The 115,343-nt window shown below is 39.4% G+C and carries 114 protein-coding genes, 3 pseudogenes and 3 riboswitches (1 of these 120 cut by a window edge); of the genes and pseudogenes, 84 read left to right on the plus strand and 33 right to left on the minus strand.

Annotated features, from left to right (window positions below; translation table 11 throughout):
• From ACFVS1_RS00635 to ACFVS1_RS00690, 12 genes are all read left to right on the plus strand, one after another.
• On the plus strand, positions 1-1,020 hold a 1,020-nt coding region (locus ACFVS1_RS00635; protein WP_387544668.1), incomplete at its 5' end, for an Ig-like domain-containing protein.
• A gap of 189 nt (positions 1,021-1,209) precedes the next feature.
• Positions 1,210-1,731 carry a DUF4352 domain-containing protein gene (locus ACFVS1_RS00640; RefSeq protein WP_387544669.1) on the plus strand — a complete coding sequence of 174 codons (522 nt, stop codon included), beginning with the start codon at positions 1,210-1,212 and terminating at the stop codon, positions 1,729-1,731.
• Positions 1,732-2,299: 568 nt separating this feature from the next.
• The gene (locus tag ACFVS1_RS00645) at positions 2,300-3,655 is read left to right on the plus strand and encodes a nucleotide sugar dehydrogenase (RefSeq protein ID WP_352925769.1); all 1,356 of its coding nucleotides are present in this window, start codon (positions 2,300-2,302) and stop codon (positions 3,653-3,655) included.
• A gap of 57 nt (positions 3,656-3,712) precedes the next feature.
• On the plus strand, positions 3,713-4,408 hold the full coding sequence (locus tag ACFVS1_RS00650; RefSeq protein WP_387544670.1) for a YveK family protein: 696 nt from the start codon (positions 3,713-3,715) through the stop codon (positions 4,406-4,408).
• 23 nt (positions 4,409-4,431) lie between these two features.
• Entirely contained in the window at positions 4,432-5,139 is a 708-nt protein-coding gene (locus ACFVS1_RS00655; protein ID WP_352925773.1) for a CpsD/CapB family tyrosine-protein kinase, read from the plus strand.
• 65 nt (positions 5,140-5,204) lie between these two features.
• Entirely contained in the window at positions 5,205-5,936 is a 732-nt protein-coding gene (locus ACFVS1_RS00660) for a tyrosine-protein phosphatase (protein WP_387544671.1), read from the plus strand.
• A 26-nt stretch (positions 5,937-5,962) separates the two neighbouring features.
• Positions 5,963-7,774, plus strand: a complete 1,812-nt coding sequence (locus tag ACFVS1_RS00665; RefSeq protein WP_387544673.1) for a polysaccharide biosynthesis protein — start codon at positions 5,963-5,965, stop codon at positions 7,772-7,774.
• A gap of 260 nt (positions 7,775-8,034) precedes the next feature.
• A complete protein-coding gene (locus ACFVS1_RS00670) occupies positions 8,035-8,619 on the plus strand; it encodes a sugar transferase (RefSeq protein WP_352925779.1) in 585 nt (194 codons plus the stop codon).
• A gap of 96 nt (positions 8,620-8,715) precedes the next feature.
• On the plus strand, positions 8,716-9,339 hold the full coding sequence (locus ACFVS1_RS00675) for an acetyltransferase (RefSeq protein ID WP_352925781.1): 624 nt from the start codon (positions 8,716-8,718) through the stop codon (positions 9,337-9,339).
• A gap of 12 nt (positions 9,340-9,351) precedes the next feature.
• Positions 9,352-10,512: a DegT/DnrJ/EryC1/StrS family aminotransferase gene (locus ACFVS1_RS00680; protein ID WP_387544675.1), complete on the plus strand. Its 1,161-nt coding sequence runs from the start codon at positions 9,352-9,354 to the stop codon at positions 10,510-10,512.
• A 126-nt stretch (positions 10,513-10,638) separates the two neighbouring features.
• The gene (locus tag ACFVS1_RS00685) at positions 10,639-10,812 is read left to right on the plus strand and encodes a hypothetical protein (RefSeq protein WP_387544676.1); all 174 of its coding nucleotides are present in this window, start codon (positions 10,639-10,641) and stop codon (positions 10,810-10,812) included.
• A 1,019-nt stretch (positions 10,813-11,831) separates the two neighbouring features.
• The gene (locus ACFVS1_RS00690) at positions 11,832-13,325 is read left to right on the plus strand and encodes a BglG family transcription antiterminator (RefSeq protein WP_387544677.1); all 1,494 of its coding nucleotides are present in this window, start codon (positions 11,832-11,834) and stop codon (positions 13,323-13,325) included.
• A gap of 366 nt (positions 13,326-13,691) precedes the next feature.
• Here ACFVS1_RS00690 and ACFVS1_RS00695 read toward each other — a convergent pair whose 3' ends face one another.
• The 3 genes from ACFVS1_RS00695 to ACFVS1_RS00705 all read right to left on the minus strand — a co-directional run bounded on the left by ACFVS1_RS00695 (position 13,692) and on the right by ACFVS1_RS00705 (position 17,399).
• Positions 13,692-14,876: a CynX/NimT family MFS transporter gene (locus tag ACFVS1_RS00695; protein ID WP_352926018.1), complete on the minus strand. Its 1,185-nt coding sequence runs from the start codon at positions 14,874-14,876 to the stop codon at positions 13,692-13,694.
• Positions 14,877-14,932: 56 nt separating this feature from the next.
• Positions 14,933-15,610, minus strand: coding sequence for a FadR/GntR family transcriptional regulator (locus ACFVS1_RS00700; protein WP_352925787.1), 678 nt, complete (start codon positions 15,608-15,610; stop codon positions 14,933-14,935).
• A gap of 457 nt (positions 15,611-16,067) precedes the next feature.
• Complete coding sequence (locus ACFVS1_RS00705; RefSeq protein WP_387549142.1) at positions 16,068-17,399, minus strand: amino acid permease; 1,332 nt, start codon at positions 17,397-17,399, stop codon at positions 16,068-16,070.
• 389 nt (positions 17,400-17,788) lie between these two features.
• Between ACFVS1_RS00705 and ACFVS1_RS00710 the strand changes: the two are divergent.
• Positions 17,789-17,875 (plus strand): annotated as a pseudogene (locus ACFVS1_RS00710) (YjcZ family sporulation protein); the annotation flags it as partial.
• A gap of 73 nt (positions 17,876-17,948) precedes the next feature.
• Here the strand turns inward: ACFVS1_RS00710 and ACFVS1_RS00715 are convergent.
• The 4 genes from ACFVS1_RS00715 to galU all read right to left on the minus strand — a co-directional run bounded on the left by ACFVS1_RS00715 (position 17,949) and on the right by galU (position 21,048).
• A complete protein-coding gene (locus ACFVS1_RS00715; RefSeq protein ID WP_170971702.1) occupies positions 17,949-18,122 on the minus strand; it encodes a hypothetical protein in 174 nt (57 codons plus the stop codon).
• Between the two features lie 78 nt (positions 18,123-18,200).
• Positions 18,201-19,595 carry a cytochrome P450 gene (locus ACFVS1_RS00720; RefSeq protein WP_387544679.1) on the minus strand — a complete coding sequence of 465 codons (1,395 nt, stop codon included), beginning with the start codon at positions 19,593-19,595 and terminating at the stop codon, positions 18,201-18,203.
• 196 nt (positions 19,596-19,791) lie between these two features.
• Positions 19,792-19,932 (minus strand): bacitracin ABC transporter ATP-binding protein, encoded by a 141-nt coding sequence (locus ACFVS1_RS00725; RefSeq protein WP_352925791.1) that lies wholly within the window; start codon positions 19,930-19,932, stop codon positions 19,792-19,794.
• 255 nt (positions 19,933-20,187) lie between these two features.
• Positions 20,188-21,048 carry a UTP--glucose-1-phosphate uridylyltransferase GalU gene (gene galU, locus ACFVS1_RS00730; protein ID WP_387544680.1) on the minus strand — a complete coding sequence of 287 codons (861 nt, stop codon included), beginning with the start codon at positions 21,046-21,048 and terminating at the stop codon, positions 20,188-20,190.
• Positions 21,049-21,219: 171 nt separating this feature from the next.
• On the opposite strand from galU, the gene ACFVS1_RS00735 reads away from it, so the two are divergent.
• The 6 genes from ACFVS1_RS00735 (at position 21,220) to ACFVS1_RS00760 (ending at position 28,841) form a co-directional block, all read left to right on the plus strand.
• On the plus strand, positions 21,220-22,890 hold the full coding sequence (locus ACFVS1_RS00735) for a DUF6044 family protein (RefSeq protein ID WP_387544681.1): 1,671 nt from the start codon (positions 21,220-21,222) through the stop codon (positions 22,888-22,890).
• A 14-nt stretch (positions 22,891-22,904) separates the two neighbouring features.
• Positions 22,905-23,927, plus strand: coding sequence for a glycosyltransferase family 2 protein (locus ACFVS1_RS00740; RefSeq protein WP_387544683.1), 1,023 nt, complete (start codon positions 22,905-22,907; stop codon positions 23,925-23,927).
• Positions 23,887-24,342, plus strand: coding sequence for a GtrA family protein (locus ACFVS1_RS00745; RefSeq protein WP_387544684.1), 456 nt, complete (start codon positions 23,887-23,889; stop codon positions 24,340-24,342). The genes ACFVS1_RS00740 and ACFVS1_RS00745 overlap by 41 nt, the downstream gene beginning before the upstream one ends.
• 357 nt (positions 24,343-24,699) lie before the next feature.
• Positions 24,700-24,843: riboswitch (cyclic di-AMP (ydaO/yuaA leader) on the plus strand.
• A 139-nt stretch (positions 24,844-24,982) separates the two neighbouring features.
• Positions 24,983-26,809: an APC family permease gene (locus tag ACFVS1_RS00750; RefSeq protein WP_387544686.1), complete on the plus strand. Its 1,827-nt coding sequence runs from the start codon at positions 24,983-24,985 to the stop codon at positions 26,807-26,809.
• 376 nt (positions 26,810-27,185) lie between these two features.
• Positions 27,186-28,040, plus strand: a complete 855-nt coding sequence (locus ACFVS1_RS00755) for a RhaT/GlcU family sugar-proton symporter (protein ID WP_352925799.1) — start codon at positions 27,186-27,188, stop codon at positions 28,038-28,040.
• A gap of 15 nt (positions 28,041-28,055) precedes the next feature.
• The gene (locus ACFVS1_RS00760) at positions 28,056-28,841 is read left to right on the plus strand and encodes a glucose 1-dehydrogenase (protein WP_387544687.1); all 786 of its coding nucleotides are present in this window, start codon (positions 28,056-28,058) and stop codon (positions 28,839-28,841) included.
• Positions 28,842-28,906: 65 nt separating this feature from the next.
• Here ACFVS1_RS00760 and ACFVS1_RS00765 read toward each other — a convergent pair whose 3' ends face one another.
• Complete coding sequence (locus ACFVS1_RS00765; RefSeq protein ID WP_352925802.1) at positions 28,907-29,452, minus strand: NADPH-dependent FMN reductase; 546 nt, start codon at positions 29,450-29,452, stop codon at positions 28,907-28,909.
• Between the two features lie 377 nt (positions 29,453-29,829).
• On the opposite strand from ACFVS1_RS00765, the gene ACFVS1_RS00770 reads away from it, so the two are divergent.
• The 8 genes from ACFVS1_RS00770 to ACFVS1_RS00805 all read left to right on the plus strand — a co-directional run bounded on the left by ACFVS1_RS00770 (position 29,830) and on the right by ACFVS1_RS00805 (position 35,300).
• Positions 29,830-30,300 carry a GNAT family N-acetyltransferase gene (locus ACFVS1_RS00770; RefSeq protein ID WP_387544688.1) on the plus strand — a complete coding sequence of 157 codons (471 nt, stop codon included), beginning with the start codon at positions 29,830-29,832 and terminating at the stop codon, positions 30,298-30,300.
• A gap of 117 nt (positions 30,301-30,417) precedes the next feature.
• Positions 30,418-30,529, plus strand: a riboswitch (SAM riboswitch).
• A gap of 70 nt (positions 30,530-30,599) precedes the next feature.
• Positions 30,600-30,785, plus strand: coding sequence for a hypothetical protein (locus tag ACFVS1_RS00775; protein ID WP_387544690.1), 186 nt, complete (start codon positions 30,600-30,602; stop codon positions 30,783-30,785).
• Positions 30,786-30,849: 64 nt separating this feature from the next.
• Positions 30,850-31,866: a methionine ABC transporter ATP-binding protein gene (locus ACFVS1_RS00780; RefSeq protein ID WP_387544691.1), complete on the plus strand. Its 1,017-nt coding sequence runs from the start codon at positions 30,850-30,852 to the stop codon at positions 31,864-31,866.
• Between the two features lie 20 nt (positions 31,867-31,886).
• The gene (locus tag ACFVS1_RS00785; protein WP_352926023.1) at positions 31,887-32,537 is read left to right on the plus strand and encodes a methionine ABC transporter permease; all 651 of its coding nucleotides are present in this window, start codon (positions 31,887-31,889) and stop codon (positions 32,535-32,537) included.
• A 21-nt stretch (positions 32,538-32,558) separates the two neighbouring features.
• A complete protein-coding gene (locus ACFVS1_RS00790; RefSeq protein ID WP_352925809.1) occupies positions 32,559-33,431 on the plus strand; it encodes a MetQ/NlpA family ABC transporter substrate-binding protein in 873 nt (290 codons plus the stop codon).
• A 33-nt stretch (positions 33,432-33,464) separates the two neighbouring features.
• Entirely contained in the window at positions 33,465-34,667 is a 1,203-nt protein-coding gene (locus ACFVS1_RS00795) for a M20 family metallopeptidase (protein ID WP_387544693.1), read from the plus strand.
• A 206-nt stretch (positions 34,668-34,873) separates the two neighbouring features.
• Positions 34,874-35,080 (plus strand): Fur-regulated basic protein FbpA, encoded by a 207-nt coding sequence (locus tag ACFVS1_RS00800; protein ID WP_387544694.1) that lies wholly within the window; start codon positions 34,874-34,876, stop codon positions 35,078-35,080.
• A gap of 25 nt (positions 35,081-35,105) precedes the next feature.
• Entirely contained in the window at positions 35,106-35,300 is a 195-nt protein-coding gene (locus tag ACFVS1_RS00805; protein WP_352925814.1) for a Fur-regulated basic protein FbpA, read from the plus strand.
• On the opposite strand, the gene ACFVS1_RS00810 is transcribed toward ACFVS1_RS00805, so the two are convergent.
• The 3 genes from ACFVS1_RS00810 to ACFVS1_RS00820 all read right to left on the minus strand — a co-directional run bounded on the left by ACFVS1_RS00810 (position 35,297) and on the right by ACFVS1_RS00820 (position 36,991).
• Positions 35,297-35,902, minus strand: a complete 606-nt coding sequence (locus ACFVS1_RS00810; RefSeq protein WP_387544696.1) for a dienelactone hydrolase family protein — start codon at positions 35,900-35,902, stop codon at positions 35,297-35,299. The genes ACFVS1_RS00805 and ACFVS1_RS00810 overlap by 4 nt on opposite strands.
• Before the next feature lie 56 nt (positions 35,903-35,958).
• Positions 35,959-36,342: a VOC family protein gene (locus ACFVS1_RS00815; RefSeq protein ID WP_352925818.1), complete on the minus strand. Its 384-nt coding sequence runs from the start codon at positions 36,340-36,342 to the stop codon at positions 35,959-35,961.
• A 124-nt stretch (positions 36,343-36,466) separates the two neighbouring features.
• Positions 36,467-36,991 carry a histidine phosphatase family protein gene (locus ACFVS1_RS00820; RefSeq protein ID WP_387544698.1) on the minus strand — a complete coding sequence of 175 codons (525 nt, stop codon included), beginning with the start codon at positions 36,989-36,991 and terminating at the stop codon, positions 36,467-36,469.
• 182 nt (positions 36,992-37,173) lie between these two features.
• Between ACFVS1_RS00820 and ACFVS1_RS00825 the strand changes: the two genes are divergently transcribed.
• From ACFVS1_RS00825 to ACFVS1_RS00835, 3 genes are all read left to right on the plus strand, one after another.
• Entirely contained in the window at positions 37,174-37,788 is a 615-nt protein-coding gene (locus ACFVS1_RS00825; RefSeq protein ID WP_387544699.1) for an undecaprenyl-diphosphatase, read from the plus strand.
• 119 nt (positions 37,789-37,907) lie between these two features.
• Complete coding sequence (gene fabZ, locus ACFVS1_RS00830; protein ID WP_387544701.1) at positions 37,908-38,333, plus strand: 3-hydroxyacyl-ACP dehydratase FabZ; 426 nt, start codon at positions 37,908-37,910, stop codon at positions 38,331-38,333.
• Positions 38,334-38,343: 10 nt separating this feature from the next.
• Complete coding sequence (locus ACFVS1_RS00835) at positions 38,344-38,766, plus strand: NUDIX hydrolase (protein WP_387544702.1); 423 nt, start codon at positions 38,344-38,346, stop codon at positions 38,764-38,766.
• A gap of 60 nt (positions 38,767-38,826) precedes the next feature.
• Here the strand turns inward: ACFVS1_RS00835 and ACFVS1_RS00840 are convergent, their stop codons facing one another.
• Entirely contained in the window at positions 38,827-39,408 is a 582-nt protein-coding gene (locus ACFVS1_RS00840; protein ID WP_352925824.1) for an LOG family protein, read from the minus strand.
• A 97-nt stretch (positions 39,409-39,505) separates the two neighbouring features.
• Here ACFVS1_RS00840 and ACFVS1_RS00845 point away from each other — a divergent pair, with 97 nt between their 5' ends.
• The 4 genes from ACFVS1_RS00845 to ACFVS1_RS00860 all read left to right on the plus strand — a co-directional run bounded on the left by ACFVS1_RS00845 (position 39,506) and on the right by ACFVS1_RS00860 (position 44,695).
• Positions 39,506-39,775 carry a MazG-like family protein gene (locus ACFVS1_RS00845; protein ID WP_387544703.1) on the plus strand — a complete coding sequence of 90 codons (270 nt, stop codon included), beginning with the start codon at positions 39,506-39,508 and terminating at the stop codon, positions 39,773-39,775.
• 325 nt (positions 39,776-40,100) lie between these two features.
• Complete coding sequence (locus tag ACFVS1_RS00850; protein ID WP_352925826.1) at positions 40,101-40,676, plus strand: TetR/AcrR family transcriptional regulator; 576 nt, start codon at positions 40,101-40,103, stop codon at positions 40,674-40,676.
• Between the two features lie 69 nt (positions 40,677-40,745).
• Positions 40,746-43,913: a bifunctional cytochrome P450/NADPH--P450 reductase gene (locus tag ACFVS1_RS00855; protein ID WP_387544704.1), complete on the plus strand. Its 3,168-nt coding sequence runs from the start codon at positions 40,746-40,748 to the stop codon at positions 43,911-43,913.
• A 332-nt stretch (positions 43,914-44,245) separates the two neighbouring features.
• The gene (locus ACFVS1_RS00860) at positions 44,246-44,695 is read left to right on the plus strand and encodes an NUDIX hydrolase (protein WP_387544705.1); all 450 of its coding nucleotides are present in this window, start codon (positions 44,246-44,248) and stop codon (positions 44,693-44,695) included.
• Positions 44,696-44,745: 50 nt separating this feature from the next.
• Here the strand turns inward: ACFVS1_RS00860 and ACFVS1_RS00865 are convergent, their stop codons facing one another.
• The gene (locus ACFVS1_RS00865) at positions 44,746-46,149 is read right to left on the minus strand and encodes an NCS1 family transporter (protein WP_387544707.1); all 1,404 of its coding nucleotides are present in this window, start codon (positions 46,147-46,149) and stop codon (positions 44,746-44,748) included.
• A gap of 533 nt (positions 46,150-46,682) precedes the next feature.
• Between ACFVS1_RS00865 and ACFVS1_RS00870 the strand changes: the two genes are divergently transcribed.
• The 3 genes and pseudogenes from ACFVS1_RS00870 to ACFVS1_RS00880 all read left to right on the plus strand — a co-directional run.
• Positions 46,683-47,051, plus strand: a complete 369-nt coding sequence (locus ACFVS1_RS00870; protein WP_387544708.1) for a DUF2798 domain-containing protein — start codon at positions 46,683-46,685, stop codon at positions 47,049-47,051.
• A 260-nt stretch (positions 47,052-47,311) separates the two neighbouring features.
• Positions 47,312-47,449, plus strand: coding sequence for a DUF3953 domain-containing protein (locus tag ACFVS1_RS00875; RefSeq protein WP_387549144.1), 138 nt, complete (start codon positions 47,312-47,314; stop codon positions 47,447-47,449).
• 62 nt (positions 47,450-47,511) lie between these two features.
• Positions 47,512-47,877 (plus strand): annotated as a pseudogene (locus tag ACFVS1_RS00880) (MBL fold metallo-hydrolase); the annotation flags it as partial.
• Positions 47,878-48,064: 187 nt separating this feature from the next.
• Here ACFVS1_RS00880 and ACFVS1_RS00885 read toward each other — a convergent pair.
• Positions 48,065-49,453, minus strand: coding sequence for an aminotransferase-like domain-containing protein (locus tag ACFVS1_RS00885; RefSeq protein WP_387544709.1), 1,389 nt, complete (start codon positions 49,451-49,453; stop codon positions 48,065-48,067).
• Positions 49,454-49,640: 187 nt separating this feature from the next.
• Here ACFVS1_RS00885 and azlC point away from each other — a divergent pair, with 187 nt between their 5' ends.
• The 7 genes from azlC (at position 49,641) to ACFVS1_RS00920 (ending at position 55,437) form a co-directional block, all read left to right on the plus strand.
• The gene (gene azlC / locus ACFVS1_RS00890; protein WP_352925839.1) at positions 49,641-50,396 is read left to right on the plus strand and encodes an azaleucine resistance protein AzlC; all 756 of its coding nucleotides are present in this window, start codon (positions 49,641-49,643) and stop codon (positions 50,394-50,396) included.
• The gene (locus ACFVS1_RS00895; RefSeq protein ID WP_134784136.1) at positions 50,393-50,725 is read left to right on the plus strand and encodes a branched-chain amino acid transporter permease; all 333 of its coding nucleotides are present in this window, start codon (positions 50,393-50,395) and stop codon (positions 50,723-50,725) included. Before azlC ends, ACFVS1_RS00895 begins: the two co-directional genes overlap by 4 nt.
• A 62-nt stretch (positions 50,726-50,787) precedes the next feature.
• The gene (locus ACFVS1_RS00900; RefSeq protein ID WP_387544711.1) at positions 50,788-51,243 is read left to right on the plus strand and encodes a PaaI family thioesterase; all 456 of its coding nucleotides are present in this window, start codon (positions 50,788-50,790) and stop codon (positions 51,241-51,243) included.
• Between the two features lie 256 nt (positions 51,244-51,499).
• Positions 51,500-52,240 (plus strand): type I methionyl aminopeptidase, encoded by a 741-nt coding sequence (map, locus tag ACFVS1_RS00905; protein WP_352925843.1) that lies wholly within the window; start codon positions 51,500-51,502, stop codon positions 52,238-52,240.
• Positions 52,241-53,082: 842 nt separating this feature from the next.
• On the plus strand, positions 53,083-53,490 hold the full coding sequence (locus ACFVS1_RS00910; RefSeq protein WP_387544712.1) for a YbaN family protein: 408 nt from the start codon (positions 53,083-53,085) through the stop codon (positions 53,488-53,490).
• Between the two features lie 307 nt (positions 53,491-53,797).
• The gene (locus tag ACFVS1_RS00915) at positions 53,798-54,505 is read left to right on the plus strand and encodes a DNA alkylation repair protein (protein WP_387549146.1); all 708 of its coding nucleotides are present in this window, start codon (positions 53,798-53,800) and stop codon (positions 54,503-54,505) included.
• Positions 54,506-54,612: 107 nt separating this feature from the next.
• Entirely contained in the window at positions 54,613-55,437 is an 825-nt protein-coding gene (locus ACFVS1_RS00920) for an SAM-dependent methyltransferase (protein WP_387544713.1), read from the plus strand.
• Between the two features lie 358 nt (positions 55,438-55,795).
• Here ACFVS1_RS00920 and ACFVS1_RS00925 read toward each other — a convergent pair whose 3' ends face one another.
• Positions 55,796-56,011 (minus strand): hypothetical protein, encoded by a 216-nt coding sequence (locus ACFVS1_RS00925; protein WP_101223304.1) that lies wholly within the window; start codon positions 56,009-56,011, stop codon positions 55,796-55,798.
• Positions 56,012-56,274: 263 nt separating this feature from the next.
• Here ACFVS1_RS00925 and ACFVS1_RS00930 point away from each other — a divergent pair, with 263 nt between their 5' ends.
• From ACFVS1_RS00930 to ACFVS1_RS00940, 3 genes are all read left to right on the plus strand, one after another.
• The gene (locus tag ACFVS1_RS00930) at positions 56,275-56,712 is read left to right on the plus strand and encodes a MarR family winged helix-turn-helix transcriptional regulator (protein WP_387549148.1); all 438 of its coding nucleotides are present in this window, start codon (positions 56,275-56,277) and stop codon (positions 56,710-56,712) included.
• 1 nt (position 56,713) lies between these two features.
• Positions 56,714-57,763: a threonine aldolase family protein gene (locus ACFVS1_RS00935; RefSeq protein ID WP_387544714.1), complete on the plus strand. Its 1,050-nt coding sequence runs from the start codon at positions 56,714-56,716 to the stop codon at positions 57,761-57,763.
• A gap of 102 nt (positions 57,764-57,865) precedes the next feature.
• Positions 57,866-58,447, plus strand: a complete 582-nt coding sequence (locus ACFVS1_RS00940; RefSeq protein WP_387544715.1) for an STAS domain-containing protein — start codon at positions 57,866-57,868, stop codon at positions 58,445-58,447.
• Between the two features lie 296 nt (positions 58,448-58,743).
• Here ACFVS1_RS00940 and ACFVS1_RS00945 read toward each other — a convergent pair whose 3' ends face one another.
• Positions 58,744-59,403 (minus strand): DUF1796 family putative cysteine peptidase, encoded by a 660-nt coding sequence (locus tag ACFVS1_RS00945; RefSeq protein ID WP_387544716.1) that lies wholly within the window; start codon positions 59,401-59,403, stop codon positions 58,744-58,746.
• Between the two features lie 165 nt (positions 59,404-59,568).
• Positions 59,569-60,360, minus strand: a complete 792-nt coding sequence (gene blaOXA, locus ACFVS1_RS00950; RefSeq protein WP_387544717.1) for a class D beta-lactamase — start codon at positions 60,358-60,360, stop codon at positions 59,569-59,571.
• Between the two features lie 199 nt (positions 60,361-60,559).
• Between blaOXA and ACFVS1_RS00955 the strand changes: the two genes are divergently transcribed.
• From ACFVS1_RS00955 to ACFVS1_RS00970, 4 genes are all read left to right on the plus strand, one after another.
• Positions 60,560-61,204, plus strand: a complete 645-nt coding sequence (locus tag ACFVS1_RS00955; protein ID WP_387549150.1) for an alpha/beta hydrolase — start codon at positions 60,560-60,562, stop codon at positions 61,202-61,204.
• 95 nt (positions 61,205-61,299) lie between these two features.
• Positions 61,300-61,689, plus strand: a complete 390-nt coding sequence (locus ACFVS1_RS00960) for an iron chaperone (protein WP_387544718.1) — start codon at positions 61,300-61,302, stop codon at positions 61,687-61,689.
• A gap of 90 nt (positions 61,690-61,779) precedes the next feature.
• Entirely contained in the window at positions 61,780-62,271 is a 492-nt protein-coding gene (locus ACFVS1_RS00965) for a PTS sugar transporter subunit IIA (RefSeq protein WP_352925860.1), read from the plus strand.
• 644 nt (positions 62,272-62,915) lie between these two features.
• Positions 62,916-63,332, plus strand: coding sequence for a VOC family protein (locus ACFVS1_RS00970; protein WP_387544719.1), 417 nt, complete (start codon positions 62,916-62,918; stop codon positions 63,330-63,332).
• 63 nt (positions 63,333-63,395) lie between these two features.
• On the opposite strand, the gene ACFVS1_RS00975 is transcribed toward ACFVS1_RS00970, so the two are convergent.
• The gene (locus ACFVS1_RS00975; protein WP_387544720.1) at positions 63,396-63,911 is read right to left on the minus strand and encodes a GNAT family N-acetyltransferase; all 516 of its coding nucleotides are present in this window, start codon (positions 63,909-63,911) and stop codon (positions 63,396-63,398) included.
• A gap of 145 nt (positions 63,912-64,056) precedes the next feature.
• On the opposite strand from ACFVS1_RS00975, the gene ACFVS1_RS00980 reads away from it, so the two are divergent.
• From ACFVS1_RS00980 to ACFVS1_RS00990, 3 genes are all read left to right on the plus strand, one after another.
• A complete protein-coding gene (locus ACFVS1_RS00980) occupies positions 64,057-64,227 on the plus strand; it encodes a hypothetical protein (RefSeq protein ID WP_387544722.1) in 171 nt (56 codons plus the stop codon).
• A gap of 3 nt (positions 64,228-64,230) precedes the next feature.
• Positions 64,231-64,500 carry a hypothetical protein gene (locus tag ACFVS1_RS00985; protein ID WP_387544723.1) on the plus strand — a complete coding sequence of 90 codons (270 nt, stop codon included), beginning with the start codon at positions 64,231-64,233 and terminating at the stop codon, positions 64,498-64,500.
• Positions 64,501-64,654: 154 nt separating this feature from the next.
• A riboswitch (ZMP/ZTP riboswitch) is annotated at positions 64,655-64,733 on the plus strand.
• Positions 64,734-64,838: 105 nt separating this feature from the next.
• Positions 64,839-66,038, plus strand: coding sequence for a phosphoglycerate dehydrogenase (locus ACFVS1_RS00990; RefSeq protein WP_387544725.1), 1,200 nt, complete (start codon positions 64,839-64,841; stop codon positions 66,036-66,038).
• A gap of 84 nt (positions 66,039-66,122) precedes the next feature.
• On the opposite strand, the gene ACFVS1_RS00995 is transcribed toward ACFVS1_RS00990, so the two are convergent.
• The 3 genes from ACFVS1_RS00995 to ACFVS1_RS01005 all read right to left on the minus strand — a co-directional run bounded on the left by ACFVS1_RS00995 (position 66,123) and on the right by ACFVS1_RS01005 (position 67,314).
• Positions 66,123-66,290, minus strand: coding sequence for a hypothetical protein (locus ACFVS1_RS00995; RefSeq protein ID WP_352925869.1), 168 nt, complete (start codon positions 66,288-66,290; stop codon positions 66,123-66,125).
• 21 nt (positions 66,291-66,311) lie between these two features.
• Complete coding sequence (locus ACFVS1_RS01000; RefSeq protein ID WP_352925870.1) at positions 66,312-66,449, minus strand: hypothetical protein; 138 nt, start codon at positions 66,447-66,449, stop codon at positions 66,312-66,314.
• 397 nt (positions 66,450-66,846) lie between these two features.
• Positions 66,847-67,314: a hypothetical protein gene (locus ACFVS1_RS01005; protein WP_352925872.1), complete on the minus strand. Its 468-nt coding sequence runs from the start codon at positions 67,312-67,314 to the stop codon at positions 66,847-66,849.
• A 260-nt stretch (positions 67,315-67,574) separates the two neighbouring features.
• Between ACFVS1_RS01005 and ACFVS1_RS01010 the strand changes: the two genes are divergently transcribed.
• The 4 genes from ACFVS1_RS01010 (at position 67,575) to ACFVS1_RS01025 (ending at position 70,430) form a co-directional block, all read left to right on the plus strand.
• Positions 67,575-68,633: a M4 family metallopeptidase gene (locus ACFVS1_RS01010; RefSeq protein WP_387544726.1), complete on the plus strand. Its 1,059-nt coding sequence runs from the start codon at positions 67,575-67,577 to the stop codon at positions 68,631-68,633.
• Between the two features lie 32 nt (positions 68,634-68,665).
• Positions 68,666-68,977, plus strand: coding sequence for a protealysin inhibitor emfourin (locus ACFVS1_RS01015; protein WP_387544727.1), 312 nt, complete (start codon positions 68,666-68,668; stop codon positions 68,975-68,977).
• A 465-nt stretch (positions 68,978-69,442) separates the two neighbouring features.
• Complete coding sequence (locus ACFVS1_RS01020) at positions 69,443-69,997, plus strand: competence protein ComK (RefSeq protein ID WP_387544728.1); 555 nt, start codon at positions 69,443-69,445, stop codon at positions 69,995-69,997.
• A 163-nt stretch (positions 69,998-70,160) separates the two neighbouring features.
• Positions 70,161-70,430 carry an excalibur calcium-binding domain-containing protein gene (locus tag ACFVS1_RS01025; RefSeq protein ID WP_098370146.1) on the plus strand — a complete coding sequence of 90 codons (270 nt, stop codon included), beginning with the start codon at positions 70,161-70,163 and terminating at the stop codon, positions 70,428-70,430.
• 593 nt (positions 70,431-71,023) lie between these two features.
• On the opposite strand, the gene ACFVS1_RS01030 is transcribed toward ACFVS1_RS01025, so the two are convergent.
• Positions 71,024-71,335 carry a hypothetical protein gene (locus ACFVS1_RS01030; protein WP_387544730.1) on the minus strand — a complete coding sequence of 104 codons (312 nt, stop codon included), beginning with the start codon at positions 71,333-71,335 and terminating at the stop codon, positions 71,024-71,026.
• A 416-nt stretch (positions 71,336-71,751) separates the two neighbouring features.
• Here ACFVS1_RS01030 and ACFVS1_RS01035 point away from each other — a divergent pair, with 416 nt between their 5' ends.
• Both ACFVS1_RS01035 and ACFVS1_RS01040 read left to right on the plus strand, forming a co-directional pair.
• Positions 71,752-73,074: an Nramp family divalent metal transporter gene (locus tag ACFVS1_RS01035; RefSeq protein WP_387549152.1), complete on the plus strand. Its 1,323-nt coding sequence runs from the start codon at positions 71,752-71,754 to the stop codon at positions 73,072-73,074.
• A 97-nt stretch (positions 73,075-73,171) separates the two neighbouring features.
• Positions 73,172-74,149 (plus strand): 2-hydroxyacid dehydrogenase, encoded by a 978-nt coding sequence (locus ACFVS1_RS01040; RefSeq protein ID WP_387549154.1) that lies wholly within the window; start codon positions 73,172-73,174, stop codon positions 74,147-74,149.
• Positions 74,150-74,368: 219 nt separating this feature from the next.
• On the opposite strand, the gene ACFVS1_RS01045 is transcribed toward ACFVS1_RS01040, so the two are convergent.
• On the minus strand, positions 74,369-74,626 hold the full coding sequence (locus tag ACFVS1_RS01045) for a zinc ribbon domain-containing protein (RefSeq protein ID WP_352925881.1): 258 nt from the start codon (positions 74,624-74,626) through the stop codon (positions 74,369-74,371).
• Between the two features lie 409 nt (positions 74,627-75,035).
• On the opposite strand from ACFVS1_RS01045, the gene helD reads away from it, so the two are divergent.
• The 5 genes from helD to ACFVS1_RS01070 all read left to right on the plus strand — a co-directional run bounded on the left by helD (position 75,036) and on the right by ACFVS1_RS01070 (position 82,609).
• Positions 75,036-77,375 (plus strand): RNA polymerase recycling motor HelD, encoded by a 2,340-nt coding sequence (helD, locus tag ACFVS1_RS01050; RefSeq protein WP_387544731.1) that lies wholly within the window; start codon positions 75,036-75,038, stop codon positions 77,373-77,375.
• A gap of 79 nt (positions 77,376-77,454) precedes the next feature.
• A complete protein-coding gene (locus ACFVS1_RS01055; RefSeq protein ID WP_387544732.1) occupies positions 77,455-77,691 on the plus strand; it encodes a hypothetical protein in 237 nt (78 codons plus the stop codon).
• Positions 77,692-77,938: 247 nt separating this feature from the next.
• Positions 77,939-78,070 carry a small, acid-soluble spore protein L gene (gene sspL / locus ACFVS1_RS01060; RefSeq protein WP_061464729.1) on the plus strand — a complete coding sequence of 44 codons (132 nt, stop codon included), beginning with the start codon at positions 77,939-77,941 and terminating at the stop codon, positions 78,068-78,070.
• A 277-nt stretch (positions 78,071-78,347) separates the two neighbouring features.
• Positions 78,348-81,518, plus strand: a complete 3,171-nt coding sequence (locus tag ACFVS1_RS01065; RefSeq protein ID WP_387544734.1) for an ATP-binding cassette domain-containing protein — start codon at positions 78,348-78,350, stop codon at positions 81,516-81,518.
• A 770-nt stretch (positions 81,519-82,288) separates the two neighbouring features.
• A complete protein-coding gene (locus ACFVS1_RS01070; RefSeq protein WP_387544736.1) occupies positions 82,289-82,609 on the plus strand; it encodes a hypothetical protein in 321 nt (106 codons plus the stop codon).
• Between the two features lie 12 nt (positions 82,610-82,621).
• Here ACFVS1_RS01070 and ACFVS1_RS01075 read toward each other — a convergent pair whose 3' ends face one another.
• Positions 82,622-83,881 carry an ATP-binding protein gene (locus ACFVS1_RS01075; protein ID WP_387544738.1) on the minus strand — a complete coding sequence of 420 codons (1,260 nt, stop codon included), beginning with the start codon at positions 83,879-83,881 and terminating at the stop codon, positions 82,622-82,624.
• 463 nt (positions 83,882-84,344) lie between these two features.
• Between ACFVS1_RS01075 and ACFVS1_RS01080 the strand changes: the two genes are divergently transcribed.
• Positions 84,345-85,358, plus strand: a complete 1,014-nt coding sequence (locus ACFVS1_RS01080; protein WP_387544740.1) for an LLM class flavin-dependent oxidoreductase — start codon at positions 84,345-84,347, stop codon at positions 85,356-85,358.
• A 181-nt stretch (positions 85,359-85,539) separates the two neighbouring features.
• On the opposite strand, the gene allD is transcribed toward ACFVS1_RS01080, so the two are convergent.
• Both allD and ACFVS1_RS01090 read right to left on the minus strand, forming a co-directional pair.
• Positions 85,540-86,592, minus strand: coding sequence for an ureidoglycolate dehydrogenase (gene allD, locus ACFVS1_RS01085; protein WP_387544742.1), 1,053 nt, complete (start codon positions 86,590-86,592; stop codon positions 85,540-85,542).
• A gap of 81 nt (positions 86,593-86,673) precedes the next feature.
• Positions 86,674-87,339, minus strand: a complete 666-nt coding sequence (locus tag ACFVS1_RS01090) for a GntR family transcriptional regulator (protein WP_387544744.1) — start codon at positions 87,337-87,339, stop codon at positions 86,674-86,676.
• Positions 87,340-87,928: 589 nt separating this feature from the next.
• Between ACFVS1_RS01090 and ACFVS1_RS01095 the strand changes: the two genes are divergently transcribed.
• From ACFVS1_RS01095 to ACFVS1_RS01130, 8 genes are all read left to right on the plus strand, one after another.
• Positions 87,929-89,371, plus strand: coding sequence for an aldehyde dehydrogenase family protein (locus ACFVS1_RS01095; RefSeq protein ID WP_387544746.1), 1,443 nt, complete (start codon positions 87,929-87,931; stop codon positions 89,369-89,371).
• A gap of 18 nt (positions 89,372-89,389) precedes the next feature.
• Positions 89,390-90,595, plus strand: a complete 1,206-nt coding sequence (locus tag ACFVS1_RS01100) for a hydroxyacid-oxoacid transhydrogenase (protein WP_387544747.1) — start codon at positions 89,390-89,392, stop codon at positions 90,593-90,595.
• 109 nt (positions 90,596-90,704) lie between these two features.
• Positions 90,705-91,949, plus strand: coding sequence for an iron-containing alcohol dehydrogenase (locus ACFVS1_RS01105; RefSeq protein WP_387544748.1), 1,245 nt, complete (start codon positions 90,705-90,707; stop codon positions 91,947-91,949).
• Positions 91,950-92,066: 117 nt separating this feature from the next.
• A complete protein-coding gene (locus ACFVS1_RS01110; protein WP_352925899.1) occupies positions 92,067-93,362 on the plus strand; it encodes an MFS transporter in 1,296 nt (431 codons plus the stop codon).
• A 55-nt stretch (positions 93,363-93,417) separates the two neighbouring features.
• A complete protein-coding gene (locus ACFVS1_RS01115) occupies positions 93,418-94,881 on the plus strand; it encodes an NAD-dependent succinate-semialdehyde dehydrogenase (RefSeq protein ID WP_387544749.1) in 1,464 nt (487 codons plus the stop codon).
• A gap of 209 nt (positions 94,882-95,090) precedes the next feature.
• A complete protein-coding gene (locus tag ACFVS1_RS01120) occupies positions 95,091-95,549 on the plus strand; it encodes an SRPBCC family protein (RefSeq protein WP_387544751.1) in 459 nt (152 codons plus the stop codon).
• 528 nt (positions 95,550-96,077) lie between these two features.
• A complete protein-coding gene (locus ACFVS1_RS01125; RefSeq protein ID WP_387544753.1) occupies positions 96,078-96,773 on the plus strand; it encodes a cell surface protein in 696 nt (231 codons plus the stop codon).
• On the plus strand, positions 96,760-97,680 hold the full coding sequence (locus ACFVS1_RS01130) for a hypothetical protein (protein ID WP_387544754.1): 921 nt from the start codon (positions 96,760-96,762) through the stop codon (positions 97,678-97,680). The genes ACFVS1_RS01125 and ACFVS1_RS01130 overlap by 14 nt, the downstream gene beginning before the upstream one ends.
• 415 nt (positions 97,681-98,095) lie before the next feature.
• On the opposite strand, the gene ACFVS1_RS01135 is transcribed toward ACFVS1_RS01130, so the two are convergent.
• Together ACFVS1_RS01135 and ACFVS1_RS01140 are read right to left on the minus strand one after the other, a co-directional pair.
• On the minus strand, positions 98,096-99,079 hold the full coding sequence (locus tag ACFVS1_RS01135; RefSeq protein ID WP_387544755.1) for an ornithine cyclodeaminase family protein: 984 nt from the start codon (positions 99,077-99,079) through the stop codon (positions 98,096-98,098).
• A 33-nt stretch (positions 99,080-99,112) separates the two neighbouring features.
• Positions 99,113-100,411, minus strand: coding sequence for an MFS transporter (locus tag ACFVS1_RS01140; protein WP_387544757.1), 1,299 nt, complete (start codon positions 100,409-100,411; stop codon positions 99,113-99,115).
• 173 nt (positions 100,412-100,584) lie between these two features.
• On the opposite strand from ACFVS1_RS01140, the gene ACFVS1_RS01145 reads away from it, so the two are divergent.
• Positions 100,585-101,097 carry a helix-turn-helix domain-containing protein gene (locus tag ACFVS1_RS01145; protein ID WP_387544758.1) on the plus strand — a complete coding sequence of 171 codons (513 nt, stop codon included), beginning with the start codon at positions 100,585-100,587 and terminating at the stop codon, positions 101,095-101,097.
• 459 nt (positions 101,098-101,556) lie between these two features.
• Positions 101,557-101,799, plus strand: a complete 243-nt coding sequence (locus ACFVS1_RS01150; protein WP_387544760.1) for a hypothetical protein — start codon at positions 101,557-101,559, stop codon at positions 101,797-101,799.
• A gap of 568 nt (positions 101,800-102,367) precedes the next feature.
• On the opposite strand, the gene ACFVS1_RS01155 is transcribed toward ACFVS1_RS01150, so the two are convergent.
• On the minus strand, positions 102,368-103,558 hold the full coding sequence (locus ACFVS1_RS01155) for an MFS transporter (RefSeq protein ID WP_387544762.1): 1,191 nt from the start codon (positions 103,556-103,558) through the stop codon (positions 102,368-102,370).
• Between the two features lie 351 nt (positions 103,559-103,909).
• Complete coding sequence (locus tag ACFVS1_RS01160) at positions 103,910-104,443, minus strand: alpha/beta hydrolase-fold protein (RefSeq protein ID WP_387544764.1); 534 nt, start codon at positions 104,441-104,443, stop codon at positions 103,910-103,912.
• A gap of 545 nt (positions 104,444-104,988) precedes the next feature.
• Here ACFVS1_RS01160 and ACFVS1_RS01165 point away from each other — a divergent pair.
• From ACFVS1_RS01165 to ACFVS1_RS01195, 7 genes and pseudogenes are all read left to right on the plus strand, one after another.
• Entirely contained in the window at positions 104,989-105,726 is a 738-nt protein-coding gene (locus ACFVS1_RS01165) for a methionine ABC transporter ATP-binding protein (RefSeq protein WP_387544766.1), read from the plus strand.
• A 4-nt stretch (positions 105,727-105,730) separates the two neighbouring features.
• The gene (locus ACFVS1_RS01170; protein WP_387544767.1) at positions 105,731-106,393 is read left to right on the plus strand and encodes a methionine ABC transporter permease; all 663 of its coding nucleotides are present in this window, start codon (positions 105,731-105,733) and stop codon (positions 106,391-106,393) included.
• A gap of 18 nt (positions 106,394-106,411) precedes the next feature.
• Complete coding sequence (locus ACFVS1_RS01175) at positions 106,412-107,239, plus strand: MetQ/NlpA family ABC transporter substrate-binding protein (protein ID WP_387544768.1); 828 nt, start codon at positions 106,412-106,414, stop codon at positions 107,237-107,239.
• Positions 107,240-107,527: 288 nt separating this feature from the next.
• Positions 107,528-109,300: a ribonuclease YeeF family protein gene (locus ACFVS1_RS01180; RefSeq protein WP_387544770.1), complete on the plus strand. Its 1,773-nt coding sequence runs from the start codon at positions 107,528-107,530 to the stop codon at positions 109,298-109,300.
• A gap of 12 nt (positions 109,301-109,312) precedes the next feature.
• Positions 109,313-109,609, plus strand: a complete 297-nt coding sequence (locus tag ACFVS1_RS01185) for a contact-dependent growth inhibition system immunity protein (protein WP_387544771.1) — start codon at positions 109,313-109,315, stop codon at positions 109,607-109,609.
• A gap of 68 nt (positions 109,610-109,677) precedes the next feature.
• Positions 109,678-110,022, plus strand: coding sequence for a tRNA-Val4 (locus ACFVS1_RS01190; RefSeq protein ID WP_387544773.1), 345 nt, complete (start codon positions 109,678-109,680; stop codon positions 110,020-110,022).
• 93 nt (positions 110,023-110,115) lie between these two features.
• A pseudogene (locus tag ACFVS1_RS01195) lies at positions 110,116-110,572 on the plus strand (SMI1/KNR4 family protein).
• Positions 110,573-110,694: 122 nt separating this feature from the next.
• Here the strand turns inward: ACFVS1_RS01195 and ACFVS1_RS01200 are convergent.
• The 3 genes from ACFVS1_RS01200 to ACFVS1_RS01210 all read right to left on the minus strand — a co-directional run bounded on the left by ACFVS1_RS01200 (position 110,695) and on the right by ACFVS1_RS01210 (position 114,988).
• A complete protein-coding gene (locus ACFVS1_RS01200; protein WP_387544774.1) occupies positions 110,695-111,957 on the minus strand; it encodes a M20 metallopeptidase family protein in 1,263 nt (420 codons plus the stop codon).
• A 155-nt stretch (positions 111,958-112,112) separates the two neighbouring features.
• Positions 112,113-113,378 (minus strand): MFS transporter, encoded by a 1,266-nt coding sequence (locus ACFVS1_RS01205; protein ID WP_387544775.1) that lies wholly within the window; start codon positions 113,376-113,378, stop codon positions 112,113-112,115.
• Positions 113,379-113,872: 494 nt separating this feature from the next.
• On the minus strand, positions 113,873-114,988 hold the full coding sequence (locus ACFVS1_RS01210) for a M20 metallopeptidase family protein (protein WP_387544776.1): 1,116 nt from the start codon (positions 114,986-114,988) through the stop codon (positions 113,873-113,875).
• A gap of 316 nt (positions 114,989-115,304) precedes the next feature.
• Between ACFVS1_RS01210 and ACFVS1_RS01215 the strand changes: the two genes are divergently transcribed.
• On the plus strand, positions 115,305-115,343 hold the beginning of the coding sequence (locus ACFVS1_RS01215; protein ID WP_387544778.1) for a ribonuclease YeeF family protein. Its footprint extends 1,746 nt past the window's final position; the window shows 39 of its 1,785 coding nt (coding positions 1-39); the start codon lies at positions 115,305-115,307; its stop codon lies off the right edge, out of view.

Genomic DNA, 115,343 nt, shown 5'->3' on the forward strand with positions numbered 1-115,343 from the left:
GAAAAAGACCTAACCGATGCGAAGAACAAAGTGGAAGATCTGTTCACGGACGATAAGTTCGATACATTGGAAGGAACGACGGATCAAGGGGCGATTGATGAAGCCCAAGAAGCGGTCAATAAACTTCCAGAAGGTGCAGAAAAAGACCGCCTGCAGGAGTTACTGAACAAAGCGGAAGATTTATTGGATAAGGATATAATGGCTCCTAATCCACCGAGGCTGAATGAAGTTACAACAAACAGTAAGGAAGTGACAGGAAGCGGTGAGCCTGAAGCAAATGTCACGGTCACCGTTAATTCCAATAAATATACTGGGGTAGTTGGTCCAGACGGAAAATTCAAGATTGCGATTCCCAATCAACCTGTCAATACGATAATATCGGTCACTCTGACAGACGCGGCAGGGAATGTCAGCAACAGCTCATCTGTTAGAGTAGTGCAGTTTATGCCGAGCGAACCAGTCAAAATCAATCCTGTGTATCAAAATGCAGAGGTTATAACTGGAACTGCACCTGAAGGGGCAACGATCGTACGTTTACTGGTAAATGGTGCTGCACTTCTTACGGCACCTGTCAATGAAGATGGAACATTCAGTATATATAGCAGGTATATTGGGGTGGACGAGAACGGAAATAATATAACCTTACAAGCTGGCGATATCGTAACGGTTGATTACGGTCTACGGACTCCGTCGAACTTACAAGCTCATATTACGGTAGTCAAGGAAGCGGTGAAACTGCAGGTGAATCCTGTGGCTCCTAATGCCGATTATGTTACGGGCAAGGCACCGGAGGGAACCAAGAGTCTCCGTTTTATAGTGAATGGAATAGCTCAGAGAACAGTGTCCCTTACTCAGACTGGGGCAGGATTCATTAATCCAGATGGAAGTTACCAAATTTACAGCCGGTTTATTGTGGATGAAAATGGGGTTACTCGAAGATTGCAAGCAGGAGATGTCATTGAAGTTGACAATGGACCTCTTGTAGTTGGACGGGAAGTCGCAAAAACTATAGTCGAATAATCAAAGTGATAATCATGTATGAAGGCCTCTCCTATAGGAAGTGGGCCCTTCTTACATGTTGGATAGCAGGTGTTTTAAAGTGGTCGAATATGTTTTCGTTTCAAGGAAAATGACATCCAATTTATAAATGAGATAAAAGGTACTGAAGAATCTCTCTTTAAGGATTTATATTTTAAAAGGAGTGGAAACATGCTATTGAAGAGAAGGTTCAGAATGATTGGAATCTGTTTATTTACATTAAGTATATTTTTGACAGGCTGCCTGTCAGGAGAAAAGGATACTAAGGATGGATCTGCAGCAGTGCCAAAACAAACAGATTCCGCCACTAAAGGTGATGCAGGACAGGAGAAAGACATATCTGGCGTAAGTATAGGGATTAAGGAAGCATTGCAGCTTGAGCATCCAGATCAAAAAGGGAAAAAAGTTTTACAGTTACAGCTGAAGGCAACGAATAAAACGGCAGAAGAAAAATTTGTAGACGTTTTTGAAATGTCGGTATGGAATCAAGAGGATAAAAAACTACGTATCTATCCAGGAGATAATCTGGGCGCGAAACTGGCTCCTGGAAAAAGTGTAAAAGGAAATGGGTACTATGTGATTGAAGGAAAGGGACCTTACAAGGTGCGTTATGAAAATACTGAAACGAAAGATAAGCAGGAATGGACTCTTAACAAAGTGAAGGACATGACAGAGGACGCATCTGAAAAGTAGTATGTAATTTACGTTTTGACTGAACATTGGAGTTCCCCCGATGAATGGCCCTTGGTTAAAGGTCATACAATCGGGGGATTTGTATTTCCTGAACGATAAGAAGAATGGAGATGGATAGAAAAAGACTATGTTCGTTTTTATCAGCTGTTTGCCAATTTTCATAGGTGTTTTTGCTAAAAACAGATTTAGTTTAACCCTAACCATGTACTTGTACGGGGCTTTATGGGTATGGCTTGTACCTCAAGTCAAAAGAATAGGTGATTCGGTTAAATAGGGTAGATGATTCAAAATCAGAACGCTTCATTCGAAATCTGGAACCAGCAACAAAAATAAATATGATAATTTATTAATGCTGACGATAAAAATTAATGGGAAACTTACAAGGCGAATTTTCAAGGCGGAACTCTAGGTATGTACTTCAATCATAAAAATTGATATATCTGGTCAACTTTGCAGATTAAGAAAGATAGCGTTAGGAATTTGCTAGTTTTTTGCAGTGAATTTTCATTGTGGCCTAATAATTTATCTGTCCGTTATGTTCTGATAAGGGAAATGGAGGAGTTGAATCATGATAACAGCGACAACGCAAGAAAGACAACAACAAAAAAATACTGCACACTACTCGCAAAAATCTGCTCTGCAAAGTGAATTAAAGAATAAGACAGCTAAAGTCGGAGTGATTGGATTGGGGTATGTTGGTCTCCCTACTGCTTGCCATTATGCATCTAAAGGTTATACGGTGACAGGATTCGATGTCTCTACGGCAAAAGTGGAAAGTTTAAATAGCGGAATCAATTATATCAATGATGTAGATGATGACGTGCTTAGAGAATTGATAAACCAAAAGCGCTTTACAGCGACGGCGGATATGAAGCAGCTTGGAGACATGAATGTCCTATTGATTTGTGTCCCGACCCCAGTTAATAAGTTAAAGGAACCCGATATCTCATATGTGAGGGATGTAGGGGAAATTGTCGCTGAACATGTGAACGAAGGAACAATGGTCATTTTGGAAAGTACAACATATCCAGGAACGACAGAAGAGTATATCTGTACACCATTGACAGATAGGGGATATGTGATTGGTGAGAACCTTTTTGTAGCTTATTCCCCGGAAAGAATAGATCCAGGAAATAAAAGTTTCAATTTAAGCAACACGCCAAAAGTTATCGGGGGGATGACGGAAACCTGTACAGACCTAGCGTGCATGTTCATCGGTCCGACAGCACAACGTGTTAAGGGGATCCGTGTTGCAGAATTAAGCAAAATCTTTGAGAACACTTTCCGATGGATTAACATGGCTTTGGTCAATGAACTGACGGAACTATGCAATGAATTGGAAATTGATATATGGGAAACGATCAATGCAGCATCCTCAAAACCATACGGGTTCATGAAATTCACCCCAGGCATTGGTGTCGGGGGACATTGCATACCGGTCGATCCATACTACTTGCTCTATAAAGCAAAACAACATGGTCATCGGACAAAAATGATTGAGCTGGCAGGGGATATCAATGACGGAATGGTTCACTATTCATATAATCGCATACTTGAATTGCTTGCAGACAATGACAAGCTCATGAAACACTCACATATTGTGGTTTTAGGTGCAACTTACAAAAGTGATATTGGTGATTTAAGGGAAAGTCCGGTCGTCCGCTTACTTGAACGAATACAAAACAAGGTCCAGAATCTAACCGTCATCGAACCCTATGCAAAAGAAATCCGAATCAATGAACAAGTTCTACAGGTGGAAAAATACGATGCTGTCATTCTTCAAAAAGCAGATTTAGTTGTCATAGGAACACCACACAATTGTTTTGACTGGAAAAGTGTCCATGATCATGCTTCATTAATATTCGATTCAAAAAATGTGATGGAGGAAAATGGATTTCTGTCTGATAAGGTCATAAAATTATAGGCCGAGAACAAAAAAAGTGACAAACGAAAAGGTTAAAGATGGAATGGAGTTGATTGAATGCCGGGGGCACTCAATATAAAGGATCTTTTTCAAATGATCAAGAAACACATCGTGCTCATTATTATCATTACAACCTTATTCACGGCAATGACGGGAATCGTTAGCTTTTTCATACTCTCACCTGTTTACCAAGCTTCTACACAAATCTTGGTCAATCAATCTAAACAAAAGTCAGAGCTATACAATGTAGGTGAAATTCAAACCAATATTCAATTGATTGAAACGTACAGCGAAATCATAAAAAGTCCAATGATGTTAGAAAAAGTAAAAAAACGACTGAATCTTGATATATCAAATACAGCATTATCGAATCAAATCAAAATTGTCAGTAATGGTAATTCACAAATATTTACCATTAAAGTTGAGGGTGCTAACCCTGAAATTGCCGTTAGTGTCGCCAGTGCGATTACGGATATATTCCAAGATGAAATAAAAACGCTTATGAATGTGGACAATGTGAATGTCTTATCCAAAGCAACTATAGGAGATAATTCCTCACCTATAAAACCGAACCCGATCATGAATACAATCGTTGCATGTGTTGCGGGGGCAATCATAAGTTTAATTCTTACATTCATGATCGAATTTTTCGACAAAACAATCAAGGTTGAGTCTGATATCGAAGAACATTTAAAGATTCCGATGTTAGGTATCGTGAATTTAATGGAAAATAAAAAAAAACGGAAGTTATAAATCTGTAATTACAACCTCAAGAGGTGAAAAGCTTGACACGCAATAAACGGCATAAAATGACGGAGATTAAAAAAAGAAGCAGTATTTCCATGTTGAAATCGAAGTCACCGGTTGTGGAGCAATATAGGACAATTCGAACGAACCTCCAATTTTCCGCTGTGGAAAAAGACATAAGGTCCATGATTTTCACCTCTGCAAATGCAGGTGAAGGAAAATCGACGACTTCAATCAATGTCGCAGCAGTTTTTTCTCAGCAAGGGAAACGCATTCTCATCATAGATGCAGATTTGAGAAAGCCGAGTGTTCATACTAATTTTAATATGGAGAACTACTTGGGGTTAACGAATATCATATCAAAGCAAAATCAATTACTTGATGCTGTACAACCCACCATCTACCCTAATTTAGATGTGCTGACAAGTGGCCCAATCCCCCCAAACCCATCGGAGTTACTTGGGTCTAACGGAATGGTGACAGTGTTGGATGAAGCAAAGCTTAATTATGATTTAGTCATATTGGACACACCGCCTGTCAATGCAGTCACAGATGCTCAAGTACTAGCAAGCATGACGGACGGCGTTGTTTTGGTGGTGAGCAGCGGAAGCACTGAAATACAGCAAGCACAAAAAGCGAAGGAATTGCTCGAGAATGCAAATGCAAAGCTTTTGGGAGCAATCCTAAATAAGAAAAAACAAAAATATCCTGACGAATACTACTACTATGGTAAATAAAATAAGTAGTTTAAAAGAAAGTTGTATAAGTTTAGCATTCGCGGTTAGGCAAAAGAGGGATAACGATGATTGATATCCATTGTCATATTTTACCGAAGGTCGATGATGGTGCCCGAGATATCCATGAAAGTATAGAAATGGCTAGAAAAGCTGTAGAACAAGGAATTTCCAATATCATAGCAACCCCTCATTATAATAAGGGAATATATGATAATGATAAGGGATTAGTCATGAATGAAACGGCAAAATTAAACCTATTCCTAGATGACCTGGAAATCCCGCTAAAAGTATGGCCTGGGCAGGAAATAAGGATATCCGATGAACTCTCAGATGATTATGATAATAATGAAATCATGGGCTTGAATGGTTCGCAGTACATCCTTCTCGAATTGCCTTCAAACCATGTGCCAAGGTATACGGAACGATTAATTTATGATCTGCAAATGAAAAGGATGACACCAATCATCGCACATCCAGAGCGGAATATGGAAATAATGAAAAATCCGCAAATTTTAAAAGAATTAATCTGGAAGGGTGCATATTCACAAATAACAGCAGGGAGCATCACAGGTAAATTCGGATGGAGAACAAAAAGGTTTTCCAAATATTTGGTTCAGTCAGGTCTTACTCATTTTATTGCATCAGATGCTCATAATGTTGGAAACAGAGGTTTTCAACTCAGGGAAGCACATAAGTTGATTGAGAAGAATTTTGGACAAGGAATAGTCGACGCCTTTAATGAAAATGCCGAGAATGTTTTGTACGGGATGAAAGTTAAAGAATGCTTGTTTGACTAAAAATATTAATATGGGGAGAAGTAGATTTGACATATTATAACCGCCTTTTCACATTAGTCTTACTTGACGCTGTGATTGTTGTGACGGCTGTATTTTTAAGTTATTGGTTATTACATCCGTATAATGAAATATCGTCATTTACAATGACAATTACGCTTATTTTGCTCTTATGTCATTATTTCTTTACTGCTTATTTAAAACTCTATAAAAAGGCGTGGGAATACGCCAGTATCAAGGAAATGTTCAATATATTCAAAGTAACGGCCTTTTCCATTACGATTACTGCCGCCTTTCAGCTATACTTTACCCATTTTCTATATAGTAGAGAACTTTTCATTACTTGTATTCTATATATGGCCATGATTGGGTGTTCACGTTTGGCATGGAGGATCTATTTTGAACGATACATGAAGCAATCACCCGATAAAAAAAGAACATTGATCGTTGGAGCCGGATCTGCCGGGACGATGATAACGAGTCGGTTGTTAAAATCCAGTAATATAGACTTAGTCCCGGTTGCATTCGTTGATGATGATAAAGCGAAGCTTGGTTTAGAAATCTTCAATATACCAGTTGTAGCAGCAACAAAAGATATTTCTCAAGTGGTCGAGCAATACAAGATCGAACATATCGTGATTGCGATCCCTTCTTTGAAAAGAGAGGAAATAAATGCGATTCTTTCGGAATGCACCAAAGCTTGCAAAAAGACTCAAATTGTCCCTAGCCTGGAAGCGATTGTTCAAGGTAAGGTTCCGATTAATGAATTGCAGGATATCCGGATGGAAGACTTATTGGGCCGCTTACCCGTTCAACTTGATGATAAAGGGATTTCAGAAAAGATTGTTGATAGCACAATTTTAGTAACCGGTGCCGGCGGTTCAATTGGATCGGAAATCTGTCGTCAGATCATGAAGTATAATCCAGCTAAAATTGTATTGCTCGGGCATGGTGAAAACAGCATATATGCGATCGAGTTGGAGTTGCGGGAGGCTTATGCAGATACAATTGAAATCGTTACCGAAATCGCGGACATTCAGGACCGGAGGAGGATGTTTCAGGTAATCGACCATCATCGGCCTAATATCGTCTATCATGCAGCCGCTCATAAGCATGTACCGCTTATGGAGTCCAACCCTAAAGAAGCGGTGAAAAATAACATGATAGGCACGATGAACGTTGCGGAGGCATCGGAGGCCGGCATGGTCGATATTTTTGTCATGGTTTCTTCAGATAAAGCCGTCAATCCGACAAGTATAATGGGTGCTTCTAAATGTTTGGCAGAGATGATGATCCAGTATAAGAGTTTGTCGAGTCATACTAAATTTGTAACGGTTCGATTTGGAAATGTCCTTGGCAGCAATGGCAGCGTCATCCCACTCTTTAAAAAACAAATAAAAAAAGGAGGACCTTTGACAGTCACTCATCCGGATATGATTCGCTATTTCATGACGATTCCGGAAGCTTCGAGATTAGTCATTCAGGCAGGAGTTCTGGCCAAAGGAGGAGAGGTATTCGTACTTGATATGGGCGAACCTGTCAAAATTGTCGATTTCGCTAAAAAGCTTATCCAACTGTCAGGTTACAACGTTGAAGAAATTGGGATAACTTATACTGGAATTCGGCCAGGAGAAAAATTATACGAAGAATTGCTTGGGGAAGATGAAGTTTACTTAAATCAGATTTATCCGAAAATTCATATTGGAAAACCAAGAGGGGTAAATTGGAAAGCGATAAAAGAGATTATCACAACATATGATGTCATGAGCGAAGAAACGTTAAAAGATAGAATGTTGAATTTAGCAAATTATAGGAAAAACAGTAAAGTTCCCATACCGTGACAATGGCCCATATCCAGGTGATGTTTGCCATTACCAGAAAAGGTGACGCAAGTGTTTACACATTCAAGCAAATTTGATAATTTCCGTTTTTCAATGAATGAAATTGGACAATATATTCACCTTATTAAAAGTGTTAAAGAGAAGTAAGAATAATAGATGCGATGAAATTTGGAATTAATGACTAGAATTCTGTATAGCTTATCTGAAGTATTCCTTCGTTTACTTGATAGCGGTACACAATCGTAATTTGGGAGGGAAAAATGAAACGGGTTTTTGAATTATTGATATCTTGTCTGGCGCTTATATCCTGTTCACTTCTTATGCTGTTAATCGTCATCCTCATCCGTTTGAAATTAGGTTCACCTGTCATTTTTAAGCAGAAGCGGCCAGGCCTTAATGGCAAACCATTTTATTTATATAAGTTCAGAACGATGACAGATGAAAAAGATGAAAAAGGGGATTTGGTTCCTGATGAGAAGAGATTAACCGATTTCGGGAAATTACTTAGAAAATTAAGTTTAGATGAATTACCTCAATTATTCAATATCATGAAAGGGGATGTGAGTTTTGTAGGCCCACGGCCATTATTAATGGAATATCTCCCGTTATATACTTCCGAACAAGCAAGGAGGCATGATGTCCGGCCTGGAATGACGGGGTGGGCCCAAGTGAATGGACGAAATGCAATCTCATGGGAGAAAAAGTTTGAGCTTGATGTCTGGTACGTTGAAAATCACTCCTTTTTACTGGATATGAAGATCATATACCTTACCTTGATTAAGGTATGTAAACAAGAAGCCATTACCCAGGAAGGCCATGTCACAACCCGAAAATTTGTTGGATAATAGGATGAATGAAATGGATTTAAGGTTTACCAATACTCAACTGTACAACGAGGAAACAAGAAACTCCAAATTTGATGATGTGAGAAGTGGTTTGAATTGAAGAAAATCATAATAATCGGTGCGGGCGGGCACTCAAAAGTTGTTCAAGATATTGTTGAAGCAATGGGTGAATATCGGCTCATGGCCATTTTAGATGATCGATACGAAGTGCTGAAAAGAAAGGGAAATGTATATTTTGGACCCATCTTAAGCTATAAAAGCTTGTTTATTCATTTTGAATTTAAGGTAATTATTGCGATAGGCAGGAACGATTTAAGATTAAAAATCGTAAACGAACTGAATTTAGATGTAATGGATTATGAGACAGTCATTCATCCAACTGCTATAGTGGGTAAAAATGTCTCCATAGGTAAAGGAACGGTCATTATGCCTAATGCCGTCTTAAACGCTGGCGCTAAAGTGGGGAGTCACGTCATTGTTAATACGTCTTCAGTCATTGAGCATGATACCCATCTTGATGACTTTATCCATATAGCACCAAGTGCTACCCTGACAGGAGCTGTCAAGGTAGGAACTGGTACCTTGATAGGAGCTGGTTCTACGGTCATACCAGGGATAACTATCGGGGAATGGTGTACGGTTGGTGCCGGTGCAACAGTTATTAAAGACATTTCTGATGCATCTACGGCTGTGGGGTCCCCAGCCAGGATAATAGAATAAGGAGTGTGTGGGATGGAGAATAAAAGATTGTATCTTTCGCCTCCTCATATGAGTGGGAATGAACAAATGTACATTAGCCAAGCGTTCGAGACAAATTGGATAGCGCCGCTAGGACCGAACGTAAAAGCTTTGGAAGAAGAATTTGCCAAATATGCAGGCATTAAGGGGGCGTTGGCAGTAAGTTCAGGAACTGCGGCCATTCATTTGGCATTGCAAGTATTGGGAGTCACCACTGGTGATACTGTATTCTGTTCTTCATTAACTTTTATAGCCAGTGCCAATCCTATCATCTATCAAGGTGCGAAGCCTGTTTTTATTGATTCCGAATCTGATACATGGAATATGTCACCTAAGGCATTGGAACTGGCTTTGGAATATGCGAGGAAAAATCGGGAAATTCCAAAAGCTGTAATTTTGGTCCATCTATTTGGACAAAGTGCAAAGGTAGATGAGATCAAGAGCATTTGCGGGAAATATAAGGTTGCTTTAATAGAGGATGCGGCCGAATCCCTTGGTGGCACATACAAGGGGAAGCAAACAGGAGCGTTTGGTGATATAGGGATTTATTCGTTTAATGGAAATAAAATCATAACAGCTTCTGGAGGGGGCATGCTGGTTTCAAATAACGAGGAATACATACATAAGGCTCTCTTCCTATCTACACAAGCACGTGATCAAGCGCTTCATTATCAGCATAGCTCGATTGGATATAACTATCGCCTAAGCAATATTCTAGCTGGAATCGGCCGTGCTCAATTAGAAGTATTGGATGACCGTGTAAAAGTTCGGAGAGAAATTTTTGATCGGTATAAAAAATCGTTAAGGAACATACCCGGCATTACCTTCATGCCTGAATTAAAAGATACGATGGGGAATCGCTGGCTTACCGCATTAACAATAGACGACAAAATCAATGGAGTACGATCCATTGACGTGATTAATGCGTTAGAAGCAGAAAATATTGAGTCCAGACCAGTATGGAAACCATTACATTTACAGCCTGTCTTTAAAAATGCAGCATTTTTTACAGAAAGCGGCGATAAAAGCATTTCAAGTATGTTATTTGAACAAGGTTTATGTTTGCCGTCCGGTTCGGGTATGACATTTGAAGATCAAGAGCGGGTCGTGGAAATTGTAAAGGAAGTACTTGAACCGTCCAAATTAGCCCAATGATTCTTTCGTCGTGTGATACGAGTTAATTCATTAAAGAGAACTGCTGCATGCAGACAAATTTAGCAGATATACCAAAGCCCGTTTAATCATTACCTTCCTTACAATGAAAAGGAGGCAAACCAAAATATGAGAATAACATTTAAACAGATTTATCAAGATATCGACAATTTAGTAAGTTTATCCAATAACCGAAATGGTTTGAATTTCAGAGAGATTGAGCTTACAAGAAAAAGACTGGTTGAAAATATAAAAGCGATAGAACTGCATACCATCATTTTAAAAAAGAAAGATCCTGGATGAATATCCCCATATCATCCTATCTTTTGAAAATGAATTCATTTTTGGGAGCCTTTTTAAATCTACAATAGAAATGAGCGTGCTTATGAAGATTGGTGATAAAGTTATTTATAAATCAAGGGAATATAAAATTATTTACATCTATAGAAATGATTTAAAAGCAGAGCTTCTTTCCTTTGATGCTAAGCATGAAAAGTTCGAATTAGCGCATATATCCCATTTGATAAAGACTAACCCGGCTTATGTAGAGAATCTACAAAAGGGGTCCCCTTATGAAAATTGTTGAGTAGCGGTTGTTGAATAGAATGGCAGATGACACACCAGGCTGTCAAGCGATTCTACACAGTCATTTTCTTGACTTATCACATCAACATATAAAGACGATGTATCTTCAATATTCTATTGAACCTTGTTGGGGAATGTATTAAACCTATGAATAACTTGTTCTTCTTCTCAATATGGATGCCTTCTATCAATTTAACTTTTCATTTTCATTAACCTCTTTACCGATTTTTTTACATGGAGCATTGCTTTTGAGGCGTTGCTATTTAAATAGTAAGCACTGCATTCTTTTAAGGTGTATTCTCTTAAATCCTCTATAAAAGAATGAGGTGTTTTTTTGTCCAGAACAAATGAATGCTGTAAAGAAAACATCATTGCTTAACGATTGATAATGCAAAAGAAATTGTCTCTAAAATGAAATGCTTCATTGTTAATTTGGGTTATATTACTAACCGCATTTATATTTTATACCTTACAACTATACATAGCTTGTTGATAGTAATCGACGGGTCATGCTTGTTACATCAAAGATAAGTTTCAATAATTGATTTCCCCATACCACATATGAAACGACGCAGGAATAAAATTATGGTAAATTTGGGTAGTAAGTAGTGTTTATTTTCTGTTGCTTTTAAAAAAACGTGGGGTAATTAAAATTTTAGGTATTAATGCTCAACTTTTATATATTCTTATTTTTAATAAGAAAAGATATGAAAATCAATAAAGTTAAAGGTGATTGTATGAATCGATTTACTGACCGCTATTCAAAACTGCTGTATCATTTATTTTATGAGGATAACTGGTGTAGTTTATCAGAGCTATCAAAAAAAACAGGTTATTCGAAAAGTACATTATGGCGTGATATATTGCATATGGGTTCAAATCTTCCACCTGAATGGAAAATTGATAAGAATGAAGTGCAGGGCGTAAGGTTAATGAAACCTAAAAACGGCACCTTAGAAGAACTTTGGTTTCATCTTAAAAGTGAAAACACCTATTTTCAAACCTTGGAATTAATTCTTTTTAACAATGGAGTAACGATAAAATACATTACTCAAAAAGTACATATTAGTCGCTCCACAGTATACAGACAGTTAGAAAAAATAGAAGAAGTATTAAAAAATGCCGAAGTTCAATTATCAAATAGTCCGTTTAAAATTGTTGGGGATGAAATAAAGATCAGAAGATTCATCATGCAGTATGTAGAGTATATGTCCGGCAATTTAAATGATTTTATTACTTCCTTTAATCTTAAGGAGTTTCAAGACACTTTATTGGAGCTATTAAAGGAACATACAACTTCTTTACACATGGGTGCCATACAAAGACTAGCGATAATCCTTCATATCTCCAACATTCGCATAACCCATAATTGTTTTGTGACATTTCCAAAAGTGGTTATAGATGAAAATGAAACATCCACAGCATTTGAAATATCAAAGAAACTATTTAAATTCATGGTGAAATGTCCAAATAGGGAGAAACAGATTTCTGAAATTTTATTTTTTTCTTTATATTTTATGAGCGAAGAAATGTCTTTAAATCGTACCCAGGAACTTCGGTACATTCGTTCCAAACTTCATTCGGATAGCGGTAAGCCTTTAGGTCAATTTGTAAGTAATCTATCAAAGAAAATTGGGCTGGATGTTTCTCAGGATGATATTTTCATGTACGAATTTGCACAAACTCTTCGTGGGATATCGTTTGACTTACAGTTAAAAACGGATACGAGAATAAATAATATTTTACAATTCGTTCCTTATTTTGAGAATAATGAGTTATTTGTGATCATTGAAGAAATAGCACAATACATATCGGATGAATTTGCTATTTCTTTTGAAAATATAGAAATATTAGAGATATTCATGTTGGTCCAAGCTTCGATTTTAAGAAAACAAAACCAAATGGTTATAGAGACTGCATTAATTTGCCGATCATATATAGAGAAAGATTATATTCGTGAAGTATTAAAATATCATTTCGGAAACAAACTCAATATTTATGTAATGGATTTTTCCGATATAGACTCACTTTTCAGAAAAAATGGGTTTGATATCTTAACCACAGATTTAGGGCAGTTAATTAATATTGAACACATTCCTGTATATAAAGTTTCTTCATTTCCAACTCCCTCTGAATTAAAAGAAATTAAGATGTTCACTCGAAAGAATTTCATTGATCGGTATGGTTTAAATCCTAATATTTTATATCCATTTGAAGAAGACATGGATTGAGATCAGAATTAAGGCATTTTTCACTTTGTACTTTACCCCACTGATAATGAACAGTAATATGCAGCAAATAAATTTACCTCGTCTAAGCCTAGGTCATTTCTTTTTTCTTCAAAAGGAGAAGGTGAAACTTACTTATCTGACAGAGTTTAAGGCTGATAATTTACTAAAGATAAGGGAGCCACGAAATGACCGAAGCGAGAACGCCATACATTCCTTCCCAATTTAAACCACAGACCATTCTCTTTATTCGAAATGAAAGTCACGAAATAGGAACCTGTCGTACTGCTATCAGTGGCTGGTATGTAATTGGCCCCGGTACAATACCGGGGCCATGGAAGTTTAGAAACTTTTTTACCTTTACTGGCTTTAATGAGTAGTTACATATTCATTATTTCCTGCGCGCATTCCAACAATGAAAATAAGTGCCGATATTGCGGCCAACATCAATAAGGGAACTGTCCAGCTGTGTGTAATGTCATGAAGCAAGCCGAATAATACTGGTCCAATGGCAGCTAAGAGGTACCCGAATGATTGAGCCATTCCTGATAATTCCGTCGCCTCATGGGTGCTTTGTGTTCGAAGACTAAAGAACATCATCGATAAACTGAATATGGTTCCAACTCCAATCCCAATCAATATCATGCATACTGGTATGAAGGGAGTGCTTCCATATAATATGCCGAATATCCCTGCAATAAGGAAGACGACAGGCGGGACCACTAACTGACGCTGACTTTGTAAGCGGCCCGCTAAAATTGGCACAAGGAATGTTAGTGGGATGACTGCAAGCTGCATGAGGGATAGCATCCAACCAGCTTCATCAGCGTCCAGGCCTTTTTGCTCCAGGATTTCCGGCATCCAGGTAATTACTGTATAGAAAATAAACGATTGCAAACCCATGAAGAATGTTATCTGCCAGGCTAAACCAGAACGCCATAAGTTAATCTTTTTATCCTTTTGTGCCGTTTGTATATCCTTCCCTGACTTGGATGGCTGTCTTAATTGCGGCATCCATAAGAAAACTGTAATAAGCGATAAAATTCCCCAACATCCAAGGGCACCAGCCCATCCCAATCCCGAAGAAGAAGCAAGGGGAGTGCTGATCCCGGAACCTATTGCGCCGAATAAATTCATGGAAACAGCATAAGTTCCTGTCATCAAACCGATGTTCCTGGCAAAGTTATGTTTAATCAGACTTGGTAACAATACATTGCCGATTGCAATGGCTAACCCGATAAAAATAGTCCCAATGAACAATGTCGGCACTCCGCCAACTGAGCGTATTCCTATTCCGATTGTTAGTAATATCAAGGAAAGGAAAAGCGTAAGCTCCATTCCAAAACGCCGTGCTATCCTAGGTGCAAACGGTGATAATAAAGCAAAGGAAAGCAAAGGCAATGTCGTTAATGAACCTGATAGTGTATTAGATATCCCCAAGTTATCACGGATCGAAGTGACAAGGGGGCCAACCGATGTTAGGGGGGCTCTCAGATTTGCCCCAAGAAGCATGATTCCCATGATGAGTAGTCCAACTCTGGGTTTAATATCCATTTTTGTTTGTTCTAGTTGATTTGCCGCTTGATGAATGCCCATAATCTCCTCCTTACTTACTCTATAGATTTTTTGAATTGTGCAATGTATTCATTCACTGTTTCGATTGCCCGGTTCACATCTTGTTCGATGATGGCATCTACAAGTTTGCAATGAATGTCCAAATGAAAGTTCACATCAGAACTCATCTCCACTATCTGATGGATGGATTCATGCAGGGGGTGTTCCATATGTTCGTACAAATCAATCAATAAATCATTATGTGAGGAACCCATAATCGATTTATGCAACTTTATATCGGCTTCTTCGTAAGCTTTGATATCCTTTGCTTCGGCAGCTTTGCTGCATGCTGTTATATGAAACCGCAATTGTTCTATATCTTCTTGATTACGTCTTAATGCCGCTAACTGAGCTCCCTCTCTTTCAAGGGCATGACGGACCTCTAACGTTTCTAATAAACTTGACTGCTGGATCCTTCTTTCAAAAGCAGCCCCCAAGGCACTTGATGACCTTACGAATGTCCCCTTTCCTTGTTTCGTTACTAAAAGTCCTGCATAAACAAGTGATCGTACAGCTTCCCTTAATGTATTTCTGCTTACATCGAACTGTTGGATCAATTCCATTTCAGGGGGGATTTGATTTCCAATCTTCCATTTACCTGATTCGATTAACGATTCGATTTGGGAAACCACTTGTTCTACAAGTGATAAGCGATTTGTTTTAGATATGGTCAAAATATACACCTCGAATTTGTAGGATGATTGGTTCATTGGTTATTTTAACATATGTTTGTTGAAAATGGAGCAAACGATTATTTTAAATCCAAATTTGTTTCACTTTAATTCTTCAGAAAAAAAATTCAGAAATCCGCTCTCTTTCCGCCGACTTGCTGCCAAGGGCTCATCAAAGCAAGCATCTAGCTGGGGCTCGACTAGCCAGTTATTCGGCAGGGATGTCGCAGGATTACATCCCAAAAGGCGTAACCAAGTTTGTTAAAATCATGGTTAGGGGTGAGAACATTTCTATTGATGGAACCGTCAAACTAGAGACAAATTTAAAGAAAAGCGAGTGCCCTGCGTTCCAATCGACGTTCAAACCGTACTAGCACTAAAAAAACTGTAGGCAAACTCGATTTTCATCGAGTTTGCCTACAGTCTGAAGTCCCCATTAAAGGCAGGGGGAATTATATTTCTATTTTTTTTGTTTCACAATAAAGGAAAGAAGGATAAATATCATTAACGTGACAAGACATACTGTAGTTCCAATGATGTTTTGCTTATTAAAGATAAATGCCAAAAAGATAATGCTTAATGCCGTGATGGCTAATATAGTTGTATATGGGTACCATTTTACCTTGAAACCTGGTTTGCCAATGTATTGCTTACGCAGCTTCAATTGCGCGGAACAAATACTGATCCATAATAATAAAACTGTGAATCCAGGAATGGCCATAAGGTAGCTTAAAATCAGTTCTGGATACAAATAGGATAAAAACACACCAGCCAATATGCATAATGTAGTTAAAAATATACCATTAAGCGGGATACCCTTTTTCGTTGTTTTTAAAAATGCCTTAGGCGCTTCCCCATTTTGGGAAAGAGTGAACAGTGTCCTTGAAGTAGCGTATATACCTGAATTTGCAGCTGATAAGACAGCGGTTAACAGAACGAAATTCATGATATCCGCGGCTCCGGGAAGACCCGATAAGCTGAAAACCTGAACGAAAGGACTTACTTCAGTGCTTACTTGGTTCCAAGGTATTACCCCGCAAATAATAAATATCGGCAAGACATAAAAAAGAATCACCCGCCATACTGTTCCTTTAATGATTTTTGGTATGACTCGCTGACTATCTTTTGTTTCCGTAACGGCTACCCCAATTAATTCTGCACCACCATATGAAAACATTACGACTAAAAGTGCACTTAACATTCCGTCAATTCCTTTGGGGAAAAAACCACCATGTTCCGTGTAATTAGAAAATGAAGCAGAACTAGGAAAAAGTCCTAGCATGATCAAAGCCCCTAAAATAATAAAGGCAATCAAGGTTATAATTTTAATTCCTGCGAACCAAAATTCGAGTTCTCCATAGTATTTAACTTGAAACAAATTTATCCCTATAATTACTGAAGCGCAAAGGATACTTAACTGCCATAATGGTACTGCAGGAAACCAATATTGTAGAAAGCTTCCGGCTGCGACTATTTCCACAATGATCACGATAATCCAGTTAAACCAATAGAGCCATCCGACAATGAAGGATAGTTGAAACCCAAAAGCTTTATTAATGAGATGCTGTACGTTCAAATTAGGAAAAGCGGTTGCCATCTCCCCTAATGCGGTCATTACAATAAATAACAATAGCCCCCCTATTAAATAGGCTATTACAACACTTGGACCTGCCATATTTAATGTATCGGAACTCCCCTTAAAAATCCCTGTTCCTATCATTCCTGCTAAAGCAATGAACTGGACATGCCTCGGCAATAGGCCCTTTTTTAAATCTTGATGAGTCTTCTCCATTTTATTCATGCCTTTCCTTTTAATAAAATAGTCTATCAGTAAAACTAGGAATTTCTTCTTTTGTTGAACGCTTTCACGTGTTAAAGTATTATATTAATATATCATGAATCGGAAAAATGTCAATTTAGTCAGGTGAACTGGAATAGATTCCTAATCGGTAAGGAAGGAATTGTTCTTATTATCTGAAAGTATTTGGATTTTATGAAATGAATCATAGGAAAAATGAACAAATCGGCGCAAGGCTCTCTATTGAATGAAATACATATTGAAAAGAGAGAAAAATAATTCTGTATAATCGTAATATTTCTGAGATTTTGTTTGGTAGAGAATAAGATGATGTAATCAGTTCAAGTCCTTCCATAAAAATGAATAAGGAGTGATGGCGGTTTGGATTTGGCGGAGGTTTCGCCTTTATAATCGTTCTGTTTATCCTTTTAGTAATTGCTGGAGCCAGCACTAGCGGAACATACTGCTGAATAACAAAAAACCGACCATTCAAGGTCGGTTTTTCTTTTAATATAAGGTACGAAACGGGAGAAGCTAACGGGACTATCCGTTTTCATATAAAAAGGGGAGAGGGGGCGGCTGTAGGTATTCGGTTTCTTGTATCGGTTCAATTTCGCTTAGAAATTCCAAATAACCGGTATATACCTGTGAGGCCATCCCTAAATAGTGCAATTCAGTGTGGATGATTCCCTTCCGTGGTGAATGGAGCATATACATTTTTTCATCCCTCCTTTCTAAAAGAATAGGCCAGTCAGTCTTAGGCGTTAATCGAACCATGAGTTCGTTGTTTTTACTTCAAAAATTGGATGTGCCAGATCCGAAGGCTTCTGCATCTCTTTCTTCTATCACCATGCGCAGTCCATTCTTGGGTCTGAGTGTAAGGGATGGAAGAGGGGTTACTTCATGATGGTCAGGAGCAAGCTTTATCCTATACCGCTTTGTAATGCAGGCCAGGACAAGCACTGCTTCCATCATGGCAAAATGATTGCCGATACAAACCCGAGGTCCTCCGCCAAATGGAAAGTAAGCGAACGCAGGCAGGCTTTTCAAAAAGTTATTTTCAAATCGCTCTGGAATAAATGATTCAGGTTGATCAAAATACTCTGGATTATGCTGCATCACGTAAGAACTTATTAGAATCATATCGCCTTTTTTGAAGCGATATCCTCCTATTACGACATCCTCCGCCACATCACGGGATAAAATATACGATGGCGGATAAACGCGAAGTGTTTCATGAATGATATTTTGAGTGTATGGTAATTTCATGAAATCTTCAGCCTTGGGTGTCCGGTGACCGATAATGCTATTCACTTCACTGAAAAGCTTGGATTGAATTTCTTGGTGTTTCGAAATTTCATACAGTGCCCAGGAAAGAGCATTTGCTGTCGTTTCATGACCGGCAAGAAAAATAGTCATTAATTCATCACGGACCTGAAGGCTTGTCATACCCAATCCGTCTTTGTCATCACGGGCGTCCATCAGGATCCCAAGCATGTCTTCATGTTTTACTATGTCGTTCTTCCGTTTTTCAATTATGGCGTAAATCACTTTATCAAGCCTTTGTATCGCCTTTTTATATTTACGGTTGATTTTAGTCGGTACCCATAATGGCATACGAAAAATCTTTCTCATCCTTTTGACTGTTATTCTTAATGCGGTTTCCAGCGGTTTTCCAACAATTTCATACCCACCTTTGAATTCCATGCTGAACATGGTCTTGCTGACTATCCCGAGAGTGATGTTCATCATATCCTTCGTTATGATCCGTTCATCTTCATGTTGCCAAGTTGATATATAATCCATTGTGGTATCGATCATATCCTTGGCGTATTGGCTAATATGAGTCATTTTGAAAGAGGGTTGGATAAGCCTTCTCTGTCGCATATGATAGTCTTTTTCGCTTGTAAGTAGACCTTCACCGACAAGCGGTTTTAAAACATTGAAGTCCTTGGATTTGACGAAGGATTTTTGTTTTGTTACGAGTATTTGTTTTATTAAATCAGGATTTGAAATGTGATAAACATTATGGAATGGTCCAAAACGGAATTTAGCGACTTCCCCATATTCCTTGGCCAGGCGGGTCAGAAAGCCAATGGGATCAGTTTGAAACTCCTTTGTATGTCCGGAAATCAGCCTTCCTTTTGGAACCTTTGGAGGAGTGCGGTAGACATCATCAGCGTGGCTCAATGTAGTTTTTCCCCTTTCTATAAAATAATTACATGTAATCATTCTATGAGGATAAGCTAAATTGGTTTGGACAAGTCGTTAAAGAAAGGGCGGATAATTCTATGAAGAAAAAAAGCTACTTAAGTTAGCCATAAAAAACCTCTGGCTGAATAGAGCCAGAGGTTTTCATGAAAGCTTAGATTTAATGATGTGGGATTTAACTTCTTTCTTCATCGTCTCCATGTTGGAAACGATCAGTTTTTTCATTAATGGGACCGCCAAATTCTGCATTGATTTCCTTAACCACTTGATCTAAGAATTCATCTGATATTATCGGATTATTAGTTTTTTTATGCATGTACAATCCTTTCTGGATATCGTTGTTTGGATCATTTATTAAGATACGTTATCAACATAACCTCACTTTTAATAAATTATTCTTTCTTTGTCCAACATTTTCACTTGCATTTACATTTCACGGAAGCATTTATAGAAGACAGGTATATTTAGCTTAGAGATTATGGTACGTCGAAATCTTACCATTAAAGGGTTGAATCCAATGTGAAAATAGCCCAATCACCTCTAGGCAATTGAGCTTGGGTTATATACTTGATTAAGGGAACAGCTGCCTTAAATAGGTTATTAGCTGATCACGAAGTTCAGGTCGTTTCATGGCGAAATCTATTGAAGCTTGAAGGAAGCCGAATTTATCGCCGACGTCATATCGATTTCCTTCGATGATATACGAGTATAATGGTTCCTTTTCTAACAAAAGGTCTAAAGCCTCGGTAAGCTGGATCTCCCCCTTCCGATCGGGCTGTACGGTTTCAAGGATTTCAAAAATCTCAGGTGATAAAATATATCGGCCAATAATCGCCTGTGTTGAAGGTGCATCCTCCACTTTTGGCTTTTCCACTAGGTTTCTTACCAGAAATAAATCCTCATATCGTTCTTGGAAATTTACGATCCCATACTTGGAGACATCGGCAGGTGACACTTCCTTACATCCGATAATGCTCGCTTGAACCTTGTTATACCGTTCTATTAACTGCTTCAAAGCTGGAACCTGGCTATCCACGATATCATCCCCTAACAGGACGGCAAAAGGTTCGTCTCCGATAAAAGTTTTGGCACACAAAACTGCATGCCCCAGACCTAATGGTTCCTTTTGTCTTACATAGTGGATATCCACCATGTTGGAAATGTTCTCCACGATCTTAAGTAGCTCATTTTGACCTTTCATTTGCAGGAGCATTTCTAGTTCAATGGATTTATCGAAATGATCTTCAATGGCACGTTTGTTTTTACCCGTAACGATGATAATATCTGTAATCCCTGATTGAACCGCTTCCTCGATAATATATTGAATGGTTGGCTTATCGACTATCGGCAGCATTTCCTTTGGTTGAGCTTTCGTAGCAGGTAAAAATCGTGTTCCTAAACCGGCTGCTGGAATCACCGCTTTCTTTATCATAGCCCAGCCCCTTTTTAAGGTTCTTTTATATGCTTTTTGTTCTACCCTTCATTTTATGTGGCAATTGGTTGACCTATATCAAAAAAGGTGAAAATAAATCCCTGAAAAAGAATAGATTTACCTTTGAAGCAAATATTATGGATATATGAATTGAGTCAAGAGGTGTATATTTTGCCAATTGAAAAACAAGAGAGAACACAAATCCTTTTTGCCTTAATCGTCATTGTTTTATATCTTTCTCCTTTATTCATCCTTGGAGAAAATGCTCATATTCGCGTACATGATAATTTGGATTCCAACCTTGCCTGGTATAAAGTCCTTTCAGAAAGCGGTGAGTTATTCGGTTCGATAGACGCCAAAATTCCCCAGATCATGAATGGGCTGCCCCGAAATGCCTTTGGCAGTGAGTTCAGTATTATCGTGTGGCTTTATGCACTTTTTCCGACAATGGTTGCATATGCAATAAGCCAGGCATTAACAAGATTCATTGCATTCTTGGGTATGTATATCTTATTAAAGAAACATTTGGTTACAGGAAGTCAATCAGGTTGGATCAGGGTTGGAACATCCTTGGCCTTTGCCCTTACCCCATTTTGGCCATCGGGCATGCTCAGTACACTTGGGATGCCGCTGGCACTTTGGGCTTTTTTGAATATTCGCAGCAAGGACCATTCGTGGAAGAATTATTTGGTCCTTACACTTTTACCGCTTTATTCAAGCATTGTGCTTGGTTTTTTCTTTTTCCTAGTTGCAATGGGCTTTCATTGGTTAACGGATGTGATCCGGAGAAAAGGGTGGAATATACCATTCCTTCTTTCGATCGTGTATATGACCTTCATTTTTGGTTTGGTGGAGTATCGTTTGGTGTCTTCCTTCATTTTTGATTCGGAGCCAAACAGCAGAGATGAATATTTTCACGCCAGGCTGCCGCTCGATCGGGTCATCAAGCTTACTTTCAAAAATTTCGTTCTTGGGCATACGCATGTCATGACTGTACATGCGCTTATCATTCTGCCGATTACCGTCTTTGCCCTTTATATCATTCTGACCAAAAAACTGTGGAGACAGGAAAAGGTATATGTATTTTTATTCGGCTTGAATTTTATACTCTCAGCATGGTACGCATTTTGGTTTTATAAAGGCTGGCTTCCTTTAACGGAAAGGTTTCACACTTTGGATACCTTTAATTTTGCCAGATTTCACTTTTTAAGGCCGATGGTGATTTACTTGGGCTTTGCCCTCGCGATAAAAATCATTTGGGAACAAAGCGATTATGCTAAGAAAACCCTTTCTATTTTCATCGCCGTTCAAATTTTGATCTTAATAGGCTTCAATGAAGAAATCACTTACAATAAAAAACCTTCCTTTAAAGAGTTCTATTCAGAAAGCCTTTTTCAGGAAATAAAAGATCATATTGACCTTCCACAGGAAGAGTATCGTGTTGCTAGCATTGGACTGCATCCTGCAATCGCACAATTTAATGGATTTTACACCCTCGATAGCTATAACAATTTCTATCCGCTTTCTTACAAACATCAATTTCGTCAAATAATTGAAAACGAATTGGCTAAGAATAAAAACATCAGAATCTACTTTGATGAATGGGGAGGACGTTGTTACCTATATACCGATGAGCTTGGGAAGCATTATATGTTCAAGAAAGGCTCAAAGAAAGAGCTGGAAAATTTGGACCTTAATATGGATGCGTTTAAAGGATTAGGCGGGAAGTATATATTTTCTGCCATCCCAATCAACAACGCGAAGGAAAACGGATTGGTAATAGATAGGGTTTTCACAAAGAAAGGCAGCATATGGAAAATATATGTATACAGAGTCATATGAAAGGGGGGAATAGAATGAATTCACCGATATTGACGATTGTTGTACCTTGTTATAACGAAGAAAGCGTTTTGCAGGATACCATTTCACAGCTTTGTGGATTGATGAAGGGATTAGTCGAAGAAAACGTTGTTTCTGGTCAGAGTAAAATTCTGCTTGTTGATGATGGAAGCAAAGATCAAACCTGGAAGATCATTTATAAGGAAACGATCCATAATGAATTGGTTCGCGGGCTAAAGCTTTCCAGGAATGCAGGACATCAAAATGCACTTCTGGCAGGATTGTTTACAGCCAAGGAAGCCTCGGATTGTGTGATTTCCATTGATGCAGATTTACAGGATGATATTCAAGTCATCCCTGAATTCATTCGGAAATTCAATGAAGGATGTGAAATCGTATATGGTGTCCGCCAGAAAAGGGACCTTGATTCATTTTTTAAACGGACATCTGCAACTGGTTTTTATAAATTGATGAACAAAATGGGGGTTAACCTTGTCTATAATCATGCCGATTTCCGGCTAATGAGCAAAAGGGCGATCGCGGAGCTGGAACGATTTGATGAAACCAATCTTTTTTTACGGGGGATTGTCCCGCTCATTGGATTTAAGACGGACTCTGTTTATTATGACCGAAAAGAAAGATTGGCCGGGGAAACGAAATATCCATTTAAGAAGATGGTTGCTTTTGCGCTTGATGGCATTACTTCCTTTTCAGTTACACCGATCCGGATTGTCTTATGGCTAGGATGTCTTTCCTTTTTCATTAGCTTACTTTTTGGGTCTTACTTTTTATGGTTAAAGTTTTATGGACAGACTGAAACTGGTTGGACCTCATTAATCACCTCCATTTGGTTGATTGGCGGACTGCAGCTGATTGCTGTCGGCTTGATTGGGGAATATATCGGTAAAATCTATAATGAATCCAAACGCCGGCCTAAATATATTGTTGATCTTGATCTATTTAATCCGCTCGATTTAAAAAAACGGGAGCAACTGGACAATGAACGGAACAGTATTGAAAAACTATCTAAAACACACTAACTCCTTCATCCGCTTTTTATTGGTTGGAATAGTCAATACAGCGGTTGGACTTTCCATCATGCTTTTTCTTATGAATGTCCTTGAATTATCTTACTGGGTCTCCACCTTTTTCGGCAATGGTACGGGTGCTATAACGAGTTTTCTTTTGAACAGGACTTTTACCTTTAAAAGCGATATAGAATGGGGGCGAGGAGTTGCCCGTTTCTTTTGCGTCATCCTGATTTGTTATTCCGCAGCGTATTCTATAGGCCAAGCTATTGCAGAATCTCTGGAAGGATCCGTTCATTTATCCATACAACAAAATTTGGCTGTTCTCATAGGAACAATCTTTTATACCTTGCTTAACTATATTGGCCAGAAATATTTTGTCTTTAAAAAAGGCAATTTGAGACCAATTCAAGAAGGAAGGAACTAATTAGGTGAATCAGTGGAAGAGTGCCCCTATCGGAAGGATAGTAAGGCGGAACTTGATATTTAATAAGTTTCCCCTTTTTATGACGATCCGAGCTGGGGCAGATCTGGTTAATTTCTTTCATCGCCTTCGCCTTCTCCATGAGGCTGATTTTTTTACCTTTTCGGATGTTCAGACTCCTGCATTATTTCTTTATTAGACGTTTACTTACCTCCTTTCCGACCTTCGAATCATGTCATTGCAGGACTTATGTTATATACGTCAAAAACAAAACCTCACGAACAAAGAATTTTTCTATTTTTGAGCAAAATTTTCATTTACTTTTCCATTTCACGGGAGTATGATAATCAACAGTTTCATATTTCTAAATCGCTTAAACCTTATGGTGCGGGGGACCCGTTATTGGGGTTGTTTACAATCCAAGGGGTGAATCCTTTAAAAGGTAGGGCTACTCTTAGGTCCGAATCCGACAGCTAACCTCGTAAGCGTTATATGAGAAGGAAGGTGGAGCTTGTTAGACAAAAAAATTGATGTCTACAGGTCTATTTAGCTATGACTTGTAGGCATTTTTGTGTTTCGTTTCGTTTTTTTGCTGCAGCTGGGCAACATAAACTTATAAATTAACTATGGTGGTGAATGCTTGATGTTATCTTCTATAAAGAGGTTCTTGATTGGGAGACCTTTAAAATCCAATGCACTTGGTGAACAAAAGCTTAACAAAACAAAGGCTTTGGCGATATTATCTTCTGATGCTTTGTCTTCGGTTGCATATGGACCGGAGCAAATATTGATTGTCCTGATCACGGTCGGTGCTGCAGCATTTTGGTATTCCATCCCTATCGCGATCGGAGTATTGATCCTGTTAGCGGCATTGATTTTGTCCTATAGACAAATCATTTTCGCTTATCCGCATGGCGGGGGGGCCTATGTGGTTTCAAAAAACAATTTAGGAGTCAATCCAGGGTTGATAGCTGGAGGATCCTTATTGGTGGATTATATATTAACGGTAGCTGTAAGTGTTTCTGCAGGTACGGATGCCATCACGTCCGCTTTTCCCGGCCTGCATTCATATAATGTCGTCATAGCCATCATTTTCGTCATTCTACTTACAATCCTGAATCTTCGGGGGGTTACGGAGTCGGCCTCTGTTTTGGCTTATCCCGTGTACCTATTCGTTTTAGCTTTGTTCATCTTGATTGGTGTTGGAATTTACAAGATTTTGACGGGGGGAGTTTCACCGGAATTGCACACGTCACTCGGGACTCCGGTAGCGGGCATCAGTTTATTCATCCTGCTAAGAGCATTTGCATCAGGAAGCTCCGCATTGACAGGCGTAGAAGCAATTTCCAATGCAATCCCGAACTTTAAAGATCCAGCCCCGAATAATGCTGCGAAAACGTTAATAGCGATGGGTTCATTGCTAGCTGTATTATTTTCGGGAATCGTATTCTTAGCCTATTATTTAAGCATCGTTCCAAGCGCAGAGGTAACGGTCGTCTCCCAGATCGCTGAAGAAATCTTTGGACGGAATTTCATGTATTTCTTCATTCAAGGTACGACTGCATTGATCTTGATACTTGCGGCCAATACTGGCTATTCGGCTTTCCCTCTGCTTGCAGTAAATCTGGCGAAGGATAAATTCATACCAAGGGCGTTTACGATCAGAGGGGACCGATTAGGGTATTCCAATGGAATCATCATACTGGGACTTGCATCCATCATCTTGATAGTCGCATTTGAAGGACATACAGAAAATCTCATTCCGCTTTATGCGGTAGGGGTATTCATTCCATTTACGTTGTCCCAGACTGGCATGATTGTTAAATGGGTCCGCGAAAAGCCAAAAGGCTGGATGATGAAATTAACCATTAATTCAATTGGTGCCATAATTAGCTTTACCGTCACGATGATATTCTTTTTAACCAAATTTACACAGGTTTGGCCTGTTTTGATTTTTTTACCTATCATCATTTTAATTTTTCATCGAATTAAAAAGCATTATGAAGCAGTTGGTGACCAACTAAGGATTACAACATGTGAGCCGATCTTACCGATTGAAGGAAATATCATTATTGTACCTGTGGCAGGTATAACCCATGTGGTTGAGAACTCTTTAAATTATGCAAAATCTCTATCTGCACAACAGGTCATTGCCGTTTATGTCGCTTTTGAAAGAGAAGACGAAAAAAAATTCGAAGAAAAGTGGGAAAAATGGCAGCCAGATGTCAGACTCGTTACACTGAATTCTTATTACAGAAGTATCATTCAGCCACTAACTAAATTTGTGGACACTGTTGAACATAAGGCTAGTGAATCCAATTATAAAGTTACGGTGGTCATTCCCCAATTCATTCCGAAGAAGGGCTGGCACAATATACTTCATAACCAATCAAGTTTACTGATCCGCGCTTACTTACTTTATAAAAGAAATGTGGTTGTTACGACAGTGCCATATCATTTGAAGAAATAAGTTCCATATCTAAAACTGTAGATAAACCTGCATAAGGTTTGTCTACAGTTTCTTTGCTTCTACAAATTTGGACGTAGTTTTCACTTCAGGCACTCGCTTTCTTTTTATTTTAGATCGAACTTCTTTTGTCTGCAAACTGAGCAAACCTACATAAGGTTTGCTTTTTTTATGACCTAGACAGCAGTACTGCTGTATTTACTCCAACTAACGCTCCCGATATGAATCAGCATCGGAAGCCCTTTTTATGTTGAACACTATGTTTGCAAAAAACACTTCATAAAATTACCAAGGGTCATTTCAAATAATGCGAACATATTAAAAAGAAGACATAAGGAATTTTAGCTTAGTTTTGAACTTACATATATGGGGGTTGAAAATGGATATTTTATTAGCTCTCTTGCCGGCAATATTTTGGGGAAGCATCGTTTTATTTAATGTGAAACTAGGGGGTGGGCCATATAGTCAAACACTAGGTACAACGATTGGCGCCTTGATTTTTTCAATAGGTGTTTATATTTTTGCCGATATTAAGTTGTCACTGCTGGTGTTTGGAGTCGGAGTTGTTTCTGGGTTGTTTTGGGCCGTTGGACAAGCTAATCAGCTTAAGAGCATTGATTTAATGGGAGTATCCAAAACAATGCCGATATCCACTGGAATGCAGCTCATTTCAACGACTTTATTCGGGGTCATTGTTTTTAAAGAATGGTCTACAATGAAAGCAATCATTTTAGGCGTCTTGGCATTAGTCTTCATTATTATAGGAATTGTCTTGACCTCCTTGGAGGATAAAGAATCAAAAGAGGGCAAATCGGGAAACTTGAAGAAAGGAATTGTTATTCTGCTTATCTCGACATTCGGTTATTTGGTTTATGTGGTCGTGGCCCGTCTTTTTGATGTTGATGGGTGGTCAGCGTTGTTCCCTCAAGCGATAGGGATGGTGATTGGCGGTCTGTTATTGACTTTTAAACATAAACCGTTTAACAAATATACGATTCGCAATATCATTCCAGGATTGATATGGGCTGCAGGGAACATGTTTTTATTCATATCCCAGCCTCGTGTGGGAGTAGCCACTAGTTTTTCCCTTTCGCAAATGGGCATTGTCATCTCAACTCTTGGCGGGATCATCATTTTACGTGAAAAGAAAACGAAGCGCCAACTAATTGGAATCATAATCGGAATTATTTTGATCATCATTGCTGGGATTATGCTCGGAATGGCAAAAAGTTAATTGGAGGGTGATTATATGTATACAGATTTAGAAGGTAAGGTCGTTGTTATAACCGGTTCATCCACTGGTTTAGGAAAAGCGATGGCCATTCGCTTTGCTAGGGAAAAGTCAAAGGTCGTGGTTAATTATCGCACTAAATCAGAGGAAGCGGAAAGTGTAATGGAGGAAATCAAAACAAATGGCGGGGAAGCTATTGCCGTAAAAGGCGATGTCACCGTTGAAGAAGATATGATTAACCTTGTTCAATCAGCGATAAAGAATTTCGGGAAACTTGATATATTCATCAATAATGCAGGAATTGAAAATCCTGTACCGTCTCACGAGATGCCGTTAAGCGACTGGAATCGGGTAATCAATACCAACTTAACGGGGAATTTCTTAGGCTGCCGTGAAGCTATCAAGTATTTTGTCGAGAACGACATTAAAGGGAATGTTATAAATATGTCCAGTGTACATGAGATGATACCCTGGCCTTTATTCGTTCACTATGCGGCAAGCAAGGGCGGGGTGAAGCTGCTTACGGAAACCCTGGCTCTTGAATATGCACCAAAAGGGATCCGTGTGAACAGCATTGGACCTGGAGCCATCGCCACACCAATAAATGCAGACAAGCTTGAAGATCCCGAAAAGAAGAAGGATCTTGAAAGCATGATTCCGATGGGGTATATCGGAAAGCCTGAAGAGGTTGCTGCGGTTGCTGCATGGCTGGCATCTTCAGAATCCAGTTATGTAACGGGCATCACTCTATTCGCTGACGGAGGAATGACAAAATACCCCGCATTCCAAGCTGGAAGAGGATGAATGATGTTTAATGATAAAAGAATCCCAGCAGGATTAAACCTGCTGGGATTCTTTTTTTAAAAGCATTAACGAGTATGATGATTATACCAGCTAATGAAATTATCGACGACCGTATCGATAAACTGGACAGTCGACTCATGTGTAAGTCTGCCTTCGTTATCGATTTTGTCATGCACTGCACCAACATATACTTCATTCCCGGGAAGGAGTGGGGAGGCGATGCCTATTGCGAATAAGATTTCACGCAAATGCAATTGAGCTTTAACCGTTCCTAATTGCCCCATTGACGCACCCATGATCCATGATGGTTTGCCGTTCAAGACTTTATCGACACGTGATAACCAATCGATTGCATTGCCCAATACTCCTGGAATCGTACCGTTGTATTCAGGTGTGACCCACAAGACTGCATCTGCTTCGGCCACTTTGCTTTTAAATTCCTTTACAACTGATGGAGGGTCATTTTCAATATCTTGATCATAAAAAGGTAAATCCCGAATGTTCAAGATCTCGAGATCGAACCGATCTTGATATTTGGATTGAATATATTTGGCAAGCTTAAGGTTGTAAGACTCTTTACGGATACTTCCTACTATTGCAACAATTTTCATCTTCCATACCTCCAATGATTTTTATAAATGTAAATGTGTTCCACTTATCCATTATAATTGGAATATAAATGAAAGGGAAAAAGGATGCTTGGGATTGAGTTAGAGCTGAATAAACAAATTCCTCACTTAAAGTTATTCTGCAAAGTTAGAATCGATAAATTTGTTTGTTCCAACCCAATCCCCATTACTAGACCTCTCCAAACAATATTGCATTTTTAATATTAGGGCCATTCATAAAGGGATACAGGCAAAGTTCTTTTCAGAAAAAATGAAATAACAAGCTTGTAAAAGTAAATAATGAAATATCATAAAAAGTGTAAGTAAAATAAGTTTGTTTGCTTGAAAACTATTTCACTAAAATGATAGGGGTGGTGAAGTTGATCTTTCGAACCATTGATACGGACAAAGATAAAGATACGATCATTAAATTCCGGAAAGATTCCTTTGTTGTAAGTTTTGGAACTGAAGCTGGTTTCGGAGATGAAAATGCCTATTTGAAACGAATGGAAGAAATGGTCCGCAAATTTCCGGATGGACAAGTGATCATTGAAAAGGACCAAGAACCGATTGGTCAAATGGAACTTCAAATTCGGGAGTATGAAGGAAACGAGATTGGCTATGTGAATCTATTTTATCTTATTCCCGAATACCGCAGTAAAGGCCTTGGCAAGGAATTGGTTCGCTACGCAGAAGACTTTTTCAGGCAATTTAATGTATCCGAATATCATTTAAGGGTTTCTCCGGATAATCAAAGGGCGATTTCTTTATATACGAATTCAGGCATGGTGAAGATAAGGGAAGAAAATGAAAAATACCTTGTATGGAGAATGAGTAAATCATTATATTAATATAATTAAAAAGTATCGATTCGCTATACTATGAAACTATTTATAGCGATGGGAAATATGGTTGACTTTAGAGAAAATAGAATATATAGTGAAGGACATAATTAAATAAAACGTTAATTCTTATCAAGAGATGTGGAGGGACTTGGCCCTATGATACCTCGGCAGCGGGTTTTTACTTTTGTAAAAATACTGTGCTAATTCCAACGGACGAAAGTTTGAAAGATAAGAAGGAGCTTTTCTTAGATAATTAATTTAAGAGTTTACTCTTTTTTATGTCTAAAAGAGGCCTCTTCTGTCTGATGACGGAAGAGGCCTCTTTTGTTTATTCAAAATGTATATGGTTATTTGGAGCATTGGTGCAATTACTCGTAAGTTTGGCAGATTTACTCGTGAGTTTCACGTATTTACTCGTGAATTTGGCAGATTTACTCGTGAGTTTCACACATTTACTCGTGAATTCCAAAAATTTAACCCTATCATTATGAAACTTGGCAAAGCTCTTCTCTGGATAATGAATTCGTACAAATAAACAGCATGGGGGGAGATTGGATGATTGAGTTTCAACATGTCAAAAAGGTTTATCAAACAAAGAAACAGACTGTCGAGGCTTTGAAGGGCATCAATTTGACAGTGGAAAAGGGGGATATATTCGGTGTAGTCGGTTATAGCGGGGCCGGGAAGAGTACGTTGATCAGGTTGGTCAATTTGCTTGAAGATCCTTCAGGTGGTTCAGTGATTGTTGGGGGCAAGGATTTAACCAAATTGAACCCGAAGGAATTGCGGGCAGAAAAGAAAAAAATCGGGATGATCTTTCAGCATTTCAATTTGCTGAACTCAAAGACCGTTTTTGATAATATCGCCATGCCGTTGATTTTATCGGGAATCCCCGGTAAAGAAATCAAAAAGCGGGTGGGCGAGCTATTGGAGTTCGTTGGATTATCGAGCAAAGCAAAGAGTTATCCGGAACAATTATCCGGCGGTCAAAAGCAGCGGATCGGCATTGCGAGAGCATTGGCTACCAATCCATCGATCTTATTGTGTGATGAAGCTACCTCGGCATTGGATCCACAAACAACGAGTGCCGTTCTGCAGCTCTTAAAGAAAATCAATAAAGAATACAATATTACCATTCTGCTAATCACTCATGAGATGTCTGTCATTAGGGAAATTTGCAATAAGGTAGCAGTCATGGAAGGCGGATGCGTCGTTGAACAAGGTTCGGTTTTCGAAGTTTTTGCGAAGCCGCAAACGGATATTGCAAAAAACTTCGTGAGAACAGTCATACATGACGAAATCCCACAAAGTTTCCTAAAAAGCATAGGGTCTCATATCCCGATTATTTGGAAAATTAATTTTATTGGGACTACTTCGGGTACTCCTTTACTTTCAACGATCTCGAAGAAATATGATGTTCATTTAAGTGTTTTATCAGCCAATATTTCTGAAATTCAGGAAACGCCTTTCGGGAATTTGATCATCGAAGTGACCGGGAACAAAAATGAGGTGGACAAAGCTTATCAATATATTAAAGATGAGGGGATTCTCGTCCAGGAGGTGCAGATTTAATGGGTAATACGCTTTGGGGAATGGAAATAACGGCAGATCAGCTGTCGACAGCTTTCGGTGACACACTTTATATGGTAGCCATCTCATTGGTATTTTCCGGATTGATTGGGCTTCCGCTCGGTATCCTGCTTGTCATTACAAGAAAGGGTCACATCCTGGAGAATAAATGGGTCTTTAATGTATTGAACCCGATCATCAATATATTGCGGTCGGTTCCTTTCATCATCTTGCTTGTAGCACTTATTCCGTTTACCAGAATGATTGTAGGCAGTGCAATCGGAACGAATGCGGCGATTGTTCCGTTAATCTTTTACGCGGCTCCTTATATTGCCCGGCTTGTGGAGAACTCCCTGTTGGAAGTGGACAAAGGGATCATCGAGGCAGCTCAGGCGATGGGGGCGACGACATGGCAAATCATTTACCGCTTTTTGATTCCCGAGGGACTTAGTTCGTTGATCCTTACATTTACAACAGCGACAATCGGGCTTGTTGGTTCTACGGCCATGGCAGGTGCCGTCGGTGCAGGCGGGGTTGGAGATCTGGCTTTGGCCTACGGTTATCAAAGGTTTGATACGATGACGATGATCGTCACAGTGGCGGCGCTCGTGATCATCGTTCAATTATTGCAATCCACGGGGAATTTTATTTCAAGAAAAATCAGAAGAAGATAAAAATAACAGGAGGTAGGAAAAATGAAAAAAATCTTATTAACGATCATAGTATTGGCATTGGCCATCGTGGCTGCAGCATGCGGGAAAGAAGAAGGTGCATCAGGCAGTTCGGATGATGTGAAAACAGTGAAAGTCGGTGTCAGTAGCGGGGATACGAGAACATGGGAATACATTGTCGACATAGCGAAAGAGGAAGGGCTTAATATCGAACTGGTCACCTTCAATGATTATATCCAACCAAACCTTGCGTTAAGTGAAGGTGAAATTGATGCAAATTCATTCCAAACAGTCGCTTACTTCGATGAATTCGTTCAAGACCAAAATCTTAAATTAGAGGCCATCGGGTCGACTGTCATTGCGCCTATGGGCCTTTATTCAAAAAAACATAAAGATCTTAAAAGTCTTCCAAATGGCGCTACGATTGCCGTTCCGAATGAAGCAACAAACTTTGGGCGTGCACTGCTCCTTCTTCAGGAAGCTGGATTGATTACTTTGAAAAAGGAATTCAATGGATCGGGATCATTGGAAATCATTAAGGAAAATCCGAAAGACTTGAAAATCCAACCTGTTGCTGCCGGCAATACACCGCGTCTATTGGATGATGCCGATGCTTCAGCCATCAATAATAACTTTGCTGTCGAAGCAGGCCTTACTTTAAAAGATTCTTTATTCCATGAAAGTAAAACGGCGAAACCATATATTAATATCATTGCAGTTAAAAAGGGGAATGCCGATCGTCCTGAGCTGCAAAAATTAGTGGAGCTTTATCAATCGAAAAAAGTGGAAGCGTTCATTGAAAAAACGTTTAAAGGAAACACCATTCCTGCCTATGTTTCTGTAGATGAATTAGTGAATTACCAGGATGCTTGGACACAACCAGCTAATGAAAAGTAAAGGATCGATTCAAGAAAAAGGGGAGATACGAATATGGCGAGAGAATTAGTGCAGAAGCAGCATCAGCAGATCATTGAAGATCACATCGACCTTCATTCCAAATTATATATCGAAACGAGCCAAGCCATTCATGCCAAACCGGAAATTGGGAATCAAGAATTCTTCGCTTCGGATACATTAACCGGAATACTTCGAAATGAAGGATTTGAAGTGACACGCAATATTGCCGGGCATGAAACAGGATTCATCGCCAAAAAAGCCTCTTCAAAGAAAGGGCCCACCATTGCCTTTTTAGCCGAGTATGATGCATTGCCGGGTTTAGGTCATGCTTGCGGCCATAATATCATTGGCACAACGAGTGTTGCAGCAGGCATTTCCTTGGCGCAAGTGCTGGAGGAAACGGGCGGAGAGGTGATTGTTTTCGGAACACCGGCTGAAGAGGGCGGGCCGAATGGAAGCGCAAAAGGCAGCTTTGTGAAGCACGGTCTATTTGATGGGGTGGATGCGGCCATCCTTATCCATCCTGACGGGCAAACGCGTGTCACAAGTCCATTTTTGGCAGTCGACCCCCTTGATTTTCATTTTTACGGGAAGTCAGCACATGCAGCAGCTGCACCTGAAGAAGGCGTGAATGCACTTGACGCCGTGATTCAGCTGTTCAATGGCATTAATGCTTTGCGCCAGCAGCTCCCAGCCGAGGTCAAAATCCACGGAATCATCACCAATGGCGGGGAAGCGCCTAACATCATTCCTGAATATGCTTCCGCCAGGTTTTACATTAGAGCAACAACATGGAAACTCTGCCAAGAAGTATCCAATAAAATCCGCGCTGTTGCCGAAGGGGCAGCACTTGCCACAGGAAGTACGGTTAAAGTTGAACGTTTCCAAAATGAAGTACTCGATTTTGTCATTAATCCAGTTCTGGATGAACTTTTAAAAGAAGAACTGGCTCAATTGGGGGAAGCGGTGGGTCCCCGAAAAGAGAGTGGCTTTGGCTCGACGGATGCTGGTAATGTAAGCCATGTAGTGCCAACAGCACATCCTTATATAAAAATTGGCGATGATGAGCTGATTGCCCATACGAATGAATTCCGCGACTGTGCCAAATCTCCTGCTGGAGACAAAGCCATCCTGACTGGAGCAAAAGCCCTTGCACTTACAGGGTATAAATTGATTTCAGATCAAGACCTGTTGGATAAAGTGAAAGCAGCATTTCATGAAGCGAAGCAAAAATAAATGGGATGCAGGAAAAAAATTGTTGACTACGGAGCATAGAGTTAGTATTATAAAAATAACAATACCAAGTAATTTAATAGGAATTATAGGTTAATTGACCGGAAAACCGGAGACTTTTCTTTCATGTAAAGAGGCGTCTCCGTTTTTTTGTGAATGGGCAAGTCGAAAGATTCTCTTTCAATACATCCTATAAAGGGGGATTTATCATGGGGATATTATTACGTAGAGCCATGGAGAAAAAAAGAAACTTCCTAATCAACAAGTTGATTAACAAGGGAGTTTATAAAAAGAATGACATCCATCTTTTTGAATTAACCTTAACCGATTTAGAGAATGAGTATATGAAAATAAGTAAAATCGAGGAGAAGGAATCCGACGATCATTCCCCCTGTCTAAGGATACAGTTCATATAATGTCAGAATAAAAGGAGAGGGTGAAATGAGGAAGGGCGTGGAAGAAAGGCGGAAGGAATTAATCTATAAGCTTATGATCCATACTGTAAATAAAACGGTGGAACAGCTTATGAAGTTAACCTTAAAAGAATTGGAAACAGAATATAAAAAGGTTCAAAATGACTGTCACCCCCATAGTAATGCGGGTTCGATACATTGGATCCATGCAAAGCGGCATTAGGCTGAATGTTCATGGACCATAAAAAAATTCATCATTTTGCTAACGGCTGCTTGTGCTGATTCTACATGATAGTTTGAATTGTAAGGGTCACTGAATCCATGTTTTCCGCTGAATTTATGAACTTCGACATCCTTTCTTTCTAAAGCTGAAATTAACTCGTCGACATTAAATGATGGCTCTTCTAGCGGGAAAAATAGCAGTGCAGGGCATTGTGGCACTAATTCTGCATAATTCCTAAGACGCGAACCATAGTAACCAACTATTCCATCGACACATTCTTCCTCACTGCACAGCCAAGCTACAGTTGCCCCTGCACTGAAACCAAGGATGAAAATCTTTTGGTATTCATCTTTTATATCCGATAATATATCCTTTATCTTACCTAAAGCACCCGTGAAACCTACGTTCTCCATAAAATGTCGATAAGCAGCATCCTCTTGGGAATAATCAAAAGGCGTCTCACGTTCTAACAAATCCGGACAAATCACATCAAAACCCTGTTTTGATAATAATTCACCATAACCCTGTATATGTTGGTTCAGACCATATATTTCGTGAATGACAATGATGACAGTATCGGATTTTTTCTGTATGTGCAGCATGTTTAACCTCCCTAAACTTAAAACTAGATATAAAAGCCAACCAGTTTCTTTCATCCTTAACAAGTACAAATCATAAGTATATTACCATCAGGATCTTGAAAGTTAAAATAAGCAAAATCTCCTATACGCTCTATTTCTTTAACAATAGAAATGTTATTACCCTTAATGAATTGATAAGCTTCGTCAATATCCTTTGCATAGAAATTAAACAATACATGGCTGGATGGCTCGAATCTAAAATCAGGATCAAATGTATGGTCATCTAACGTTAATCCTGTTTCATATTGTATAGGAATATTGTAAACCGGCGATTCTACAGAATCACTATTATGAGGAATGCCAAGGAGATTACAATACCATCCAGCCGATTTCTTTAAATCTTTAACATGAATAAAAACATTGTTAACTTTAGGGTGAATAGGAGAATTTATTGATTTCATACGTTACCACCTTTCGTTGAACCTTACCTAAGAATTCAACGAATCTCCATAAAAACCTTTTTTAATCATTGAGTAGAATTGCATATTCAACAGCTGCACAGAAATGCTCATTTTTTTATGAACGTCAGCTATATTCCAGATGCGTAGTACTATTTAAAAACCTTATAAGTTTGTATGGATGATTGGTATACTCAAGAAGATGTATTCCAGTATTATGAGAATTGAACCACACATCATTAATTGCGGGTGGTAATTGAAGAAAGCTTTCAATAATTTTAGTAATCATTCCTCCATGGGATATAAGAGCAATTCGTTTATGATTTGCACTGTTCTCTCTAATATGAGAAAGTACATTTTGAGCTCGTAATCTAAAATCTAAATGATTTTCCCTATCCTGCATCTCTCGTAAATCTTCCAGGAAGGTTACTGGACATTTGATAGTATTCGATAAAGTTTCGGCAGTTTTACTAGCTCGAAGTAAGGTACTTGACCAAATGAATTCTGGTGGAAACTCTTCGGATACACGTCTGCACATTTTTTCTACTTGTTCAACTCCCTTAATAGTTAAGGGTAAATCAGTAGTTCCTTCGTAATTTTCTTCTAGAAAATCGTCTTCTGACTCACCATGCCGAATTAATAGTATCTGCAAGATATCACGTTTTCACATTCTTATCTGATTGTGTGGTGCTTCAGCACTCACTCCGTGAAGCTAAGTAGCATAACAACCAAGTGACGAAATTGTAAGATAATGGGTTAATTTGTTAGGAAGAACGATGGAGATTTACTTCCTTTCTCTTTAATATGTAAGAAAAAGAGGAAGGCGGATATGAAATGGACTTTTTTGAGTTGAATATCAATGTATTCAGAATGATCAATGACTTAGGGAAACAGTACGATTATGTAAACCCTTCTGCCATTTTCATTGCCGAGTACATGGTATTTTTTTTAGCTTTGGCAGTCATCTTAATATGGTTCACTCGAAATGAACAGAGCAGGGTGATGGTTGTTTGTGGGATGATTACGTTTGTAATAGCTGAAATGATGGGAAAAATGGCAGGGCGATTGCATTCGAATAATCAGCCATTTGCCGAATTGAACAATGTTAATCAGTTAATTGAAAAAGCAGTGGATAATTCATTTCCAAGCGACCATACCATCTTGTTTTTCTCGTTTTGTGTATCTTTTTGGCTTTTCAAAAGAGGATGGTGGTTGTTATGGATCATGGTGGCTTTCCTTGTTGGCATTTCCCGTATTTGGGTAGGTGTCCACTTTCCGGCGGATGTGCTGGCAGGAGCTATACTGAGCACCATTTCAGGATTGGCGGTTTACTTTGTGGTTCCTAAAATAAGCTTGATTCATAAATTATTAGAGGGATATGAAAGGTATGAGCAAATGGTTCTATCCCCGATAACTAAATCGAAGGAAAAAAAATCAAAGGATTTGTAAGCGGAATCAAAAAACAGGGTTGCTTAGTCAGCCTTTTTTTATAAATACAAAAATATCCATATGTTGATGCTGGTGGTAAAATAAAGTAAAGCATTCCATCGCAATGGAGGGACTTAATATTGATTGATATCCAAGAAATCAAGGACATTATCAGGCATCGCTATCCATTTCTTTTAGTTGATAAAGTACTGGAATTGGAAGAAGGAAAGAGAGCGGTGGCCATCAAAAATGTCACGGCAAATGAAGAGTTTTTTACTGGTCACTTTCCCGATTACCCAGTGATGCCAGGTGTTTTGATCGTAGAGGCATTAGCACAGGTATGTGCTGTTGTCATGCTTACAAAAGAAGAAAATAAAGGGAGGATCGGGCTTTTGGCCGGGATCGATGGATGTCGTTTTAAAAGGCAAGTAAGACCAGGGGACCAATTACGTTTAGAAGTGGAGATTACTCGCTTGAAAGGTCCTATCGGTAAAGGAAAAGCAAGGGCTACCGTCAAGGGAGAAACTGTATGCGAGGCAGAGCTCATTTTTGCCTTTGGTGATTAACGGGGGAATGATGGTGATACCGATAAAAAAAGCTTACGGGTATGTGACAAGAATCCATAATGGAGAAACACAGGTATTGGTTTTTCAACACCCCATTAGGGAAGCTGGTATACAGATACCCAAGGGAACAGTGAAGCCTCAAGAAGATCCTTACCAAGCAGTGATTAGGGAAATGAAAGAAGAAACAGGTCTGGAAAATTTTCATGTGGAGAAATTGATTGCGGAAGATTTTTGGGAGAACGTTGATGGTGCCATACATAATAGATATTTTTATCAAATACGTGTATATCATGTTCCTGATGAATGGAATCATCAGCCAACGGGTGGAGGAGATGAAGAGGGGCTGACATTTCATTTCTTCTGGATCTCATCCGAACATGAAGTGCAGCTTATCAAAGGGCATGAAGATTATTTAAACCAGATATTTACCTAACCTGCAGTTTATCACAATCGGCCAAGGTCATTATTGATCTTGGCCGGTTGTTTTTTATGATCAGGTTTGTTTTTCGGTAATGAAAGTTTTTACGGTTGGCGGTTCATATGTAATGAATTGATCAAGAAGTCCATTTGGTTCAACATCCACCAGCGCCATGGAACGGAATTTTTCATGCAGGAACTGTTCGTCGGACATATGATTGAATAAAGCGACCAAAGGATCATAATAGTGATTGATATTTAAGAGTCCGCAAGGTTTTTGATGAAGACCAAGTTGAGCCCAAGTGAAAACCTCAAAGAATTCTTCCAATGTTCCTGGCCCGCCTGGCAAGACCATGAACCCATCTGCAAGCTCAGCCATTTTTGCTTTTCTTTCATGCATGGATTCCACGACGATCAGTTCGGTTAAGTTCTTATGTGCTATTTCTTTTTTTTCTAGAAAATCTGGCAACACGCCAATTACATTTCCGCCTGCTTCCAAAACGGAATCTGCAACTGCACCCATGATTCCTACACTTGAGCCTCCATAGACAAGTGTAATCTTACGTTTTGCCAGTTCCACACCCAGTTCTTTAGCCCCTTCTACATAGATAGCAGATGCACCTTTGCTTGATCCACAAAATACAGCTAGACTTTTCAAAATATCACATCTCCCATTTAGTAATCTTCCTTTCTTATCATACAAAATTAAAGGGGATTTGTTAAACTTGAATTATCTGAATGAACGGTGGATGAATATGAACGTCACTGAATTTCAACAATGGGTAAAAGATTATTATGAAGCACAAGGTTGGTCAGAATTGGACATTTTCATTCGCATCGGCTTTTTGGCAGAAGAAACTGGCGAGGTGGCACGAGCCATTCGCTCCCTTGAAATTGGAAGGAATAGACCTGATGAGGTTATTGGTTCGTATGAAGAAAACTTCAGATCGTTTCTTTTTATGGGCATTAAACACTTCTTCCAAGGGGATATTGTATTTGTTCGCAATAACAATCAAGTTTCCTAGCACATCTCCCCATTCTTCGGTTAACTCCTGTTTGCTATAATCATGCATAAGTTCTTTTGATTTATTAAGTGAACATGAAATCATCCTGGTTTACACTTGAAGAGCTGTGACAATCAGCTCTTTTTCTCATGAGGCAAACGATAGTTATTAGTTCCATTTAATCCCTTAAAAAGAAATCATTTCAGCCTTTTATCCCCCGCCATTAACAAATAATTCACAAAATATGGGTAGTATGCGCGATTGAGATTGGGTTTTATTGGGTTTACACTTACATTAAACGGAATGAACATTCATTCCGAATCAAGTGAAAAAGAGGTGAATCATTATGATCACGGCAGTAAATAAACGAGACAGTATAGTATCCAGCGCTTTAGTTCTATTCGCAGAACGGGGATATGATGCGACGACGATCCCGATGATTGCCACATCGGCAGGAGTTGGAGCAGGTACCATTTATCGTTATTTCGAGAATAAAGAAGTGCTGGGCAACAAGATTTTTCAAGAGTACTTGGATATTTTCACTGAAACGGTCAAGAATGGATTTCCTCATGATGATTCAATTCGCAATCAGTTTCACCATATTTTTAAATCAATGGTTCACTTTACAACCGAGCAGGACCAAGCACTTTATTTTATTAAAATCCATAGTGGAGCCCATTTTTTAAATGAAGATAGTCATGCTAGCTTTCAAGGGCTATTGGATATATTTAAAAATTTCTTTGAGTCAGGAAAAGAGAAAAGAGAAATTAAAGAGCTTCCTTCTTCAGCCTTGATTGCCATCATTTACGGAGCCTTTCTTGAGCTTGAGCGACTTGTACGCATCGGGGAGTTAGAACCTGAACCGAAACTTTTGGCAGATGTGGAAGAAAGCTTTTGGGATGCAGTCCGATTGCATGCTTGAGACATTTAATATAAAACGGAATGAACGTTCATTCCGCCGTGCTACATTATTGAAAGAGGTGCTAATAAAATGGAAAACACAACTCAGTTTCCACAGCCAAAGACATATGGCCCCCTAGGCAGCCTGCCTATCATTGATAAGGATAAGCCGCTTCAATCTTTCATGAAGCTGGCACGAGAACTAGGGCCGGTTTTTCAGTTTCAATTTCCGGGTCGAATCACTACATTCGTATCAAGTGCTGCCCTCGCAAAAGAAATTTGTGATGAAACAAGGTTTGATAAGAAAGTCGGTCCAGCCCTACAAAAAGTGAGAGCATTTGGCGGCGATGGCCTTTTCACAAGTGAAACGGCGGAGCCGAATTGGAAAAAGGCCCATAACATCCTGCTGCCCAGCTTTAGCCAGCAAGCAATGAAGGGATATCATGCCAAAATGGTGGATCTTGCTACCCAACTCATTCAAAAATGGGCCCGCCTGAATCCGGCTGATGAGATAGATGTTCCTGAAGATATGACACGATTGACCTTGGATACGATTGGACTCTGCGGGTTCAATTACCGTTTTAACAGTTTTTATCGGGACACCACCCATCCTTTTGTCACCAGTATGGTGCGTGCGTTGGATGAAGCGATGAGCCAAACGCAGCGGCTTGGCATCCAAGATAAACTGATGATCAAATCTAAAAAACAATTCAGGGAAGACATTCAATATATGTTCTCTCTAGTGGATGAATTGATTGCTGACCGAAAACAAAATGGAGATCAGGGAGAAGATGACCTTCTTTCCCATATGTTGAAAGGAGTCGATCCTGAAACGGGTGTATCACTGGATGATGAAAATATTCGTTTTCAAATCATTACCTTTTTAATAGCTGGGCATGAAACGACGAGCGGTCTCCTATCGTTCGCCATCTATTTCCTCATGAATAACAGAGACAAGTTAAGAAAAGCGCAGCAGGAAGTCGATGAAGTGCTGGGTGCTGATGTTCCTGATTACAAACAAGTGAAAAAGCTGAAATATGTCCGGATGGTGCTGAATGAAACGCTTCGTTTGTGGCCGACAGCTCCGGCGTTTTCCGTTTATGCAAAAAAAGATACCATGCTGGATGGAACATATCATGTGAAGAAAGGGGATGTGTTCTCGCTGCTTATTCCCGAGCTTCACCGTGATCCATCTGTTTGGGGTGATGACGTTGAATCGTTCATTCCTGAGCGGTTCGAAGATTTGGATTCCATCCCTTATCATGCTTATAAACCGTTTGGAAACGGGCAGCGCGCCTGTATCGGACAGCAGTTTGCCCTTCATGAAGCGACACTGGTGCTCGGCATGGTTTTACAGCACTTTGACTTGATTTATCATGAAGAATATCAATTGGATGTTAAAGAAACTTTGACACTCAAACCGGACGGATTGACCATGCGTGTTACACTGAGGAAGCCGGCGATGTCATTTACCGCTGCTTCGCCAGAAACAAAGTCAGCGGACAAAGGAGCCACGGCATCTCCAATCGAATCCGCACATGGCACACCATTACTTGTCCTGTTTGGATCAAATATGGGAACAGCGGAAGGGATTGCTCGTGATCTTGCCGAAACAGGGAAGCGACAAGGCTTCAATGCCGTGGTTGCCCCTTTAAATGATTACACCGATCGGCTTCCCAAAGAAGGAGCTGTTCTGATAGTCTCGGCATCTTATAATGGAAATCCCCCGGATAATGCAGGTGACTTCGTTTCATGGCTGAAGGAAAGCAAGGGTGACACATTGGATGGTGTTCACTATGCGATCTTCGGCTGCGGGGACCGCAATTGGGCCAATACGTATCAACGCATTCCATTCCTCATTGATGAGCGGCTGGAACAAAAAGGAGCAGTGCGGCTGTCAGAAACAGGCTATGGAGATGCAAGCGATGACTTTGAAGGGAATTACGAGAAATGGACAGAAGCCCTTTGGCCGAATCTTGCCGAAACCCTGAACATTGAAGTGAATAGGAATGATCAGGCAGTCAGCTCGATTACGATGAACTTCGTAAGTGATGTGAGCGGCACACCGCTTGCCCGCACCCATCATGCTTTTACATCCCTTGTAAAAAGGAATTTTGAATTACAACATGTCGATAGTGGAAGAAGTACACGGCATATAGAATTAACTCTGCCAGAGGGAATACATTATCAGGAAGGCGATCATCTCGGGGTACTTCCGCAAAATCCATCGGAACTTGTCGAGCGAGTGCTCAGTCGATTTAACCTAAATGGCCAAGATTACGTCAATTTAACTGGGGATTCCGGAAATGCTGGCCACCTTCCTACAGGAAAACCGGTAAAACTAGAAGAATTACTATCAAACTATGTGGAGTTCCAAGAACCCGCCACCCGGTCTCAAATTCGGGCGCTTGCCACTCATACGGTATGTCCTCCACATGTAAAAGAACTCGAAGATCTTCTTTTGGACATTACCTATAAACAAGAAATCCTGAACAAGCGCATAACCATGCTTGACCTTATAGAAAGGTATCCTGCATGTGAAATCCCATTTGAACGTTTCCTGGCTTTACTGCCCCCATTAAAAGCAAGATACTATTCTATCTCAAGCTCACCACTCCACAAAGAAGGGGAAGCAAGCATCACCGTCAGCGTCGTCCGTGGAGAAGCCTTGAGCGGAAACGGGGAATACAAAGGAATTGCATCGAATTATTTGGCAGAACGCTTCCAAGGAGACAAAATAGCCTGCTTTATCAATACGCCGCAATCCAATTTCCAACTTCCAGAAAAAACAGGAAAACCAATCATCATGATTGGCCCTGGAACAGGAATTGCACCATTCAGGGGATTCATACAGGCACGTCGCGCTTTGAAAGAAAAAGGTGAAACTTTAGGGACTGCTCACCTTTACTTTGGATGCCGTAATCCGGAACACGATTTCCTCTATCAAGAAGAACTCGTGCAAGCCGAACAAGAGGGCCTTGTAACACTGCACACCGCTTACTCAAGATGTCCCGGTCAAGAAAAAACATATGTCCAGAACAGATTAGCGGAAAACGCCCATGACATCCTTCCTTTATTAAAAGAAGGAGGACACCTATACATCTGCGGAGACGGAAGCAAAATGGCACCCGATGTTGAACGAACACTAATCGAAAGCTATATGCATATCTATCAAACATCGAAAGAAGAAGCCACAGTATGGCTGCAACTATTAGAGGAAAATGGCAGATATGCGAAAGATGTTTGGGCAGGAGCATAAATAGGAGGAGCGGCGATTCTGTAATGGAATCGCTGCTTTCTTTATGAAAATACGAATTCACGAGTAAACAGTGTGAATTCACGAGTAAATGCGCTGAAAATAGAAGAATTGGAATTAATGGGAAGTATATTCATACATTGGCGGAGAGCGTTTACGGATACTTTATTCATTGTTAATATTGAGAAAAACTACTGTTTTTATTAGTGGACAAATTATATTAGAATGTTTAGTTAAGATCTTTCCTATTATATATACCGAAGTATAGTGGAAAACTCACGGGTAAAACAGCATATGGCGATGTGATTAATTAACGATAAAGGGGTTCTTAATAAATGTTTAAGTATACAGTCTGTTTTGTAAAGAAGAATAATGAACTTCTCATGCTTAACCGGGAGAAAGCTCCTATTATGGGTGTTTGGAACGGGGTGGGGGGCAAAATCGAGAAAGGTGAAACTCCTGATATAGGTGCACAGCGTGAGGTATTTGAGGAAACGGGCATAGTGGTAGGAACCTTTTTTTCTAAAGGAATGGTAACCTGGGTAACTCCAGAAGGTGAATTGGATGGAATATATGTATATTTGTATATGACGGATGAGGATTTAATATATGAAACACCGAAAAAAACGCGGGAAGGCATTCTTGATTGGAAATCCATTGATTGGATACTTCATCCGCTTAATCTCGGAATTGCTGAGATGGTCGCACAGTATTTGCCGGTATTATTAAAAGAAGAAGGAAACCATGCATTCACTTACAAAAATGGCCAGACGTATATTTCATGAAACCAGCCAAACTAAAACAAGGGATACTACCTAGTATCCCCTTCAATATGTTAAAGCTCATTCTCGAAGATCGTCCCCTTTTTGAATCTTGAACCCTTGAAGGCAAACTTCATCAGAATCATATAGGCAATGCCTGCCACGACAACCCCGATGATCCAAGCCAGCTCGACTTTAATAAAGGCAGCGCCGGTGCCGATAAGCATGGCGATCAGTGCGCATGGATTATATCCTGCAAATGGCCCGTCTTCACTGTACAAATCGGCAACATTCATTTTTTGCTTCCTTAATATATAATATTCGACTAATAAAATCGAAACGATCGGACCTAAAAATGCGGAATAAATCAGAATGAACAAACCAAGGCCCTTCGCCGAAGAATCCTGTACAAGCACCCAAGGGAATGAGCAAAAAGCAAGAATTCCGGTTATGATAACGGCAATCTTATATTTCAACTTTGTAAGCAAAGTGATGACATATGTTGGCGGAATAATATTGGCAACCATATTTACCGCAATTGCACCTATGACGATAAATGCTGAAACGCCTACTGTGATATAAGGGTTATCAACTACAATGGCAAACGCCTTAACTGGATTGGAAATGCCGGTAGCGGAAGCGAGCATTACACCGATTGTCAGTACGAAGCCGTATGCCAATGAAATGGGTGAAAAGTACAAAAACCCTCGTTTTACATCACTTATGCCAGACTTAAGCTCTCTTGAATAGTCCCCTGCGCTTAAAAAGATAGCCGCGTAATTTCCTAAAAACATCATGATGAAAGCAAAGAACGGCAAGCCCCATGAGCCTTCAGCGTGCACCCATTTTTCCGCGATGACCTCGCTATGTGATGTAAGAAGAATGCCAAATACATAGACTAGCGCTAGCATGATAACGATGGATGCAAGCATTTCCACCCATTTGATGGCATGGAAGCCATACAGCGAAAGTGCAATTTGCACCAATTGAATCACGACAAAGCAAATGACGGCATTATCAAAAGCACCACCCGTAAAGACCTTCGCGATTTCATTTAAAGCGGTACCGCCGATCCAACTTTGAAAACCATACCAGATGATGGCCGGAATTCCGCGCAAAAGTGATGATATGATGGAGCCTTTCATCCCGAAGGACATTCTGAGTTGAACAACATAGGGAATGCCCGTCCTGTATCCAATCCGATCATTTAAAGCAAATATCACGGAAATGATAGCGATGGCAATGGCTGCTGCAGCAAATGTCTGAATGATATTCAACGTTGCGGTTCCCGCTACGACCAAGCTGGCCCCCAGTGTCATGTTCCCTAAATTGACGCCGTCTCCAATCCACATGAATGTATAGGATATAGGGCCAACCGTCCTATCTTCTTTTGACCTCGGCTTCAGAGATTCATCCAAATCCGCAGCATGGTGGAACTCCGTCTCTTCTAAATTTTTACTTTCTAGATATGTAGACAATTTACACTCAACTCCCATTTGTAGTGTTATATGATATGCCTGATGATGTAATAAAAACTAACATGAGAAAAGTATACAGGTTTTGTATTTGGGAATCATTAGAAGAAGTGTGAAATTTCAGATATTATTTTGTGCTTGTTAACTAAAGGAATATCAGTGAATTCTTGTAATTAACTCGGGAGTATGAGATTTCTCGGTTTTTTTTGGTAGGTAGGTTGCTACGGCAACTTTTTTTCGGAAAAAACGCGGGGCGGGATGGGTAAAATCAAGCCTTGAATTTCATTGGAAAAAGGTGCTAAAATTGTTATATCAGTGTGTAGAGATATTGGTCGTTTTTATTGACCAAAAATATATGTCTCACGATACGTCTGCCATCTGAAATATTTTTAGTGGAGATGATCATATGCACGAAGAAACAAGATTACCGCGAAATGGTAAAGACTTTGTATTATTCTTAGCGATTATATCAATACTTTCAGTCAACATTATCGCACCTCTTTTTTATGGGATTTAAATTCGGATTCAGTAAAGATGTGTATTTTGAAACTTTACATGTAATTCTATTTGTTTGGGTTTGTGTCGTTTTATTAGTAACACTTGTTGTAAATCCAATTGTTAATAAACTCGTACAAAAGTTTATTGAACCTACGGACGGTTTTAATGCAAGAGTGTTATTCACGATATTATTCAGCGTAACCCTCCTGTCCATTTTGCTGACGGTTATCGGATCTTGGATTGGCATGGGAGAAATTAGTTTGGAGCCGATTCAAACGTTCTTTTATGATTGGCCGCGTAACTTTTTCATCGCATTTTGGGTTGAAGTTTTGATCGCACAGCCGATAGCAAGATTTGTAATGAAAAAATTACATGCAAGTCAGGCACGTAAAGCAGTAAATGCGTAACATTCAAATAAATTAAAAGCCCATATAGCCGACTGGTTTTACTAAAAAACAGTCGGCTTTTTGTTGCAGAAAAGTGGGTTAGTGAATGAAGGAATTTCCATTTTTACGCAATGAAAAGGTGTCAAATGGTATGATTAAAAAAGTTATACTCAAGGGGAAATAAATTATTCAAAATAGTTAAAATCATCTTAGCAATAATTGTAGTTGCTTCATATGCAGATCAGCTAATTACTGGAAGTGTTGAGTTGATGCCATATTCTATGTTGTTTCTGGCGTTAATTTTGTTAATAACAGGATTAGAGGAACCTCAAAAAGATAGAAAAGGAGGTTTTTTGAGGTGCGTTGTTGTCTCATTATTTCTTTTCTTTGTATCCATGCTGGGTTTCTTTATGGACTAAAAACGAGAGCTACTATTACCTTTTTAGTAGGTGAGGAGGAACAAAATGAAGATCATAGAACTGCCGAAGGTATGCTGGAAAATATGTCAAATCAAGAAATCGAATCCGGTAAATGGTTTATACAACAATTAAAGAAATTGAAGCATGTTTCAATTGATGAAAAGGTACATGATGGTGATTTGATTTTAGATAACGAATGCAGGGTAGTAGCAACACCAGGTCATACCTCAGGACATATTTCATTATATTTTCCAAGTTTACATAGTGTAATATCAGGTGATGCAGCTGTTAAAGAGAATCATGAATGGGGCATTGCTAATCCACACTTTTGTTTAAATGTCGAGGAGGCAGAACAGTCTTTAAGAAAGATTAAAGATCTTAAAGCTGAACATTACTATTGTTATCATGGTGGAACATTTACTTTATGACGATTATAAAATTTGATTTCCACTTCAGGCACTCGCTTTCCGCGGGCGGTCCGTTCTCAGCGTTCTTTGCGCCTGTGGGTCTCCCTTGGATCCGCTTTTCTAAGCAGGAGTCTCGTGCACCCGCTCCAATCAACTGGAACGTTTTTAAAAAAAAACTGTATACAGACTCGGTTTTCCGATTTTTGAATCAGTTAAGATACTGTTTTAATATGTCTAATCCTATTTTTAACTCATCAAATGAGTTTGTGGAAGAAAGTGCAATACGCAAATACATATCAGGGGCGGTCTGCCCGCTTTGAAAACGATTGGAATGAAAAACACGAATACCGCGCCTTTTCAAATCCGTTTCCAGCTGTAATGCATCGTTATGTCCTTTAATTGGAAGCCAACGATAAAGACTGAGAGGGTGTCCAACTTCCTTTCTTAAAGGAAAATATTCCGAATAAATATCATTTGCAGTCTGTGCAAGCTGTTTCTTTTGAGAAACAATTTCATGAGCCTTTCCAGATAGGATTAGCTCTGTGATTATCTCTGCGTCAAAAGAAGAGGTCTTTACATTAATGTTGAAAATGGCCTGGGCTATTTTCTCGCGAAAGGCCTCCCCATAAACCATATAGGCGACTCTCAATCCAGAACATATTGACTTAGAGGTACCGCAAATATAAATGCTCTGTTCTGGAAGTAAGCGGTACATAGGCTGCCGGTAATCGGAGATAATGCCTGCCGTCAGAAATGCATGGATATCATCCTCGATCAAAATTAAACGATGCTTACGGATGACCGTCGCTAATTCTTGCTTTCGGATATCTGACATCATGATTGTGGTTGGATTGTTGCAAGAGGGCATCAGGAAAACGCCGTCAATAGTTGTTTGACAACACTGCTTTTCAAGTTCATCTGGCAGCATTCCGAACTGGTCTCCGGTAATGGGCACTAACTTAATATGAAACATCTTTGCCAGCTCGATGAAGTTTGAATAGGTGTATAAGTCGGTCGCAATTCTATTACCAGGCTCAAACAATGCAGCCAAGGCAATTGCCAATGCATTTTGGGCACCGGAAACGATTGCTATATGCTCTTGATCCGCGTGAATGCCGAAAGATTCCATCCAGTTTAGAGCTGCTGTTTTTTGATGTGGAATACCTGTCGGATCGTTGTAATTCAGCAGCTGCTCCAAATAACTTTTATTCACAGTTTTTTGAATGGTTTCTGATACAATATCATTGGTCTGCTCAAAAGAGGCCACAAAACCAAGATCAATGCTATTTGCCGTTTTATCCGCGGAAATGGTTATGGAACGAGTGGCATTAGGAGCCACAAAGGTTCCCCTTCCCGTAACGGCATATATCAATCCCTTTACCTCGCATATTTTGTAGGAACGGGTAATCGTGGTGAAGTTTAAGTCAAGAAAATCTGCCAATTCTCGTTGCGGGGGCAACTTGGTTCCAGGTGCTAAAAAACCATTTGTTATATCTTGTTCAAGTAATGAGGCAAGTGATTTATAAAAGGGACGCTTTAATGCATTCTTATCAGGTTTCCAAGACATTGGATAATTGTCAAATGAATTTACGGGCATAGTTCACCTCTACTATCTTATTCCATACAATCATATCATTTTTTGTATGGAATTCTAATATTGAATCGGTTGGCTTTAAAAGAATATAAGGTGATTAGCCTATAAGCCCCCTATTTTGGATATAATGGGGGAATTTTATTTTAAATTGTAATCCATACAATTAACTAGTTTTTTGTACGGATTTTGTATGTTAAATTTAAATAAATTTAGCCATCAGGATGTGATTTATATGAAAAAACGAACTCAAATGATAACTGCATTTCGTGCGGCGTTTCCGTACACAGTGCCCATTTTGGCAGGCTTTTTATTTTTAGGCATCGCTTATGGAATCTTTATGAATTCATTAGGGTTCAGTGCGATTTACCCGATATTGATGAGTCTAACGATATTTGCAGGATCGATGGAGTTTATTGCAGCCAATTTATTGCTTGTCGCATTCAATCCGATTAACGCCCTTTTTCTAACATTAATGGTGAATGCAAGGCATTTGTTTTATGGCATATCCATGCTTGATAAATATAGGGGGACCGGTAAGAAAAAGCTGTATCTGATTTTTGGGCTTTGCGATGAGTCTTTTTCCATCAATTGTACCGTTGATGTTCCGAAGAATGTAGACAAGGGCTGGTTCATGTTCTTCGTGACACTTCTCAACCATTGCTATTGGGTGATAGGATCAGCGATTGGCGGTATTTTTGGCTCTTTTGTCAAATTCAACACAGAAGGACTCGATTTTGTTATGACGGCTCTCTTTGTAGTGATTTTCATTGAACAATGGATGAAAGAGAAAAAACATCATAGTGCTCTCGCTGGGCTTGGGCTGTCAGCTGTCTGTCTTATTATTTTTGGCGGAAGCAATTTCATTATCCCTGCTATGTTTGCCATTTTGGGGGTACTCACCTTACTTAGAAAGCCGTTAGAGAAAGTTGAGGTGAGTACCATATGACAATGACTTTAACGCAGCAAATCATTACAATTGCGATGGTTGTTTTAGGTACGATGCTTACAAGATTTCTTCCCTTCATCGTTTTCCCATCAGGTAAACCCACACCGAAGTATGTACAGTATCTCGGTAAAATGCTGCCATCTGCAGTAATTGGGCTTTTGGTCATTTATTGTTTAAAGGATGTGAGCTTACAATCTGGAAGTCACGGCATCCCTGAATTTATTGGGGTGGCTGTAGTTGCCCTGCTTCACGTTTGGAAGAAAATGATGCTCCTCTCCATAGCGGGGGGAACGATTGTCTACATGATGCTGGTTCAATTGGTTTTTTAAATGGATAATAATCAGCACATCCAAATCACTGATATCAAGGGTATTGGAAGGGGCAGGTAATAGTGAAGAAGAAAATTGATGAAGATAAAATTCATGAAAAACACTATGAACAAATTCATGAACAGGTGAAAAACGATCCGTATGCTCTGTCGTTAGGCATTCAGTTAACGAAATTCGAGGCAGGTTTTGCAGAAGCAACGTTAGAAGTGCAAAGCACTATGGTAAATGCGTATGGAACTGTTCACGGGGCAGTCATTTATGCTGTAGCAGATCATGCTTTTTCCGTAGCCTGTAATGCCTATGGAAAAACATCATTAGGCCTCTCCACAACCATCCAGTTTATTGAATCAGCTAAACCCGGAGACAAGATAGTAGCCCTTGCAACGGAAGTCAAACGAAACTATCGGACAGGATTTTATCGAATAGACGTCTTTCATGAGGAAAACCTGATCGCAACCATGGAGGCAGTGTCATACCGTAAGGATCATTATTTTATTGAACTTGATGAACAAGATTAAAGCAGTTTAATAGTAATTGTTCAGAGCTGTCCTCAAGACAGCTTTTTCTTATTAAAGGGTGCTGTTTGTTCTTTGTTCATGTTGTTTAGTGAAGGAACCCTCGATCCTATATATTTTTAACGTTGGTAACTTTGTAAAAAAAAGGTATTGTTCCAAATCATTTACATTGCTTTTGTTTTGCGAGAAAATAAAGGTACAATGAATGCTTATTTAGCTTATGGATTATAGACTATAAACGATAATGAGGTAGGAAAAAATGATTGCAAAAACAGAAGAAGATTTTAATGGTTTGAAGGAAATTGGCAAAATTGTTGCCTCGATTAGAGATGAATTGGTACAAAGAACAATTCCGGGGATTACGACCAAAGAACTTGATGATGTAGCCGGAGAACTTTTAGAAGAGGCAGGTGCAGTTTCGGCTCCAAAAGGTGAATATGATTTTCCTGGCTATACTTGCATTAGCACGAATGAAGAAGTGGCACATGGTATTCCGGGTCTTCGGGTTATTCATGAAGGGGACCTAGTGAATATAGATGTATCTGCTTCAAAGAACGGTTATTTCGCAGACACAGGAATCTCATTTGTAGTAGGGGAGGGTGACGAAGTATTAACGAAATTATGCGACGTTGCTAAAAAGGCATTTGAAGCAGGTCTTAAGAAAGCAAAACCCGGATCCAAAAAAAGCAGAATCGGAAAAGCAGTATTCGAAACAGCGGGACAGCATGGATTCACTGTTATCAAAAACCTTACAGGACATGGCGTTGGACGTGGTATACACGAAGCACCTGCCCATATTTGTAATTATAATGATCCATGGGATAATGAACTATTAAAGGAAGGGATGGTTATCGCATTCGAGCCATTTATCTCAACCTTTGAAGAAGAAGTATTCCAAAAAGAAGATGGTTGGACCTATGCAACAGAAAAAAGCTTTGTAGCTCAATTGGAACATACGATTATCCTTACTAAAAATGGTCCGATTATTGTCACACTTTAATTCAAGCATAGACAAAACGTATAAACATAAGTATTTCGTATACTGTGTAGTAAATTTAAATGGGGTAACGTATAAATTCGTAGAATGTTACTCGCTCTAAAACAAGAAGGATTCGATCACCCACGCAAAAATAAGGGAGTTGCTTTTGCAGCTCTTTTTCTTATGGAGTTAAAGGGGCAGGGAAATCCGGTAACTTTATTTGGAAACTATGTTAAGATTGGGGTATTAATGTGGAAGGCGTTGGGATATGAGTCAAGACAATCCAAAAACGAAGATATACTTTTGGCTATCTGTTACGCTTTTACTCTGTGGAATTATTTCTTGGATTCCTTATTTGATCTTTAAAATGGAAGAATCTTATGGGATGCTAACATTTGTTCTTAACCCAATTGGAGTAATGTTAGGTTCTTTTTCAAACAATAGATTAATAGCCTTAAGCAATTTATTTATGGTCTTTAGTTTTATTCCTGTTATGATATTGGTATATCTAACAAGAGGGTACATTCCTATGTAATTGTTAGGGGTATTTTTTTACACTCCATTAAATGTTATATGGAAGTAATAGGTGCAAGAGCAGTAAATCAGATCTGTTATCTATACAGGCTTTTGTTATATGAAAATGACACGAAAACTTATTGTGTCCAGTTCGAAAGAATTGTCGTAATAAATAGGTTGATAATCGTTCAACTAACAGGTGCTTCACTTCACTAAGGAAGGTTGCTGCGGCATCCTGTTTCATATGAAACTAACGGGGTCAGGTTAAGTTCAAGAAGAAAAAGGGAAGATACTAATCAATTAGACTTCCTCTTTACGTTATAAGAGAATAGAATATAAATAAAAAGGTGATTACAATTAAAAAAGTAAAAAGTATCCTATTTTTTCTTCTTGGATCCATATCTCTTTTGATTGGTATTGCAGGGACTGTGTTACCAGTTCTGCCGGGCGGTCCGTTTTACTTATTTGCTGCTTTTTGCTTTGCTAAAAGTTCCAAGTCGATTGAAAACTGGTTCAAAAGCACTTCATTATATGAAAAATACGTTGAAGCATTCCTGCAAAAAAAAGGTATGACTCGAAAAGAGAAAATCAGAATCAATTTAATTGCCGATTTCTTCATCGTAATTTCTGTATTTTATGTGGACATCCTATTAGTGAAAATCTTATTGGTAGTGCTCGCCCTCTACAAACATTATTATTTCATAAAAAAAATTAAGACAATTGACCGAAACAGTACGGGAAAAAGTGCTTTTTGAACCTTCAAATAATGGAGTTGCTTCGGCAGCTCTTTTTTTAATGGAGCTAAAGGGGCAGTATAGTTAAATAAGAACAAAGAGGGAATCCCATGGTTCTAAGCGTTATAAGCACAAGTAACAAAAGGCATTGTTTCTTACCATCGGTTCGGTAACAAAGTGCCAACATGCATGAAGTGGGTCCCTGCATAACATCATGTGCGTAAACGCCAGTTTTGCTGACAAGTGGTAGTTTGTTATAGGATAATGGTGATAGATTTGATGGGCCAAATATTAGGGGAAAACTCCTTGATGAAGGAAGTGCTAAATGATGAATTTAGAAATGGTGATGCAGGAGCTTGAAGCCCTTGGCAAGGAACGAACTAAAAAAATGTACATATCCAATGGTGCGCAGGATCCGCTTTTTGGCGTGGCTACAGGCGCCATGAAACCAATTGTAAGGAAAATAAAAATAAATCAGCATTTAGCTGAAGAGCTTTATTCGACAGGCAACTATGATGCAATGTACTTTGCAGGCATTATTGCAGACCCAAAAGCCATGACTGAGTCTGATTATGATCGTTGGATGGATGCTGCGTATTTTTATATGCTGTCCGATTATGTAGTGGCTGTAACTTTATCAGAGTCAGATATTGCACAAGAAGTTTCTGATAAATGGATTGCAAGCGGTGAAGAGCTGAGAATGTCAGCGGGCTGGAGTTGCTACTGTTGGCTTTTAGGGAATCGACTAGACGTTGAATTTTCAGAAAGCAAGATTTCCACTATGCTTGACCTTGTGAAAAATACAATTCACGATTCGCCAGAAAGAACGAAATCCGCTATGAATAATTTTCTATACACCGTGGGGATTTCATATGTGCCTCTCCATGAAAAGGCAGTCGAGACCGCAAAAGCAATTGGAATAGTAGAAATCAAACGGGAAAAGAAAAAAAGCAGTTTTCTAAATGCTTATGAAAGTATTCAAAAAGAAGTCGGTAAAGGAAAGCTTGGTTTTAAACGCAAGCATGTAAGATGTTAAAATTAGCCTCGGGAATTTGAAGTGTAATTTCAATAATGGAGGTTGCTTAGGCGGACTTTTTCATTGTTGATGAACCAATACATAATAAATGCGGGGGTGAATTATAATTGAAGTCATTTCAACTGAACGAAAAAACAAGCTCTTTTTTAGCGGAATATCAATTATTTGAAGATGATTGGATACAACAGGTTCAGCTGCAGCACCGTTTGGAATTAGTAGCGGCATTTGGGATTCAAAAAGGAATGCGTGTATTAGAAATAGGTTGTGGTCAAGGGGATACAACCGTTGCAATAGCTGACGCAGTAGGGGAAAGCGGATGTGTTGTCGCAATAGATATCGCTAGTCCCGATTACGGAGCACCGTTAACATTGGCTCAAGCAACAGAACGCATTAAGAAATCTTCATTAGGAGAACGTATTGACTTCCATTTTGAAATGGATTTTGATTATTTTGAATCACCTATACCATTTGATGTGGCGGTATTATCCCATTGTTCATGGTATTTCAAGCAACAAGAGGATTTATTGAATTACTTTAAAAAAATTCGTAAATTGGCAAAACATATATGTTTTGCTGAATGGGACCTCGATTTCACCTGCATCTCTCAACGTTCCCACTTTTGTGCAGCTTCCATTCTGGCATTGTATTCAAACTTCGTAAAGAATGAAGGAAATATCCAAAACTTATTTCATAAAACTCAAATTCACCAGCTACTCCGGCAAGCAAATTTTGAAGTGGTAAAACAACTTACAGTCGATGCAACATTACTACAGGACGGTCAATGGGAAAAAAATCATGCAAATAGTATCCGTGCGGAATTTATTAAAGTCCCTAACAAGATACAAACGTTGATAACTGGTTATTATGAACTGATGAACACTTCGAATGGTAAGGAGAATTCATTAAATAGTTTCATTGTTTGTGCAAAGTAATGAGTTCCTCATTTGAAAATATGTTTTTTAGTACTTTAACAAAAGATTTCAACATCCAGAGCTGCCGAATGGGTTTCTTTTTTGCTTAAGCTGAAAAGGAAAAGAAAAAGCATATTTGATTGATTCAACTAAAAGGTTTTATAGCTTTAATGAGCTGTGACAGTCACAATCAGCTCGTTTTCTTATGCAACGAACGGTTGCGAAGTTCATTAAGGTTCACTAAAAATAATCAAACTGAATACGAAATCACAAGAAAATCCATTTTGATCAATCTTTTTTCAAAATGGATTTTTTATTTACGCTAATATCGGGGTTAAAGAGGACATTTTGATTAATCATTATTTCAAAGCTACAGCAGTTAAAACATTTCATTAACTTCCCATGATTCGACTATTTGATGCGCCAACCTTGGATCATATCCTTTACCCATCAGATAAGCAATCGCTGCAATTTCCATCATTGCATGAGGGACAGATGTTTTTTGGGCTTCGTTTAAACCATACTGTACCCAAGGGCCAACCTGTGACAATGTCTCTTGTTTGAGCTGGTGTGGGTTAGTGTAAGAAGGATACACAATATTACATCCTTTCGAAAATATAGTTAAATATCACAATCCTATTTTATGCATCTTAACTCATCCCGTGTTCGATAATCTTTAATTTTGTGGATGTCCTTCTAAGAATTCAGGTTCAAGCTAAAAGTGAATTTTTTGATTATGGTTAAACTAGTGGTATCTATTGTTCCTTCAAAGATTTATTTTAAAATGTTGACAAAGTCCACTAATCACAATAAAGTATTAGTGGATAAAGTCCACTAAAAAGGAAGTCTATAATGAATATGAATAAAGATACCATTGCAGATATCCGGCAATTCAATAGATTTTATACGAATATACTTGGTGTGTTGGATAAGCATATTTTGGATACCGGATATTCTTTCACTGAGGCACGGGTAATTTTAGAAATCGGTTTGATGGAGCAGTGTATAGCAAGCAATTTAGTTGGTAAACTGGAAATTGATCGCAGCTATATGAGCAGAATAATTAATAAGTTAAGGAAAGATGGACTGGTTATGAAGGAAAACTCGACCTTGGATAACAGAACTAGTCTGATTCGGCTGACTCCTGAAGGGTTGACTCTTTTTGACCAGCTTAATGAAAGATCTGATGAACAATTAGTGAGGTTATTCCAAGAATTATCACAAGACGAAATAAAAGAAATCCATGCTTCTATGATGTTTATTCAGAAGAAATTGGATAGTTTGGGGAGATTATAGGATGATACGTTTTGAAAATGATTATACAGAAGGTGCTCATAAGAGAATTCTGAAACGATTAATTGAAACCAATGAAGAGCAAACACCTGGATATGGAGTGGATGAACACTGTGAAAAAGCGAGTGCCTACATTCGAAAAGAGTGTGATGCGGCAAATGCAGATATACACTTTTTAGTAGGAGGAACACAAACGAATACAACGATCATCGCTTCAATTTTGCGGCCGCATCAAGGTGCTGTTTCTGCAATTACGGGTCATATCGCAGTACATGAAACAGGGGCGATAGAAGCTACTGGTCATAAAGTGCTTACATTGCCGAGTGATGATGGAAAAATTCAAGCTGGACAGGTAAAAGAATTATATGATGCTCACTGGAATGATGTTACTCATGAGCATATGGTACAGCCAGGCTTGGTTTACATTTCTAACCCTACAGAAAATGGAACGACTTATAGTAAAGCTGAATTGGAAGCATTAAGTGAGGTTTGCCGGGAATGTGGTTTGCCATTGGTATTGGATGGCGCTAGATTAGGGTATGGATTGGCTGCGAAAGACAGCGATTTAACCTTGGCAGATGTTGCAAGGCTATGTGATGTGTTCTATATAGGGGGAACGAAAGTTGGTGCAATGTTTGGTGAAGCGGTAGTCATCATGAATGATGCCCTGAAAAAGGATTTCCGCTATTTCATCAAGCAAAAGGGAGGAATGCTGGCTAAAGGGAGACTATTGGGGATCCAGTTTGAAACCTTATTTGAAGATGGCTTATACTATGAAATTTCTAATCATGCCGTGGAAATGTCAATGATGATTCGAGAAGCATTTGTTGAAAATGGAATTTCATTACGATATGATTCCACATCAAATCAGCAATTTCCCATCTTGCCGGAAGATGTAATTTTGGAATTGGGCAAAAAGTATTCATTCTCCTTCTGGGAAAAAGTCGATGCTACACACAGTGCTGTGAGATTTTGTACCAGTTGGGCTACGAAAAAAGAACATGTTAATATGCTCATAGAGGATATCAAGGCAATAAAAGGAGAAAAATTATAAAGCGCCTACCAATACAGCTAGTCACCAAGTAGGGGTAGAATGGATACATACTTGAGTATAGGATATATCCTAAAGAATTAAGGAAATATATCATCAAAAACCATGGACTCGGTCGTATTGATCGTTACTTTCGTGTTAACCGTATTGATTGACCTGACAACAGGGGTAGGGATCGGATTACTATTAGCCATTCTATCGTTCGTTAAACTGATGAGCGGTACATTGAAATTATCAAAGGTATTACCAGATCCAGCTGATAAACTAGTTAAACCAGAAATGGTGCAAAAAGGTTCATGCTGCCCGCAGATTAACATTTATACGATAGAAGGACCTTTATTCTTTGGCACAATCGAAAGGCTGCAAGAAGAAATCGAGGAAATAATGCGATCAAGACCAAAAGTCCTCCTATTAAGGATGAGCAATGTGCCATTTATCGATACATCGGGAGAAGCACTGCTAACCGAAATCGTGAAGCAATTCAAGGTTCAAAACCTACAAGTTCTGATTTCCGGAATTCAACAGGAACCTAAAGAAATGCTGAGAAAAACTGGATTTATTAAACTGGTTGGTGAGGAACAGTTCTTTTCCAATACGGGTGATGCCATCAATAAAGCCTTATCCAAACTGGATGAGAACCGTTGTAAAGGGTGTAAACAGTTTTCAATTGCTGAATGTACCGCATGATCAAAGCAAGTCCCAAAGCCTGCGTTATAAAAACAAAAAAGAAAACGGGAGATAGGGTTAATATGATTCCTGTCAAGAAGAAAAGGCATCTGCTTTTGGCGGATGCCTTTCTCTTCAACTTCTTTAGGTAATTCAGGGCGATTAATGTGATTTATGATGGCCTAAATAAAACGATTCTTGCTTGAATGAACTAAAAAAGAAGCGAAAAAGCGTTGATGACCCGATTAAAAACTTAAGACAATAACTAAAATGTCCAAATTGAAATAGTTAACACATTAGCATTATTAGCTCAGTCATTAAACCTGACTATTCAATTGTATGCCGCTATAAACATGATCCCAAATGGCCTCATCCCAAATTTGGTTAGGAACTTCTAAAGCACAAACATTTTCCAGGTTCCATTCTAATTCAGAAATGCTTGTAGCATCAACCGAGGGGATTAATATTAATACAGTAAATTCTTTTTCTTTTAACATGTCCTTCATTGTTTGTTGAAATAAATAGGCTTGGTCATATTTTGTTGACCATCTTACAAATAGGATTGAATCACTCTTGTTAATCGTATCATTGAATCTTGCTATTCTTTTATCTAAATTTTCTTTAAAATCAGGATATGACTCAAACCATTCTTTATCAGGCAGGATGGGGAAATCGTGAACGGAAGTAACTTTATAATGGTTATCTCTGACCAAATAGGTATTTACGGCATTTATTTCTACGTCATCATCAAAATAAGTACCGGAACCATCTACTAAAGTCAAATTCTTTAATTCCATATATTCCTTGAACTGATTTTTATAGAGCCTGGCCACTTCTGCAAATGACTCAGTATAGACCCAGTCAAGAGGCAAAGAAAATCTTCTTAACCCAAGTCTTCTTAGGTTCAGAGTGGGAGTGCAAGCACTGCCACAAGGAATGATTACATCATAAGATTTCTTGATTTCGGTTAATTTCACTATTAATCCCCCTTTCTATATTATCAATACTATATTAGATGAGAATTTTCTTTTTTTGATTGGACAAACCAAAAAAAGGCTTCAGAGCAGGCAATGCCAAGGTTTAAGATATCTTTTTAGACAAAGCAAAACGCATGCCCAAGAAGAAAGAGCATGCGTGAACTTTTATTCTTCTATGATATCCAACTCTTTCAGAGCATTCAGCGTAATCGCTTTGGCTTTGCTTCCGCTGCCGTCCATGTTCGTTGCGAAGGCCCATTTGCCTTTGTCCGTTTCGATGTACCCCACATACCAGCCCAATCCCATATCAGAAAGGCGTGTCCCGGTTTTTCCATGGAGGATATATGAGTCTGCTTCTTCATTGATCATGATTCTCTTCACCGTTCTCATATGCTGTTTATCGATAGGCAGCTTTTCCTCTACAAGGTTTTCGATGAATTGGACTTGTTCCTGTGCAGATATTTTAATAGAGCTATCCAGCCAGAACTGATCGATCCCGCCGGAGATATCACGATTTCCATAATCTATCAGATTCACATATTGCTGCATATCTTCCGCACCGATATCGCGGGCCATTGCTTGAAAATACCAGATCACAGAATGCCTCATGCCTGAAGCCAGCGTATGGTCTCTGTTCCAATCCTCAAATTCCCTGATTACGCCATCCCAGCGCTTCACTTCATATTCATCGCTTACCGCTTTTGTCTGTAAGCCGATTAATGCATTCGCGACTTTAAATGTCGACTCTGGAGTGTAGCGCACTTTACTTCTCTGTTTATTATAGATAAATATTTTATCATTTTTTAAGTTTTGGAGAACCATCGTGCCTTCCGCACCATCGAAAGACTCCCCGATATCCAATTCTTTCACCTTTTGATCGTTTGCACTTGCATGAATCGTACCTAAGGAACCAGTGACTAACAGGACAAGAATGAAACATAACGTTTTAATTTTCATTACACACTCTCCTTTAAGGCATGGATTGATCGATCATCAAATAATTTCCATAAAATAGGTTGACAGCTAAAGTATACCTACTCCTAATAAAAAATGAAACCTTATTCTTGGATTCTATCTAGATCGTATCAATCAAGGAGGAATGGAGCGGGTAGCTAATGAATATATAGAACAAGCGATAGAATGGGAGGAATCTATCATGGAGATTAATCAAAGAAAAATAAATAGTAATGAAAAAGTAATTACATATACACATATTGAAAACGGAAGTCCGGCCGTTTGTTTTATGTTTTCAGGTGCGGGGTACACGTATGAGAAGCCGTTATTCTATTATTCGACGATGGTGATGCTTCAAAACCAGTATGATGTCGTGCATATTCATTACGCTTACGATCAGGATATTTTCAAGCATCCATTGGTAGATATCACAAAAGTGATCGTTAATGATATCAATCCCGTCATAACGGAGGTGCTTCAAAATCATGAATATCAAGGAACCGTGTTTTTAGGTAAATCACTTGGCACCATCCCCATCATCAACGGAATTATGAAAAGTGAGCGGTTTATGAAAGCCAAAATGATTTTGCTTACGCCCCTATTGAAGTTCGATTCGATTTTTGATGGATTATTGAGCAGCAAACATTCAGCACATATAGTCATCGGAGAAAAAGATCATCATTATATTCCAGATAAAATTCAAGCGATTGAAAATAAAACGACAATAAGCATCGATAAAATCCCGTATGCCAATCATTCCTTGGATATTGAACCATTGAACACTTCAAGGTCGATTACCATGCTGGAAGGTGTAATGAATAGAATGGAAGCGTTTTTAAAGGGATAGGCTAGCGAAATACAAAAGGAGTTCAATCCAGGGGTTAGTAGATGGGGAATGTTATAATAAGAGTATGGTAGTTTGGATTTATGAAAGGAGAAACCATGGAAGGAACCAATACATTTCATTCAATTGATGAATACATTATACAATTTCCCGAAGAAGTTCAGGAGATATTAAAAACGGTAAGAAATGTCATAAAGGATGCAGCACCGGATGCAGAAGAGAAGATAAGCTATCAAATGCCTACCTTTGTTTTATATGGCAATTTGGTACATTTCGCTGCCTATAAAAAACATATAGGATTCTATCCGACTCCAAGCGCGATCTCTGCTTTTGAATCTGCTTTATCTGAATATAAATGTTCAAAAGGGGCCGTTCAGTTTCCACTAAACAAGCCAATTCCTTATGAATTAATAACCGAGATGGTTATATTTAGAGTGGAAGCGAACAAAAAGAAAAAAGCAGAAGGCAAGTCTCAAAAGAAAAAATAACATCGATTATTATCAGAATTCACAAAATGCTTAATATATGAGAGTATGAGCTGCAAGGATTCAAGATCGAAAGAGAAAGGTGGAAATAATATGTTCAAAAAATTATTCAGTAAAAAAGAAAGTGTGGAACAACTGCTTGCTCCTATAAATGGACAAGTCATGAATATTGAAGATGTTCCAGATCCGGTGTTTTCCGGTAAAATGATGGGGGACGGAATAGCGATTCTTCCTGAGGAAGGGTTGGTCGTATCTCCAATCGATGCAGAAGTGATCCAGGTTTTTCATACTAAACATGCTCTAGGCCTCCGTACGAAGAATGGCATAGAATTGTTGATTCATATTGGATTGGAAACAGTTAATCTTAAAGGCGAAGGATTTGAAGTCCATGTCGCAGAAGGGCAAAATGTAAAAGCAGGAGACAAGCTTGTTACATTTGATATCGAATTTTTGAAAGCCAATGCTCCAAGCATCGTAACTCCGATTGTTATTACGAATGGCGAGCTGGTTGAAAAACTGGAAAAAACAAATAGTACCCAAGCAAAAATTAACGAAACACAAATTATGAGTGTTTATTTGAAATAAAAGAAAAGGTACCATTTAGACTTCGTGCCTTCTAGTACATGAAAAACAGTCCTTGCTGGCGAATGCCGGCATGGACTGTTTTACTATAGCTGCAAGACGTCAGCTTCCATAGTGAGCTATTCCAATGGCACATGTCCTACATCACTATTAAATGTTTTAAGATCATTAATTAACTGGTTAATATTTTCGCTTGGACCGCTATAATATAAAGCATTTCTAGATCTTAAGTACTCGGTTAATCAAAACCAAAACCAGTAAAGAAAATTTTCCGGATACTTCATGTTTTAATACTAATTTTCATATACATACCTCCTTAAAAGTAATTAATTTTAGTAAAGCATGGAATGATATAGTTTTTATTTCAATAAAGACACAGTGTGTTTTATTTTTAAAACCATTTGGTATACGAATTTCAATTTTTGATTGGACATATACTTCTTGAAATTTCTTAACGTAAACTCCCAGGTTGTTTTAAAATTGAATCAGCCTGTTTAATATTTGAAATACTTTAAGTATGTGAATGATGAATGTTCCCCGTGACTAAGGTTGTATGTGTTCAATGTGAATACAATGAAGCAGGAAAATCGAAAATTGCAGCGAATAGTAGGTGAGTGAACAAATAAAATCAAGCGAGGGTGAATTGGATGGGAGTTCAAGCAGAAAAGATTTTTGTAAACTTGCCTGTTAAAGATTTGGATGCCTCAGTAGAATTTTTCACAAAGGTCGGTTTTGAGTTTAACGAGCAAATGACCAATGAAAATGCGACATGCATGGTTATCAGCGAGTCCATATATGTCATGTTGTTGGTGGAGGACTACTTTAAAACGTTTACCAAGAAGGAAATCCCTGATTCTGCAGCGAGTACGGAAACCATCGTCGCCCTGTCCGTTAAAAGCAAGGAAAAAGTCGATGAGATCGTGAATAGGGCACTGGATGTTGGCGGAAAGCCTTTCAATGAAGCCATTGATCATGGTTTCATGTACGGTTGGAGTTTTCTGGATATCGACGGGCATTCTTGGGAAGTATTTTACATGGACGAAAGCGGATTTAATCAAGAATAAAAAGCAAGGCACAATCCTTCACGAAGGACTGTGCCTTTTTAAGCAATCTTAGCTGAATTTCATTCATAACAATACGGGGCTAATGTCTTTCCACTCATAAACCAATAGATTCAATTCAGCACCAGCTATTTTGATTTTTTCGGTTTTAAACCATTCAGCACCCAATGCCTCATAGAAGTATCGAGATTTATTATCTTCTAGCACCTCAACGAAAATGGTCTTGAATCCCCGTTCTTCGAATTTAAAAAATAATTCTTTGATGAGTTTCTTACCTATCCCCAATCTTTGTGAATTTTGGAGGATATATATCGCAGTTAAATCGCCCGAATCCTCAACTTGATTCGTCTCCCTTTTCCCTCCACATATAAATCCTACTATTTTTCCTTCATTATTCTCTGCGACATAAACATAATTTCCATTACTAGTTATATTCTTTATCCATATGTCTTTCCTTTTCTCATAAGAAAGTTTATCTAAAAAATCACTCGGCACTATATCTTTATAAGTGGTTCGCCAGCAATCCACATGGACTTTCGCTATCCCTTCCGCATCTGCAACCGTTGCCTGTCTTAATAGCATAGTGGTTCCTCCTTTTTAAGTTTGCTATATTTCTTATCTTTTACTAATATTATCCATTTTGCAACTAATCGGCCCGATATATTCCAATAATTAACTTTGTATGTTACTATTTCCTATGGTTGTTTAATGTGGAAGAAGGTATGAGATGGAGCGGATTTTCCGTAGTAAAATATTTTGTTTATTAATCTTCATGGTTACCTTGGGGATTGTGCTGGTTTTTAATAATGACAAAGAACCGACTGAATTAACTGAAGATGAATTTTTTACAACTTTAGAGGATGGAAAAGTGACATTCTTAAAGGTGGAGCCGCAATAAAGTGTGATTGAATTAAGCGGTCAGCTGGCAGGGTATGAAAAGGATCAATACTTTATCGCGTCTGTACCAAATAGTGAAATTTGGCAAGAAAGAATGAATAATGCTGCAGAGGGACATGGTATAGAAAAAATTGAGGTTACGCCTGAAGCCGAAGCAACAAGCGGGTGGGTCACTCTTTTTACAACGACCGTTCCGTTCATGATCATTTTCATGCTGTTTTTACTCATATTCCTATTTACAGTTGTAATAAAAAGATTGGGCCGTCATAGATAATATAGGTTTTCATCGAAATATTCCTATTTTCGGAGATAAAACTATAGATTTCGTCGATATTTCTGGTGAGTTGTGGCTTCTGCAAAAAAAGGGATAAACATATAATTTGATATTGAAGATTGCAGAATAGTTTGATAGAATAAAATAAATGAAAAAGACTATGTGCAACTGGCGAAACACGGATAACCGTGAGGGAACACATAGTGTCGTAGCCGTTCGCCTGGGCAGAGGTAAGGGATTTTATCCCTTGCCTCTTTCTGTATATTAACAGATATTGAAGGTTTAAAGTCAGTATTTAAAATTTCAAAACTATCATATTCAAAAGAGGAGCAAACAAAATGAGCACAATTCTTTTAGAAAAAGTGAAAACGATCAAGGCGCTAAATAATATTGCCGAAAGCGGACTGAATGTATTCAATAAAGGGGATTTTACGGTTGATAATGACAGTGAAAACCCTGATGCAATCGTTCTTCGCAGCTTTAACATGCATACTATGGAATTCGGCGATCAGTTAAAAGCAATCGCAAGGGCAGGGGCTGGAGTCAATAACATTCCGGTCGAAAAATGTACCGAGCAAGGAATTGTCGTTTTCAATACTCCTGGTGCTAACGCAAACGCTGTAAAAGAAATGGTGCTAACGACATTAATGGCTTCATCTCGTAACCTTTTTGCAGGTGTGGCTTGGACAAAGACACTGGAAGGCGAAGGAGAACAAATTCCAAAGCTTGTTGAAGCTGGAAAGAAACAATTCGTTGGTAAAGAAATCAAGGGAAAAACTCTTGGCGTAATCGGTTTAGGAGCGATCGGTGCACTTGTAGCGAATGATGCGCTTGATTTGGACATGGATGTCATTGGGTTTGACCCGTTCATCTCTGTTGATACAGCTTGGAATTTGTCACGCAATGTACAGCGCGCCATGACGATTGAAGAATTGTTTGCAGAATCTGATTATATTACAGTACACGTTCCATTAACTGACGACACAAAAGGAATGTTCAACCAAGATACATTCAGCATCATGAAGCCAGGCGTACATATCTTGAATTTCTCTCGCGGTGAGCTAGTGAATGAAAATGATATGCAAGCTGCCCTTGAAAGCGGAAAAGTAGGCAAGTTCATTACAGACTTCCCGAATGAAAACGTGTTGAAAATGAAAAATGTCGTTCCAATTCCGCATCTAGGTGCCTCTACTCTAGAGTCAGAGGAAAACTGTGCGATCATGGCAGCTCGTCAGTTGAAGAGCTTTTTAGAAACAGGGAACATCAAGAACTCTGTGAATTTCCCGAACACTTCCCTTCCTTATACAGGAAACCGTCGTGTGGCAACTTTCCACGAAAACGTTCCGAACATGGTTGGGCAAATCACGTTGGCTGTATCAAGCTTTAATCTGAACATCGCTGACATGGTTAACAGAAGCCGTGGGGGATATGCCTATACGATCATCGACATTGAAGGTGAAGTAAACGGTGATATCATTCCTGGATTGGAAGAAAAAATCAAACAAATCGAAGGCATCGTTACAACTCGTATTATCTAATTGGAAGCGGAAGAAAGATGATTAATAGTGAAAGCCTCAATTCCTTAGAGGAATTGGGGCTTTGTTTATTAAACTAAAAATCTGTCAGGGTTTCACCTCCGTTTTTTCTTCATAATGTACAAACAACATCAAGTAGAGTGCGAATAGAAGATGCAAATAAAGTGGAATATCCTTATCGTTTTGAATGGCAACAAATACGTAAATTCCATATAGCAAAATAGGAATGGTTAAAAAGATTCTGAGCTTAGTCATATGTCATCCTCCCATTTATCCTCAAAATATTAATACATCAAGCATTTGAGCCACTTGAAAATCCTTTTCTGCTATTGCATTTATTAAGCTTGTACAATTATTTTTCCTAAGAACATCTGCTAATAATTGTAAATCGATTGTCATTATTGTTGGTTTCATTGTTTCACTCTTCCTAATTAACCAAATATTCTGTCACTTCTGTTAATACATTAGTATGAAGTACAGATAAAATGCTGTCAATCTATATTCCATCTGTACTCAATTTAAGTTTATGGATTCATAATTCATCTTTCAAAATACCTATCTCATATATATATCTACTTAATGAGATAGGTAAAACAGCACCTAACTGGGGAAGCATTGCGATCAGCTGAACGCCAGGGAGCAACTTATAGCGAACTTAAATCAATGTAACATTAAATTCTTAGCCAACTTTCAGTTCAATATGACTTTTGTTAATTTCCTCTAAGTAAAGAAAACGCCCCTATGAAGTGCAGAGACGATTCCTTATGTTAAACACCCTTTCTACACAGAAAGGATTACCCTATATTGTTATTCAAAAATTCTGATGCTGATGAAGGATATTCGATGTTAAAAAAGCTCCAACAGGAGGTAATTGCTCGGTATGGGCGATACTGCTAGCAGGAAATTGATTCAAAGCTATATCAGTGGTGGCAATCCAAGACCCAGATTCACCTGCTTGCAGTGAGGGAGGCTTCATAAGAAAACGTCCTTGTAGAATAAAATGCCGAATCCTAATTTGATTATCATCAATCATGGTTAAATGGCCAGAGAATGTGGCATAAGGTGAATCAAATGAGATTTGTTTAGTGCTTTCAATCCAAAATCCATTAATCGGAATAGGTGTACCCTGAAAATTAATCGTACCAATTACCCTATTATCCGTAATAGAGTTAATGGCAAGTGTACCCCAAATGATCGTTCTGCCAGCTATTGAAGAGTGGATACCCCATACTGATGGGAATGGAAAGCTAACCGAAGCAGTACCCTGTGAAGTTACCAATGCTATGCCCTCCCTTAAAGGTTGTTTATGTTCTCAGGAAGATTCCTTGTTTAAAGCAGTATATGCAGCACGAGCAGAATAATTTAATAAACAAAGGTGAAGTGGTTTTAAAAAGTTGGGCAGGAAAGAAATGGAGGGAAATGAGGTATTTACGGCGAAAGTACACTATAGAAATGTGTTGTTGAAGACAAACGCATTAAGAAAAGTATTGAAAAAAGAAATGGTAAAGATCGTAAAAAAACTTTAAAGGAGTGGCGAATATGCATAATAAGGATTGTTCCAAAAGGTGTCAGTGTTTCATCGTACCTAATTATATTCTTGAGAATTTGGCACAAAATGATGTGGAAGAAGCACGGGTCAGTTTAGCGAAAAGCCGTCAAATGCGCAGGCGCAGGATTTTTAAAGAATATGATATTGACGGGGTTGTCGCTTTATCGGATGCAGGATCTGAACGTCAAGGTGAATCTGCCCGACATGTTTACGATTGCAGGGGGGGAACGAAACTCCGGCAGAATGAGGCAAGGAAAGAAGGAGATCGATCAAGTGCAGATCCTGTTGTTAACGCTGCATATGATTATAGCGGAGTTGTGCGTGACTATTTCAAGGATGTCTTGCACCGTAATTCAATTGATAACCAAGGCCTTGATCTCATTCTGAACGTTCATTATGGGAATAAATTCACGAATGCCTATTGGGACGGAGATGAAATGGTATTTGGTGACGGCGATGGGGTCATCTTTAGCAATTTTGCCAATTCACTCGATGTAATTGGACACGAACTGACACATGGGGTTACGCAATTTACAAGTGGATTGGAGTATGAAGGCCAGTCCGGGGCATTGAACGAACATCTTTCGGATGTATTTGGCGTTGCCATCAAACAATTTCACTTAAAGCAAACGGCAGGAGATGCCGATTGGCTAATCGGTGCTGATATAATGGGACCAACACTGAAAGGGCAGGCGCTCCGTTCGATGAAGGCGCCAGGTACGGCATTTGACAATAAGTTAATGGGTAAAGATATTCAGCCTGACCATATGAAGAACTTCTATAAAGGAGAACGCGATAATCATGGTGTCCATATCAATAGCGGCATACCAAACAAAGCTTTTTATCTAGTTTCGATGGAGATCGGAACAGACAAAGCGGCCTTGATCTGGTTTCATGCGATGCAGAATTTATTTGCGACGGCGAATTTCAATCAATTCGTGCAAATTGTCATCAAGGCAGCGCAAAAACTTGTTGATAGCGGAGAAGTTACGAAAACAGCCATCAAAACAATTGAAAATGCCTTTAAAGCGGTAGGACTGCCTGAGTAGTTATATTCCATGAATAGGAGGCTCTATCTGCCATGTATATCAAATTTAGCTGCATAGGGGGATTTGCCAACCTCGACTTGAATTTCCAGATAGATACAGAGAAATTGCCAAAAGAGCAAAAGGAAGAATTGCAGAACTTAATGATGACAGCTGATCTTCCTAATGCTGCCGAAAGCAAAAAAGTAAAAGCGCAAGGGTTCGACGCGTTTTCATACCAACTGGATATAGCAGATGAAAAGAAGAAGCAGTCTTTCTCATTTACTGACATAACAGCTCCAGAGGAAGTGCGGCCCTTATTGGATTATTTACGGGATTTAGCGATTGAAAAAAAGATGGCAGAATAACCACGTCAAAAAAAGTCTATCATCACGATAGGCTTTTTTTGACGTGGTTTAAAACTTCACAAAAATGTCATTTCATTTCACTTTTATATGAATTTTGGTTTTTTGTTCGCTAAATGGACACAAAATAACAAGGAAATAACGACCTGAGCAGCAGATTTTAAAAGGAAATTCGAGATTTTTTATAGAGTGAGCCAATTAAACAGGCAATGCTGCCACAAAAGTGAAAGAATTTTGATAGAGGTAAAATCTGATTGATTTTACAAAAAATACATAAAATAGGATAATAGTCGCAAGGAGGTGAGTGACATATCTGAAAGGAAAGTGCGAGAGACGGAAAGCAAAAAACCCCTAGGTGAGTACGTCCTGGAAGACATCACCTAAGGGCTTGCGAGCAGGAGTATACCTGCCTCTATATCCAGTATACTCCAAAAAAAATGAATAGGGAAATGGGGAGTGAATGGAAGGATGATACGCAAAAACTATTTATTGAATAAGGAAACGGTGGGATTGATGGAGCATTACGATTCCAATGGTGCGGAGATGTCCACGGTAGTGGAGGGAGAGAACACATTCCATGTTGCCCAACCGCGCCAGGAAATCCTGAATAACACGTTAAACTACTTTGGATTGAATCTGGATGGCGGACTTGCAGCAGCCAAATCCGTGCTTGGCGGAAAATACAGGCTGCCAGTCTGTATAAACGCCCAGCTGGGAATGGTCTGGTTCTCCTCCCGCTCTTTCCGGAAAAGAGGAGGGATCTGGTTTTCCTACATCCACATTCGTGATCTCGAGGAAATGAACGAAAAAGAAACCTTGGTCCACACAAACTACGGACATTGCCTCCCTGTAAACTTAAGTAAAAATCAGCTCGCCTTCAAAAGGGACCAAGCATCCTATCTGCAAACGACCTTCCATGAACGCTCATTGGGCAAAAAGACCTTTTATTACGAACCGGGAAGCGGAATCACCTTTTGCAAAGAACCCGGGGAGGTCCATTACAGGGTGAAAGGGAAGGAATAATGAAATCAATGAGAAGAAGATCGCCGAATTGGCGGTCTTTTCTTCGGAATAGATAGAGTGAGAGCGGGTTTAATTATAAATATGGAAATATAGTTATTGTAAAAAGTGAAATGATACATTATGATTAGTGAAAAGTTAATTTTTAGGAAAGGGAGTTCGTATTTTGAAACGATTATTTGCTATTTTACTATCTTTTGGACTAGTTTTGGGTCTCTCGTTTGGCGCGAATGATGTTGCCGGTGCCAAAACAAAGGTGAAGACGTATAAAAACTGTACAGCATTGAATAAAGACTACAAAGGAGGCGTGGCTCGTACATCTTCCGTTAAAAATAAAGGAGGAAAAACGAAATACAAACCTCATGTTTCAAAGGCGCTATATGATGCCAATAAAAAAAGCGATCGTGACAAAGACTTGATCGCTTGTGAAAAATAAGGATTATTCGAAGAGACCTTTTAAAAGAAGGTCTCTTTTTATTTGGATTGCTGTTTTACATAGGCTCTTTTCGTAAAGATTGTTGTTTTTAAAACAAAACGATTTAAGGTTGATTGGAGCGGAAGTGCGAGACTCCTGCAGGAGCAGCGGGACAGGTGAGACCCCACAGGCGTTTACGCCGAGGATGCTCACCGCCCGCCCCGCGGACAGCGAGCATCTGGAGGGGGAATCAACCACACCGCACTACTTGGTAAATAGCAGTAAATAGCAACAAAGTATGCGAAAATAGCCTTTACATAAATGGTAAGCACCCGGGCGGTTTAAGATGAATGGAGTCCATTACAGGGTGAAAGGGAAGGGATAAATAAACCAATAAGAGGCAGACCCCCGAATTGGCGGTCTTTTGTATTTCCAACATATCATTGATCGTTTCTGCTGCCTTCTAGTTTAGTTTTAATGAACTCGATTCAAGTTCTTGTTGCGTATGAGAGATAACTGTCCTTTTTCCAAGCGATGCCGGATTTGCCAGTTAATACTGGGATTAAGGTGAATTATCTTCCACTAACCCAATTTAATTCAATAAGACATACTTTTTATCTTTCAAACCGTCCAAAGTGTGTATTTTCTCGATTTATAAGTTCATCACCAAGATTGATTCTGCTCATAAGTCTCTCATGGTCCGAAGGAAAACGTTCTTTAATGTTTGCAACTCCCTCTTTTGTTGGGCTATTACCATTAGGCACAGGACGTTCTTCCCTTTGAAATCCGGGGTTTAAACTATCATCAATCATTACAGGTCTGTCCATTGTATCGTTGTCATCATTATTAGTAGCAGGATTATTAGTTGGGTCTCTATCAAGGTTCCCGGCATTATTAAATGAATCATTGTTATGATCTTGTGGCATATATCTCACTCCTTCGCTTATATTATCCGCTGATGGTATTAATCTATTCGCACGCTGAAACAATCCTGCTTTTTACTAATTCGCAGCAACGCGAATTCTCTTGAATGGTCAACAAGTTTTGAAGGGTCTTTTTTATGCCTATAAAAAAACTTCTAAATATTATGATTGACTTACATTTTAATTTGTCTTACAATTTCAATGTAAATAGTCAAAACATTCAATTAAATGGAAGGGGAGCTTTTTTAACGAGCTGATTCACTTCAACATGAAGCATGACAACATACTGCAGCGTACACTTTATGACATTCGAAAATTTCATAAAGTCTTGTCATAATTTCACTATCAATATGTCTAGAGTTATCAAAGTATTAATGCTTAGAAAAAATGAAAGCGAATTCATTACTCGTTGGAATGGAGTGAATAACTTGAAAAATCAAGCAAACCTTGCTGAATCTACTGTGATTGTTCCTGAGGTCGTAAGTAAGAAGCCAAATTTCATCACGAAGTTCAAAACATCCTATGGTCCGGGGATTCTTGCCGTGTTAACGTGGCTTGGAGCCGGAGATCTGGTGACTTCATCGGTTGCCGGTGCAGATTATGGATATAGCTTAATGTGGATTTTAGCTCTGTCATTAATCCTTCGTTTTCTTATCGTTAATGTTATCGCCAGGTTCCAGCTCTGTAACACAGAGGGGTTAACCATACTTGAAGGATATGGACGTATCCACCCATTCTTCGGTTACTTCATGTTTGGCTATGCACTAATAATGGGTCATCTTTTTAATGCCTATATGATTAAGGGAGCGGGAGAGGTATTATCGACCCTATTCCATGTTAACCAGCCATTCTTAGCTTCAATGGTCGTTGTGGGATTAGTTTTTATGCTTATTGGCAGGAATATTTATAATAGAATTGAAAGTGTCATGAAAGTGCTTTTGGCGTTATTGACCATTGCCTTCTTGTTCCTGGCCATTCAAGCAACACCGGATGTGGGGCAAATCATTAAAGGAACAGTTGGTTTTAGCATTCCAAGTGATACTGGCGTTCATGGAGCATTATTGGTGGCGATTTCAATTATCGGTGCAGTGGCAGGATCGATTTCGAACTTTGTTCATCCATATTTCATGAGGGAAAAGGGCTGGACGAAACCGAGTCATGTAAAGGTTCAAAGAAATGATTTGCTGTTTGCCATCGGAGTTTGCATCGTGATTAATTTGGCCATTTGGGTTGTTGGGGCAGAAATTTTAAAACCGAATGGAATCCATGTGGAAACGATTGATGACTTGGCAATGGCATTGCAAATGTCGTTAGGGAAATTTGGCTGGTACATTTTCTATCTTGGTGTATTTGGCGTATTGTTCGCAAGTGTAGTAGGCAAGTCAACTGGTTTTCCAAGATTGATCGTAGATGCCTTTTACGTAATAAATAAGGATCGTCGTGAAAAGTACAATGGTAAATATGAAAAGGATCCAATGTATAAATGGGTTATGATTTTTGTATTGGTTACGCCAATCATTTGGTCCATTCCCGGCATGCCTGGTTTCATTGCATTGACAATTGGCGTTAATGCAATAAACATCATCGGTTTTCCTGTCATCGCTATTGGCATGCTGGTGCTATCAAATAAAAAGAGCTTGATGGGAAAATATAAAAACAATTGGTTTGAAAATATCATTCTATCTTTAGCTTACGTTTTAGCGGTTTGGTCCGCCGTTCAATTAGCTACTACCTTTTTTTAAATAATGGTAGATTATAGATAGAGGCGCAAAACATAAAGGTTATGTCGACTTTTGATCCCGATGGGGTCCTACTTTATTGGAAGTGAGGGTACTAATGATGAAACCGAAAGTAATCATTTATAAGAAAGTGGATCAGGAAGTGCTGCAATCTATTCAAGAGGCTTGTGATGTCGTTTATTTTGAAGGTCTTGACTCACGAAATTATCCTGAATTCCTTCAAGAGCTGAAGAACGCACAAGGTATATTAGGGTCAGGATTAAAGGTGGATAAAGCTTTACTGGATCAAGCACCGCAATTAAAAATCGTCTGTAATTCATCGGTTGGATACGACAATTTGGATGTAACCGAGTTGTCCAATCGAGGAATCATGGCTACGAACACTCCCGGGGTATTGAATGAGACAGTCGCAGATACGATCATGGGCTTGATGCTGTCCACAGCAAGAAGAATGCCAGAGTTGGATCAAATGGTAAAGTCAGGGCAATGGACATCGAATATCGGAGAAAAATCGTTTGGGTTGGACGTGCATCATAAAGTATTAGGCATTATCGGTATGGGCGGAATAGGCTCTGCCGTTTCAAAAAGGGCCCGTTTTGGATTCGATATGAACATCCTATATCACAACAGATCCAGAAATGAAGAAGCGGAACAAAAGTATGGAGCTACATACTGTTCTCTGGAAGATCTGTTAAAGCAATCTGATTATGTCTGCTTGATGACACCGCTGACTCCCCAAACTGAAAAAATGATGGGGGAAAAAGAATTCAAGCTCATGAAAGAGTCCGCCATTTTCATCAATTGTTCAAGAGGGAAAACAGTGGATGAAGAAGCCTTGATCACTGCGCTTAAAACCGGTGAAATTCACGCGGCAGGACTGGATGTCTTTGTACAAGAGCCCGTCAAGGAGGACAATCCTCTGCTTTCCATGAAGAATGTCGTCACTCTGCCTCATATCGGTTCCGCAACATATGAAACACGCAAGAAAATGGCGATGCTGGCAGCAACCAACCTTGTAGCAGGATTACAGGGAGAAACTCCGCCTACCTTGATCAAAGCAGGGGTAAAGGTAAAGTGATTTTTTAGACAGCATTTATAAATTAAGCTGGATAGCCTTAATTGGGGCTATCCATTTTTTGATTTCGCATTATTCAATAAAACAAACAAGCCCTCACTATAAAGGAGGGCTTCAAGCTGTAGACGAAATTGTTACTATAGACTTCCGCTCCAGGCACTCGCTTCCCTTGGATACGCTATTCCTGCAGGAGTTTTGTACTTTTCGTTCTCGAGTAGTTGATTATTTCCATCGCTCTAACTTCGGGATGCCCATAGTAAAGAACTTAGCAATAAATTTAGGCATTTTCATATTTTCGATCATATGATTTTGAACAAATTTTTGCATTTCCATCGCAGTAATATTATGAGTGAATTCACCATTTATATAACAATGACTGCAATATTTAGTGCTTTTACTACCACCTTTTTCAGTTCCTCCACCTAATTCATCTTTAGATAGCGGCATTCCACAGCTCTGACATGTTTTATATTTTTTCATGATAAATTCTCCTGTAAAAAGTTTTATTCTAAACATTATCTAACAAACAAAATGAAGTCAAGACAATATGAATCACATATCATCGAAACGACGAATCAACCGTTGATGTAGGTGTTGCCGATATGTAAGGCAGGACTAGCGGAGCATTTTTTCAAATAGTCATAAAAATAACCAGTCAAGCCACTGGCTCAACTGGTTACAGACATTAAAGGTTAAATTAGCGTTTAAAATGACGATTTATATGGCAACTGTTGTGCAATATACATTGATATAGTCCTGAAAATGTGATAAATTAATATAGAAACACATTTATAAATATATTATAACAGTTTACCCCTTACTATAAGTATAAGGTAAAACTCACCTCTAGTCAACCCCTAATTTCTCAATTTTTAAAGGAGTGTCTGATATGAACGATGAAATTCGGCAGGAGCAAGAACGTTTGGATGAGGTGATAGAAACAATCACGAAACAAATCAGCAAAATAGAAGGAGAGACGTCACAGCGCAGGAAAGAAGTTGTTAATATCCGTAAACACTTTTGGGATGACCTCAAGGTCAATATGGATACTTTCGATGATTACCTCGAGACCATCATTGGCTTAAGGCAGCAGGCTCAAGACTTGTCACAAAGTGAAGGTGCACATAGATATTCCTTCAAGAGGCTGTCTGCACTGCGCCGCATGCAGGAAGTGCCCTATTTCGGCCGGATCGATATCACTGAAGAAGGCTCTTCACTTACGGAGCATATTTATATTGGGACCTCCACTCTTACTGATACAACAGGAGAAAACTTCATTGTCTACGATTGGAGGGCTCCGATTTCGAGTGTTTATTATGACTATCCTCCAGGTCCCGTGGAATACTCTACTCCCGGAGGCATAATTTCTGGGAAGTTGGAGAAAAAGTGGCAATATAACATCAAGGGAGGCGTTATCGAATCAATGTTCGATACGAGTCTCACCATTGGAGATGAGATACTGCAGCAGGTGCTTGGCAAGGGAACGGATAAGCATATGCACAGTATTGTGGCCACCATTCAACGGGAGCAAAATCGGATCATCCGGAACGATCGCGGACGTCTGCTCATTGTTCAAGGTGCCGCTGGCAGCGGCAAGACATCAGCTGCCCTCCAACGGATTGCTTACTTGCTCTACAAGAACCGAGAAAGGCTGAAAGCAGATCAAATCATTCTATTCTCTCCTAACTCCATGTTTAATAACTACGTATCCAATGTTTTGCCCGAACTTGGCGAAGAGAATATGCAGCAGGTAACATTCCAGGAATACCTGGATCATCGTCTGACTGATTCGTTTCAAGTTGAGGATCCTTATGAGCAATTAGAATTTTTATTGACTGCAGAGAATGATCCTTCCTATAGCACTAGGACAGCGAGTATCCAATTTAAGGCATCCATTCGCTTCTTTGAGATAATCAAAACATACAGACAATCACTGGAACGATCTGGAATGATCTTTAGAGGGGTAAAGTTCCGAGGGGAAACGCTCGTCTCCGCCAAACAAATCTCAGAGAGATTTTATAACACAAACACCACATTAAGATTTCACAATAGGATTGAAAAGTTGAAAGAGTGGTTATCTGAGATGCTTGATGAAACGGAAAAGTCCGAATTGGAAAAACCGTGGGTCCAGGAGGAAATCGAGTATCTTAGCAAAGAAGACTATCAAAAGGTATTCACCGACTTAGAGAAAAAACGCGGTCTTAATGAGGATTCCTTTGACGATTACGAGATAGAGCATAAAGTGCTTACGCGTATGATTGTTCGGAAGAAATTGAAGTCGTTACGCAAACGGATAAAAGCACTTCATTTTATCAATATTAAGGGAATATACAAGCAACTTTTTGACGAACAAATACGGATCGAACTATGGAATGAGGGGAAAACACCTGAAGAACGGGAAATTTGCTTATCAACGCAAAAAATGCTGGACGAAGGTAAACTGTATTACGAAGACGCGACTCCATTTTTGCTGCTGAAAGAGCTAATTCTAGGATTTCAGACGAATACCGCTATAAAATACGTGCTTGTAGACGAAGCACAAGATTATTCCCCGTTTCAATTCGAATTTTTGAAACGGTTGTTTCCTTCTGCAAGGATGACCGTGCTCGGTGACTTTAACCAAGCAATATTCGCTCATGCCAGCGAACGGGTAGATTTCCAGACTCTTACCAGTCTATACGGGATAGGTGAAACCGAAAGTATAACCTTGGATCAAAGCTACAGGTCCACAAAGCAGATTATAGAATTTACACGTGAACTAGTTCCTGAAGGCCATCGAATTAAGGCATTCGAACGTGAAGGTGAGAAGCCTGTACTGACTCAAGTGTCCAGCCGTGATGAATTGCACCGTCAAATCATGTCTAAAGTTAAAGACTTTCAAAGTCGTAAGTATCATACAATCGCAATAATCTGTAAATCTGCTGCGGAAAGTGCCGCAGCATACGATGCCCTTAGTATTCATGGTGAAATTAAACTCGTTCAGAAAGGCACAAATGAATATGAACAGGGTGTTGTTGTTATTCCGGCTTATTTGGCCAAAGGCATTGAATTTGATGCTGTCATCATTTATGATGCATCTGTGCAAACATACGGTGATGAGAGCCTGCGAAGATTGTTCTACACCGCATGTACCAGGGCTATGCATAACTTGCAGATATATTCGGTTGGCGAACCCAGTCCCTTTTTGCAAAACCGTGCAACGAAGCGTTTTCTTCTTCTGACATATTAGTGCTTCCTTTTTTCTCCTTTCATTTTATGGTTCTTTTATCAAATACTATAAGAGAGTCTTTAGAAAAGGAGGAGATGAATTGCCTAACGAGAAAGAAAACAGATCTGTAAGACTTGATCAGGCGGATACGGGAGAAAGTCATGTGACTGATGCATCAACAATTGAACCAGTTAATGATGGTCATTATCATTATCCAGGGCCCATTGAAGAAGGCTATAGTGGAAATACAGGAAGAGCAGTACAGCCTGCCGGGAAAAAAGATCCTGATATTCCTCAGAACAAGGACACATTTAATTACACTCGCCTTTTAAAGTAGCTCCGTCCCGCATTGTAGGTGATTAAGGACATTACATGATAGGATTATTGGTTCATGGATATACACATTCCATAGTCGAAATATGGAAAACAGCTTTTTTGAAACCTGTGTAGAATATAGTTCTATGCAGGTTTTTTATTGAGGTATTTTATATAAGTTCCTGGTCTTAGAGAGGGGTTCACAGAAAGAAACGACCTCGTTTTTAATTTATAACAGTTCGGACATAATATACTTGGAGGTGAAGGAAATGAGTAAAAAGACAGGAAGAGGTCGTATCGCACCAAGTGTTAACCCGCAGGGACATGGGAAAGATGTGGAATTCTCCACAGAGCCAAAAAGCGAGCTTGAAAACAAGGCGAAAAAGTCCAATACAAAATAAGCGTATTGGTCAAAATTATGGTCATCCTTAATAAAGAATGCCCTTCTCTTACTGGAGAGGGGCTTTTATAATCTAAAAGAAGGCTCATCTTCAGTTGATTGAATATCCAACCCTATTTCGTGTCAGTTCACTATTTTTGTCGATGAATCATACGTTTTTTTGAGGAAGTGAAATGTGAAAGAATAGTAGGATGGGGTTACCGTTAAAAAAATACCAAATACATATACCGCTGTGCTAATATGAAAGACTGAGCTTAAAAAATGGAGAGGAGTTACATATGAAAATAAATCGATTAATAGCGAACAATATAAGCCATTTAGATTCATCACTGCCAGACGACCAATCATTAGGAATTGCTGGTTTATCTGGTTCCGGGAAGACGACTTTTTGTCAAACCATTGGTGAAGAATCCAAGAAGCGTCTCGTTTCCTTATTGCCGAAGTCTGAATATCAGTATTTATTCCCTAATATTATGGAAACCAACTTCAGTGCCATCAAGATGGAGGAAATGCCGCTGGTTCTTTTTCTCGGCAAATCATCCATTTCAGCTAATCCCCGTTCGACCATTGGCACACATACTGGTGTGTTTAAAGAGATTCGTGTTTGTCTTGCAGAAAAATTCAATCTTTCTCCGGAAGTTTTTTCATTTAATAATGCCTTAGGCTGGTGCCCCACTTGTAAAGGACGCGGTACGACGAAAAACGTCGAATGTCCAAAGTGTGAGGGGAAGCGCTACAATCCAGAAGTCGAGCAATATACGATTGAATTATTAGGTCGCCCGCATACTATATCCGATATTAACAACTTAAGCATCGAAACGATCCTTTCACTCGCAGAGACATTACATATTAGTGAAGCTAAACAGCATATCCTCCAAAATATAATCAATATGAATATTGGTTATTTAGGCTTGAACCGTATTATGGGGACAGTGTCAGGAGGGGAATTAACCCGGCTTTATTTGGCCGAATTCATGGCAACAAGTGAAAATACCGTGATCATCATCGATGAAATCTCCGTCGGTCTTGATCATCAAACTCTTTTGAAAATTTTAGAACAGATTAAGCAATTAGGTTATAAAAATCAAATATGGCTCATTGATCACTCAGACACGGTGCTGGATAGCACTGATGACCAATTATTCTTTGGACCCGGCAGCGGAAAATATGGCGGGAAAATCGTTGAGGAATCACCGCGTCCCAAACCAATCAGCTGGGAACGAAATGAAGCAGCGCCTACTGAATACTATCAATTTCAGGATCTTTACTGCCGTAATATTCAAATGGAGGAAATCCGGATTCCAAAGAATAGGCTCGTTACCTTTACGGGTGAGTCAGGCTGCGGTAAATCTACACTAGTCAATGAATGCATTTCCAAAGATTTTCAGAAGCGGTACCCAAAGGATAAGCTGGTCATGGTCGGGCAGGACCGAAACAAATCGATTACCAGTCGTTCAACCGTTGCGACGTTTCTTGATATCAAAAAGAAACTCACCAAATACAGTGATGAAATTGATGATATTTTTCAGCGTTCAATCGAAGATATCATTGAAGAATTGCCAAATGAAGACATCGCACATAAACGCTTGAGTTTATTGATCAAGCTTGGGCTTGGCTATTTGACGTTAGAAAGAAAAACGCAAACACTATCGACGGGTGAATTCCAATGTGTCCACTTAGTTTCCGAGCTGTTTGCGAAGACAAGAAACCCGCACACGCTGTTCATTTTTGACGAGCCATCAAAAGGGTTATCGCAAAATATTTTAAACCAATTCATTGATAGTGTCAGGGTCATTCTGGAGGATGAATCCGTCTCCATCATCATGATTGAACATAATGCCTATATGCTGGAAAGCTCGGATTATATCGTGGATTTTGGTAAAAGACAGCTAACACCTGTCCAGCATCTTGACGTTGTCAGTCATGATGATTATTATCGTCAAAAAGACCGTGACGATCGAGTGGAGCCATTGCATATTTCTTCCACACTGCGGTCAAAAACGGGAATCCATTATTTACAGGAAAATCATCTGGACTATTTCAAAAATGCAGAGAATGTCTATAAGGGCGGCATTTTAAAAAGCCTATCACCAATCGCTCGCGTGATTTATGGGGAATACGAGTCAGACACGATTGCGCCTGTGATCGCCATTGATCTTGAACGGCACTTGTACAGTCAATATACGTTTCTTTATGAATTGGGCGGAATGATCAACCATATCGTGGCTGCACATCCGACCAATAAGGATACAAGAAGCTTCGATTTCTATTCTGCAGAAAATCATTGTCCAAGCTGTTCGGGGCGCCGGGTCATTGAAAAATTTGACATTGATGTCGTTATTCAAGACAAAAACGTGCCATTCTGGGATGGTTTATTACATCCAGACGTGATGGAAGTATTAAAATATTATCAACATTCGAAGCTGCAATTCCTCTTTGATGAAATCAAGAATGAACTCGGTCACGACATTAGTAAAAGCTATAATGAGATGACAGATGCCGAAAAGCATACCTTCTTATATGGGTATTGGGAAAAGTCCTTTTACGATAAAGCGGGCAAGGCATCGCGAATTTGGGAAGGATTCAATTTCATCATTGGGCGTTATATCTTCGTATCGAAATCAATCATTAAAGAGCGGATGAAAGAAACGAAAGAGATGATCGCCTGTCCTGTCTGTCAAGGAACGGTCCTGAACCATCATAAAAAACTGATATTTGGTGATACGGATATTCGTGAGATCATCCAACAGCCGATTGATCAAGTCATCAAAGTTGTAGGGAAACTGCCGGAACTGGAAAAACTAAAAGCGATCGTGGGCGGCAAGATCACACTTACTGATGATGTCTCATTTCTGCCTCGGGAAACAAAAGCAGCTTTGAAAATGCTCGAACTCGAACTAGCAAGCTTCGTGGGCTATGAAGTGGTTTTACAAAATACTCAGCCATTCTGGGGCAGCATTAAAGGCAATATCGAAGCAATCAGCAGCAAAAACCAGATCACCATCTGTGACTTTGCCAATATTAACGAAACAAGAGAAACCATTATTGACAAATATTTCACCAATGGCAAATACAAAAAACTAACCTATGTCTATGAAGCATTCGGCTACAAAAAAATCGTTACCCAAATCAATAAAATTAAAGCAAGTCATAAATGCCCATTCTGTAATGGCAAGAAAGTCATTTCAGAAGATAACATCCATGACGGTGTGTATAAATTAACGATCCCTTGTGTGAGCTGTCATGCCAGTGGCATCGATGATGAAGGGCGTAAAGAAATCGTCGAAAGCATCGACGTACAGACCTGGCTGACAGGGAAAGTAGGCGATGTTGTGGCTGAAAGTGAACGTACCGAGGCCGTGGCCGACATCCCCATTTTCGCCCGGATTCGTGAATTGAACAAACGAGACATGATGGCGGTTTATCAATGCCTTGACGAGAGAAAATAAAGTAAAAAAGTCTGCCGATAATGGCGGACTTTTATTTTGCGGCATAAGGGGTAAAGAGTCCGAATAGTGAGGTGTAGGTCGAAAAAAATACGTGAAGGGTCGGATATAGTGCCTCAACGGTCGAATAGTATGCGAGGTAGGTCGAATACTGTACGTGAACGGTCGAATGTATGTAGTTTAGGTTAAATACTGTGCGTGGAACGGCCGAATATTGTGTAGTTTAGGTTGATAAACTGCGTCAATGGCCCAAGACAGTGCAGCTGGTCGAATAAAGTGCTCCGGTTTTTATCGTTTTTTACTGTAATCCTAATTGGATTGAAGTAATTTGCGACACTCCTGCCGAATAACTGGCTAGCCAAGACCCCACAGCCGCTTGCGGTGAGGAGGCTTGGCAGACAGTCGGCGGAAAGGGAGCGAATTTCTGAAATCGACTGAACTTATTAAATAAAAAACTGCAGGCAAACTGAGTTTTCATCGAGTTTGTCTGCAGCTTTATAAGGGTTTATATAATTTAAAGGTTGATTTCCACTCCAGGCACTCGCTTTCCGCGGGCGGTCCGGGAGCCTCCTCGGCGCATTTGCGCCTGTTGGGTCTCCCTTCGACACGCTTTTCCCGCAGGAGTCTCGTACCCTCCGTTCCAACCAACTTTGTTTTTTAAATTTAGATAGAACCCCTTTTGTCTACAAACTAAAAGTCCGCCGATAATAGCGGACTTCTGTTTGAATATAAAAGAGGTTCGGAGTCCGAATAGTGAGTGAAGGTCGAATACTATGGGTGAACGGCCGAATACTATGTGGTTTAGATCGATAAACTGCGTCAATGGCCCAAGACAGTGCAGCTGGCCGAATAAAGTGCTCCGGTTTTTATCGTTTTTTACTGTAATCCTAATTGGATTGAAGAAATTTGCGACACTCCTGCCGAATAACTGGCTAGCCAAGACCCCACAGCCGCTTGCAGTGAGGAGGCTTGGCAGACAGTCGGCGGAAAGGGAGCGGATTTCTGAAATTCACCGGTACATTTTTTTAATAAAAAAACTGCAGGCAAATTCGCTTTTCTTCGAGTTTGTCTACAGTCTTAAAGTCTGCCGATAATGGCGGGCCTTTTTAATAGTCTTCTTGATAAACGGGAAGTGTTACTGAAATCGTTGTTCCCTTATTCAAAGCGCTTGTTATATGAAGTGTACCATTCATCGTTTGGATGGTCTTGACAGCTACCATTGATCCCAACCCAGTCCCTTTTTCTTTGGAACTGTAATAAGGCTCGCCAAAACGATTTATTTGTTCTTTGTTCATTCCTACTCCATTGTCACTTATTTCAATAATGATGTCGAAATTATTTACATAGGAAACAATACTAAGTTCCCCGCCGTTTGGCATCGCCTCTATACCATTCTTGATGAGGTTTAGGAAGCATTGCTTGAAATGTTGAATATTCCCCCGGGTAATGCCTGGAGCCAACTGTTCAGATATCGTAACTAAATTCATGCTAGCCAATGGTTTGATCATTTCAATTACATACCCTATTTCACGGTTAATTGAAATATTATCCACTTTTTCCAGTGCGGGTTTTGCGAATGCTAAATACTCACTAATAATGGATTCTGCACTATTAAGCTCCCTGACAACATGCTCTATATATTGTTCTTTTACATCCTGAGTAAGCTCGGGAGTCTTTAGCAGTTGAACAAATCCTTTCACAACCGTTAAAGGATTTCTAACCTCATGTGAAATGCTAGCTGCAAGCTGGCTGACTACCTCCATTTTTTCAAGCCTAATCATTTGAGTCCGGATTAAAATGGCATCCTTTAAAATTTCCATGATATATACAGCTAAAGCAATAATGAAAGGAGGGAGGATAATAAAGTAAAATACATACGGCTCCGTTATTCGAAAATAATCAGACATAACGAGTGAAATAAAGCTAGTCAGTATTCCTAGAAACAAAATTAATAGTATGGAGCCATTTAGCTTATTTTTTCGATTGAAATGATTGAATTTGGAAGAAAATAGAGCCGTTATAATAAATATAACGATATAAACTATTAACGTAAGGAAATTGAAACCATAAAAAGCAAACCTAAAAGTTAATATGATGACTAACAGAGCACCCCCTACAGGCCAGCCACCATAAAGGGTTCCTATTATAAAAGGGATTTGCCTGAGATCGTGAACACAATATTCATCTATATAAATAGGAAACTTCATACATAATATAATAGGAAAGCTCATGCATGCCGTAATAAGGGTCTTGCCATACTGACTTAACCTTTTGCCATGATCTAATAAAATGTAATAAATCAAAATACTTACCAAGATATAAAAAAGATTATCTAATATGTTTTGATTGATATAAATAAAATTCATTGGATTCTCCTGAAAAAGTAACCGTTTGGTTTATTATACAAGAATAACAGTAAAAAAGAGAGTCTTAATAAAGTAATTTATTTACAGAAAGACATGTAAATTCAAAATAAGTGCTGATTAAAAACGCCTCTTTAAGAAAATGTATGTATTAATAAAGTTTGTCGTTAGATTGGTATATAGGGATGGATAAGTGGATAATGTGATTTGTTTAAAACAAAGAAGGAAATAATTGAGGAAGATAAAAAGGTTATTATAAATATTGATTGTTGATATTTTAATGAATTAAAAGGGCAATAATTCTATAAAGAGCTATGACGACGATTTGCAAAAATAAAATGGATACGTAATTGACATCATGAAGAAATAGATAAAAAACTCAGTATGCATGCTATAAGCAACAAAATGTAAAGGCTGCCGCAACTTCATTATAATAATAAACAAAATCAAATAAAGGAGTTCGAAAATGATTTCTTTGAGTGTACTGGATTATTCTCCAATTGACGAGGGATCGAATGCCCATGAGGCTTTGTGGCAAACTACGGAATTGGCAAAGTGCGCAGAATCTCTCGGTTATAAACGGTTTTGGGTATCCGAGCATCACTTTGTTGATTCCGTGGCCAATAGCAGCCCTGAACTGCTTATGATGCATTTAGCATCTTCAACAAAAGAAATACGAATCGGATCTGGTGGGGTAATGCTGCCGCATTACAGCAGTTATAAAGTGGCTGAAAACTTTCGGATGATGGAAGCTCTCCATCCAAATCGAATAGATATAGGGATTGGAAGATCACCAAGTTATCGAATTGTAAATCAAGCATTAAATGATGGGAAGAGTAAGAAGCAACCATATGATCAACAAGTAGTTGATCTAAAAAAATATTTTACAGACAATACAGTGGATGAACATCGTTTTCAGTCACTGATTGCGACACCAAGAATACCTACTAAACCAGAAATGTGGATGCTTGGAACTGGTGAAAAAGGGGCTGAAATTGCTGCAACGCTAGGGACAGGATACGTATTTGCCCATTTTGCGAAGCCAGGAACAAAAGGGATACATACTGTAAAAGGATATCGAAGTAAATTTCAGCCTTCTGCTTTTCTGCAACGTCCTACAACGATCATTTCATTATTTGCCATTGTTGAAGAAACGGAAGAGAAAGCTGAAGATTTAGCGAAAGCATTTGATTTATGGTTACTCTTTGTAGAGTCGAATAACCAACCGCCATATTATCCATCCATTCAGACAGCAAAAAGCCGCGGTTTTAGTTCGATTGAAGAACAAAAAGTAAGACAAAATCGCAAGCGAATGATTGTTGGAACGCCTAAGCAAGTAAAAGAGGAAATAGAAAAGATAGCAGAAGTTTTCGAAACAGATGAAATAATGATTATACCTAATGTATCAGGAGTCGAAAATCGAAAGAAAGTCATTTCCTTGCTCGCGAAGGAATTTAAACTTCATGAAAGAAAGGGTTAGCATAGAATGGTTTTCTATCATGGTTCTTAAATGGTGAGACAATAAATTTCAATCTCTATTCCCATTTTACAAATCCCCCTTCACTCCATTTTTTCTCTTTTTTTACAGTATGCCTTTCAGCTTTGCTGAAAGCAAAAGCTGAAAGTGCGAATTGAGCTTAAATGAGTGTTTAAATTTTCGGTCATTTACTTGCGAAAGGATCTTTGTTCCCATATTTATCACTGTGAATGACGTTGGAAGTGAGATAGTTATAGATCTCGTCAACAATTTCGATCCCGTTTTGTTCACTTTCTTTTTCCCTTGAAGCACTCCCTTGACCGGGATATGTAACCTGATCGAATCCAGGTGCTGGCTTCATCCCGCTTAAATCAGCCATTGTCTGGGAAATGTTTTGCTTGAATGTTTCGGAGTTCGTGAAGAATCCCGGATGTATGACGATATGCAGCTGCCCAAGATTACGGCCTTGGGAAAGGTCGCCATACAGGGTAGAGACCCTGTTCCCGAATGGGAGTCCCAATAAAATGCCGGATAAAATGTCCACCATCATCGCCAGCCCGAATCCTTTTGCGCCGGCAATCGGCAATAATCCATTGACCTGAAAAGGGTCCATTGTAGGTTCACCATGTTGATCCACTGCCCAGTTGTCCGGGATTGATTCGTTTTTTGAACGTGCATCGAGGATTTTTCCCCATGCCTTTACTGTGGTCGCCATATCAAAAGTGATCATTTCGTTATCATTTGACGGCGCGGCGAATGCGATTGGGTTAGTTCCGTAATAGGGTTCCGTGCCGCCAAACGGGACTGCCATCGGATCGGCCTGGCATACTGAAATTCCAATCAAACCTTCTTTTGCTGCTTGTTGGACAAAGTAGGAAAGAGCCCCGCTGTGGGAAATTCTCTTTACCCCAACGAATGCTACGCCTGTTTCTTTTGCAATCACAATCGCTTCATCCATCGCTAGTTTTGCTGCAACATGACCAGGGCCGTTATCACCATGATACACGCCTGCACTTGGTCCCGTTTTCTCGAATGTAAAATTAGGGTTTGTATTGATGCCGCCTTTGGCAATTCTCTCAGAATAATATTCAACCCGGATAGCCCCGTGTGAATGAATTCCTCTTGCATCTGCAAAGGCAAGCACATCAGCGACGATGTCAGCGTGCCCTTTTTTAAGGCCTGCCTTGTGCAGTTTAGTCTTGATCAAGTTTTTTAAAGTTTCCTTTGGTATTTTCAACCATACCGCCCCCTGAAAATGAAATGTGATCAAATCCGTTACTGATATCAGAAGCAGTTTATACTCGATAGCTTCCGAGTGTTATCTCTTTGTCCTCTCCAATAAACGATCTATGGAATCCTGTATATGGCTGGAGATCGCAATCTCGGCTCTATATACATCCCTTGTCCGGATGGCATCAATGATTTCCATATGTTCCGATGGTGCGTCTTTTTGGTCGATCTCACCTTTGACGTGATAAAACCGCCCTATATGAAGATGGCAGTGCATGCCCTTATACGCTTCATATAAAAACGAGTTTCCTCCAGCTCTCATGATGGCATGGTGAAATTGTTGATCTAAATGAGTGAAATCGAGTATTTTTTTGTTGGAATCACCTGTGTTAGTGGAAAACATTTCATCTGTAAGCGCGGCCATTTCTTCCGTCACGCTTACATTATTTAAGCGAATCATATTCCGGACTGCATGCGTCTCCAGTAAAATCCGGGCCTCTAACATTTTCGCCATATTTTCCGCATCTAATATGTCACTGACACGATACCCCTTATTCGTTTCCAAAATGACTAAGTTCTCGGAGTTGAGACGCGACAATGCTTCTCTGAGAGGTATGGCGCTAATGTTGATTTCCCGGGTTAAATGGCTGATATTGATTTTTTGGCCCGGCGATAAATCCCATTCAAAAATCTTTTCCTTTAATAAATTGTATACATATTCCGTTGTCTCTCCGCGTTCTTTTTCCTTTATCATCGAAATGCCCCTAACTTGAAAAAATTCTATGAGAAAAAGTGTTATTGCATATTGATGTAACAACTTAAATTATGACTGAAGCAACTTACAGCGTGTTTGCCCTATCAATAAGATAAGGTGAATCCATGTCGATATCAAGAATAGACAGTTTGGAAGGAGACCGAATAGTCTGTTGGAAAGCGCAAAAATATATCTTCCTTACTGATAATTATATATGATATTTGATAGATTTTGGAGAGATTATATATAAAATTATTAAATAATTATGAAATATTTAATCTATATTTATTATTTTTTTGTTAAAAACGCTGTTGTATAAACATTTACAATAAATACACTGAATATTTTTAATTTTAAATATTTACATAATTGTATATTATGTGATATATTTTCGGAAACGATTACATATGATTTTTGAAATATATGATAAACAGTTTGTTAAAGAGCATTGACAGGCAGACAAAATCGTGAGATTTAAATGAAAGCGCTTTATCTTGAGCGTTTTCCTGATTGAATTTATTCCATCTATTAGCAGAAATAACTGTGAAGTGAAAAAATGTGATCGTTATTTTTAAAGGAGGAATCTTCAATGAGTATATCGCTTAGTAGAAAAAATGCATTTTATGGCCATTTCATAAATGGGCAATGGATATCCGATCAACATACAATCGCTGTTATGAACAAATATAACAAAGAAGAAATTGCCCAGGTTGGCAGGGCATCCCGCGAAATTGTTTCTGAAGCGGTGACTAATGCCTTGGAAACCTTTAATACGAGAAAGCTAGATTCCGATCAACGCTACGAGATTTTAATGCGTGCAGCGGAAATCGCGAAAGAAAGAAAAGAAGAGCTGGCGATGATTCTGGTTCAGGAAGTCGGTAAAGTATTGAAGGACGCCAGAGGGGAAATCGATAGAGGGATTCAAACGATGATTGCATCAGCGGAAGAAGCAAAACGGATTGCCGGTACGGGCGTTCCTTTGGGGCAATCTGGAAACGACAATAAGATGGCTTTCACCATCCGGGTTCCTGTTGGAGTTATCGGTGCGATCACCCCGTTTAACTTCCCGTTCAATCTCACCATCCACAAGGTGGCTCCTGCGTTGGCAGCGGGAAATGCAATCGTGTTGAAGCCGGCTGAAATGACGCCGCTCATTGCATGCAAGATAGCAGAAATCTTTTCCGAAGCTGGATTGCCCGCAGGTTTCCTCAATGTGGTCAACGGGTTTGGGCAGGAAACAGGTCAATACCTTTTGGAGGATGAACGAATTGCGATGTTCACTTTTACAGGGAGTCCCGGCGTAGGCCGGCACATTAAGAGCAGTACGGGAATTCGTAAGGTTACCTTGGAATTAGGGAATAACTCCCCAAATATCATTCACAAGGATGTCCCTGATTTAGACAGAGCAGTTGAACTCTGTGTTACGCGGGGGTATGTGAATGCAGGGCAAGCCTGCATCTCTGTGCAGCGCATCTACGTTCATAGAGATATCTGCGATGTGTTTGTGGAGAAGGCAGTCAAGGTGGCACAGGGCTTGAAGGTCGGAAATCCTGCAGATCCTTCCACGGACATTGGTCCCATGATCTCCGAGAAGGAAGCAAGGCGTGCGGAAGAATGGATTCAGGAAGCTGAGCGTCTAGGGGCCAAAGTGGTATATGGAGGGAAAAGGAGGGAATCGATCCTGGAACCTACTATATTAATAGATGTGAAACCGGAAATGAAGGTAGTCTGCCAGGAAGTGTTCGCACCGGTGATCAGCATCATTCCTTTCGATAACATCGAGGAGGCTTTCTGTCAGGCCAATGATACGAAGTTCGGCTTACAAGTTGGTTTATTTACATCCGATATCACTTTAGCCATGCGGGCAACACAGGAACTTCATTTTGGCGGTGTGATCATCAATGATGTTTCTACATACCGTGCCGACATCATGCCGTATGGCGGCGTGAAGGACAGCGGAATTGGCAAAGAAGGACCGCATTATGCCGTGCAAGAGATGACAGACGAAAAACTTGTCGTCATCAATCTATAGACTTTGGAGGTAAGGGATATGAGAAACACATGGGATTTTTATTCTACCGAAAGAATCGTTTTTGGAAACGGGGCGATCGGGCAATTGGATTCAATCCTGCAAAGGTTAAAGGCGAAAAACATTTTGCTCGTTACTGACCCAGGGATCAAAAACGCTGGTATCGTGGACAGAATTTCATCGTTGTTGGAGCAAGCAAATTACGAAACAGTTATCTATGACCAGGTCGTACCGGAGCCGCCTGTAGATTCGGCAATGGACTGCTATAAGTTTGCAGAATCTCAAATGGATATTGATGCAGTAATTGGCCTTGGCGGAGGAAGCAGCATTGATATGGCCAAGATCGTCGCCTTGTTGGTCGCCCATGGTGGACATCCCCTGGACTATTATGGCGGGGAAAATCAGGTTCCCGGACCAATCGCCCCTCTTGTAGCGATTCCGACGACGGCTGGAACCGGTTCGGAAGTGACATCAGTAGCGGTATTGACCGATGTGGAAAATAACCTGAAAGTAGGTATCTCGGATAACTACCTAAGACCAACCGTTGCCCTGCTTGATCCAGAATTAACGTTAGGGCTTCCCGCTTATGTAACAGCTTGTTCCGGAATTGATGCTCTGTCACATGCGATAGAGGCATACACAGCCAAACCTTCTGCATATATCCAGGCAGAAGGAAACATTTTATTCCAAGGTTCAATCCCCATAAGCGATGCACTCGCCTACAGAGCTATTGAATTGATTGCAAAAAACCTGCCGCTTGCTGTGCAGCAAGGAAGCAATCTCGAGGCCCGTTCCAATATGCTAATGGGCAGCCTGCTTGCTGGAATGTCCTTTTCAAATGCAGGTACAGCAGCAGCCCATGCATTGGCTTATCCAATCGGAGGGCTTGTGAAGTCACCGCATGGAGAGGTGACAGGGCTCTTGCTTCCATATGTCATGGAATATAATGCAGCTGTAGAAACAGAAAAAATGGTGAGGATTTCACAAGCATTCAATGTGAACTCGGATGGCCTCTCCGATAAGGAAGCCGCTTTGGCTGCTTCAAAAGCTGTACTTAGCCTGCTTGGGGAAATTGGACTGCCTACAAGGCTGACAGAGATTGGGATCAAAGAAGAGGATATTCCCGAAATTGCTGAGAAGACCCTCCAAATTGATCGCCTGATTCGGAATAACCCAAGGGTGCCAACCCAGCACAGTTTAGAAGAATTACTTAGAAAAGCTTTATAGATTGCTTGAAGGAATGTTGTCCCTGGAAGGTTAAACATCAATCATGATGGATCTGCAGACCGGAGCGGAAAGGGTTTCACTATCTAATAGAATATAAATGGAGAGGAAGATGAAAATGTCCCTTATGCCTTTTACATATAGTATGCCGACACGGGTGGAATGCGGTAACGGAATATCTGGAAAAACAGGGGAACTAATTAAGGATTTAGGTGTATCGAGTGTGCTGATCGTAACAGATAAAGGGGTTAGAGGAGCCGGTCTCTTACAAGGCATTGAAAAATCCCTTTCCTCGGCAAATCTATATTTTGAGATTTACGATGAGGTGGAGCCTAATCCATCAGCTCAAACAATCCAACAGGGGACAGTGTATCTTAGGCAACAAAAGATGGAGGCGGTTCTGGCTGTAGGCGGAGGAAGCAGCATTGACACTGCCAAGGGCATCGCGGCAATGGCTACTAATCCCGGCCATATCCTGGATTATGAAGGGGTTGGAAAGATTTCCAATCCCCCGCTCCCGATCATAGCAATCCCGACGACGGCTGGAACTGGCAGTGAAGCTACTAATTCGACAGTGGTAACGAATAAGGAAACCTCTTTTAAATTAGGTGTACTTAGTTCACTTCTGTTTCCAAAGCTAGCTATATTGGATCCTGCCCTTACATTGAATTTGCCTCAAGAGATTACGGCAGCTACTGGTATGGATGCTCTTACTCATGCAATTGAATCTTACACCTCCAAATCTGCCAACCCTGTCAGCAAGGCTTTCGCGATGCAGGCCATTAAGATGATCGGTGAAAATTTAACACGATCGTACTTTGTGGGAACGGATATGGAAAGCAGGGAAAACATGCTTGTAGCCGCCCTGTTAGCGGGTGCAGCCTTTTCACAATCCCGACTGGGTAATGTACACGCCATTTCCCATACATTTGGAGGAGTCTTTAATATCCCGCATGGCATCGCAAATGCAGCACTATTGCCATTCGTCATGAAATTCAATTTGCCGGCATGTGAGGATCAGTATAGAGAAATTGCAATAGCTTTAGGAAAGGATGTAAGCGGTTTATCCAATAAACAAGCAGCCGAAAAAGCAATCGAAACCATCATCGAAATGAATCGGAGCATGAATATTCCTCTAAATATTAAAGAGCTTGGAGTCTCATTGGACGTTTTACCGAAATTAGTGGAAGATTCCATGCGAAGCGGTAACGTGGTCGTTAATCCAAGGCTGACGAAGGCATCGGATATCCAACTGATTATAGAGAAGGCTTATGAGGGGGATTTTGAAGGTTTTAATAATGGTAATCGAAGAGCAAGCGGTGCCAAAAGTTCAGAAACGGCCATCGTGAATGTATAAAAACCATACAATTTGAAAATCACCTGGGATTTCGAATCAGTTTCCCCTTTCAACTCGGACATATGGATTTCCCGCAGCATTTTTCTACCTGAATATAATTATCTAATGAGGTGACGTATGAAAAAGACCAATGGAAGATGGCTTGTAGTGGTACTCCTTTTCGTCGCAACAACAATCAATTATATGGATAGAGCAATTCTTGGCATTGCAGGACCCTCGATGATGAAGGATCTTTCGCTTTCGGCAGTCGAATTCGGGATATTGGGGTCAGCGTTCTTTTGGTCCTATGCCTTAATGCAGATCCCGGTCGGGGTAATCGTTGATAAATTGGGGGCACGATTAACGTATTCGATTGCCATCGTATGGTGGTCGCTCTGTACGGTGTTTACTGGAATGGGACGTTCGCTTGGCGGACTGATCGGTATCCGCGTTTTAATGGGGATCGGAGAGGCGCCAGCGTTTCCGACCAATACGCGCGTTATTTCAGACTGGCTGCCGTCACACGAACGGGGCATTGCAAACGGGATCTTTAATTCTGGTACAGCTATCGGGATTGGCATAACGACACCCGTTTTAGCATGGATCATCCAGACTTGGGGATGGCAAGCAGCATTTGTGGTCATTGGATCCATCGGTTTTGTATGGCTGGCATTCTGGTTATTCTTTTTCAAAAACCATCCAGAGCAAAGTAAGATTGCAAACGAGGCCGAAGTAGCCTATATCAAAGAGAAGCAAACTCAAACCGAAAAAGCGGCGACACAAAACATCTCGCCATTTAAATTCTTCAAATTCAGAAGTGTTTATCCTATGTTATATGGCTTGTTTGCCCATAACTATCTTACTTATTTAATGATGACCTGGCTTCCCACTTACCTTGTAGTCGAAAGGCAAATGACTCTTTTAAAAGCTGGATTTTTCACGATGCTGCCTTGGATCATGTCCTTTCTGGGAAATATTCTAGGAGGGGTGTTGTCGGATTTCTTGATTAAAAAAGGCTGGAATTCCATCAAAGCAAGAAAAACTGTTTTAACCATAGGCATGCTTTTTCCATTAGCCATAATCCCGACGATCTATACAGACAGCGCCATAATGGCACTTACGTATATCTCCATAGCAATCGGCGGTGAAGGATTGGCTGCGGGCATTCTCTGGGCCACTGTTTCGGATGTTGCTCCAAAGGGTGCGGAAGGAAAGCTTGCCGGGCTGCAAAACTTCGTGGGGAACCTCGCTGGCTGGATTGCTCCAGTCGCAACAGGGGTCTTAGTAGCGAAGTTCAATAATTTCAATATAGCCCTGATCATACCTGTAGTCATTTGCCTAATTGCTGCTGTGGGGTATACCTTCGTTCTTAAAAATGAAAGGATTTCCATTAACACGGACATTGACGGAGGAACTAAAGTTTCAGGACTCTGATCTTTTTATGTATAATGAAGCACTTTGCAAATCCAACAAAAAAGGAGACATATTCATGCTGAAAACTAGTGGATTAGTCAATTTATCTGAACTGAAAATGTATGTAAACGGTGAATGGACTGCAGCACATAACCGAGAAACTTTACCAGTAACAAATCCATCAACAGGGAAAGTGGTGGCAAGGATTCCAAATGGGGGACGCCAAGAAACACATGCGGCCATTGCAGCTGCTGAGGAAGCGTTTAAATCCTGGTCAAAACTGACGGCACAGGAACGCAGTAAATATCTAAAGAAATTGCATGACCTTATGCATGAATATAAAGATGAATTAGCAGAAATCATGAGTATGGAAATGGGCAAGCCCTTAACGGAAGCCCGGGGCGAAGTGGATTTTGCTGCAAGCTACCTGGAATGGTTTGCAGAAGAAGGCCGCCGGATTTATGGGGAAACGATCCCTGCTTCTGCTGTAAATAAAAGGCTATCGGTGATTCGCCAGCCGATTGGAGTGGTTGCTTCCATTACCCCTTGGAATTTCCCTTTGGCCATGATGACGCGGAAAGTGGGACCTGCCATGGCCGCTGGATGTACAGTCATTGTCAAGCCTGCAAAACAATCTCCTATTAGTGCGTTAGCGTTTGGTAAATTGGTGGAAATGGCGGGAGTGCCTGCTGGAGTGGTCAGTATCGTAACAGGGAGTGCCGGACCTATCTCGGATGAAATTTTTGAAAACCCGGTAGTAAGGAAAATTTCTTTTACCGGATCTACTGAAGTAGGCAAATTGCTGGTTACCAAGTCAGCCCCGCAGCTCAAGAGACTTTCCCTTGAGCTTGGAGGGCACGCGCCGTTCATCGTCTTTGAGGATGCTGATTTGGAAGCCGCAGCAGCTGGTGCCGTTGCAAGCAAATTCAGGAACACCGGACAAACGTGCGTATGCGCCAATCGCATTTACGTCCACCGTTCTGTCATCGATAAATTCTCTGCACTTTTTGTTGAAAAGGTACAAGCTCTAAAAGTCGGAAATAGCATCGATCCAACGGTTGAAGTCGGACCTCTTGTAAGCAGTGATGGCTTGGAAAAGGTAGAGGAACATGTACAAGATGCCTTGGCAAAAGGTGCCAGCCTTCTTTGTGGCGGACAAAGAGTTGAAGGGGAATTGGCTGATGGATTATTCTATGAACCGACCGTTCTGGGTGGAGTGAGCAAGGATATGCTCATCACACACCAGGAAACATTTGGACCGGTCGCACCAATCATCGCGTTTGATACAGAAGAAGAGGTGATTGAGCTTGCCAACAATACAGAGTACGGGCTGGCCGCTTATTTTTACACACAGAATATAAGCAGGGGAGTCAGGGTATCCGAAGCTTTGGAGTTCGGCATCATCGGCTACAACGACGCCATTCCCACCGTTGCACAAGCTCCATTTGGCGGCATGAAGGAAAGCGGCATGGGGAGGGAAGGCGGACATCAGGGCCTTGAAGAATATTTAGAAGAAAAATATATATCGATGGGTTTTTAAAATAAGGCAAGAAAGGGCTTAAGGTGAAGTCGAATCCTTAAGCCTTTACTTATTTACTCATTAAAAAGGAAAGGTTTAATTCATTACACGCTCCCCATTGATTAACAAACCTCTGTTACCAAACTTCACTCCCTCCGCATTGATCCTAGGTTGTTAATATTTGGTTTTTTGTTGTAAAGTAAATATTATTATAACTAGAGGTGATTGCATTGAAAAAATGGACAAGAGCAATAGAAATAAACGCCCCGATTGAACAGGTATGGAAGTTTCTTGATGGTTCTGTAGAAAATATGCAAAAAATCATGCCTCAAGTAGTTGAACAGAAGCCCGTTAAAATAACGGAAGAAAAGGTTGGAAGCGTATATCGCCAAAAATATCGAGAAGGAAAACGAACCGAAGAGTATGATATAGAAACATTAGAATATTTGAATAAAACGAATGAGAAAAAGCTTAAAGTAGGCTTCATACTTGCTAAGATGTTTGAAATTACAGCCTTTTATGAACTAAATAAAATCAATGACAAGAGAACTTCCTTTACATATACAGTCACCAGTCGCCCGTTAAAGTGGTTTTTGAAATTACTTTTATTATTTGCCACCGATAAAGTGGTCGTTGAATTTTTAGAACGTGTCAAAAAGGTAGCTGAAGCAGAAACAAGTGGATCATGAGTGAATGAAGTCAATCTTCCGCATGATAGGGGGCAAACAGCTTGCCCATGTTGAGGGTCTGCTTTGATTGTTTCATTCCACTGCAGGCACTTGCTTCCCGCTCGCTTCCCGCTGGCGGTCCGCCTTTGGCGCTTTTGTGCCTGCGGGGTCTCCCTTGGACGCGTATTTCCCGCAGGAGTCTCGCACACCCGCTCCAATCAACTCTGCGTGAAAACTATGTCGACACAGCAACATAGATAGAAAAGAATCCATCTTTTTTCAAGATGGATTCTTTTTACTTGTGGGAAAAGGCATCACATGAGAGGAGGAACGGGTTCACAGTTTTTTATCCATTTTACTAATTTATTAAAAATTCCAAATTATTATACCCTTTTTCGGTGGTAAATCAAGAAACGAAGGAGGAACGATTCCATATATGAAAATCCTGAATTCATATTTGGAACCTATCAATCTGAATTTATGGTTATTATGCCATTATGATAGAGTTCTACACCGCTGCTTATAAGAAATATTAAAGGAAGAGGAGGAATGAAAACAATGGGTAAGAAAAAAGTTCAGTTAATTGCTTCACTATTATTTATAGTTAGTGTTTCTTTGATCGTTTCAGCTTGTTCTAATTCCAAGAAAGATGTAAGTAATGTTAGTTCGGAGGATAAAAAAAATCTAAAGGTAATTCAAATGGACGGTACTTTTGCTGTAAATGTGGATGATCCAAAAGAAACTGTAGGTGATGCAGATTACGTTTTTATAGGCCGAGTTGATGTAGATGTTGACACTGTATACAAAGATCCTGTAACAATTGAAACTAGTGACGGTACGAAAGAGGTTTCAACACCGTATACAAATTACAAAGTTACAGTCTTGCAAAATATAAAAGGTGATTTAGTTATAGATACATCCATACCTATTCAAAAGGTTGGAGGGATAAATGAAGATGGTTCTTCTATTGTTTTGTATGAAGATGATAGATTACCGGAAGAAGGAAAATCATATGTGTTTTTAGCGTATGTACAAGATGATGGATCTTTATTAGTATCAGGTCCGAATTCGAATGAATACGTGGAAGGTATTAAGCAAGATGTGACTAGCGAAAAACTGGAAAAAGGCGAAGCTTCTTTGAACGAGGAAGCCACAGAGGTAGTTTCTGCTTATGAATATGCATTTGAAAATGAGTTACCTACAGATAGGGAGCGTTCAGAATCAGAATTTGATGCTGAGCAATAAAAATTTAAAAGCAGGTGCATTATGGGTAGCAAGTAATGTAGCTAATGGTAACACAAAAAATAAGAGGTATGTGCATTATGAAGCAATGAGAACTTCAAACTCTAAGGGGCTATGGGTTGGTCCATGTAGATCTAAATCGAAAGCAATTTTAAGATTAAAAAGTGGATTAGATGCTTGGAGTATTGGCTCATCAAATGCACTCAGTATAGAAAAAGGTGCTTCACCAACTGGACGATATAGATTTGATTCAGCACATACTGCTGGCAAAGGAAAACGTACATTTGCACATTATCATCATCATGAATATGGTACCCACCCATTCTACGGAGCTCTGGTAATTTATCAAATTCATTTACAAAGGAAGTATTCTATGGGAAAGAAATACGACTTCGTAAAGTTATTCCCTCCTAAAAGAATTGAGGAAGTAGCTTATATATTAGAGCATGATTTAGAGGGAATAGAGATTCCTAAAGAAGATGAACGTATAAAATATATACTGGCTGATCCTTATGCTCCAGAAATGAAGCTAATTAAAGGAGTATATTTAATCTATAATAAAACGATACTAGAATTACTCACAGGAAAAATTCATTCTATTAATAGCTATGAATTTAAATACCCTAAGAAAAAGAATAGAAAGATTTCAGATACAGACATAGAATATGCATTGGACATGGCAACTATTGTAGTACTTGCAAGCACCACTAATAAAATACTCACGACCTATTTTATTAGTGGTTCTGCTGAAAAACTAAACAGTATATTAAACGTATGTAATGGCTACTCCAAAGATTTAGAATACGATGAATATAAAGCTAGTTTACAAAATTTTAAAAATGATATTGAAATAGTTAGTCAGATGGGATTATTAGAGAAAATACTTGGAAATGATTCTGGCGAAAGTTAAGTAATTAAGGATTACTGTATATTAAATAGTTAAACACATCTATTGCCTTACAATCCTAAAACCAACCGTTGTTGGCAGGGGTACGGTTAAAGCTAAAACATTTGGTAAGTATTCTACAACATATGATGATAAAAGTGATTGAAAAAGTTAGCAGTGGAGCTGTATGTAGCAATGGATGAAAATCATGAGTCTGTAGTACCGGCCACCGTGAGCAGTACAGTACCATTCGCCGAGACTTGGTGAACATCACCAAGTCTCGGCGGCTATTTTAATGATTAACGTTCCACCGTTTCTATTTTTTCAATGCCATATAACCGACGAAGCGACTGAATGAAGTGGTTGTAAAAGAATAGGTCATCATGAGTTCCTACTGGATTTAACTCAAATAATAGACCGCAACATGTACAAGCTTCTGTTATACCTCAATCTCCATCCCGATGTTCCGTTCTTTCGATTGGAAGTAAACACCTTTTGCCACAGCGAGGTCAAAGTAAGCAGCACCGACTGATTTAAAGAAGGTAATTTCCTCTTCATTTTCCCTGCCTGATTTGGTCAGTGTTACAAGTTCATAAAGCTCCCCGTGAATATCATTAAACGACCAATTTCCCCGATTGGCTGCATCAATGAGCTCTCCTGCTTCATCCTTCACGCCCGCCAAATCGTCGACGATAATTTTAGCGGCGCGTGAAATCGTGGTATTATCCACTTCTTTCATATCCGGCAAATAAGACCCGACCCCGTTAATGTGTGTGCCCGGCTTTACATCCTGCCCATTGAATACAGGCTCGTTCGAGCGGGTTGCACAGCAAATGATATCTGCTTGACGAACGGCAGCTGATACATCCTCGTAAACTTCAAAAGGAACGGTTACTCCGAACGCGCGCAGCTTATCGGCGAATTTCTCCGCTTTCTCTCGTGTGCGATTGACTAATAAAATACGTTCAATGTCCCTTATGGCTAATACACCAATTGCTTGTTCAAATCCCATAGCCCCTGTTCCGATAATCGTGAGAACCCGGGCGTCTTTACGAGCAAGAAAGTCCGTGGCAATACCGCTCAATGCCCCCGTTCTGAGACGTGTTAAATAGGAGGCATTCAATAATGCTATATGTTCGCCATTTTCTGCATCTGACAGCATGATGACTCCTTGTGTTGTCGCCATCCCCCTTGAAGGATTCTTTGGAAAAATGGTAACAACTTTGACCGCTGAAACTTCTTCAGATAAATCAGCGCTTGGCATGTAAAGTGCCGATGCCTCGTGTTGAGGGAAAGCAAGAACTGTGCGATGTGGGTTGTCTATTTTTCTAGCACCATGTGCACGCAATACGGCCTTTACATCCGCTATTGCGTCCTTCATTCCATATGATTGTTGAATTTCCTTTTCATTTATAACCAACATTCCATTGTCCTCCTTGAAGTAAAAAACCATAGATTACATGGCACTAGTATTATGCGTTTCGTCTAATTTCTGATTACTGCGATCCTTAACTGCCCAAATCGCTGCTAGTGACAGGACAGATGCAAAAATAATATAGATGGCGACAGGAACATAGGAGTTATTAAATCTATTAAGTAAAGCCGTTGCAACTAGCGGCGCTGTTCCTCCTGCCAGAGCTGCTCCAATTTGATAACCAAGCGTGATGCCGGTATAACGAATCCTTGCATCAAAAATTTCCGAGAACATCGTTCCAAGAACTGCTGTGATGGGAGCCCAAATAACCCCTAAACCTATCACTGTTGCAACGATTAATAGGAGTACCGATTTTTGCTGCAGCAACCAGAAGTATGGGAATGCAAACAGTGCCATCCCAATCGTTCCGCCTATAAACAGCTTTTTACGGCCAATTGTATCGGATAACATCCCCATGAATGGTATTAAAATTGTCGTTATAATGGTTGCGATCATGACTGCAGTCAATGTAGCTGTCCGTGAGAAACCGAGATTTGCAGTAGCATATGATACAACAAATGTGCTGAAAATATAAAATGGCGCTGTTTCTACCACTTTGGCTCCCACGGCGATAAGCACTTCACGCCAATAATTCTTAAGAGTTTCTACAATCGGCAGCTTTGGAACTTCTCCGGATTCCTTTACTTTTTTGAAAGACGGAGTTTCATCAATTCCTTTACGAATCCAGAGGCCAAAAAATACAAGCAAAGCACTAAAAATGAAGGGTATACGCCATCCCCAAGTCATGAATGCGCTTTCAGGAAGCAGTGTCATAATAGATAAGGCAACGGTTCCAAGCAGCATTCCTATAGTAACACCCATCTGAGGAATGGCTCCGAACAGGCCCCGTTTTTCAGCGGGCGCATATTCAACGGCCAATAATAGCGCGCCTCCCCATTCACCGCCAATTCCCAGACCTTGAACTAAGCGCAACGTGATTAATAAAATCGGCGCCCAAATGCCAACGGCTTGATAGGTAGGAAGAAGCCCCATCCCAAATGTTGCGAAGCCCATTAAACTAAGTGTAATAACAAGTGTTTTCTTTCTCCCAATACGATCGCCAATATGGCTAAAGATCACTCCGCCAAAAGGGCGGATGAAGAATGCTAACGCAAAGGATGCATAGGAAAGCAACAGCCCTATTGTCGGATCCTCATTCACGAAGAATAGCTGGTTAAACACGAGAGCTGCAACAGTCCCATATAAAAAATAGTCAAACCACTCAATTGAACTTCCGACTAAACTCGCGACTAAAATTCGCCGCATTTGTTTCTTCTCCATCATGAGTCACCCCTTTAAAATTGAAGTGTCACTTCAATTTATGATTTTCTTCATTTTAAATAATTTAAAATTTTCTGTCAATATTTTTTTAATAATTTATTAATGACGAAGCATTCAACAAATTTTGTACTGTATAATGAAGCTAGATACTATGTAAAAAAGGGGGCATCTGTATGCCTTTTGATTCAATCGGAGAAAAAATGAAATCATTGAGGAAAGAGCGGAAACTAACATTAAAGAGCCTTGCTGAACAAACAGGCGTTTCAATCAGCTTTTTATCACAAGTAGAACGGGGAAAATCAAGCGTCACATTAGAGTCACTAAAAAAAATCGCCGATACATTGGATGTCAGCCCAAGCTTCTTTTTTTCTGAGGAACGCTCCCAAGAAAATTCAGATTATAATCATGAGCAATTTCACTATCAGAATTTATCCAGCGGCATTCATGATGCTGTTTTTTCGCCTATTCTTGTCACCTTAAAGCCAGGTGAAAATAAAGGAAGCGCTTTTTCCCATAGCGGACATGAATTTATATTCATTGTCGAAGGGAAGTTAACAGTGGAAATAGAGGGAGAAAGAATAGAACTCCGTGAACAGCAGTCGTTCATGTTCGATGCTAGAAAAGCCCATTACTGGTTTAACTTCTCGGATCAAATTGTCCGGTTTTTGGTGGTGTCGTCGAAATAACGTCACAGTATATATCCAGTTAACGAGTTAGTTGGTTGGTTGTTGTTGTAAATGAGTTCATATGTGGTACAAAAGGATAGATGTAAACAGGGATTCCTCACTGTTCATCCATCCTTTCTTTTTACCTTGTAAAATGTGTGACAGTAAATCAAATCATTAAAGTAATGAATTTTTCCATATGTGAAAATCCTGAATTCAATTTTGGAATCTATCACTCTGGATTTAGGGTTATTATGCCATTATAAAAGATTAAAAATAATGAAAATCAGTGGATGATTTGCCTAGGGGAGTTACTCGAGGAACTTGAAGGCTTTTAAGAGAACCATGTATGAAGTAGAGTTTGAACAATTTTAGTGAAGCACTTGTAATCGGAATTTTAGGGATGAAGGTAGAGACTTTGAATTATCTAAATTAAGTTTTTTCTCACTCATCTTAACTAAGCGTTAGGGGGACACCATATTGACAAAGTTTTTATTATCAATAGTAGGTGGAGTTTTAATTGGAGGAATTATTTGTTACTTTTTTATGGATTATGAGACATCGAACTATGTCATTCAAAATTATAATGGACTTGATGAGAAAGAAATTAAAGAATGGGATTTTTCTTATATCACACAAGGTGGCTTCATAATTTTAATAACCATTTTACTGATTTACTTTTCTTGGGATACAGTAGAAAAGCGTGTTGATAAAGACAAATAAATGTGAATAATCATTAACATATATGGATATTTATTGAAATGTGTTATCGTTACTATGCTAGATGGCAGTTACATGATGGGGTAACGAATTTAAGTAGAAATATAAGTGGGAAAACTATTAACCCTGCTGCTGGATGGGTCCACTACAGAGGGAGAATAAGTTATCATGAATACAACTTTTAAAATATTTCTTTTAATCTTACTGAGCATTTTAATAGTGGTTCAAATATTTCAGACGGGCACGCTCCAGATCTATTTCTTTTTGGAAGTATGGGTTTTTTAGAGCTTACTTTATTAACTTATCCTTATATATTCCTTACTTTGGCGGTAACTCTAGGTAAAAAGGGAGTATAATTCAGGCAGCGTAAACGCAATTGTCCGCTTGTTTTTTTGAGGTAAGCACCTAGTTTTTTTAAAAAAAGAAGTATCAAAGAACAACGAACGTTCTTGATACTTCTTTCTTCCATTTTATTTGAAGAATTAACTGTAATCTCGCTTATTATGCCATGAAATTGCCATGAAATGATGAGGTACCCATGGAAGCATACCAAGGCGTTCTTAGCTTTCTCTTATGCTGCTTTCTTTTGTTTTTGGTCTAAGCGATAACTTAGGAATGTCAGAACGCTTGCAAGAATAGCAACCAGCCCACCGACCCAAGTCACATTCATTAAATCTCCCTGATGGTAAACAATTCCGCCTAAAGCGGAACCAAAGGCGATACCGACATTGCTTGCTACTGGCATCAGTGAAGCAGCTAGCCCTGTTGCTTTTGGTTGATAAATACCGGCAAGGTCTATCAAATAAAGCTGGGTGGATGTTGTTAAAAGGATGGCCATTAATGACATCAAACCAATGTTAATTAACCCAAAGATAAAATGATTTGTCGTCCAATATAAACTGATCAGAACGATTGCCTGCACAAGGAAAACAAACCGGAGGCGTCCGATCGCATTGTAGCTGGCAATTTTACCAGCAAGTATGTTGCTGAAAATGGAAATGAATCCGTAGCCAAACAAGATCAAACTGATTGAACTGCCTGGTGCTTCCATTCCTTTCAGGATCGGTACAAGATACGTATAAACGGCATACGTTGCTCCAAACCCAAGAGATGGAATGAAAAAAGCCATTAAAATTCGCGGGTGTGTTAACAAAGAAAATTGATCACGCATCGAACTGCGAATTGTACTTTGCATAGTAGGCAATACGAAAAAAGATGCCAAAAACGCAATAGCTCCGAGAAAAGTCGTTAACAGAAAGGATGCATTCCAGTCGTACCATTCAGCGATGACAGTGCCTATCGGTACTCCAATCACGTTTGCAAGTGTAAAGCCACCGAAAACGAATGATATAGCAAGTCCGCGTTTAGCGATCGGCATGGTTTCACTTGCAACAACCATGGCAAGGGAAATTAAAACGCCTGTTACAATCGCAGTCAGCATCCGAAGTGCAAGGAGCATGATGTAGCTCGTCGAAATCACGCACAAAGCATTCAGGACGATGAACGAACCTATTAAAAACAACATCCATTTACGCTTTGGAAAATGACTCGTTGCCGACATCACGAGCGGTGTGGCAACGGCAAACGTAAGCGCAAACGCAGAAACGAGTGTGCCTGCTTTGGCATTTGTGATATGGAGACTCGAGGAAATATCGGTTAAGATCCCGACGATAACAAATTCGCTTGTCCCGAGAACAAATGTTAATAAAGTAAGTGTTAAGATGAGCAACCAATGTCGCTTGGTTAATTCTGTGGCGTGCATAAATACCTCTTTTCTTAGATGAATGTAGATGTGTCACAGGGTAGATAAACAATTTAACTATCATACCACAAAACATTTTTACGAGGAAAACCCTTGCTTAGTTATCGTTTGTTATTTCTTGCTAAAAAGCTTGTAGCTGAATCATCCACCAGCAGTTGAGCTGTATGTAGCGATGGAGGAAAATCATGCTTCTGTAGTGCCGACCATTATTAACAGAGACTTTCGATTCGCCTATAGATAAAAATCTTTGAAAAAGCAACCCCCAGGACTGGAGGGAAATCACCATTCTTGGGGGCTGTTGTGATGCAATCGATTAAGGGAATTAACGATCCAGCGTTTCGTTTTTAGTTTCTATGCCATATAACTATCATCATGAGTTCCTTCTGGATCTAACTCAAATAATAGATTAGATTCCGAATCGCCTTCCTTGATAAATGCAAGGTGGGCCTTCTTCGTGTAGTCAACCATATGCCTTTGTATCGCTTCTTTATACATTCTCTCTAATTCCCCGACATATAAATAAAGCTGATGATCTTGACGATTCATAGTTGGTTTGAGATGGATATTTCCTTGCCGTTCCATCTTTTCTCCTTGAAGATAGCGAAGAACGTCCTCGTACCAAAAAGAAGCCGATAATGAGATATATTGATGGAATGCATCTGGATAATAATAGGAGGCGAAAATCGAAACAAGTCCTTCAAGTGAGCAGCCGGAAATAGCTGTATGTGAAGGCTCAGGAATCGTAGCATAATGGGCATCTTGCTTGGCCGTTTCTCCGCCATCATGTATATAGATCGTTCGGTATTTCTTGGTTTGATCGTAATTTGAGGGTAAGATGACACATACCTCATAGTTAGCAATTTTCCCAGTAAGATATCGAATCATGTATTTTCCTCCACGTCCTTTAGAACATTCGTATGTTGAAGTTTAGAAAAGGCTCTTTTCGTAAAGATAGTTGTTTTTAAAACGAAACAATTTAAGGTTGATTGGAGCGCAAGTGCGAGACTCCTGCGGGGGCAGCGGGACAGGTGAGACCCCACAGGCGTTTACGCCGAGGAGGCTCACCGCCCGCCCCGCGGAAAGCGAGCAGCTGGAGGGGAAATCAACACAACGCTTTACTTGGTAAATAGCAACAAAGTATGAGAAAACAGCCTTAGAAAAAAATAAATGATAATACACGCTCAGTTATTTTGAAAGGAATAATCCGATTAATAGAAATAAAGGATGATGATAATGAAATAACTCATATTTAAGAATGGCAGCCAATAGAAAGAAGGAGCTTAATAGGGTTGGCAGTCTTTAACTGTTAATTTGTGTCTTTGCATTAGGTCCTCATTAGTTGATAAAATGATTTATCAGCTGTGTTTCTTTGATGAAACGATAATAAGGAGCGGTATGCTTATCTTTCAACATACAGAAAGTGGGATTTTATGATTAACCTGCATCAAGTGAGTAAAAAATTTTCACAATTCCAGGCCATTAAGTCTGTTACTTTAACAATACCTAAAGGTGAAATTCATGGAATAATCGGAGCGAGTGGAGCAGGGAAATCAACGTTGCTGCGGCTAATGAATTTGTTGGAGACCCCAGATGCGGGCGACGTGGAGGTAAACGGCCAAAGATTGACCACATTGAACAATAAAGCACTTCGAGGGGCACGGAAGTCGATTGGCATGATCTTTCAGCATTTTAATCTTGTGGCAAATAAAACGGTCTATGACAATGTGGCAGCCTCTTTAGAGCTGGCAGATTATCCAAAGAAGGAACGTCGGGGCCGTGTTGTAGAGTGTCTCCAATTTGTCGGATTGGAGGGTGAGATGGAGCGATATCCTGCACAATTAAGCGGGGGACAAAAGCAACGTGTTGCCATTGCAAGAGCATTGGCAAATAACCCCCAAGTGTTGTTATGTGATGAACCGACTTCTTCCCTTGATCCAAATACAACGGCTGAAATATTAGACGTGCTAGAGACCATAAACAAACGCTTCGGTGTGACGATAGTCATTGTCAGTCATGAGCTGGATGTCATTAAAAGTATATGCAATCGTGTTACGATCATGGCAGATGGAGAAATTTATGACACGGTCTTAATCGAACCAAGCGGGATTCAAAAAAAGGATAATCGTCCAGAATACTTTATCGAACAATTAGCAGAGAATGGTGGGTGAGGTCATGCCTGAGATTTTAGTTCAATATGAGGCAGAAATTTGGCAGTCGATTGGAGAAACCATTACGATGGTTGGTGTATCCATTTTAGCTGCGATGTTGATTGGATTGCCTGTCGGAACCTTGCTATTTCTTTGCAGGAAGGGTCATTTGCTTGAAAATCCGTGGGCTTTCTCGATTTTAAATTTATTTGTCAATATTATCCGGTCTTTTCCATTTTTATTATTGGTTGTTTTTTTAATCCCGTTTACAAGACTCATAATCGGCACAGCCATTGGTACAGCAGCTGCTTGCGTTCCATTGGCGATCATTGCCATTGCCCATTATTCGCGATTGGTCGAGCAATCTTTATTGGACGTGCCAAAGGGTGTGATTGAGGCAGCCATTTCCATGGGGGCTTCCGTTAAGGATGTCATCTTTAAATTTCTTTACGTGGAGGCTCGTTCAGGGCTAGTCCTCGGACTCACGACATCGATTATCAGCTTTATTTCCTATTCAACGATCATGGGAGTGGTCGGGGGCGGCGGTATCGGCGACTTTGCCATCAGGTATGGCTATCAGCAGTTTAAAACAGAGCTAATGATTTATATGATCATCATTATGATTATTCTAGTACAGCTTATCCAATTCATTGGAACAGCTGTAGCCAGAATGATTGATAAAAGATAAATAATGGAGGGAAACATCATGAAAAAAATACTCTTTCTCATGGCAGCAATTATGTTGTTTTTAGTAGGATGCGGAAAGACGAATGAAGGAAAAGAGAAAGAAAATGCGCAGAATCAGGAGAAGGAAGAGGTAACATTGAAAGTGGCCTCACTCATTCCCCCAATGACGGAAATCCTTGAGCTAGTTAAACCAAAGCTGGCAGAGGAGGGCATTAACCTGGAAATGGTTGTATTAAGTGATAATGTGCAGCCTAACACCGCACTAGCGGCAAAAGAAGTGGATGTGAACTTCTTCCAACACGTTCCATATATGGAGGAATTCAATCGAAACAAAAATGCAGAGCTAGTACCAGTGAAACCCATTTATTTTGCCAATTATGGGGTGTATTCCAAAGAATACGATTCAATGGATCAATTGCCAGAGGGTGCCGTTATTGCCATTGCAAATGATGTGTCGAATATCGATCGTTCATTGGCCTTGCTGGCACAGCATAAAGTTATCACTTTAAAGGAAAAAAAGGGTCCATATTATACAATGTCTGATATTACTGAGAACCCTAAAAACTATAAGTTTAAAGAAGTCGATTTATTAATGCTGGCGAGAACGTATGATGAAGCAGATGCAATCGTGATAACACCTGCTTACGCCGCACCGCTTGGTTTGACACCAAAAAATGACGCCCTTCTCACAGAAGGTGTTGAAAATGACTTTGCGATTACATTAGTGGCACGCAAGGATAACGTAGATTCTGAGCCAGTCCAAAAGTTGGCAAAGGCCATGACAAGCCCGGAAGTACGCAAATTTTTAGAAGAGAAATATAGTGAAACAGCCATACCGGCGTTTTAATTCTGATACAAAGAAAGGGCTATTCCTTCAACAGGAATAGCCCTTATTTACGTTTCATTTAACTTTGCCAATTTTGTGGCTCCTGGAAAAATTACAAAGCATAAAGAAATTTTCTATTATCCTACCTTCTTTATACAATAAATTCGTTTAATAAAAAGTCCCTTCATTTCTTGAATAAATATAGAAACTCTTCTAAAATATATTTAGTCCATAATTTTACAGTGAATAAAAATATTACATATAAATGAAATCTAGTTATATTAAAAGAAGTTGAAAGGACTTTCCATAATGTCGATGATTTACGAATCTCAAACACTAGTTTCTGCCATGCAAACGCGTGTCGGACAATATAATGACCTGAAAGAACAGCTCAATGAATTAAAAAAAGGATTTGAGAGTATCGTTCATTTGGATGATGAGCTGCAGGGTCAAGGCGCAGAGGCCATCAAAGGATTTTACAAAGCACAGATCGATGTCGTGGATTCTTGGCTGCGTCTGATCAATCGGCATGTTGCCTTTTTAAGTGGAATTCGAGGAGATACAATCGAAGCGAATCTGAGTGAAACCGTGGTTACGGTCCCTTTTTTAGAGGAAGAGCTGGAAAGCGCCAGTCGAAATTCAAAGGAAATGGTCACAGCCCAAAAAAATGATCTGAAAAAAATATTGGCTGGAATTGATGATATCATTCAGTTAGAACCCTTTTCCGATGATGCGTTCTATGAGAACATGGAGAAAGCTGAAAGGAAACGGAACCAAACGATAGACAAAGTAAACGAAATCGATCATAAGTGGACGGCTGAATATGCTAAATCCGAAGCGGACCAAGCGGCAGTGGCAGCACTCATGGAGCAATTGAAAGTATCCAGTACAAGAGGAGGAGTAGTGTCCCCTCTCTATTTTAATGCAACAGCTTATAAAAATAGTGAAGCCTATAAAAACCTGGAAGTAAGGAAAAAAGAGACCGCACAATATCTGAAGGTTAAGAAAGAGGAAGCCGAGAATCGCCGGATCAAAGACATGAAGGCCCAACTCGATCATGTAACAGATCCGGATGAGTTCCTCAAAATCGCCAAGCAAATCGGGTATGAAAACTTAGCGCCCACCCAGCAGCAATATGTCATGCAGCTAGAAGCGGCTAAGCAAACCGCAGACATTGCAAAAGGAATCGGCGTAGGCCTGTATGATGTAGGGAAAGACTTCGTGTCAGGAGTTTGGGACTTTGTCACAGATCCCGGGCAAACAGTCGAAGGCGTAGTAAATTCAATCATGCACCCGATTCAAACCTATAAATATATATCCAAGTCCATCTCCGACTCCTATGAACGGGATATGGTAAATGGCGATGCCTATTCCCGGTCTCATTGGGTAACCTATGCGCTCGGAACAGTCGTCACATCAGTAGTCGGAACAAAAGGCGCAGGTGCCGTAACGAAGACTGGTGCAGCCACTACAAAAGCGGCTGCAGTAAAAGGCGTTACGAAGGCAAAAGAACTGACCACTATCCCTAACCTATTGCCATACAACCCTAAAAACCAACTGTCGTTGGCAGGGGGAGTACCTTATAATGTGGTTAATGGTACTGGATTAAAAGAACAGTTAATTTCAATGGCGAAAGTGGAGTCAAACTTTCAAGAAAATAGGGCTAATAAAATTAAAATCGGTGATAGTAGTCCAATTGCACCTGGAGGAGGGCTTGCAGCTCATGAAGCAAAAGGTGGTCATTTATTAGAAAGGCATGTAGGTAAAACAGATGAAGAATTAGTGAAAAGATTAGAAGAACAATCTTATATTACTGGAGCCTCAACTTTTTATGATAGAGCAACAGCTGAAAGGTTAGTTAATTTAGCTTTAACTGACTCTAATAATATAGAAAAAATTGAAAAGTGGTTAAATGATCCAGATAGTGATAATAAATTAGCATTGAAGTTTAGAGGCAATGAAAATATCGGGAAAGGAATAAAGAGAAATAATGGGGAATTAGAGGATTATAAAAATGCAAGAATCGTATTAAAAAAAGATGGCCAAGGTAGTTATATTTTAACAGGTTTTCCCACCAAATAAAGGAGAATACATATGAAAAGTAAAAGTTTCGATGAATTAGAAAATTTTTTGACTGCTCACTTTCATCAAGATATAGTATCACCAGATGAAGAATTAAAAGAATTTGTTAACTCGGTATCAGAAAAAAGAATTTTATTAATTTCCAATGAAATAAAATATTTTTTGGCTGAAAATATTTCAAATGAGGAAAAAGATGATTTCATAGAAGAGTGCTGTGAACTTTATTTCCCTTCATTAGGAGTAACCCCGATACAGTGGCTAGAAAATGTAGCTCAAAAGCTGGAAAAAGCAATTCAAAGGGAGAATTAACAGGTTCACAAAACATGTTTGGCAGTTGGCCTATCAACTTGCTATCTAATTTATAAAAGAGGTTTAGTATGAAATATGCATACGAGTTTTATAGGGATCATTTAGAAATACTTAGAATAAAATTACCAGGTGAAATAAAATTATTCGCTGATTTTATTGAAGACATCCCTACAGAGGAAGAAGCAGACGAGTATATTACGATAGTTGAAAATGTATTAAATGGTTTACACGAAAAGTTTGAAATTCAACTTAATGCCACAAGTGTGCTAATAAAAAAAGATATGACAGTACTTGAACACTTTTATAGATATGAAGAGCCTTATGGAAATGAATTGGAGACTGAAGAATTTAAAGAACTTATGTTAATATGGAAAAGTAAAATTCCAGAAAGATTCAAGAAAAATGAGAACTGAATTTATGCTTTTAATTTGATTATTCCATTAGTGTATCTTCATACTTGTCCGTGCTTCATGCGTTACGAAACTAAGAATTAGACGGTGATTTTGGTGAAATATTCAGCTTTACAGGAATTTATAAAGCAGTATGGCGAAGATGATGATTTTACAGGTGGAGTAAGTGAAGACAAAGTTAAAGAAACAGAGAATAAATTACGAGTCCCACTTCCTGAGAGCTACAAATGGTTTTTGGAAAAATATGGCTCAGGGGGGGAAGTTTTGGTATTGATATAATTGGTTATGACTTTGTAGGTCCATCAGTAGTAACTGCTACCAAAGATCATCAAAAGTATTATGATTTAATCGATGGAATTGTGGTCATAGAAGATATTGATGAATTTGCCTATTGCCTCGATACTAATAAAATGAATAAAGGGGAATGCCCAGTTATTATGTGGGATAATCAAGAAGGCTATGGACGAAAGGTAGCTGATAATTTCCTAGACTATTTAATCGAAAGTTTGAAGAGGCAAAAGAAGATTGGGATGAAGATGAAGAAGATTGGTAAAAGCTGAGGGTAATAGTTATTTATCTAGCTTTGTTATAAAGTAAAAAAGGTTTTTATATAAGAAGAAGTGGATAGAGCCTTTCGAAAATCAAAGGGACTATCCATTTCTTTTTTATTTAGATTTATCTTACTCCCAGAACCGTATTATTTAAATTCTTATTCATGTTGTGTTGAGCTTTTAACCATTCCATAGCAACGTTTGCATGTAAAGCAGCACCATATATAAACATTTCTTCATTTTGGTGCATGCGGGGATTATGAACGGGTGCTGCACCCTCTTTACCTGTACCTAAAACCACAAATGCAGAAGGTACTGCCTGAGAGATATAGGAGAAGTCTTCTGAACCGCCCAGTGGTCCATTATCTCCAATATTTTCTTTACCCATGACTTCTTCTAATGCAGGCATAATTTCAGCGATGAATTGTGAATCATTGTAAGTGGTTGGTGTATGGAAATCGACTATATTATATTTCCCGCGCCACGCTTTAACAACATGTTCAATCATTTCGGGAATCCGATTGCACAAATGATCTCTGGATTTTTGATCAAAGCTGCGCATATTCCCCTGTAATACTGCTTTATCCGGTATGACATTTGTTACCGTGCCGCCAGACATAGCTCCTATAGTGAATGTAACATTCGCTTTGGGATCCACTTCGCGAGTATATAATAAATTTAAACTTGTATATAATTGATTCATGATCATATTGGCATCAATTGTTTTATGAGGTTGTGAGCTATGTCCGCCATCACCTTGAATCTCAATGATATAGGTATCCATAGCTTGAGTTAAAGTTCCTTTGTGAACAGATAATGTGCCTGCCTCCTGGTCAGGCATAATATGAATGCCAAAAGCGGCATCTACCTTAGGGTTTTCAAGGATACCGCCATCAATCATTAACTTGGCTCCATAGCCCCATTCTTCACCCGGCTGGAACATTAGTTTAACCGTTCCTTGTAAATCATCTTCATGGTCCTTCAACATTTGAGCGGCCCCTAAAAGCATGGCTACATGTGAGTCATGACCACAAGCATGCATTTTACCTGAAATCATGGATTTATATTCAGATTCATATTCTTCTTCAATTGGAAGTGCATCCATATCTGCACGAAGGAGAATGCAAGGTTCACCTTTGCCAATGCTGGCTACTACACCAGTACAATTTTTATTTTCTTCAAATCCTGCTTTTACATATTTTTGTCTAATATCATCAGGGAGGACACCGCATGGTTCATTTTCAATCCCCATTTCATCCAAACGTTGTCGAATATATTTTTGTGTATTTGGAAGATCGAAGCCCAGCTCCGGATATTGGTGTAAATAACGACGGTCTTTAATGATTTGTTCTTTGTGTTTTTTTGATTCTGCAGAAAAATCAACCATGTTCATTCCTCCTTATTTATCATATCGTTAGCGTTGTAACCTTTTTATCAAGGTTGAGGATACCCCATCTTAAAGAATGGATTCTTTTAATCCACGACAAACGAATGAGATATCACATAACCTAGATATACTCATGCAATATGGTTCATCGTAAATTAGAATGCCTCTTCTTTTAAATTATCTGAATGTAAATCCAATTTTGGTTTTGTTTTAATCGCAACTAAAAATAGCACAAATTGCACAACAGAAAGCACAATCAAAACATGTAGAAGCAATCCATATGAATGATTAATATTATAAATGGCCCCTGATATGATAGGGGTGATGGCTGCGCCTAGTGAAATGAATATAGATACAATCCCATATTTGGCACCAAATTCTCTCTCGCCATAAAGTGCTCCTGTAATATAGGCAGGAGTTACAGTAACAGCCGTTGCGCCTAATCCCGAGAATGCTCCATATAAAATAGCTGGCAATAATAAGTTTGCGTTCATCAAGAATAAGAAACTCACTAAACTTCCTGCAGATATAATAAGTAAAGTGGCAGTTAATCCTAACCTATCGAATAATCGCCCAATTAATAGCTTGCCAACTATCACCATTGCTGAGCCCAATGATAATAAAAGTGCAGCTGTTTTGGCTGTGGTGCCTATTTCATTTAAATAGGGAGCAAGATTAATAAGCATACTATTTACAACGATGCCACCTATTGTAATGGCTAAACAAAGCGCCCAAAATGATAATGATTTAAATGTTTCTCCCTGGGGTGTACCTGTAAATACGGTTCTTTGTGCACTATTCAAAGACTTTGCTTCACCTAGAGGCAAGAGTCCTTTGTCAGCTGGATTCAATCTTATGACAAACACCGCTAAGGGAACTAATACAACAACTATTAAAACGCCTATCGCAAGATAAGCTGATCTCCATCCGTAGGCTGTAATCAGCCAGTTAACTAAGGGACTGAGAATTATACCGCCGAAACCGCTCCCCGATAAAGCGATCCCTAAACATAATCCCCTTTTTTCGTTAAACCAATTCGTGATAAGAACGGATGCAGGAATCGCTGCGCCTCCAATGAGACCTGCGCCCATAAGTATGGCAAATAGATAAAAGTGAATGAGCTTAGTTGCAAATGAAAAACCAACAAATGCACTAGCTCCAATTACGATAAATAAAGTTAAATATAATCTTATATCCATCTTTTTCATTAGTTTTCCTGCTATTGGGCCTACAGCCATTCCCGCTAAAGCCATTATCGTATAATAAACCATAAACTGAGGTATACCAAATCCAAGTTCATTCGTAACAGGCAGAGTAAATAGGGAAACCAAGTTTGCTATCGGAGCATAGATTAAGGTCATAATCATGAAGGTAGCCGCCACTATCCACCAACCATAAAAAACCTTTCCTTTTTTATTCATATAACACATCCTTTTTTACAAATTAATCAATAACATAGTGTTCATAAGGTAGAGCTACAACTTAACTGCGAAAGGTAAGATTAAATCACTCCTTTTCTAAAGGCTCGAATCCACCCAAACTATTGAAAGGGATTTCCTATGAATAATTTGGAGATTAAAAATATATTATGCAAATTCAATGCCAGCTTTATAAATTACGCTTAGTTTTAGTGAGAATTTTTGAATTATCTTTCAATATGGTGATGAAATCCTATCATCCTTAATTTTAATGCTTAAATTTATCCACATCAAAATGATAGGTAATAAAGGTGACGGACCTGCCGAAGAGGATTTGTTTCCGAAAGTAAAATAATTTTTACTAATTGAGTAAAAATTATTTTACTCTAAATCCACTTGAAAGATTATATGGATTCACCGCAAATATAAAAAGGGAGAATCATGATGATTCTCCCTAACCCGTTTACCCTATTGTCATCCATTATCAAATGCTTTGTTTACAGTTCTGCAAGTCCTTTGAATAGCTCGACTCCAGCTTCAATGAGTTCATCGCGGAAGTCATACTCAAATGTATGAACTTGTGGATAATCCTCTCCGTTTCCGATGAAGCAATAGGCTCCTTTTGTTAACTTCGTATAGTGGCCGAAGTCTTCAGAGCCGCGGAAAGCTTCTTTCATTTCAAGTAACTGCATTCCCTTTGCTTTTGCAACCTGACGAATCTTGTCAGAGCTCTCACTGTGGTTTACGGTTCCTGGGAATTCATCGTTGTAAAAGAAGCGTACCTTCAAACCGAATTCCTCTGCTTGAGCCTTAGCAAGATCTTCAAGATTACTCTGAAGCCTATCCAATTCATCTTCGTATAGAGCACGGATGGTTAAAAGCAAGTCTCCTTTACTCGCAGATAAGCCGAAGGCTCTTTCTCCAATCGCTACCTGGACAACCGTGCAAAGGGTTAAACCCTTGTTTTTATCTGGAGAGATGAACTCAGGAATGGCGTCGATGATCTTCGCTATTGCAAAGGAAGGATTTGCCCCGTCCTCGGGCTGACTGGCATGAGCAGGAGCACCTTCCATGTGAATGGTCATACCTTTAGATGCACAGTTAGATGTTCCGTCGATGACATTAACAGACTTGAAGGGGAAACCGCTTATGTTATGGTATCCAAAAATTTCGTCAATGTTATTTTCCTTGATTAGATCGACACATTGAAGGGCACCATCCCCCGTTTCCTCAGCTGGCTGAAAAAGAAAAAAGATATTTTTATCGGCGCCCTTTTGATCTATCTCTAACGCAAAACCGGCAAGAGTTGCAGCGTGGCCATCATGTCCGCATTTATGTGCTTTTCCAGGGAATTGAGAAGCGTGTGGGAGGTCGATGCCTTCATCCATAGGAAGAGCATCATAATCCGCACGGAAAGCTAGGTTCTTTTTACCTTCCCCTGCATGATAAACCGCATAGAACCAAGTACCCTTATCAACGATATCTAACTTTGTATGATCTTTCAAAAAGCCGATTAAATGTTGTTTTGTCCAAACCTCCTCATTTGAAAGCTCTGGATGCTGATGCAATTCATGACGCAACTGTGTAACTACTGCAAGATTTTTATTTTCCATTATATCCCCGTCTTTCTTATATGTTTTTTTAAAGAATTTGATTCTTACCGACATTTTCTGATGCAAGTATTGTGCCAAATAATAAATGACCCAATCACTTGCCAGTCGATCAACCCTTACGACATTTGATATTAAAAAGAAACGCACCAAATAACATGAAATTTTAAAAAAACTATTTAGTGAAATCCCCTTCATTTCTTGAATAAAGATAGAAACTCTTCTAAAATATATGTAGTCCATAATTTTACAATCAATAAAAATATTACATATAAATGAAATCTAGTTATAAGAAAAGAAGTTGAAAGGACTTTCCATTATGTCGATGATTTACGAATCTCAAACACTAGTTTCTGCC

Source organism: Peribacillus sp. NPDC058075 (assembly GCF_042885195.1).
GTDB lineage: Bacteria > Bacillota > Bacilli > Bacillales > DSM-1321 > Peribacillus.

What these genes read in the sequence shown, in the direction of transcription:
- ACFVS1_RS00640 (WP_387544669.1), top strand. Translation starts at nt 1,210, where the DNA reads ATGCTATTGAAGAGAAGGTTCAGAATGATTGGAATCTGTTTATTTACA.
- ACFVS1_RS00645 (WP_352925769.1), top strand. Translation starts at nt 2,300, where the DNA reads ATGATAACAGCGACAACGCAAGAAAGACAACAACAAAAAAATACTGCA.
- ACFVS1_RS00650 (WP_387544670.1), top strand. Translation starts at nt 3,713, where the DNA reads ATGCCGGGGGCACTCAATATAAAGGATCTTTTTCAAATGATCAAGAAA.
- ACFVS1_RS00660 (WP_387544671.1), top strand. Translation starts at nt 5,205, where the DNA reads ATGATTGATATCCATTGTCATATTTTACCGAAGGTCGATGATGGTGCC.
- ACFVS1_RS00670 (WP_352925779.1), top strand. Translation starts at nt 8,035, where the DNA reads ATGAAACGGGTTTTTGAATTATTGATATCTTGTCTGGCGCTTATATCC.
- ACFVS1_RS00680 (WP_387544675.1), top strand. Translation starts at nt 9,352, where the DNA reads ATGGAGAATAAAAGATTGTATCTTTCGCCTCCTCATATGAGTGGGAAT.
- ACFVS1_RS00685 (WP_387544676.1), top strand. Translation starts at nt 10,639, where the DNA reads ATGAGAATAACATTTAAACAGATTTATCAAGATATCGACAATTTAGTA.
- ACFVS1_RS00690 (WP_387544677.1), top strand. Translation starts at nt 11,832, where the DNA reads ATGAATCGATTTACTGACCGCTATTCAAAACTGCTGTATCATTTATTT.
- ACFVS1_RS00695 (WP_352926018.1), bottom strand. Translation starts at nt 14,876, where the DNA reads ATGGATATTAAACCCAGAGTTGGACTACTCATCATGGGAATCATGCTT.
- ACFVS1_RS00705 (WP_387549142.1), bottom strand. Translation starts at nt 17,399, where the DNA reads ATGGAGAAGACTCATCAAGATTTAAAAAAGGGCCTATTGCCGAGGCAT.
- ACFVS1_RS00715 (WP_170971702.1), bottom strand. Translation starts at nt 18,122, where the DNA reads ATGTATATGCTCCATTCACCACGGAAGGGAATCATCCACACTGAATTG.
- ACFVS1_RS00725 (WP_352925791.1), bottom strand. Translation starts at nt 19,932, where the DNA reads ATGCATAAAAAAACTAATAATCCGATAATATCAGATGAATTCTTAGAT.
- galU (WP_387544680.1), bottom strand. Translation starts at nt 21,048, where the DNA reads ATGATAAAGAAAGCGGTGATTCCAGCAGCCGGTTTAGGAACACGATTT.
- ACFVS1_RS00740 (WP_387544683.1), top strand. Translation starts at nt 22,905, where the DNA reads ATGAATTCACCGATATTGACGATTGTTGTACCTTGTTATAACGAAGAA.
- ACFVS1_RS00745 (WP_387544684.1), top strand. Translation starts at nt 23,887, where the DNA reads ATGAACGGAACAGTATTGAAAAACTATCTAAAACACACTAACTCCTTC.
- ACFVS1_RS00750 (WP_387544686.1), top strand. Translation starts at nt 24,983, where the DNA reads ATGTTATCTTCTATAAAGAGGTTCTTGATTGGGAGACCTTTAAAATCC.
- ACFVS1_RS00755 (WP_352925799.1), top strand. Translation starts at nt 27,186, where the DNA reads ATGGATATTTTATTAGCTCTCTTGCCGGCAATATTTTGGGGAAGCATC.
- ACFVS1_RS00760 (WP_387544687.1), top strand. Translation starts at nt 28,056, where the DNA reads ATGTATACAGATTTAGAAGGTAAGGTCGTTGTTATAACCGGTTCATCC.
- ACFVS1_RS00765 (WP_352925802.1), bottom strand. Translation starts at nt 29,452, where the DNA reads ATGAAAATTGTTGCAATAGTAGGAAGTATCCGTAAAGAGTCTTACAAC.
- ACFVS1_RS00775 (WP_387544690.1), top strand. Translation starts at nt 30,600, where the DNA reads ATGACGGAAGAGGCCTCTTTTGTTTATTCAAAATGTATATGGTTATTT.
- ACFVS1_RS00780 (WP_387544691.1), top strand. Translation starts at nt 30,850, where the DNA reads ATGATTGAGTTTCAACATGTCAAAAAGGTTTATCAAACAAAGAAACAG.
- ACFVS1_RS00785 (WP_352926023.1), top strand. Translation starts at nt 31,887, where the DNA reads ATGGAAATAACGGCAGATCAGCTGTCGACAGCTTTCGGTGACACACTT.
- ACFVS1_RS00790 (WP_352925809.1), top strand. Translation starts at nt 32,559, where the DNA reads ATGAAAAAAATCTTATTAACGATCATAGTATTGGCATTGGCCATCGTG.
- ACFVS1_RS00795 (WP_387544693.1), top strand. Translation starts at nt 33,465, where the DNA reads ATGGCGAGAGAATTAGTGCAGAAGCAGCATCAGCAGATCATTGAAGAT.
- ACFVS1_RS00800 (WP_387544694.1), top strand. Translation starts at nt 34,874, where the DNA reads ATGGGGATATTATTACGTAGAGCCATGGAGAAAAAAAGAAACTTCCTA.
- ACFVS1_RS00805 (WP_352925814.1), top strand. Translation starts at nt 35,106, where the DNA reads ATGAGGAAGGGCGTGGAAGAAAGGCGGAAGGAATTAATCTATAAGCTT.
- ACFVS1_RS00810 (WP_387544696.1), bottom strand. Translation starts at nt 35,902, where the DNA reads ATGCTGCACATACAGAAAAAATCCGATACTGTCATCATTGTCATTCAC.
- ACFVS1_RS00815 (WP_352925818.1), bottom strand. Translation starts at nt 36,342, where the DNA reads ATGAAATCAATAAATTCTCCTATTCACCCTAAAGTTAACAATGTTTTT.
- ACFVS1_RS00825 (WP_387544699.1), top strand. Translation starts at nt 37,174, where the DNA reads ATGGACTTTTTTGAGTTGAATATCAATGTATTCAGAATGATCAATGAC.
- ACFVS1_RS00835 (WP_387544702.1), top strand. Translation starts at nt 38,344, where the DNA reads ATGGTGATACCGATAAAAAAAGCTTACGGGTATGTGACAAGAATCCAT.
- ACFVS1_RS00845 (WP_387544703.1), top strand. Translation starts at nt 39,506, where the DNA reads ATGAACGTCACTGAATTTCAACAATGGGTAAAAGATTATTATGAAGCA.
- ACFVS1_RS00850 (WP_352925826.1), top strand. Translation starts at nt 40,101, where the DNA reads ATGATCACGGCAGTAAATAAACGAGACAGTATAGTATCCAGCGCTTTA.
- ACFVS1_RS00855 (WP_387544704.1), top strand. Translation starts at nt 40,746, where the DNA reads ATGGAAAACACAACTCAGTTTCCACAGCCAAAGACATATGGCCCCCTA.
- ACFVS1_RS00860 (WP_387544705.1), top strand. Translation starts at nt 44,246, where the DNA reads ATGTTTAAGTATACAGTCTGTTTTGTAAAGAAGAATAATGAACTTCTC.
- ACFVS1_RS00875 (WP_387549144.1), top strand. Translation starts at nt 47,312, where the DNA reads ATGTTGTTTCTGGCGTTAATTTTGTTAATAACAGGATTAGAGGAACCT.
- ACFVS1_RS00885 (WP_387544709.1), bottom strand. Translation starts at nt 49,453, where the DNA reads ATGCCCGTAAATTCATTTGACAATTATCCAATGTCTTGGAAACCTGAT.
- azlC (WP_352925839.1), top strand. Translation starts at nt 49,641, where the DNA reads ATGTTAAATTTAAATAAATTTAGCCATCAGGATGTGATTTATATGAAA.
- ACFVS1_RS00895 (WP_134784136.1), top strand. Translation starts at nt 50,393, where the DNA reads ATGACAATGACTTTAACGCAGCAAATCATTACAATTGCGATGGTTGTT.
- map (WP_352925843.1), top strand. Translation starts at nt 51,500, where the DNA reads ATGATTGCAAAAACAGAAGAAGATTTTAATGGTTTGAAGGAAATTGGC.
- ACFVS1_RS00915 (WP_387549146.1), top strand. Translation starts at nt 53,798, where the DNA reads ATGAATTTAGAAATGGTGATGCAGGAGCTTGAAGCCCTTGGCAAGGAA.
- ACFVS1_RS00930 (WP_387549148.1), top strand. Translation starts at nt 56,275, where the DNA reads ATGAATAAAGATACCATTGCAGATATCCGGCAATTCAATAGATTTTAT.
- ACFVS1_RS00935 (WP_387544714.1), top strand. Translation starts at nt 56,714, where the DNA reads ATGATACGTTTTGAAAATGATTATACAGAAGGTGCTCATAAGAGAATT.
- ACFVS1_RS00940 (WP_387544715.1), top strand. Translation starts at nt 57,866, where the DNA reads ATGGACTCGGTCGTATTGATCGTTACTTTCGTGTTAACCGTATTGATT.
- blaOXA (WP_387544717.1), bottom strand. Translation starts at nt 60,360, where the DNA reads ATGAAAATTAAAACGTTATGTTTCATTCTTGTCCTGTTAGTCACTGGT.
- ACFVS1_RS00955 (WP_387549150.1), top strand. Translation starts at nt 60,560, where the DNA reads ATGGAGATTAATCAAAGAAAAATAAATAGTAATGAAAAAGTAATTACA.
- ACFVS1_RS00960 (WP_387544718.1), top strand. Translation starts at nt 61,300, where the DNA reads ATGGAAGGAACCAATACATTTCATTCAATTGATGAATACATTATACAA.
- ACFVS1_RS00965 (WP_352925860.1), top strand. Translation starts at nt 61,780, where the DNA reads ATGTTCAAAAAATTATTCAGTAAAAAAGAAAGTGTGGAACAACTGCTT.
- ACFVS1_RS00970 (WP_387544719.1), top strand. Translation starts at nt 62,916, where the DNA reads ATGGGAGTTCAAGCAGAAAAGATTTTTGTAAACTTGCCTGTTAAAGAT.
- ACFVS1_RS00975 (WP_387544720.1), bottom strand. Translation starts at nt 63,911, where the DNA reads ATGCTATTAAGACAGGCAACGGTTGCAGATGCGGAAGGGATAGCGAAA.
- ACFVS1_RS00980 (WP_387544722.1), top strand. Translation starts at nt 64,057, where the DNA reads ATGGAGCGGATTTTCCGTAGTAAAATATTTTGTTTATTAATCTTCATG.
- ACFVS1_RS00990 (WP_387544725.1), top strand. Translation starts at nt 64,839, where the DNA reads ATGAGCACAATTCTTTTAGAAAAAGTGAAAACGATCAAGGCGCTAAAT.
- ACFVS1_RS00995 (WP_352925869.1), bottom strand. Translation starts at nt 66,290, where the DNA reads ATGACTAAGCTCAGAATCTTTTTAACCATTCCTATTTTGCTATATGGA.
- ACFVS1_RS01000 (WP_352925870.1), bottom strand. Translation starts at nt 66,449, where the DNA reads ATGAAACCAACAATAATGACAATCGATTTACAATTATTAGCAGATGTT.
- ACFVS1_RS01010 (WP_387544726.1), top strand. Translation starts at nt 67,575, where the DNA reads ATGCATAATAAGGATTGTTCCAAAAGGTGTCAGTGTTTCATCGTACCT.
- ACFVS1_RS01015 (WP_387544727.1), top strand. Translation starts at nt 68,666, where the DNA reads ATGTATATCAAATTTAGCTGCATAGGGGGATTTGCCAACCTCGACTTG.
- ACFVS1_RS01020 (WP_387544728.1), top strand. Translation starts at nt 69,443, where the DNA reads ATGATACGCAAAAACTATTTATTGAATAAGGAAACGGTGGGATTGATG.
- ACFVS1_RS01030 (WP_387544730.1), bottom strand. Translation starts at nt 71,335, where the DNA reads ATGCCACAAGATCATAACAATGATTCATTTAATAATGCCGGGAACCTT.
- ACFVS1_RS01040 (WP_387549154.1), top strand. Translation starts at nt 73,172, where the DNA reads ATGAAACCGAAAGTAATCATTTATAAGAAAGTGGATCAGGAAGTGCTG.
- ACFVS1_RS01045 (WP_352925881.1), bottom strand. Translation starts at nt 74,626, where the DNA reads ATGAAAAAATATAAAACATGTCAGAGCTGTGGAATGCCGCTATCTAAA.
- helD (WP_387544731.1), top strand. Translation starts at nt 75,036, where the DNA reads ATGAACGATGAAATTCGGCAGGAGCAAGAACGTTTGGATGAGGTGATA.
- sspL (WP_061464729.1), top strand. Translation starts at nt 77,939, where the DNA reads ATGAGTAAAAAGACAGGAAGAGGTCGTATCGCACCAAGTGTTAACCCG.
- ACFVS1_RS01065 (WP_387544734.1), top strand. Translation starts at nt 78,348, where the DNA reads ATGAAAATAAATCGATTAATAGCGAACAATATAAGCCATTTAGATTCA.
- ACFVS1_RS01070 (WP_387544736.1), top strand. Translation starts at nt 82,289, where the DNA reads ATGGGTGAACGGCCGAATACTATGTGGTTTAGATCGATAAACTGCGTC.
- ACFVS1_RS01075 (WP_387544738.1), bottom strand. Translation starts at nt 83,881, where the DNA reads ATGAATTTTATTTATATCAATCAAAACATATTAGATAATCTTTTTTAT.
- ACFVS1_RS01080 (WP_387544740.1), top strand. Translation starts at nt 84,345, where the DNA reads ATGATTTCTTTGAGTGTACTGGATTATTCTCCAATTGACGAGGGATCG.
- ACFVS1_RS01090 (WP_387544744.1), bottom strand. Translation starts at nt 87,339, where the DNA reads ATGATAAAGGAAAAAGAACGCGGAGAGACAACGGAATATGTATACAAT.
- ACFVS1_RS01095 (WP_387544746.1), top strand. Translation starts at nt 87,929, where the DNA reads ATGAGTATATCGCTTAGTAGAAAAAATGCATTTTATGGCCATTTCATA.
- ACFVS1_RS01100 (WP_387544747.1), top strand. Translation starts at nt 89,390, where the DNA reads ATGAGAAACACATGGGATTTTTATTCTACCGAAAGAATCGTTTTTGGA.
- ACFVS1_RS01105 (WP_387544748.1), top strand. Translation starts at nt 90,705, where the DNA reads ATGAAAATGTCCCTTATGCCTTTTACATATAGTATGCCGACACGGGTG.
- ACFVS1_RS01110 (WP_352925899.1), top strand. Translation starts at nt 92,067, where the DNA reads ATGAAAAAGACCAATGGAAGATGGCTTGTAGTGGTACTCCTTTTCGTC.
- ACFVS1_RS01115 (WP_387544749.1), top strand. Translation starts at nt 93,418, where the DNA reads ATGCTGAAAACTAGTGGATTAGTCAATTTATCTGAACTGAAAATGTAT.
- ACFVS1_RS01125 (WP_387544753.1), top strand. Translation starts at nt 96,078, where the DNA reads ATGAAAACAATGGGTAAGAAAAAAGTTCAGTTAATTGCTTCACTATTA.
- ACFVS1_RS01130 (WP_387544754.1), top strand. Translation starts at nt 96,760, where the DNA reads ATGCTGAGCAATAAAAATTTAAAAGCAGGTGCATTATGGGTAGCAAGT.
- ACFVS1_RS01135 (WP_387544755.1), bottom strand. Translation starts at nt 99,079, where the DNA reads ATGTTGGTTATAAATGAAAAGGAAATTCAACAATCATATGGAATGAAG.
- ACFVS1_RS01140 (WP_387544757.1), bottom strand. Translation starts at nt 100,411, where the DNA reads ATGGAGAAGAAACAAATGCGGCGAATTTTAGTCGCGAGTTTAGTCGGA.
- ACFVS1_RS01145 (WP_387544758.1), top strand. Translation starts at nt 100,585, where the DNA reads ATGCCTTTTGATTCAATCGGAGAAAAAATGAAATCATTGAGGAAAGAG.
- ACFVS1_RS01155 (WP_387544762.1), bottom strand. Translation starts at nt 103,558, where the DNA reads ATGCACGCCACAGAATTAACCAAGCGACATTGGTTGCTCATCTTAACA.
- ACFVS1_RS01160 (WP_387544764.1), bottom strand. Translation starts at nt 104,443, where the DNA reads ATGATTCGATATCTTACTGGGAAAATTGCTAACTATGAGGTATGTGTC.
- ACFVS1_RS01165 (WP_387544766.1), top strand. Translation starts at nt 104,989, where the DNA reads ATGATTAACCTGCATCAAGTGAGTAAAAAATTTTCACAATTCCAGGCC.
- ACFVS1_RS01170 (WP_387544767.1), top strand. Translation starts at nt 105,731, where the DNA reads ATGCCTGAGATTTTAGTTCAATATGAGGCAGAAATTTGGCAGTCGATT.
- ACFVS1_RS01175 (WP_387544768.1), top strand. Translation starts at nt 106,412, where the DNA reads ATGAAAAAAATACTCTTTCTCATGGCAGCAATTATGTTGTTTTTAGTA.
- ACFVS1_RS01180 (WP_387544770.1), top strand. Translation starts at nt 107,528, where the DNA reads ATGTCGATGATTTACGAATCTCAAACACTAGTTTCTGCCATGCAAACG.
- ACFVS1_RS01185 (WP_387544771.1), top strand. Translation starts at nt 109,313, where the DNA reads ATGAAAAGTAAAAGTTTCGATGAATTAGAAAATTTTTTGACTGCTCAC.
- ACFVS1_RS01190 (WP_387544773.1), top strand. Translation starts at nt 109,678, where the DNA reads ATGAAATATGCATACGAGTTTTATAGGGATCATTTAGAAATACTTAGA.
- ACFVS1_RS01200 (WP_387544774.1), bottom strand. Translation starts at nt 111,957, where the DNA reads ATGGTTGATTTTTCTGCAGAATCAAAAAAACACAAAGAACAAATCATT.
- ACFVS1_RS01205 (WP_387544775.1), bottom strand. Translation starts at nt 113,378, where the DNA reads ATGAATAAAAAAGGAAAGGTTTTTTATGGTTGGTGGATAGTGGCGGCT.
- ACFVS1_RS01210 (WP_387544776.1), bottom strand. Translation starts at nt 114,988, where the DNA reads ATGGAAAATAAAAATCTTGCAGTAGTTACACAGTTGCGTCATGAATTG.